General features: G+C 60.4%; 77 protein-coding genes, 2 pseudogenes and 1 riboswitch. Of the genes and pseudogenes, 48 read left to right on the forward strand and 31 right to left on the reverse strand.

Features of this window, described 5'->3' with window-relative positions:
- On the reverse strand, window positions 1–474 hold a 474-nt coding region (locus GVK32_RS20855), incomplete at its 3' end, for a LysR family transcriptional regulator (RefSeq protein WP_159989797.1).
- Window positions 475–600: 126 nt separating this feature from the next.
- On the opposite strand from GVK32_RS20855, the gene GVK32_RS20860 reads away from it, so the two are divergent.
- The 7 genes from GVK32_RS20860 to GVK32_RS20890 all read left to right on the forward strand — a co-directional run bounded on the left by GVK32_RS20860 (window position 601) and on the right by GVK32_RS20890 (window position 8,556).
- On the forward strand, window positions 601–1,959 hold the full coding sequence (locus GVK32_RS20860) for an aromatic acid/H+ symport family MFS transporter (RefSeq protein ID WP_159866200.1): 1,359 nt from the start codon (window positions 601–603) through the stop codon (window positions 1,957–1,959).
- Between the two features lie 11 nt (window positions 1,960–1,970).
- Window positions 1,971–3,008, forward strand: a complete 1,038-nt coding sequence (gene gtdA / locus GVK32_RS20865; protein WP_159866203.1) for a gentisate 1,2-dioxygenase — start codon at window positions 1,971–1,973, stop codon at window positions 3,006–3,008.
- A gap of 16 nt (window positions 3,009–3,024) precedes the next feature.
- A complete protein-coding gene (locus GVK32_RS20870; RefSeq protein WP_159866206.1) occupies window positions 3,025–3,723 on the forward strand; it encodes a fumarylacetoacetate hydrolase family protein in 699 nt (232 codons plus the stop codon).
- A gap of 8 nt (window positions 3,724–3,731) precedes the next feature.
- Complete coding sequence (gene maiA, locus GVK32_RS20875; RefSeq protein ID WP_159866209.1) at window positions 3,732–4,376, forward strand: maleylacetoacetate isomerase; 645 nt, start codon at window positions 3,732–3,734, stop codon at window positions 4,374–4,376.
- A gap of 12 nt (window positions 4,377–4,388) precedes the next feature.
- A complete protein-coding gene (locus GVK32_RS20880; protein ID WP_159866212.1) occupies window positions 4,389–5,582 on the forward strand; it encodes a 3-hydroxybenzoate 6-monooxygenase in 1,194 nt (397 codons plus the stop codon).
- Between the two features lie 109 nt (window positions 5,583–5,691).
- Window positions 5,692–6,624: a tRNA dihydrouridine(16) synthase DusC gene (gene dusC / locus GVK32_RS20885; RefSeq protein WP_159866215.1), complete on the forward strand. Its 933-nt coding sequence runs from the start codon at window positions 5,692–5,694 to the stop codon at window positions 6,622–6,624.
- A gap of 567 nt (window positions 6,625–7,191) precedes the next feature.
- On the forward strand, window positions 7,192–8,556 hold the full coding sequence (locus GVK32_RS20890) for a carbohydrate porin (protein WP_159866218.1): 1,365 nt from the start codon (window positions 7,192–7,194) through the stop codon (window positions 8,554–8,556).
- A gap of 44 nt (window positions 8,557–8,600) precedes the next feature.
- On the opposite strand, the gene GVK32_RS20895 is transcribed toward GVK32_RS20890, so the two are convergent.
- Window positions 8,601–9,461 carry a helix-turn-helix domain-containing protein gene (locus GVK32_RS20895; RefSeq protein WP_159866221.1) on the reverse strand — a complete coding sequence of 287 codons (861 nt, stop codon included), beginning with the start codon at window positions 9,459–9,461 and terminating at the stop codon, window positions 8,601–8,603.
- A 210-nt stretch (window positions 9,462–9,671) separates the two neighbouring features.
- Here GVK32_RS20895 and GVK32_RS20900 point away from each other — a divergent pair, with 210 nt between their 5' ends.
- From GVK32_RS20900 to GVK32_RS20920, 5 genes and pseudogenes are all read left to right on the forward strand, one after another.
- Complete coding sequence (locus GVK32_RS20900; protein ID WP_227698079.1) at window positions 9,672–11,000, forward strand: glycoside-pentoside-hexuronide (GPH):cation symporter; 1,329 nt, start codon at window positions 9,672–9,674, stop codon at window positions 10,998–11,000.
- Window positions 11,001–11,021: 21 nt separating this feature from the next.
- Window positions 11,022–12,701: a glycoside hydrolase family 43 protein gene (locus GVK32_RS20905; protein WP_159866224.1), complete on the forward strand. Its 1,680-nt coding sequence runs from the start codon at window positions 11,022–11,024 to the stop codon at window positions 12,699–12,701.
- 164 nt (window positions 12,702–12,865) lie between these two features.
- A complete protein-coding gene (gene bglG / locus GVK32_RS20910; RefSeq protein WP_045855861.1) occupies window positions 12,866–13,699 on the forward strand; it encodes a transcriptional antiterminator BglG in 834 nt (277 codons plus the stop codon).
- Between the two features lie 32 nt (window positions 13,700–13,731).
- Window positions 13,732–15,703 (forward strand): annotated as a pseudogene (gene bglF / locus GVK32_RS20915) (PTS beta-glucoside transporter subunit IIABC).
- A gap of 15 nt (window positions 15,704–15,718) precedes the next feature.
- On the forward strand, window positions 15,719–17,113 hold the full coding sequence (locus tag GVK32_RS20920) for a glycoside hydrolase family 1 protein (protein WP_159866230.1): 1,395 nt from the start codon (window positions 15,719–15,721) through the stop codon (window positions 17,111–17,113).
- A 38-nt stretch (window positions 17,114–17,151) separates the two neighbouring features.
- On the opposite strand, the gene GVK32_RS20925 is transcribed toward GVK32_RS20920, so the two are convergent.
- A complete protein-coding gene (locus GVK32_RS20925; RefSeq protein WP_159866233.1) occupies window positions 17,152–17,886 on the reverse strand; it encodes a bifunctional 2-polyprenyl-6-hydroxyphenol methylase/3-demethylubiquinol 3-O-methyltransferase UbiG in 735 nt (244 codons plus the stop codon).
- A gap of 125 nt (window positions 17,887–18,011) precedes the next feature.
- Between GVK32_RS20925 and mdtQ the strand changes: the two genes are divergently transcribed.
- A complete protein-coding gene (gene mdtQ / locus GVK32_RS20930; protein WP_132512254.1) occupies window positions 18,012–19,451 on the forward strand; it encodes a multidrug resistance outer membrane protein MdtQ in 1,440 nt (479 codons plus the stop codon).
- A 39-nt stretch (window positions 19,452–19,490) separates the two neighbouring features.
- Here mdtQ and GVK32_RS20935 read toward each other — a convergent pair whose 3' ends face one another.
- Complete coding sequence (locus GVK32_RS20935; RefSeq protein ID WP_159866236.1) at window positions 19,491–20,060, reverse strand: DedA family protein; 570 nt, start codon at window positions 20,058–20,060, stop codon at window positions 19,491–19,493.
- Between the two features lie 228 nt (window positions 20,061–20,288).
- On the opposite strand from GVK32_RS20935, the gene GVK32_RS20940 reads away from it, so the two are divergent.
- Both GVK32_RS20940 and pbpG read left to right on the forward strand, forming a co-directional pair.
- Window positions 20,289–20,876, forward strand: coding sequence for a Yip1 family protein (locus GVK32_RS20940; RefSeq protein WP_159866239.1), 588 nt, complete (start codon window positions 20,289–20,291; stop codon window positions 20,874–20,876).
- Between the two features lie 175 nt (window positions 20,877–21,051).
- Window positions 21,052–21,999: a D-alanyl-D-alanine endopeptidase gene (gene pbpG, locus GVK32_RS20945; RefSeq protein ID WP_159866241.1), complete on the forward strand. Its 948-nt coding sequence runs from the start codon at window positions 21,052–21,054 to the stop codon at window positions 21,997–21,999.
- A 102-nt stretch (window positions 22,000–22,101) separates the two neighbouring features.
- Here the strand turns inward: pbpG and GVK32_RS20950 are convergent, their stop codons facing one another.
- From GVK32_RS20950 to dld, 3 genes are read right to left on the reverse strand one after another with little or no spacing between them, the layout of a single operon-like run.
- A complete protein-coding gene (locus tag GVK32_RS20950; RefSeq protein WP_041146457.1) occupies window positions 22,102–22,656 on the reverse strand; it encodes a GNAT family N-acetyltransferase in 555 nt (184 codons plus the stop codon).
- A 22-nt stretch (window positions 22,657–22,678) separates the two neighbouring features.
- A complete protein-coding gene (locus tag GVK32_RS29445) occupies window positions 22,679–22,801 on the reverse strand; it encodes a hypothetical protein (RefSeq protein WP_255429265.1) in 123 nt (40 codons plus the stop codon).
- A 15-nt stretch (window positions 22,802–22,816) separates the two neighbouring features.
- Window positions 22,817–24,553 (reverse strand): D-lactate dehydrogenase, encoded by a 1,737-nt coding sequence (gene dld, locus GVK32_RS20955; RefSeq protein WP_159866243.1) that lies wholly within the window; start codon window positions 24,551–24,553, stop codon window positions 22,817–22,819.
- A 291-nt stretch (window positions 24,554–24,844) separates the two neighbouring features.
- Here dld and bglX point away from each other — a divergent pair, with 291 nt between their 5' ends.
- From bglX to GVK32_RS20980, 5 genes are all read left to right on the forward strand, one after another.
- Window positions 24,845–27,142 (forward strand): beta-glucosidase BglX, encoded by a 2,298-nt coding sequence (gene bglX, locus GVK32_RS20960; protein ID WP_159866246.1) that lies wholly within the window; start codon window positions 24,845–24,847, stop codon window positions 27,140–27,142.
- Between the two features lie 140 nt (window positions 27,143–27,282).
- A complete protein-coding gene (locus tag GVK32_RS20965; protein WP_159866249.1) occupies window positions 27,283–28,200 on the forward strand; it encodes an ABC transporter substrate-binding protein in 918 nt (305 codons plus the stop codon).
- Between the two features lie 6 nt (window positions 28,201–28,206).
- A complete protein-coding gene (locus GVK32_RS20970; protein WP_159866252.1) occupies window positions 28,207–29,364 on the forward strand; it encodes an ABC transporter permease in 1,158 nt (385 codons plus the stop codon).
- Window positions 29,357–30,304, forward strand: a complete 948-nt coding sequence (locus GVK32_RS20975) for an ABC transporter ATP-binding protein (RefSeq protein WP_159866255.1) — start codon at window positions 29,357–29,359, stop codon at window positions 30,302–30,304. Before GVK32_RS20970 ends, GVK32_RS20975 begins: the two co-directional genes overlap by 8 nt.
- The gene (locus GVK32_RS20980) at window positions 30,288–31,025 is read left to right on the forward strand and encodes an ABC transporter permease (RefSeq protein ID WP_133599077.1); all 738 of its coding nucleotides are present in this window, start codon (window positions 30,288–30,290) and stop codon (window positions 31,023–31,025) included. Before GVK32_RS20975 ends, GVK32_RS20980 begins: the two co-directional genes overlap by 17 nt.
- Here GVK32_RS20980 and GVK32_RS20985 read toward each other — a convergent pair.
- A complete protein-coding gene (locus GVK32_RS20985) occupies window positions 31,000–31,113 on the reverse strand; it encodes a protein YohO (protein ID WP_071844955.1) in 114 nt (37 codons plus the stop codon). The two genes, GVK32_RS20980 and GVK32_RS20985, sit on opposite strands and share 26 nt — an antisense overlap.
- 59 nt (window positions 31,114–31,172) lie before the next feature.
- Entirely contained in the window at window positions 31,173–31,904 is a 732-nt protein-coding gene (locus tag GVK32_RS20990; RefSeq protein ID WP_159866258.1) for a MerR family transcriptional regulator, read from the reverse strand.
- 212 nt (window positions 31,905–32,116) lie between these two features.
- Between GVK32_RS20990 and GVK32_RS20995 the strand changes: the two genes are divergently transcribed.
- Genes GVK32_RS20995 through GVK32_RS21005 form a run of 3 tightly spaced genes read left to right on the forward strand, consistent with a single transcriptional unit; the run spans window position 32,117 to window position 35,042 of the window.
- Window positions 32,117–33,805: a sensor histidine kinase gene (locus tag GVK32_RS20995; protein WP_159866261.1), complete on the forward strand. Its 1,689-nt coding sequence runs from the start codon at window positions 32,117–32,119 to the stop codon at window positions 33,803–33,805.
- Window positions 33,799–34,518: a two-component system response regulator BtsR gene (btsR, locus tag GVK32_RS21000; protein WP_159866264.1), complete on the forward strand. Its 720-nt coding sequence runs from the start codon at window positions 33,799–33,801 to the stop codon at window positions 34,516–34,518. The genes GVK32_RS20995 and btsR overlap by 7 nt, the downstream gene beginning before the upstream one ends.
- Before the next feature lie 53 nt (window positions 34,519–34,571).
- Window positions 34,572–35,042 carry a DUF1456 family protein gene (locus GVK32_RS21005; RefSeq protein WP_045855829.1) on the forward strand — a complete coding sequence of 157 codons (471 nt, stop codon included), beginning with the start codon at window positions 34,572–34,574 and terminating at the stop codon, window positions 35,040–35,042.
- Window positions 35,043–35,092: 50 nt separating this feature from the next.
- On the opposite strand, the gene GVK32_RS21010 is transcribed toward GVK32_RS21005, so the two are convergent.
- Together GVK32_RS21010 and metG are read right to left on the reverse strand one after the other, a co-directional pair.
- Complete coding sequence (locus GVK32_RS21010) at window positions 35,093–35,554, reverse strand: YehR family lipoprotein (RefSeq protein ID WP_159866267.1); 462 nt, start codon at window positions 35,552–35,554, stop codon at window positions 35,093–35,095.
- A gap of 150 nt (window positions 35,555–35,704) precedes the next feature.
- Window positions 35,705–37,738, reverse strand: a complete 2,034-nt coding sequence (gene metG / locus GVK32_RS21015; RefSeq protein ID WP_159866377.1) for a methionine--tRNA ligase — start codon at window positions 37,736–37,738, stop codon at window positions 35,705–35,707.
- Window positions 37,739–37,891: 153 nt separating this feature from the next.
- Here metG and apbC point away from each other — a divergent pair, with 153 nt between their 5' ends.
- Window positions 37,892–39,001 (forward strand): iron-sulfur cluster carrier protein ApbC, encoded by a 1,110-nt coding sequence (gene apbC / locus GVK32_RS21020; RefSeq protein WP_159866270.1) that lies wholly within the window; start codon window positions 37,892–37,894, stop codon window positions 38,999–39,001.
- Between the two features lie 106 nt (window positions 39,002–39,107).
- Here the strand turns inward: apbC and GVK32_RS21025 are convergent, their stop codons facing one another.
- The gene (locus tag GVK32_RS21025; RefSeq protein ID WP_128877569.1) at window positions 39,108–39,425 is read right to left on the reverse strand and encodes an RcnB family protein; all 318 of its coding nucleotides are present in this window, start codon (window positions 39,423–39,425) and stop codon (window positions 39,108–39,110) included.
- Window positions 39,426–39,601: 176 nt separating this feature from the next.
- Between GVK32_RS21025 and GVK32_RS21030 the strand changes: the two genes are divergently transcribed.
- A complete protein-coding gene (locus tag GVK32_RS21030; RefSeq protein WP_159866380.1) occupies window positions 39,602–40,516 on the forward strand; it encodes a LysR family transcriptional regulator in 915 nt (304 codons plus the stop codon).
- On the opposite strand, the gene GVK32_RS21035 is transcribed toward GVK32_RS21030, so the two are convergent.
- The gene (locus GVK32_RS21035; protein ID WP_041146443.1) at window positions 40,513–41,856 is read right to left on the reverse strand and encodes an NCS2 family permease; all 1,344 of its coding nucleotides are present in this window, start codon (window positions 41,854–41,856) and stop codon (window positions 40,513–40,515) included. The genes GVK32_RS21030 and GVK32_RS21035 overlap by 4 nt on opposite strands.
- Before the next feature lie 2 nt (window positions 41,857–41,858).
- The gene (locus GVK32_RS21040) at window positions 41,859–43,667 is read right to left on the reverse strand and encodes an adenine deaminase (protein WP_159866273.1); all 1,809 of its coding nucleotides are present in this window, start codon (window positions 43,665–43,667) and stop codon (window positions 41,859–41,861) included.
- A 124-nt stretch (window positions 43,668–43,791) separates the two neighbouring features.
- On the opposite strand from GVK32_RS21040, the gene GVK32_RS21045 reads away from it, so the two are divergent.
- Entirely contained in the window at window positions 43,792–44,715 is a 924-nt protein-coding gene (locus GVK32_RS21045; protein ID WP_159866276.1) for a LysR family transcriptional regulator, read from the forward strand.
- A gap of 28 nt (window positions 44,716–44,743) precedes the next feature.
- Here GVK32_RS21045 and GVK32_RS21050 read toward each other — a convergent pair whose 3' ends face one another.
- Complete coding sequence (locus GVK32_RS21050) at window positions 44,744–45,166, reverse strand: universal stress protein (RefSeq protein ID WP_159866279.1); 423 nt, start codon at window positions 45,164–45,166, stop codon at window positions 44,744–44,746.
- A gap of 196 nt (window positions 45,167–45,362) precedes the next feature.
- Window positions 45,363–47,339 (reverse strand): alkyl/aryl-sulfatase, encoded by a 1,977-nt coding sequence (locus GVK32_RS21055; RefSeq protein WP_159866282.1) that lies wholly within the window; start codon window positions 47,337–47,339, stop codon window positions 45,363–45,365.
- A gap of 427 nt (window positions 47,340–47,766) precedes the next feature.
- Window positions 47,767–47,863: riboswitch (TPP riboswitch) on the forward strand.
- Window positions 47,864–47,897: 34 nt separating this feature from the next.
- Here GVK32_RS21055 and thiM point away from each other — a divergent pair.
- Genes thiM through GVK32_RS21070 form a run of 3 tightly spaced genes read left to right on the forward strand, consistent with a single transcriptional unit; the run spans window position 47,898 to window position 50,259 of the window.
- Window positions 47,898–48,674, forward strand: a complete 777-nt coding sequence (thiM, locus tag GVK32_RS21060) for a hydroxyethylthiazole kinase (RefSeq protein WP_159866285.1) — start codon at window positions 47,898–47,900, stop codon at window positions 48,672–48,674.
- Window positions 48,671–49,471, forward strand: a complete 801-nt coding sequence (gene thiD / locus GVK32_RS21065; RefSeq protein ID WP_159866288.1) for a bifunctional hydroxymethylpyrimidine kinase/phosphomethylpyrimidine kinase — start codon at window positions 48,671–48,673, stop codon at window positions 49,469–49,471. The genes thiM and thiD overlap by 4 nt, the downstream gene beginning before the upstream one ends.
- Before the next feature lie 41 nt (window positions 49,472–49,512).
- Window positions 49,513–50,259 carry a GntR family transcriptional regulator gene (locus GVK32_RS21070; RefSeq protein WP_045855805.1) on the forward strand — a complete coding sequence of 249 codons (747 nt, stop codon included), beginning with the start codon at window positions 49,513–49,515 and terminating at the stop codon, window positions 50,257–50,259.
- Here the strand turns inward: GVK32_RS21070 and GVK32_RS21075 are convergent.
- From GVK32_RS21075 to GVK32_RS21085, 3 genes are read right to left on the reverse strand one after another with little or no spacing between them, the layout of a single operon-like run.
- Window positions 50,233–51,198, reverse strand: a complete 966-nt coding sequence (locus GVK32_RS21075) for a PfkB family carbohydrate kinase (RefSeq protein ID WP_159866291.1) — start codon at window positions 51,196–51,198, stop codon at window positions 50,233–50,235. The two genes, GVK32_RS21070 and GVK32_RS21075, sit on opposite strands and share 27 nt — an antisense overlap.
- A complete protein-coding gene (locus GVK32_RS21080) occupies window positions 51,195–52,199 on the reverse strand; it encodes an ADP-ribosylglycohydrolase family protein (RefSeq protein WP_159866294.1) in 1,005 nt (334 codons plus the stop codon). The genes GVK32_RS21075 and GVK32_RS21080 overlap by 4 nt, the downstream gene beginning before the upstream one ends.
- Window positions 52,196–53,473, reverse strand: a complete 1,278-nt coding sequence (locus GVK32_RS21085) for a nucleoside permease (RefSeq protein ID WP_159866297.1) — start codon at window positions 53,471–53,473, stop codon at window positions 52,196–52,198. The genes GVK32_RS21080 and GVK32_RS21085 overlap by 4 nt, the downstream gene beginning before the upstream one ends.
- Before the next feature lie 250 nt (window positions 53,474–53,723).
- Here GVK32_RS21085 and fbaB point away from each other — a divergent pair, with 250 nt between their 5' ends.
- Window positions 53,724–54,776: a class I fructose-bisphosphate aldolase gene (gene fbaB / locus GVK32_RS21090; RefSeq protein WP_159866300.1), complete on the forward strand. Its 1,053-nt coding sequence runs from the start codon at window positions 53,724–53,726 to the stop codon at window positions 54,774–54,776.
- 1,080 nt (window positions 54,777–55,856) lie between these two features.
- Here fbaB and GVK32_RS21095 read toward each other — a convergent pair.
- Together GVK32_RS21095 and GVK32_RS21100 are read right to left on the reverse strand one after the other, a co-directional pair.
- On the reverse strand, window positions 55,857–57,464 hold the full coding sequence (locus GVK32_RS21095; RefSeq protein WP_159866303.1) for an FGGY-family carbohydrate kinase: 1,608 nt from the start codon (window positions 57,462–57,464) through the stop codon (window positions 55,857–55,859).
- Window positions 57,465–57,496: 32 nt separating this feature from the next.
- Window positions 57,497–58,246 (reverse strand): SDR family oxidoreductase, encoded by a 750-nt coding sequence (locus tag GVK32_RS21100; protein WP_041146423.1) that lies wholly within the window; start codon window positions 58,244–58,246, stop codon window positions 57,497–57,499.
- A gap of 267 nt (window positions 58,247–58,513) precedes the next feature.
- Between GVK32_RS21100 and GVK32_RS21105 the strand changes: the two genes are divergently transcribed.
- Window positions 58,514–59,524: a LacI family DNA-binding transcriptional regulator gene (locus GVK32_RS21105; RefSeq protein ID WP_159866306.1), complete on the forward strand. Its 1,011-nt coding sequence runs from the start codon at window positions 58,514–58,516 to the stop codon at window positions 59,522–59,524.
- 14 nt (window positions 59,525–59,538) lie between these two features.
- Here the strand turns inward: GVK32_RS21105 and GVK32_RS21110 are convergent, their stop codons facing one another.
- Window positions 59,539–60,480 carry a sugar-binding transcriptional regulator gene (locus GVK32_RS21110; protein ID WP_159866309.1) on the reverse strand — a complete coding sequence of 314 codons (942 nt, stop codon included), beginning with the start codon at window positions 60,478–60,480 and terminating at the stop codon, window positions 59,539–59,541.
- A gap of 227 nt (window positions 60,481–60,707) precedes the next feature.
- Between GVK32_RS21110 and dalD the strand changes: the two genes are divergently transcribed.
- The 10 genes from dalD to GVK32_RS21160 all read left to right on the forward strand — a co-directional run bounded on the left by dalD (window position 60,708) and on the right by GVK32_RS21160 (window position 72,449).
- On the forward strand, window positions 60,708–62,075 hold the full coding sequence (gene dalD / locus GVK32_RS21115; protein ID WP_159866312.1) for a D-arabinitol 4-dehydrogenase: 1,368 nt from the start codon (window positions 60,708–60,710) through the stop codon (window positions 62,073–62,075).
- A 9-nt stretch (window positions 62,076–62,084) separates the two neighbouring features.
- The gene (gene xylB / locus GVK32_RS21120; RefSeq protein ID WP_159866315.1) at window positions 62,085–63,548 is read left to right on the forward strand and encodes a xylulokinase; all 1,464 of its coding nucleotides are present in this window, start codon (window positions 62,085–62,087) and stop codon (window positions 63,546–63,548) included.
- Window positions 63,549–63,680: 132 nt separating this feature from the next.
- The gene (locus GVK32_RS21125) at window positions 63,681–64,958 is read left to right on the forward strand and encodes an RbtT/DalT/CsbX family MFS transporter (protein WP_159866318.1); all 1,278 of its coding nucleotides are present in this window, start codon (window positions 63,681–63,683) and stop codon (window positions 64,956–64,958) included.
- A gap of 51 nt (window positions 64,959–65,009) precedes the next feature.
- On the forward strand, window positions 65,010–65,672 hold the full coding sequence (locus GVK32_RS21130) for an HAD family phosphatase (protein ID WP_159866321.1): 663 nt from the start codon (window positions 65,010–65,012) through the stop codon (window positions 65,670–65,672).
- Between the two features lie 316 nt (window positions 65,673–65,988).
- Window positions 65,989–67,143 carry a mandelate racemase family protein gene (locus GVK32_RS21135; protein ID WP_159866324.1) on the forward strand — a complete coding sequence of 385 codons (1,155 nt, stop codon included), beginning with the start codon at window positions 65,989–65,991 and terminating at the stop codon, window positions 67,141–67,143.
- A gap of 128 nt (window positions 67,144–67,271) precedes the next feature.
- Window positions 67,272–68,894: an ABC transporter substrate-binding protein gene (locus tag GVK32_RS21140; protein ID WP_159866327.1), complete on the forward strand. Its 1,623-nt coding sequence runs from the start codon at window positions 67,272–67,274 to the stop codon at window positions 68,892–68,894.
- Entirely contained in the window at window positions 68,891–69,928 is a 1,038-nt protein-coding gene (locus GVK32_RS21145) for an ABC transporter permease (protein ID WP_159866329.1), read from the forward strand. The genes GVK32_RS21140 and GVK32_RS21145 overlap by 4 nt, the downstream gene beginning before the upstream one ends.
- Window positions 69,925–70,830, forward strand: coding sequence for an ABC transporter permease (locus GVK32_RS21150; RefSeq protein WP_041146413.1), 906 nt, complete (start codon window positions 69,925–69,927; stop codon window positions 70,828–70,830). The genes GVK32_RS21145 and GVK32_RS21150 overlap by 4 nt, the downstream gene beginning before the upstream one ends.
- The gene (locus GVK32_RS21155; protein WP_159866383.1) at window positions 70,802–71,665 is read left to right on the forward strand and encodes an ABC transporter ATP-binding protein; all 864 of its coding nucleotides are present in this window, start codon (window positions 70,802–70,804) and stop codon (window positions 71,663–71,665) included. Before GVK32_RS21150 ends, GVK32_RS21155 begins: the two co-directional genes overlap by 29 nt.
- Window positions 71,666–71,675: 10 nt before the next feature.
- The gene (locus tag GVK32_RS21160; protein WP_159866332.1) at window positions 71,676–72,449 is read left to right on the forward strand and encodes an ABC transporter ATP-binding protein; all 774 of its coding nucleotides are present in this window, start codon (window positions 71,676–71,678) and stop codon (window positions 72,447–72,449) included.
- 41 nt (window positions 72,450–72,490) lie between these two features.
- Here the strand turns inward: GVK32_RS21160 and yegS are convergent, their stop codons facing one another.
- From yegS to GVK32_RS21200, 8 genes are all read right to left on the reverse strand, one after another.
- Window positions 72,491–73,384 carry a lipid kinase YegS gene (gene yegS, locus GVK32_RS21165; RefSeq protein WP_159866335.1) on the reverse strand — a complete coding sequence of 298 codons (894 nt, stop codon included), beginning with the start codon at window positions 73,382–73,384 and terminating at the stop codon, window positions 72,491–72,493.
- A 269-nt stretch (window positions 73,385–73,653) separates the two neighbouring features.
- Window positions 73,654–75,015, reverse strand: a complete 1,362-nt coding sequence (gene yegQ, locus GVK32_RS21170; RefSeq protein WP_159866338.1) for a tRNA 5-hydroxyuridine modification protein YegQ — start codon at window positions 75,013–75,015, stop codon at window positions 73,654–73,656.
- A 269-nt stretch (window positions 75,016–75,284) separates the two neighbouring features.
- On the reverse strand, window positions 75,285–76,007 hold the full coding sequence (baeR, locus tag GVK32_RS21175; protein WP_159866341.1) for a two-component system response regulator BaeR: 723 nt from the start codon (window positions 76,005–76,007) through the stop codon (window positions 75,285–75,287).
- Entirely contained in the window at window positions 76,004–77,491 is a 1,488-nt protein-coding gene (gene baeS / locus GVK32_RS21180) for a two-component system sensor histidine kinase BaeS (protein WP_159866344.1), read from the reverse strand. Before baeS ends, baeR begins: the two co-directional genes overlap by 4 nt.
- Window positions 77,488–78,903, reverse strand: coding sequence for an MFS transporter (locus GVK32_RS21185; RefSeq protein WP_159866347.1), 1,416 nt, complete (start codon window positions 78,901–78,903; stop codon window positions 77,488–77,490). Before GVK32_RS21185 ends, baeS begins: the two co-directional genes overlap by 4 nt.
- A 1-nt stretch (window position 78,904) precedes the next feature.
- On the reverse strand, window positions 78,905–81,982 hold the full coding sequence (gene mdtC / locus GVK32_RS21190; RefSeq protein WP_159866350.1) for a multidrug efflux RND transporter permease subunit MdtC: 3,078 nt from the start codon (window positions 81,980–81,982) through the stop codon (window positions 78,905–78,907).
- Complete coding sequence (locus GVK32_RS21195; protein WP_159866353.1) at window positions 81,983–85,105, reverse strand: MdtB/MuxB family multidrug efflux RND transporter permease subunit; 3,123 nt, start codon at window positions 85,103–85,105, stop codon at window positions 81,983–81,985.
- A complete protein-coding gene (locus tag GVK32_RS21200; RefSeq protein ID WP_159866356.1) occupies window positions 85,105–86,355 on the reverse strand; it encodes an MdtA/MuxA family multidrug efflux RND transporter periplasmic adaptor subunit in 1,251 nt (416 codons plus the stop codon). Before GVK32_RS21200 ends, GVK32_RS21195 begins: the two co-directional genes overlap by 1 nt.
- 549 nt (window positions 86,356–86,904) lie before the next feature.
- Here GVK32_RS21200 and GVK32_RS21205 point away from each other — a divergent pair.
- The 6 genes and pseudogenes from GVK32_RS21205 to GVK32_RS21235 all read left to right on the forward strand — a co-directional run bounded on the left by GVK32_RS21205 (window position 86,905) and on the right by GVK32_RS21235 (window position 91,179).
- Window positions 86,905–87,231, forward strand: a complete 327-nt coding sequence (locus GVK32_RS21205; protein ID WP_159866359.1) for a CSS-motif domain-containing protein — start codon at window positions 86,905–86,907, stop codon at window positions 87,229–87,231.
- 29 nt (window positions 87,232–87,260) lie between these two features.
- Window positions 87,261–87,949, forward strand: a pseudogene (locus GVK32_RS29250) (EAL domain-containing protein).
- A 186-nt stretch (window positions 87,950–88,135) separates the two neighbouring features.
- On the forward strand, window positions 88,136–88,897 hold the full coding sequence (locus GVK32_RS21220) for a dimethylarginine dimethylaminohydrolase family protein (RefSeq protein WP_123755082.1): 762 nt from the start codon (window positions 88,136–88,138) through the stop codon (window positions 88,895–88,897).
- Window positions 88,898–88,926: 29 nt separating this feature from the next.
- Window positions 88,927–89,700 carry an ABC transporter substrate-binding protein gene (locus tag GVK32_RS21225; protein ID WP_123755081.1) on the forward strand — a complete coding sequence of 258 codons (774 nt, stop codon included), beginning with the start codon at window positions 88,927–88,929 and terminating at the stop codon, window positions 89,698–89,700.
- A gap of 64 nt (window positions 89,701–89,764) precedes the next feature.
- The gene (locus tag GVK32_RS21230; RefSeq protein WP_159866365.1) at window positions 89,765–90,457 is read left to right on the forward strand and encodes an ABC transporter permease; all 693 of its coding nucleotides are present in this window, start codon (window positions 89,765–89,767) and stop codon (window positions 90,455–90,457) included.
- Window positions 90,454–91,179: an ABC transporter permease gene (locus tag GVK32_RS21235; protein ID WP_123755079.1), complete on the forward strand. Its 726-nt coding sequence runs from the start codon at window positions 90,454–90,456 to the stop codon at window positions 91,177–91,179. The genes GVK32_RS21230 and GVK32_RS21235 overlap by 4 nt, the downstream gene beginning before the upstream one ends.
- Here the strand turns inward: GVK32_RS21235 and GVK32_RS21240 are convergent, their stop codons facing one another.
- On the reverse strand, window positions 91,180–91,635 hold the full coding sequence (locus tag GVK32_RS21240) for an Lrp/AsnC family transcriptional regulator (protein ID WP_123755517.1): 456 nt from the start codon (window positions 91,633–91,635) through the stop codon (window positions 91,180–91,182).
- Window positions 91,636–91,649: 14 nt separating this feature from the next.
- On the opposite strand from GVK32_RS21240, the gene GVK32_RS21245 reads away from it, so the two are divergent.
- Window positions 91,650–92,765, forward strand: coding sequence for a succinylglutamate desuccinylase/aspartoacylase family protein (locus GVK32_RS21245; protein WP_159866368.1), 1,116 nt, complete (start codon window positions 91,650–91,652; stop codon window positions 92,763–92,765).
- The last annotated feature ends 151 nt before the right edge of the window (window positions 92,766–92,916 follow it).

Raw genomic sequence — 92,916 nt, forward strand, 5'->3', positions numbered from 1 at the left:
GTGTATAAGAGACAGGCCCACCACGACGTCCACCACCCCGGAGAGCAGATCGTGAAGCAGGGGGGTCATCACCTTTTCCTCAATGTTCAGATGCAGGCTCGGCATCTCCTTGAGCAGCGAGAGAATGGCCAGCGCAACGCAGTCGGTGGCCACCGGCGAACAGCCGATCATCAGGCTACCCACCAGCCCGCCCTGTTTGAAGCGTTCAATCTCATACTGCGAGCGGGACATATCGTTGATCAGGCGCTGGGCGTGCTGCAGCAGCAGCTTGCCGCCTTCGGAAGGGCGTAGGCCTTTGCTATGGCGTTCGAACAGCTGCATCCCGACCTCTTCTTCAAACTGAGTCAGCCATTTAGAGAGCGCGGGCTGGGTAATATTCATCATTTTCGCCACCTGCGTCAGGTTGCCCTGCTCGCCGAGCGCCACCAGCATTTGCAGATGATGCAGCTTCAGTTTTTGCGTCCAGTTTGCCATTAGCAATAACCTCCAGGTTATGTCTATGCCCGAGATACCATTGTACATTTCATCGCTTGAGTTACAAAATCGCAACATAAAAGAAATAAATACAACATCTCCTCCTCCCTGCACTGAGGCATAACGATGACTCAACGACGTGAATTGCAAACGCTGCTGGACGCCGCTCCGGTAGGTGCCCGGCAGTGGCGCGTGATTATCTGCTGTTTTCTGGTGGTCATGCTCGACGGTTTTGATACCGCCGCCATTGGCTTTATCGCCCCTGATATTCGCGCCCACTGGCAGCTTAGCGCCAGCGAGCTCGCGCCGCTGTTTGGCGCCGGTCTGCTGGGCTTAACCGCCGGCGCTCTGCTGTGCGGCCCGCTTTCCGACCGCTTCGGTCGCAAGCGGGTGATTGAGTTCTGCGTCGCGTTATTTGGCCTCTTTAGCCTGCTTTCGGCCTTTTCCCCCGACCTCGAGGCGCTGGTTATCCTGCGCTTCCTGACCGGGCTCGGCCTCGGCGGGGCGATGCCGAACACCATTACCATGACCTCAGAATATCTGCCCGCCCGGCGGCGCGGTGCGCTGGTGACCCTGATGTTTTGCGGCTTTACCCTCGGTTCGGCGCTGGGCGGCGTGGTCAGCGCTCAGCTGGTCGCGCAGATTGGCTGGCACGGCATTCTGGCGCTGGGCGGCGTTCTGCCGCTGCTGCTGGCCGCGGCGCTGCTGGCGGTGTTGCCGGAATCCCCGCGCTGGCAGATCCGCCGCCGGCTGCCGCAGCCGGTGATTGCGAAAACCGTCGGCGCCATTACCGGCGAGCGCTATGAGCACACCCATTTTTGGCTGGATGAGCCGGCTACCGGCGCCAAAGGCAGCATCGGCCAGCTGTTCGTTGGTCGCCAGCTGCCCATTACCCTGATGCTATGGGTGGTGTTCTTTATGAGCCTGCTGATTATCTACCTACTTTCCAGCTGGATGCCGACGCTGCTCAACCATCGCGGCATCGACCTGCAGCACGCTTCATGGGTCACCGCCGCTTTCCAGATTGGCGGCACCTTCGGCGCGCTGCTGCTGGGCGCGCTGATGGATCGCTTCAATCCGTATCGGGTGCTGGCGCTGAGCTACTGCCTGGGCGCGGTCTGCATCGTGATGATTGGCCTTAGCGAGAACGGCCTGTGGCTGATGGCGCTGGCGATTTTCGGCACCGGGATTGGCGTGAGCGGTTCGCAGGTGGGGCTTAACGCGCTGACGGCCACGCTCTATCCGACCCAGAGCCGCGCCACCGGCGTCAGCTGGTCAAACGCCGTCGGCCGCTGCGGGGCCATCGTCGGCTCTCTCTCCGGCGGCATGATGATGGCGATGAATTTCTCATTCGACACCCTGTTTTTCGTCATCGCCGTTCCGGCCGCGATTAGCGCAGGAATGCTGATTTTGCTGACCCTGGTGGTCCGCAATCCGATTACCGTACCCGACGCGCTGCCCTCCGCGGGTATCGTGAATAAATAAGGAGAACAATTATGTCTCAGCACGCAACGGAAGTTCCCGGCGGTCGCCAGCAGTTTTACGAGCATATATCGGGCCAAAACCTGACGCCTTTGTGGGAGTCGCTGCATCATTTGGTGCCGAAAACGCCGAACGCCAACTGCGCGCCGGCCTACTGGAATTATCAGGAAATACGCCCGCTGCTGCTGGAAAGCGGCCGGCTGATTGGCGCCAAAGAAGCGGTGCGCCGGGTGCTGGTGCTGGAGAACCCGGCCCTGCGCGGACACTCCTCCATTACCTCCTCGCTGTATGCGGGTTTGCAGCTGATCATGCCCGGCGAGGTGGCGCCGAGCCATCGGCATAATCAGTCGGCGCTGCGCTTTGTCGTGGAGGGCGAAGGGGCCTTTACCGCCGTCGACGGCGAGCGTACGGCGATGCGTCCCGGCGACTTTATTCTCACCCCGCAGTGGCGCTGGCACGACCACGGTAACCCTGGCGATGAGCCGGTTATCTGGCTCGACGGCCTCGATCTGCCGCTGGTGAACTATCTGGGCTGCGGCTTTGCCGAAGATTACCCTGAGGATCAGCAGCCGGTCACCCGCAAGGAGGGCGACTATCTGCCGCGCTACGCCGCCAACATGCTGCCGCTGCGCCACCAGGTGGGCAACTCCTCGCCGATCTTTAACTACCGCTATGACCGCAGCCGCGACGCGCTGCATGAATTGACAAACATGGGCGCCGCCGACGAGTGGGACGGCTACAAAATGCGCTACGTCAATCCGGTGACCGGCGGCTACCCGATGCCGTCAATGGGCGCTTTCCTGCAGCTGCTGCCCAAAGGCTTTAGCTCGCGGACCGCGAAAACTACCGACAGTACTATCTATCACGTCGTCGAAGGGAGCGGGAAGGTCACCATCGGCGAGCAAACCTTTACCTTCCAGGCGAAAGACATCTTCGTGGTGCCGACCTGGCACGGCGTCTCTTTCACCGCAGCGCAGGAGACGGTGTTATTCAGCTTCTCGGACCGCCCGGTCCAGGAAACCCTCGGCCTGTTCCGCGAAGCGCGCTACTAATTATAAGGACTCGATCATGACTCAATACGTTTTTGCTCCCCAGGCCCCGGTTACCGTTCCCGTTGTCGGCAGCGATGAGCAGTTTCCCGTGCGCCGCGTCTACTGCGTGGGTCGTAACTATGCCGCTCACGCCCGTGAAATGGGCTTTGACCCGGACCGCGAGCCGCCGTTTTTCTTCTGTAAACCGGCCGATGCGGTGGTGGCGGTTGCCGCAGGCGAAACCCTCGATTTGCCCTATCCGGCGCAGACGGACAACTACCACTACGAAATCGAGCTGGTGGTGGCGATCGGCAAGCGCGGCAGCGATATTCCGCTGGAGCAGGCTCACGACTATATCTGGGGCTACGCGACCGGCCTCGATATGACCCGCCGTGACCGCCAGATGGAGATGCGCCAGATGGGGCGTCCGTGGGAAATCGGCAAGGCGTTCGATCTCTCTGCGCCGATTGCGCCGCTGCACAGAGCGGATAGCATGACGGTCAATGAGGCGGCGATCTGGCTGCAGGTGAACGGTGAAGACCATCAGCGTAGCGATATTCGCCATCTGATCTGGTCGGTTAACGAAACCATCAGCTATCTCTCCGGCTTCTTCGAGCTGCAGCCCGGCGACCTGATTTTCACCGGCACCCCGGAAGGCGTTGGCGCGGTAGTGAAAGGGGATGTGATTAACGGCGGCGTGGATGGCCTGACGCCCATCGCCGTGCGCGTGGTATGAGGTGAGCGATGAAGCTGTACAGTTTTTTCAATAGCTCCGCTTCATACCGGGTGCGTATCGCCCTGGCGCTGAAGGGGATCGACTACCAGAGCGTGGGCGTCAATATTCGTATCGGTCAGCAAAACGCCCTCGAGTACCGGCGGCTGAATCCGGTCGGGCTGGTGCCTGTGCTGATGACCGACGAGGGCGAATCCCTGGGCCAGTCGCTGGCGATCGCCGACTGGCTTGACCGGCACTATCCGCAGACGCCGCTATTGCCCCAGCAGGATCCGGCGCGGATGCGGGTGCTGGAGATCGTCTACGCCATCGCCTGCGATATTCATCCGATTAATAACATGCGCGTTTTGCGCTACCTTAGCGATGAGCTGAAGGTGAGCGAAGAAGACAAGCAGCGCTGGTATGCGCACTGGGTCCAGCAGGGGCTCAGCGCGGTGGAGCAGCTGCTACGCCACGCCCGATCCGGCGCGTTTTGCGTCGGCGAGACGCCGACGCTGGCCGACTGCTGCCTGGTGCCGCAGTGGGCCAACGCTCAGCGCATGGGCTGCGACCTGAGCCACTATCCGCGCTGCCAGGCGGTCTATGACGCCTGTACCCGGCTTCCGGCGTTTATCGCCGCCGCGCCGGAAAATCAACAAGACAAAATTCCGGCTTAGAGGGGACAGAGCATGGCGAAAGTGACGCGAGCAATTATTGTCGGTGGGGGAATTGGCGGCGCGGCGACGGCGCTCTCCCTGGCGCGCCAGGGCATCAAGGTGATGCTGCTGGAGAAGGCCCATGAGATTGGCGAAATTGGCGCCGGGATCCAGCTTGGCCCCAACGCCTTTTCGGCGCTGGATAGCCTGGGCGTGGGCGAAATCGCCCGCCAGCGTGCCGTCTTCACCGATCACATCACCATGATGGATGCGGTGAACGGCGAAGAGGTGGTGCAGATTAAAACCGGGCAGGCCTTCCGCGACCATTTTGGCGGCCCCTACGCGGTTATCCACCGGGCGGATATTCACGCCACCGTCTGGGAAGCGGCGTTAACCCATCCCGACGTCGAGTACCGCACCTCAACCCAGGTGGTTGATATCCGCCAGAGCGCCGACGAGGTAACGGTCTATGACGATCGCGGCAACGACTGGACCGCGGATATCCTGATCGGCTGCGACGGCGTGAAGTCGGTGGTCCGCCAGAGCCTGCTGGATGATACGCCGCGGGTCACCGGCCACGTGGTGTACCGGGCGGTGGTGGAAGCGGCGGATATGCCGGAGGATTTACGCATCAACGCGCCGGTGCTGTGGGCCGGGCCGCACTGCCATCTGGTGCACTACCCGCTGCGCGGCGGCAAGCAGTACAACCTGGTGGTGACGTTCCACAGCCGCCAGCAGGAGGAGTGGGGCGTACGCGACGGCAGCAAAGAGGAGGTGCTCTCCTACTTCCAGGGGATCCATCCGCGCCCGAGGCAGATGCTGGATAAACCCACCTCGTGGCGGCGCTGGTCCACCGCCGATCGCGAACCGGTCGAGAAGTGGGGCAATGAACGTATCACTCTGGTCGGCGATTCGGCCCATCCGGTGGCGCAGTATATGGCCCAGGGTGCCTGCATGGCGCTGGAAGATGCGGTCACCCTTGGCAAGGCACTGGCGCACTGCGACGGCGATGCCGCCTGCGCGTTTGCGCTGTATGAATCGGTGCGAATTCCGCGCACCGCGCGCATCGTCTGGTCAACGCGTGAAATGGGGCGGATCTACCACGCCGCAGGCGTTGAGCGTCAGGTGCGCAACCTGCTGTGGAAGGGCAAAACTCAGGCCGAGTTCTATCGCGGCATCGAGTGGCTGTACGGCTGGAAGGAAGATAACTGCCTGCAGCCGCGCTAGCGCAGGACGCCGCGGCGCTGGCGGCGGGAAAACCCGCACGGAGCCCTTTCAACCGGCACGGAGAGGCGCTAACATAGCGCCTCTTTTTTTCCGGGCAATGAATAACAATATGCGGGTATTACTGGCGCCGATGGAAGGCGTGCTCGATTCGCTGGTGCGCGAGCTGCTGACCGAAGTCAACGATTACGATCTGTGCATCACCGAATTTTTGCGCGTGGTGGACCAGCTGTTGCCGGCAAAATCGTTTTACCGACTCTGCCCGGAGCTGCATCACCACAGCCGGACGCCTTCCGGAACCCGCGTGCGCGTGCAGCTGCTCGGGCAGTATCCGCAGTGGCTGGCGGAGAACGCCGCCCGGGCGGTGGAGCTCGGCTCGTGGGGCGTTGACCTGAACTGCGGCTGCCCGTCAAAGCTGGTTAACGGCAGCGGCGGCGGCGCGACGCTGCTGAAGGATCCGGAGCTGATTTATCGCGGCGCGAAGGCCATGCGTGAAGCGGTGCCTGACCACCTGCCGGTGACGGTAAAAGTGCGCCTCGGCTGGGACAGCGGCGAGCGGCGGTTTGAAATTGCCGACGCCGTACAGCAGGCGGGCGCCAGCGAGCTGGTGGTTCACGGACGCACCAAAGAAGAGGGCTACAGGGCAGAGAGCATCAACTGGCAGGCGATCGGCGAGATCCGCCGCCGTCTGACGATCCCGGTGGTGGCCAACGGCGAAATCTGGGACTGGCAGAGCGCGCAGGCGTGCCTGGCGGCCACCGGCTGCGACTCGGTGATGATCGGTCGGGGAGCGCTGAACGTGCCGAACTTAAGTCGGGTGATAAAATACAACGAACCGCGCATGCCGTGGCCGCAGGTCGTGCTGCTGCTGCAAAAATATAGCCGTCTGGAAAAGCAGGGCGATACCGGCCTCTATCACGTGGCCCGCATCAAGCAGTGGCTCAGCTATTTACGTAAAGAATATACCGAAGCGCTGGGGGTATTTAATGAGATCCGCACCCTAAAAACCTCTGCCGAAATTGCCGCGGCTATCGCCCGCTATTAATCTCAGGAGTGTTAATTCGCTCACAGATTATTACTTAGGAAGTTTCTGCTGATGGGAATTTCACTAAGGGAGTGATATTGTGCCGTTCTAATATTCAGGGTTGCTACTGATTACAGGCAAAACCTAAGCACTTCCGCCAGTCGTGGTGGGGAGTGCTTAGGTTTTTTTTTGCCTTCAATTTATGAGGAGTTTAATTATTAAATAAAACAATGAGTTGTGTAATGAAGGCGTGCCGGGACTAAGAGCCTATCCCACCAGGCGTAATTGGCGAAGCCAGTTTGAACACGGACAGCGCGGAGAAACCGGAGCGTACACGTAGTACGTGAGGATTGACTCGCTACGCTCACCCTCCGGGTCGCCCTGAAGGGCGTTCAAAATACTTTCGTATTTTGTCGAGCACTGCCCAGGTTCAAAATGGCAAGTAAAATAGCCCTAATGGGATAGGCTCTAAGCGGTTTAATGACCGACGGCACCCCTTTCTCCAAAAATAAAAAAATAAATTAAAAACGGGCGAATTTATTGCCTGCGGACAGCTATTACCTTTACTCAGTCAGGTTGGATATATCTATGAACGACAAAAAAATAAATCGCCTGTTCTCTCTGCTGGCATTTTCACTATTGACGCCGGCGGCGTTGGCTGCGCAACCGCCGGCGTGGAACGGTAGCGTGTTAGGTTTTGAAAACCCGCAAAAAGGGCTGCTGGGTGATATGGCAGGCATCCGCCCGATACTTACGGATCTGGGATTTAATTATAACCTCGGCTATCTCAATGAAATGGGCTATAACGCCGGCGGCGGCTACAACCATGATAAGCATCTGGCCTATATCGACCAGCTGGCGCTGACCTTTAACCAGGATCTTGAGCGCTGGACCGGGATCCCTGACGCGCGCATCGAAGGGAATATCGTCAACCGTAATCACGACGACAATCTGACCACCAGGCGGCTGCAGGATCCGCGGGTTAACTTTAACGATCTCTCCCAGGAGAGCTGGGGCGGACAGTCCATCACCCGCCTCGGCTGGCTCACCTTCGCCCGCAGCTTTGACGACCGGCGCCTGACCTGGCGAATCGGCATGATGAACAAAGTGCAGACGTTCGATCAGATCATTCCCTGCGACTTCCAGCTGCTCTCGCAGTGCGGCGGTAAATCCGCCAACTCTATGACGTGGAATAACTGGAACGTGCATACCTGGGGGACCACCTTCGAATATAAGCTGATGCCGACGCTCACCCTGAAGGGCGGGGTGATGGAGCAGAACCCGCAGGCCGCTTCCCGCAGCCACGCGTGGAGCTGGTCGACGAAGGGCAGTAAAGGCGTGCTGCTGCCGCTGGAAATTGAGGCTCGTCCGACGATTAACGACCTGCCTGGCGCCTATAACCTCGGCGTGCTGTTCACCAACGCGCCGCAGAGCGATCTCTATTACGGCAAATCCGGCGGCCCCGGCGCGACGGACCCCGACGGCTATGCTCAGCATAACCGGACCTGGTTCCTGTACGGCGGGCTCAACCAGCAGGTCACCCGGCACGCCGACGATCCTGAGCGCGGCATGAGCCTGTCGCTGAGCGGCAGCTACAGCGACCAGCGCAGCAACTATATTCATACCGCTGTGGCCGCCTCGATGCGCTATCGCGGCCTGTTTGACGCCCGACCGGCGGACTGGATCGGCTTTGGCCTGACCTGGATGGATATGAGCGACAGCTACGCCCGCAATCAGCGCTATATGAACCAAATCAGCGGGGCCACGAACTACTACGATGCCAGCTATCAGCCGGTGGCCGGGCATTCGCTGAACGCCGAACTGTACTATCGCCTGCGTCCGGTGTCGTGGCTTGAGCTTCAGCCGGGCCTGCAATACTGGCATCGCCCAGGGGGAGTGGCGCAGACTCAGGATGCCTGGGTTATCGAATGGAAAACCGTGGTGACCTTCTGAACCGCGAAGGCCGGACAGGCCTCCGCCCGCTGTGCGGGCGGAGGCTATCCAACGCGCCGGTTATCCAGACGGTCGCGAAATTCCAGCGGCGTACAGCCGAGGTGCTGACGAAAGCGTAAGCAGAAATAGGCGCTATCGGTAAAGCCCGCATTTTGGGCGACATCGACAATTTTTAGCTGGCTGGAGGTCAGCAGCTGCACCGCCACCTTGAGCTTACGTAGAAAAATATACTCTTTGAACGTCATATTAAACAGCTGCTTAAACGTACGCGAAAAGTAGGACTTCGACACCTGGCACCGCTGCGCCGCCTCCAGCGTGGTGGTCTCCCAGGCCTTATTCTCTTCAATCTCATACAATAATTGGCGCACTCTGCTGACAAAACCGCTGCCGGGAGCATGGGGGAAGGTCTCATCATCGTGATGCAGGGAGAACACGAACTCCATCAGTAGGGCGATGCTTTTCAAAAATACCGCCTGATTCTCCGGTTTCTTCCCCTGACTGACGGCCCAGTCAAAAAGCGCCGTCAGCTGCACGCCGGTCGCTGAGTCCGGATACAAAACCCGGATGCGATCCTTTTGCCGGGAAAAATGGCTCACAGCCAGCGGATTTAAAAAATCAAATTCAAATTGGAACAGATAGCGATTGTGATTGCGCTCGGGAAGCAGGTACATCGCGTGAGGGATCAGCGCCGGGACGAAAATCAGCGTGCCGTTTTTTATCGGGATCTGTCGATCGTTGATACCAAAATAACCACCGGAACGATCGAACCACATCAATTCATACATAAAGTGAAAATGCGTCTTCACATCATCGCCGGAATACTCGGGGAGCTGATATTGCTGCAGGTAGTAGAGTTCTTGCGTCAGCGTAATGATATTTTCATAGGTTACCGGGTCATCATGCATAAAGCGTCTCCTTTTTTATACTATATGACGATCGGCAAATAAAACAAAAAGCGTTCTTAATGTAAATGCGATAGCCATCACAGGGCAGGTTCACTTTTATTATATAGCTATCCTCTCTTTATACATATCGACGGCGCCGATAGGCCTACAATGGCCTTATCAGTAGCAACAACCTTTACTTTTATGGGGTTACCGTCAATGAACAGAATAATGCCATTAAACTGGTATCAGAAAATGGGCTATGGGCTGGGAGATACCGCCTGTAATTTGGTCTGGTCATCCATCATGTTATTTATGGCCTATTTTTATACGGATATTTTTGGTTTGTCACCGGCGCATATGGGGACGATGTTTTTAGCCGTCCGGGTAATAGATGCCTTTTTTGATGTCGGGATCGGCGCGGTGACTGACCGCACGCGTACCAGATATGGTCAGTTTCGTCCTTATTTACTGTGGTTTGCTATTCCTTTTGGCGTGATGTGCATGCTGACCTTTTATACGCCTGATTTTTCCTATACCGGCAAGCTGATTTATGCCTACTGTTCTTATACCCTGCTATCGCTGTTATATAGCGCCATTAATGTTCCCTATTGCGCGATGATTAATAATATCAGCCAGAGCTCCGTCGAGCGTGTATCGTTGCAATCCTGGCGCTTCGCCATGAGCTCAGCGGGAGGATTATTAGTCTCCGTGGCCGCGCTTCCGGCGGTAGCGTGGCTGGGGAAAGGGAATATTCAGCACGGCTACTTTTATGCCATGGTGCTGATTAGTAGCCTGGGCATTATTTTGTTTTATCTGTGCTTCTTCCTGACCACAGAGACCTCGATTGCGGCGATCGACGCCAATCGCGGGAGCCTGTTGCAGGATCTGCGTATTTTATTGAAAAACCGGGACTGGCGGATCCTCTTTACGCTTAATGTCATCAATCTGGTGGCGGTTATCTTTAAAATGGGGATTATTATTTACTTCTGCAATTACGTGTTGCAACGTAGTGATATGAGCAGTGTGATGATTACCGTGTCAATTGTTTCCGGGTTAGTCGGGACGATTTTATCGGTTTATATATTTCGTGGTATGGATAAAGTTCGCGGGTTTAAGCTGGCGATGTTGCTGGAGGCGATATTACTCGCCGCGCTCTATTTCTTTGCTCACTCATCGTTAGTGATTATTTTTGCTTTTGTTATTGCGATTAACTTTATTCAACTGGCGGCTACGCCATTACAATGGGCGATGCTCTCGGATGTCGTCGATGCAATTGAACGAGATACCGGTAAGAAAATGAGCGGCATCGTTTTTTCAACCAATCTTTTTGCTATCAAATTAGGCATTGCGATCGGTGGTGCGCTGATGGGCTGGCTATTGTCATGGAGTGGCTATATTGGCGGCGCGGCGCAGCAACCGCAGGCGGCGATACTGACGATTAAATTAATTTTTACCGTATTACCGGCGGTGCTGGTTCTGGCGCTGACGATCGTCATGCGCCGGTATTCTTTATCCGATCGATCGCTGGCGGCGGTGGAAAAACCCGGTACGTTATAATTTATTAAAAGGACGTAGTTGATGATTAAAAATCCTGTATTACGTGGTTTTAATCCGGATCCGGCAATCTGTCGGCGGGGCGATGGGTATTACATTGCCGTTTCGTCATTCGAATGGTTTCCCGGCATTCCGGTTTATCATTCCACCGATTTAGAGAACTGGACGTTACGCACTCACGTGTTGAACGATCCGCAAACCCTGGATCTACGCAAGCTGCGTTCCGCCAAAGGTATCTGGGCGCCGTGTCTGACCTGGTGTGAAGCCGACCAGCTCTTTTACGTGGTTTACGGCATCATGAACTCCATGAATGGCCGCTATTTTGATGTTGATAACTATCTGGTCACCGCTGCGGAGATTAACGGTCCATGGAGCGATCCGGTATATATTCACTCCGCGGGCTATGACGCCTCCATTTTCCACGACGATGATGGCAGAAAGTGGATTGTCGCCGTCGATTGGGAGACCCGCGATGACTATGCCGGGGCGATCTCCATCGTGGAGTACGATCCGCAGGCGAAAGCGCCGGTTGGCTATCCGCAGCGTATCTGGCAGGGGGTATATGGCATGGCGGAGGGGGCGCATGTCACCCGGCGCAATGGTTATTATTACATTATGTGCGCCGAGGGCGGTACCGGCTACGGCCACTGCGTGACCCTCGGGCGGGCGCGGCATATCCTGGGCCCTTATCAAAAAGATCCGCAAAGCCCGCTGCTAACCTCGGCGCGAGCGGACGATTTGCAAAAGCCGGTACATATCGACAAAGCCTCCGCCTCGGCGTTTGATAAAGATTATCTCCGGCGGGAGTGTTTTAACCCGGGCTCGGCGCTGCAAAAATCCGGTCACGCCAGCTATGTCGAAGATGACCAAGGGAATGTTATCGTCGCCCACCTGTGCGGCCGGCCGCTGCGCCCGGAGCTGGCCTGCACGCTGGGGCGTGAGACCGCGATCCAAAAAATGCACTGGACGCCGGAGGGGTGGCTGCGTCTGAGCGCGGGCGGCAACCTGGCGCAGGAATATGTCGATCTGGGGCCGTCGGCGACGGTTGATGAAGCGGCGGAGCGGGTTGAGCGGGTCGATTTTTCTGCGGAGGTGTTGCCTCCCGGGTGGTACGCGCCGCGCATTCCGGCTGCGGATTTTGTGCGCTATGCGCCCGACCAGGGATATCTGGCGCTGCGCGGTCAGGAGTCGTTGTGTTCTGAGAACCGAGTCAGCCTGCTGGCGCGGAAGCTGACCTCGGTGTACGCCACGTTGACTGCATGCATGGATTTTCAACCCGAGGTGTTCCAGCACGGCGCCGGGCTGGTACTGTACTACGACAACATGAACTATCTGTTCCTGCAGAAAACCTTCGACGACCGGCAGCAGCGCTCGCGCTTGTATGTCATCCATGTCGATAACGGCTTGAAGCGGGAAGATCATCTGGCAACGGTGGCTGGCGTGGATGGCCCGGTTTATCTACGGCTGGCGATTGACGGAAAGTCGACGCAGTTTTTCTGGTCGCCGGACAACCAGACCTTTCACGCAATAGGCCAGATCTACAGCACCGCCCTGTTTTCCGATGAATATAGCCGCTATGGCGAATTTACCGGCGCGTTTGTCGGTATTTGCTGCGTGGATTCCGCCTACCACCGGCGGCAGGCGGAGTTTTATTCGCTGGAATACCGCGCGTTTGAGCAGCGTTCGTTACCGCAACCGGCATAGATAAGCGGATTAGCCGCGATCTGTATCACGTTTCTCTGCCTGGGTAGTTGAGACAAAGAAAGAAGTTGCTACAGTGCTGGAGTTGGATTGCTACTGCTTAGGCAGGCAAAACCTGATTTCTTGGCATTTGTCGGGGGTCAGGTTTTTTTGTTTCTGGGGTTCATATGCAAATCGCCAAAGTTCTTAATAACAATGTGGTGGTTATTCTCGACGAGCAGCAGCGCGAGCAGGTCGTCATGGGGCGAGGGCTCGCCTTTCAGAAACGCGTCGGCGACTCGCTGGATGAAAGTAAAATTGAAAAGGTCTTCGCGCTGCACAGCGATGAGCTGGTTGGCCGCCTGGGGGAGTTACTCAGTCAGATACCGCTGGAAGTGATGACCACCTGCGACCGAATTATTGAGCTGGCGCGCGGGCGGCTGGGCAAACTGCAGGAGAGTTTGTACATCACCCTGACCGACCACTGCCACTTCGCCATTGAGCGGCAGAAAAACGGCGTGACCATCCGTAACGTCCTGCTGTGGGAAATTAAGCGGCTGTATCCGAAAGAGTTTGAACTGGGGCAGGAGGCGCGGGCGATTATTGCCCGGCGGCTCGGCGTTGAGCTTGCCGAAGACGAGGCCGGGTTTATTGCTCTGCATCTGGTCACCGCCCAGCTCAACAGCGAAATGCCGGAGGTGATGCACGTCACCCGGGTGATGCAGGAAATTCTGCAGCTGGTGAAGTATCAGCTGCAGCTGAACTATGACGAAGAGTCGTTAAGCTACCAGCGCTTTGTCACCCACCTGAAGTTTTTCGCCCAGCGGATGCTGACCCGCACGGTGGTGGAAGATGATGACGTGACGCTGCACAGCGCGGTGAAGGACAACTACCCCAGGGCGTGGAAGTGTGCGGAAACCGTGGCTCGACATCTGCAGAAAAGCTATCAGCGGCAGCTGACGACGGAAGAGATTATGTTTCTTGCCATTCATATTGAACGGGTAAGAAAAGAGGGGCGTTAGCCTCCAGCGACCCAAAATTGGATTGTTACTGCATAACGCAGGCAAAACCTGAGCGCGACGCCATCCGGCGTTGTTCTCGGGTTTTTTTTATTTTAACACTCAGTCACGGGCCGCCCGCGGGCGGCTGAAGTCAAGGAAAACAGCATGGAATATAAAGCACTCGCGCAGGATATTCTTAGCCGGGTTGGTGGCAAAGAGAATATTGTGAGTCTGGTTCACTGCGCTACACGGCTGCGCTTTAAGCTTAAAGAGAATAAAAAGGCGGACGCGGAAGGGCTGAAGATGAATCCGGGCGTCATTATGGTGGTCGAAAGCGGCGGCCAGTTTCAGGTGGTGATCGGCAACCACGTGCACGACGTCTGGCAGGCGGTGCGCAGCGAAGCCGGGTTGACCGACGACAGCGAGCCGGTGGCGGAAACGGGTGAGAAAACCTCGGTTCTCGGTCAGGTTATCGACGTGGTGTCCGGCATCTTTACCCCGTTTATCGGCGTCCTGGCGGCGTCGGGGATCCTTAAGGGCATGCTGGCGCTGGCGGTGGTATGCGGCTGGCTGGCTCCGCAGCAGGCGACGTATCAGATCTGGTTTGCCGCCAGCGACGCGCTGTTCTTCTTCTTCCCGCTCTTTTTAGGCTATACCGCCGGCAAAAAGTTTGGCGGCAATCCGTTTATCACCATGGTTATCGGCGGGGCGTTAACCCACCCGCTGATGATTCAGGCCTTTGAGGCCAGCCAGGTATCGGGAGCCGGGGCGGCGCATTTCCTCGGCATCCCGGTAACCTTTATCAACTACAGCTCGTCGGTTATCCCGATCATTCTCGCCTCGTGGGCCAGCTGCTGGCTGGAGCGGCGCAGCAACGCGGTGCTGCCGTCATCGATGAAAAACTTCTTCACCCCGGCCATTTGCCTGGCGGTGGTGGTGCCGCTGACCTTCCTGGCTATCGGCCCGGTTGCCACCTGGCTGAGCCAGCTGCTGGCCCACGGTTACCAGATTATCTACGCGGTTGCGCCGTGGCTGGCAGGGGCCGCAATGGGCGCCCTGTGGCAGGTTTGCGTGATCTTTGGCCTGCACTGGGGGCTGATCCCTCTGATGATCAACAACCTGACGGTGCTCGGCCAGGATTCGATGCTGCCGATGCTGCTGCCGGCGGTGATGGGGCAGGTGGGAGCGGCGTTGGGGATTTTCCTGCGCAGCCGCGACGCGCGGCAAAAAGTATTGGCCGGGTCGGCTATCTCTGCCGGGATTTTTGGTATCACCGAACCGGCGATCTATGGCCTGAACCTGCCGCTGCGTCGGCCGTTTATCTTCGGCTGCGTGGCCGGGGCGATCGGCGGGGCGATTGTCGGTTTCAGCGACAGCCACGTTTACTCCTTCGGCTTTGCCAATATTTTCACCCTTGCGCAGATGATCCCGCCCCAGGGCATTGATGCCACCCTGTGGGGCGGGGCGATCGGTATCGTTGCCGCGCTGGTTATCTCCTGCGCGCTGACCTTTGTCGCCGGGCTGCCGAAGAGCAGCGTGGAGCAGGCCGCCGTCGTCACCGCTCAGGCAGGCGAAAACGATATTCTGGCCCCGATGTCCGGCAGCGTTCTGGCGCTGGATCAGGTTCCCGACGGCACCTTCGCCAGCGGTCTGCTGGGAAAGGGCGTGGCGATTATTCCCGCCAGCGGCAGGGTTATCGCCCCGTTTGCCGGCGAAGTGGCGTCCTTATTCCAGACCAAACACGCGATTGGCCTGCTCAGCGACGGCGGCATTGAGCTGCTGATCCATGTTGGTATCGACACCGTTAAGCTCAACGGCGTGCCCTTTACCGCCCACGTGAAGGAAGGGGACAGGGTGCAGGCCGGTGACCTGCTGCTGGAGTTCGATCGCCAGGCGATTCTGGATGCCGGCTATGACCTGGCAACCCCGATTATTATCAGTAACAGCGACGGCTATCGCAGCGTTGATATTGTCTCTGGCAGCGCGGTTGACGCCGGCCAGCCGCTGCTGTCCGTCAGCCATTAATTACAGGAGAGAGAGATGAAGACATTCCCAAAAACATTCTTATGGGGCGGCGCGACCGCGGCAAACCAGGTGGAAGGGGCGTATCTGGAGGAGGGGAAGGGGCTATCGACGTCAGACGTTCAGCCGCACGGCGTATTTGGCGAGGTGGTTGAACGCGCCGCCGGCGACAGCGGCATCAAGGATATCGCCATCGACTTCTACCACCGCTACCCGGAAGATATCAGCCTGTTCGCGGAGATGGGCTTTAACTGCCTGCGGGTGTCGATTGCCTGGACGCGCATTTTTCCCAACGGCGACGATAGCGAAGCCAACGAAGCCGGACTGGCCTTCTACGACCGGCTGTTTGATGAGCTGGCGCAGCACAACATCACCCCCCTGGTGACGCTGTCGCATTACGAAATGCCGTGGGCGCTGGTGAAAAACTACGGCGGCTGGGGCGGGCGCGAGGTCATCGGCTTCTTTGAGCGCTATGCGCGCACGGTGTTTGCCCGCTATCAGCATAAGGTCAAGCTGTGGCTCACCTTTAACGAAATCAACATGTCCCTGCATGCGCCGATGACCGGCGTCGGCCTGCCGGAGGGCAGCAGCAAGGCGGCGGTCTACCAGGCGATACATCATCAGCTGGTGGCAAGCGCGCTGGCGGTTAAGGCCTGCCACGAGATAGTTGAAGACGGGAAAATCGGCAATATGCTGCTTGGCGGCCTGATGTACCCGCTCAGCTGCCGTCCTGAAGATATCTTTGAGACCCTGCAGCAGAACCGCAGCTGGCAGTTCTTCGGCGACGTGCAGTGTCGCGGCGCCTATCCGGGCTATATGCTGCGCTATTTCCGCGAGCAGGATATCAGCCTTGAGATAACCGACGCCGACCGCGCGGCGCTGAAGGAGACCGTCGATTTTATCTCCTTTAGCTACTATATGACCGGCTGCGTGACCGCCGACGAGGAGCTGAATAAAAAAGCGCGCGGTAACATTCTCAGCATGGTGCCCAACCCGCACCTTGCGAGCTCGGAGTGGGGCTGGCAAATCGACCCGCTGGGCCTGCGCACGCTGCTTAACGTCCTGTGGGATCGCTATCAAAAGCCGCTGTTTATTGTTGAAAACGGCCTCGGCGCGAAGGACAAGGTAGAAGCGGACGGCAGCATCAATGATGACTACCGCATCGCCTACCTGAACGATCATCTGCTGCAGGTGCGGGAGGCTATCGACGACGGCGTCGAGCTGATGGGCTACACCAGTTGGGGGCCCATCGACCTGGTGAGCGCCTCGAAGGCCGAGCTCTCCAAGCGCTACGGTTTTATTTACGTCGATCGTGACGACGAGGGTAAAGGTACGCTGGCGCGCAGCAGGAAGAAGAGCTTTAGCTGGTATAAAGAGGTCATTGCCAGCAACGGTGCCAGCCTGAAAGAGTAAGCCGCTCTGCGGCCCGCAGGCTCCGGGCCGCCAGCCGGTTACGCCGGTTTACGCGCGCGCAGTAAAAAGATCATCGGCCGTTCTTTTTCTTCATCGAGGCCCGGCTGGGCGGCAATTTGCGCCGCCGTCGGGCCCCACTCGTCAAGATGTTCAATCACGAAGCCGGCGGCAACCAGCAGGTTTATCCAGCTGGCGAGCTTGCGGTGCTGTTTTTTTACCCCATCGGCAAACCAGTTGCTGATGCGCTCACCCTCCTGCTGATAGTGGCTGACCGGCCAGCTTTTCTGCCCCTCGGCATCTTCCTGCCAGCCCTGACGCAGCGGCGCGGTGTAGACCGGATGTTCGGCGGAAAAGAGCAGCGTGCCGCCGGGGGTTAACGCCTGATAAACGGTGGCGAACAGCGGGGCCACGTCCGGCAGATAGTGCAGGGCCAGCGAGCTGTAGACCAGCTCGCAGCCGTTGGCGGGCAGCGTCAGGGTTTGCAGATCGGCGCAGCGGTAGTCAATATCCTGACCCTCGCTCATTTCGCGCGCGCGTTCGAGCATGCGGCTGGAGATATCCAGTCCGCTCACCTGCGCCGCGCCCTGGTCGCGGGCCCAGCGGCAGAACCAGCCGTAGCCGCAGCCGAGATCAATCACCCGCAGGCCGGATAACGGCGGCAGCATCTGCTGAATAGCGGGCCACTCCGGTGCGCCGTCAAGGCCCTTTACCGAACGGTCGAGAGTCGCGTAGCCGGCGAAAAAGCTCGGGTCATCGTAAATATTCTGGCTCATGTTCACTCCGTGAATTCATTTATTTATTTTTAAACATTTTATTTGGCTAGCCACACGCTTTACTTAACGGCACGAGGTCAATTACTTTATTATAACCGACCTTATTAAGTAATCTGACCTATCTCATGAACCTGAATCTGAGCAAACGCGTTATCGCCGGGCTGCCCCTGGTCATTGCGCTGGCCGGCTGCGCGCCGTCACACGATACCGGCACTCCGCCGCAGCAGCAGACTCCTGCCTCCCATGTGGCAACGGAGCTGCCTGCCAGCGTGAAAAACGGCTGGCCGCACGACAGCTGGTGGCAAGAGTACCGCGATCCGCAGTTGAACAGCCTGATTCAGCGCGCCTTAGCCAACGCGCCGGATATGCAGATTGCCGACCAGCGGATAAAGCTGGCGGAAGCCCAGGCGCGGATGTCGCAGGCCAACCTTGGCCCGGAGATGGACTTTTCCGCCAACGTTGAGCGGCAGAAAATGTCCTCAGAGGGGCTGATGGGGCCTTTCGCGACCGATACCGATGGCAACACCGGGCCGTGGTACACCAACGGCACCTTCGGCCTGACGGCGGGCTGGGATCTGGATCTGTGGGGGAAAAATCGCGCGCTGGTGAAGGCCCGCATCGGTGAAGTGAAGGCACAGATAGCCGAGCAGGCGCAAACCCGAGAGCTGCTGGCAAGCAGCGTGGCGCGCCTCTACTGGCAGTGGCAGACCGAGGCGGCGGTGAAAAACGTGCTGCAGCAGCTGAAGGATGAGCAGAACAATATCGTCAGCGTCGATCGCGCGCTGTACCAGCGTGGGATCACCAACTCGGTTGAGGGGGCGGAGAACGATATCAACGTCAGCAAAACCGATCAGCATCTGGCCGATGTAACCGGCAGCATGAAGGAGATTGAGGCGCGTCTGATGGCCTTAACCAACAGCCAGAGCCGGGCGCTGAACCTCCGTCCGGCGCCTCTGCCCGCCGTCAGCACGCAAATGCCGACCGAGCTGGGCTACGAGCTGCTGGCGCGCCGCCCGGATCTGCAGGAGGCGCACTGGTATATCGAAGCCTCTTTAAGCGAGGTGGATGCGGCGAAAGCGGCGTTCTATCCGGATATTAACCTGATGGGCTTCCTGCAGCAGGATGCCCTGCACTTAAGCGATCTGTTCCGCCACTCGGCGCAGCAGATGGGGCTCTCAGCCGGCCTGACGCTGCCTATCTTTGATAGCGGCCGCCTGAACGCTAACCTGGATATCGTCAGCGCGCAGAACAATCTGTCGGTGGCAAAGTATAACAAAGCGGTCGTTGACGCGGTGAATCAGGTGGCGAAGGCGGCGAGCCAGGTAGAGACCCTGATGGAGAAAAATCAGCAGCAGCAGCAGGTCGAAAAAGACGCCCGGCGGATGGTGGATCTGGCGCAGGCGCGGATGAATGCCGGGATCCTGCCGGGTTCGAAAGTCAGCATGGCGAAGCTGCCGGCGCTCGAAGAGCGAATTTCCGCGCTGCGCCTGCACGGTCAGTGGCTGGACGCCAACATTCAGCTGACCTCCGCGCTGGGCGGCGGCTACCGCCAGGCCGCGAAGTAATCCCGTTTTCCCCGGCGACGCCGCCGCCGGGGTGCCCGTCTACTCTTTCCTTTGCGCTTCGCGGCGCTTCAGCCACCAGTGCGCGGCGATCACCAGCACAACCACAAGGATCAGCCAGACTGCGTACTTGAGATGGCCATCAAGATGATGCAGCCACGGGCCAATGGCTTCTCCCCCCAGGTAGCCGAGGGTGGTGAACAGCAGCGCCCAGACGATCGCCCCGAGGATATTGAGCGGCAGAAAGACCTTCGGCGGCAGGCGGCTGGCGCCGATCAGCAGCGGGCCGATGATGCGAAAGCCGTACATAAAGCGCGCCCCGATGACGAACAGGTAGGGGCGGCGCTGGATCATGCGCTGCGCCTTACGGATCCGCGCCTGCTGGCGGGAAAAGCGTCGCAGCAGCCGGCCGCCAAAGCGCCTGCCGAGCAGGTACAGCAGCTGGTCGCCAATCATCCCGCCCAGCGCCACGGAAATGACCACCAGCGGAAACTTCAATAAGCCCTGATGCGCCGCCACTCCGCCAAGGAGGGTGATAGTTTCGCCTTCCGCTATGCTGCCGATGACCAGCGCAGCGTAGCCATAATGGGAAATCAGGTTATTGACATCCATACAAAAAATTCTCCCTCCTCGCGGCACCTTTCAGGTAGCGCCGGCGCGCGGCCCGGCCGCCAGTCTTAACCGTTCTGAGTGACGCGACGTTTTTACCCTAAAACCTAAGCATACACCCTGGCGCTTAAAATGAGGTTAAGTGCCTTTTTATCGCTGTATACAAAATAATCTCTCAGGGTGAATTATACTTGTATCACTGCTGTACGAGGCCGTGACAAGGGGGACGCTATGAACCATGTCTGGGGACTTTTCTCTCATCCGAATCAAGAGATGAGCGTTATCAAAAGCGAAAACGAAACGATTTCGCATCACTACACGCACCACGTGCTAGTCATGGCGGCGATTCCGGTTATCTGCGCGTTTATTGGTGCCACGCAGCTGGGCTGGAACTTCGGCGATGGCACCGTGATAAAACCGTCGCTGTTTACCGGGCTGGCGCTCGCGGTGCTGTTTTATGCCGTGATGCTCGCCGGGGTGGCGGTGATGGGGCGGGTCATCTGGTGGATGGCGAGAAGCTATCCGCAGCGGCCCTCGCTAAAACGCTGCATGGTGTTTGCAGGCTACGTCGCGACGCCGCTGTTTTTAAGCGGGATCGTGGCGCTCTATCCGCTGGTGTGGCTGTGCGCGTTTGTCGGCACGGTGGCGCTGTTTTACACCGGCTACTTGCTCTATCTCGGGATCCCAACCTTCCTGAGTATCAATCGTGAAGAGGGGCTAAGCTTTACCAGCTCCACCCTCGCAATCGGGGTGCTGGTGCTGGAAGTGCTGCTGGCGATAACCGTTATCCTGTGGGGCTACGGCTACCGGCTGTTCTAACAACATACATTGCCAGCATAAATGGATTTTTATGCTGGCAATGCAGCATTTGCTCACTATTCTTATTAGCCAGGCGCGGCCGTGGCGCGGTATGATTGCTCCCGCCAGCGTCGTTTTTGCTTCAGCGCCGCAGCGTACGTACAAACGTGCAAAAATACTTTTCAGAATGCTCACCATGCCGAAATTTCGAGTTTCTTTGCTCAGCCTGACTTTGCTGCTGGCTGTTCCTTTTGCGCCCCAGGCGATAGCAAAAACCCCCGCGACCGTTCACGCCATACAGCCGGATATCGCTTCCGGTAGCGCGATGATTGTCGATCTTGCGAGTAAAAAAATTGTCTACCAGAGCCAGCCGGATCTGGTTCGCCCGATGGCCTCCATCACCAAAGTGATGACCGCCATGGTGGTACTTGATGCCCATCTGCCGCTGGATGAGATGCTGAGCGTGGACATCAGCCACACCCCGGAAATGAAGGGGATCTATTCACGCGTGCGCCTGAACAGCCAAATCAGCCGTCGTAACATGCTGCTACTGGCGCTGATGTCTTCGGAAAACCGCGCCGCCGCGAGCCTCGCCCACCATTATCCCGGCGGCTATGACGCCTTTATTCGCGCGATGAACGCCAAGGCGCAGGCGCTGGGCATGACCCATACCCGCTACGTTGAACCGACCGGCCTGTCGATTCACAACGTCTCGACCGCGCGCGATCTGACCAAACTGCTGATTGCCACCGAGCAGTATCCGCTGATCGGTCAGCTGAGCACCACCAAAGAGGATATGGCCACGTTCTCCCAGCCGGCCTATACGCTGCCGTTCCGCAACACCAACCACCTGGTGTATCGCGATAACTGGAATATTCAGCTGACCAAAACCGGCTTTACCAACGCCGCGGGCCACTGCCTGATCATGCGCACGGTGATTAATCAGCGCCCGGTGGCGCTGGTGGTGATGGATGCGTTTGGCAAATATACGCACTTTGCCGACGCCAGCCGCCTGCGGACGTGGATTGAGACCGGGAAGGTGATGCCGGTTCCGGCTTCAGCTCTGAGCTATAAAAAGCAGCGTGAAGCGCAGATGGCGGATGCGATGCTGAAAGGCGGCGCGCAGACCGCGCAGAACGATTAATCGGACGCCTGGCTTTGCCCAAAGCGCCGGCTCGGGGATTGCCCGTCCCGGCGCTTTGGCGCTCTCCCGGCAGGCGACGCCGCTGCGGGTTTTCGCCCAAATCTACTCCGGGATCGTCAGGTCGCCGTCGCCAAGCCGGCGCTGCATAATTAGCGTATCCCGCCAGTCGCCCATCTTGTAGCCCACGCTGCGCAGCTGCCCCGCCACGCTAAAGCCAAATTTTTTGTGGATCGCCAGCGAGCCGGCGTTATTGTGCCCGTCGCCGATAATGGCCAGCATCTGCCGCCACGGCCCCTGCTCGCACTTCGCGATGAGCTGCGACAGCAGGGCGCTACCGATGCCGCGTCCGCCCATGCCTGATTCGACGTAAATCGACTCTTCAAGGGTGTAGCGATAGGCCGGGCGAGGGCGGTAAAAGGTGGCGTAGCAGTAGCCGACGATGGACCCACGCCACAGCGCCACCAGCCACGGAAGGCCGTTGTCGCGTACGGTTTTAATCCGCTTGCGCATTTCGTCGACGGTGGGGGGAATATCTTCAAAGGAGGCGCGCCCGTTGAGGACGTGCCAAACGTACAGCGCGGCGATGGCGTGAGCATCATCGGGCAGGGCTTCGCGGATTTCTAATTCAGCGCTGTGTAACATATCCGCTTCGGACATGGTGGGGCTCCTTAAGCCAGGTTTACCGGGGACGCGTTTTCTTCGGCATGCAGCGTAATACATAACCCCGGTAGATGAATAGCCCCGGCAGGGATCGTTCTTCGGCCTGCTTGCCAGCGGGCGAGGTCAGGCCGAAGACGTTCATGGTTAGCGCCTGCGCCTACGAGGCGCTGCCGTCGCTCTCCTGGTGCTCGCCCCAGTATTTTTGCTTGCTGGTTTTGCCGATCCCCGGGTTCATGCTGTTGGTCGGGTCGTTCTGGCGATAGAACTGCTTTAAGCTCTCCGGCGCTTCGTAAAGATGCCCGACGTTGTGCTCGGCGGGATACTGCGCGCCGCGCGCTTTTAGCAGCACCAGCATCTTCTCCTTCAGCTCGTGGGCATCCACGCCTTTCTTAACGATGTAGTCCTGGTGGAAGACGTGGCACATAAAGTGGCCGTAATAGAGCTTATAGACCAGCTGGTCGTCGATCTCGGCCGGCAAATGCTCAAACCACTCGCTGTCGTTGCGGCGCAGGGCGATATCCAGCGCCAGAATATCCTCCACCTCGTCGGCGTGAACGGCCTGGTAGCGGATGGCGGCACCCGCCGCGGCGAAGCGGTGCAGGAACGCCTTGCTGCCTTCTTGCGCCGTGCAGACGAAGAAATCGCCCTCGGCCTCTTTAAAGTACTCCGTCAGCCACGCCTGGGCTTCCTCGACGCCGTCGCCCGCCATCTTCAGCAGCAGGTGGTGCTCATATTTATCGCGCCAGATTTTCATTCGCTCCGGCAGGTGCGCCGGGAAAACGTGACCGATTTTTTGCATAAAGCGGTCGGTGAAGTGCGGCTTAAACAGCGGCACCTTCTCCAGCATCGCGTCGGTGCGGCCCTTCATGGTGAAGAAGAACGGCATTTTGTCGGTGCCGAGCTTGTCGATCATCAGGAAGGTGTCCTTGCCGTAGCGCTCGGCGATATCGTAGATATCGCGATGCATATATTCTCCCGCCACCGGCAGGTTGTTAAATTCAGCAAGAATATGGCGGCGGATTTCGGTCAGCACTTCAGGCCTGTTGCTGCCGATGTAAAACACCTGCTGGCGCTTTTCCGCCGGGAAGGTGTCGAGACGGGCGGCAAACACCGCCAGCTTGCCGGCGCAGCCCGAGGACTCAAACAGGCGGTCGGGGTCGGCGTTGTAGCGCGCCGGCGTGTCGGCGGTGACGTCGCGCACGCGGGTAACGTAATCATGATCGTGGGCGTGGCGGCCGTCGTGCAGGACGTCTTCATCCTTAATGCGATCGTCGTCGAGATGGCTGAGGATCTGCTCCGGGGAGGTGCCGAGATCGATGCCCAGGTGGTTAACCAGACGCAGCCTGCCGCTTTCATCAATCTGCGCAAACAGCGACATCTCGGTATAGGCCGGGCCGCGCTGAACCAGCGAACCGCCGGAGTTATTGCAGATGCCGCCGATAACCGATGCGCCGATGCAGGAGGAGCCAATCACCGAGTGCGGCTCGCGGCCAAACGGCTTCAGCGCCTTCTCCAGCGAATAGAGCGTGGTGCCCGGGAAGGCCAGCACCTGCTCGCCTTTACCCAGCAGATGCAGCTTGTCGAGGCGCAGGGTGCTGATAATCACGATGTCGCGATCGTAATCGTTGCCGCTGGGGGTGGAGCCTTCGGTGAGGCCGGTATTCGCCGCCTGCATGAGAATAATTTTATCGGCCTCCACGCAGGCGCTCAGCACCCGCCAGAGTTCCAGCAGCGTTCCGGGAAAGACCACGGCCAGCGCGTCGCCGTGGCCGGAGCGGAACCCTTTGCGATAGCGCTGGGTTTTGGCCGGATCGGTGAGCAGATGCGAGGAGCCAACCAGTCGCGCCAGCTCTGTCAGAAATGCGTTGTTTTGTGGTGTAGCTGCAGATGACATGATCCACTCCTTGTGGTGGGACAAAAAATTCTGCACTAAGAATAGCGCTTTGTATGACAATTTGGTGCAAGAATGTTTCGAAAAATCAGAGCAGAAGCCGAGCTTTCTACAGGCGTCTCGCTTATGTTTATGGCAAACTGCGGTTTTTATTATACTTGTCGCCTACAAGCTGCGCGCGCCGCCGGCCTCGCCCTTTGCGGGCCAGCGCCGGGACGACGAGCGCCGCAGTTCGAAATTGATAAAGTATAGGCTTCGCCAAAATCCTCGCTACTGGAAGAAAGAGAGATAACCATGAAATGGCTCTGTACTGTAGGCCTCGCCGTTAGCCTGGCGCTGCAACCCGCGCTGGCGGATGAACTGTTCGGCAACCATCCTTTGACTCCGCAGGCGCGGGATGCCTTCGTCAGCGAACTGCTGAAGAAGATGACGGTGGACGAAAAGATAGGCCAGCTGCGGCTGATTAGCGTCGGGCCGGATAACCCGAAAGAGGCGATCCGCGAGATGATCAAAGAGAGCCAGGTCGGGGCTATCTTTAACACCGTGACCCGCTCGGATATCCGGGTGATGCAGGACCAGGTCATGCAGCTCAGCCGGCTGAAAATTCCGCTGTTCTTCGCCTACGACGTGCTCCACGGTCAGCGCACCGTCTTCCCGATTAGCCTCGGCCTGGCCTCCTCCTTCAACCTCGACGCGGTAAATACCGTCGGGCGTATTTCGGCCTATGAAGCCGCCGACGATGGCCTCAACATGACCTGGGCGCCGATGGTGGATGTCTCCCGCGATCCGCGCTGGGGGCGCGCCTCCGAGGGCTTTGGCGAAGATACCTATTTAACCACCATGATGGGCAAAGCGATGGTTGAGTCGATGCAGGGCAAGAGCCCGGCGGACCGCTACTCGGTGATGACCAGCGTGAAGCACTTCGCCGCCTACGGCGCGGTGGAGGGCGGTAAAGAGTACAACACCGTCGATATGAGCCCGCAGCGCCTGTTCAACGACTATATGCCGCCGTACAAAGCGGGGCTGGATGCCGGCAGCGGCGCGGTCATGGTGGCGCTTAACTCGCTCAACGGCACCCCGGCAACCTCCGACGCGTGGCTGCTAAAAGAGGTGCTGCGCGACGACTGGGGCTTTAAGGGCATTACCGTTTCCGACCATGGGGCGATCAAAGAGCTTATCAAGCACGGCGTGGCCTCCGACCCGGAAGACGCGGTGCGCGTGGCGCTGAAGTCCGGCATCAATATGAGCATGAGTGACGAGTACTACAGCAAATACCTGCCGGATCTGGTGAAGTCCGGCAAGGTGACGATGGCGGAGCTGGACGACGCGACGCGCCACGTGCTTAACGTCAAATACGACATGGGCCTGTTCAACGATCCGTACAGCCACCTGGGGCCGAAGGAGTCAGACCCGCAGGACACCAACGCCGAAAGCCGCTTGCATCGTAAAGAGGCTCGGGAAGTCGCGCGTGAAAGCCTGGTACTGCTGAAAAACCGTCTCGAGACGCTGCCGCTGAAAAAATCGGGCACCGTGGCGGTCATTGGGCCGCTGGCCGACAGCAAGCGCGACATGATGGGCAGCTGGTCGGCGGCGGGGGTTGCCGATCAGTCGGTTACCGTGCTTACCGGAATTAAAACGGCGCTCGGCGATCGGGGCAAGGTGCTTTACGCCCGCGGCGCCAACGTGACGAACGATCAAGGCATCGTTGATTTCCTCAACCTGTATGAAAAAGCGGTGCAGGTCGACCCGCGCTCGCCGCAGGCGATGATCGACGAGGCGGTAGCCGCCGCGAAGCAGTCCGATGTGGTTGTCGCGGTTGTCGGCGAAGCGCAGGGGATGGCACACGAGGCCTCCAGCCGCACCGATATCACGCTGCCCCAGAGCCAGCGCGATTTAATCAGCGCTCTCAAAGCCACCGGTAAACCGCTGGTGCTGGTGCTGATGAACGGTCGCCCGCTGGCGCTGGTCAAAGAGGATCAGCAGGCTGACGCGATGCTGGAGACCTGGTTTGCCGGCACCGAAGGCGGCAACGCCATTGCCGACGTGCTGTTCGGCGACGCCAATCCGTCCGGCAAGCTGCCGATGTCGTTCCCGCGCTCGGTCGGGCAGATCCCGGTCTACTACAGCCACCTCAATACCGGTCGTCCTTACAACGCCGACAAGCCGAATAAGTACACCTCACGCTACTTCGACGAGGCCAACGGCCCGCTCTACCCGTTCGGCTACGGCCTGAGCTACACCACCTTCAGCGTCTCTGACGTTAAAATGTCGGCACCGACCATGCAGGCCGACGGCAGCGTGACCGCCAGCGTGCAGGTGACCAATACCGGCAAGCGCGAAGGGGCCACGGTTATCCAGCTGTACCTGCAGGACGTGACCGCCTCGATGAGCCGTCCGGTGAAAATGCTGCGCGGCTTCAAGCGCGTGACCCTCAAGCCGGGCGAGACGCAGACCGTCAGCTTCCCGATTGAGGTCGACGCCCTGAAGTTCTGGAACCAGAAAATGAAATACGCCGCCGAGCCGGGTAAATTCAACGTCTTTATCGGCGTCGATTCTGCCCGTGTGAAGCAGGGTGAGTTTGAACTGCTCTAATTTGGGCCGGCGCGATGCGCCGACTTTGCTCCTCTATCAGGCCGGGTAACCGGCCTTTTCTTTTCCTTTCATCGCGCATTTGCGCTACGCTTTTCTCTTAAGCTTCTGTAAATGGAGCGCAAATTAAAGAGGGAAGCGGGATGAGGATTGCAAGTAAATGGTCGGTCGCGCTGGCGCTGGCAGCCCTGGTGAGCCTGCCGCTTCAGGCGGCGGAGCCGGTCAAAGTGGGCTCGAAAATTGATACCGAAGGGGCGCTGCTGGGCAATATTATTTTGCAGGTGCTGGAGAGCCACGGGGTGAAGACCGTCAATAAAGTGCAGCTCGGGACCACCCCGGTGGTGCGCGGCGCCATTACCGCGGGCGAATTAGATATTTATCCTGAGTACACCGGCAACGGGGCCTTCTTCTTTAAGCAGGAGAACGATCCAGCGTGGAAAAACGCACAGCAGGGTTATGAGAAGGTCAAAACCCTGGACGCCGAGAAGAATAAGCTCATCTGGCTAACGCCCGCGCCGGCCAACAACACCTGGACCATCGCCGTGCGTCAGGATGTGGCGCAAAAAAATCATCTCACTTCACTGGCCGACCTGAGCGGCTATCTGCAAAAGGGCGGCGAATTCAAGCTGGCGGCCTCCGCTGAGTTTATCGAACGTCCGGATGCGCTCCCGGCCTTTGAAAAGGCCTACGATTTCAAGCTTAATCAAAGCCAGCTGCTGTCGCTGGCCGGCGGCGACACGGCGGTGACCATCAAGGCGGCGGCGCAGCAGACCTCCGGCGTCAACGCAGCGATGGCCTATGGGACCGACGGGCCGGTGGCCGCGCTCGGGCTGCAAACGCTGAGCGATCCGAAAGGCGTGCAGCCGATCTACGCCCCGGCGCCGGTGGTGCGCGAAGCGGTGCTGAAGGCCTATCCGCAGATGGCGCAGTGGCTGCAGCCGGTCTTCGCCAGCCTTGACGAAAAAACGCTGCAGCAGCTCAACGCCAGCATTGCGGTGGAAGGGCTGGACGCGAAGAAAGTTGCCGCAGACTATCTGCAGCAAAAAGGTCTGTTGAAGTAGGTTTGGGTGGCTATTCGTTGCTATAACCGCGTTTCGCTGCTGCTGGCACTTTTACTGCTGATGATGGTGGCGCTGCCGTTTGTTAACTATGCGCCGAACCGGCTGCTCTCCGGCGAGGCGCGCTGGCTGTGGCAGAGCTGGCCGTGGCTGGCCGCCGCGCAGCTGGGTATGGCGGCGGCCGTCCTGCTGCTTTGCGCGATCCCGGGCCGCTTACCGCTGCTGTTAACCTTCCTGATAGCCGATGCGCTGCTGCCGCTGCTGTGGTACGGCGGCGGGCAGGCGGCGCTGCAGCTGGCGCAAAGCGGGTCGTCGCTGGCGCGCACGTCGCCGGGCAGCGGGCTATGGCTTTCGCTGGCGCTGTGCCTGCTGCTGGCCAGCGATGCGATACGGCGCCTGACGGCGCGGACCCTGTGGCGTTGGCTACTCAATGCGCAAATCTGGCTCATTCCCTGCGTCCTGCTGGCGACGGGGAGGCTTGACTCGCTCTCGCTGCTAAAAGAGTACGCCAACCGCCAGGACATCTTTGACGATGCCCTGCGCCAGCACGTGCTCCTGCTGCTCGGTACGCTGCTACCCGCTCTGCTCATCGGCGTACCGATGGGCGTGTGGATCTGGCGGCAGCCGCGCTGGCAGGCGTCGGTGTTTACCTGCCTCAACGTCATTCAAACTATCCCTTCGGTGGCGCTCTTTGGCCTGCTGATCGCGCCGCTTGCCGGCCTGACGCGCCGCTTTCCCGCGCTGGCTGAGGCCGGTATCTCCGGCACCGGAACGGCGCCCGCGCTGATTGCGCTGGTGCTCTACGCTCTGCTGCCGCTGGTGCGCGGCGTGGTCACCGGCCTGCAGCAGGTGCCGCGCGAAGCGCTGGAAAGCGCGGCGGCGATGGGCATGAGCGCTTTCCAGCGTTTCTGGCAGGTACAGCTGCCGCTGGCGCTGCCGATACTGCTGCGCAGCCTGCGGGTGGTGAGCGTACAAACCGTCGGTATGGCGGTGGTGGCGGCGCTGATCGGCGCCGGAGGATTTGGCGCTCTGGTCTTCCAGGGCCTGCTCAGCAGCGCGCTGGACCTGGTGCTGCTCGGGGTGATCCCGACGATTGCGCTGGCGGTGGTGGTGGATGCGCTTTTTGCGCTGTGGGGCGCGTTGCTAAAAGGAGAGGCCGGTGATTGAATTTGACGGCGTAAGCAAATCGTTTGCCGGGCAGCCGGCGGTGAAAAACCTCAACCTGCACCTGCGGGAAGGGGCATTCTCGGTGCTTATCGGCACCTCTGGCTCGGGCAAATCGACGACCCTGAAGATGATTAACCGGCTGGTCGAGCACGACAGCGGCACTATCCGCTTCGCCGGCCAGGATATCCGCGAGCAGCCGGTGCTGGCGCTGCGTCGGCGGATGGGCTATGCCATCCAGTCGATAGGCCTGTTTCCCCACTGGACGGTGGCGCAGAATATCGCCACTGTCCCGCAACTGCAGAAGTGGCCGCGCCAAAAAATTGAGGCGCGGGTTGATGAGCTGATGGCGCTGCTGGGGCTGGAGGCCACGCTGCGGGCGCGCTATCCGCACCAGCTTTCCGGCGGCCAGCAGCAGCGGGTTGGCGTGGCGCGGGCGCTGGCGGCCAACCCGGAGGTGCTGCTGATGGACGAACCCTTCGGCGCGCTCGACCCGGTGACCCGCGAGGCGCTGCAGCAGGAGATGATCCGCATTCACCGGCTGCTGGGGCGCACCATTGTCCTGGTCACCCACGATATTGACGAGGCGCTGCGGCTGGCGGATCACCTGGTGCTGATGGACGGCGGGGAAGTGGTGCAGCAGGGGGAGCCGCTGCAGATGCTGCTGCAGCCGAAGAACGACTTTGTTGAGACCTTTTTTGGTCGCAGCGAGCTTGGCGTGCGCCTGCTATCGCTGCGCGGCGTCGGCGACTATCTGCGCCGCGATGAACGTCTCGCCGGCGATACCCTCAACGTGGCGATGACGCTGCGCGAAGCGCTGTCGTTGTTCGTGGCCCACCGCCGCGAGGTGCTGCCGGTGGTGGATGAACGGGGGGCCGCGTGCGGGACGTTGCACTTTGCCGATCTGCTGCGCGAGGGGGTTCGGCATGAAGGTTCTGCGTGATCCGCTGCTGTGGCTGCTGGCGCTGTTTATCGCCATTCTGCTGGCGCTTCCCTACAGCGCGCCGTTGTTTAGCGCCCTGTTTCCGGAGCTGCCGCGCCCGGTCTATCAGCAGCAGAGCTTTCTTGCCCTGACCCTCGCGCACTGTTGGCTGGTTGCGCTCTCCAGCCTCGCAGCAACGCTTATCGGCGTGGGCGCGGGGATTGCGGTAACGCGCCCCGCGGGCCGCGAATTTCGCCCGCTGGTGGAGACCATTGCCGCCATGGGGCAGACCTTTCCGCCGGTGGCGGTGCTGGCGATTGCGGTTCCGGTGCTGGGGTTTGGCTGGGAGCCGGCGCTGATTGCGCTGGCGCTGTACGGCATTCTGCCGGTGCTGCAGGGCACCCTGGCGGGGCTGAGCGCAGTGCCCTCGGGGGCGCTTGAGGTGGCGCAGGGAATGGGGATGACCGGCTGGCAGCGGCTGGTCAAAGTCGAGCTGCCGCTGGCGGCGCCGGTGATGCTGGCCGGCATTCGCACTTCGACGATCGTCAATATGGGGACGGCGACGATTGCCTCAACCGTCGGGGCCAATACGCTCGGCACGCCGATCGTCATTGGCCTGAGCGGGTTTAATACCGCCTATGTTCTGCAGGGGGCGCTGCTGGTGGCGCTGGCGGCGATCGTGGTTGACCGCGGGTTTGAGCGGCTGAATCAGCGAATCAGCCGACACCGCCGCGAACGATAAAGGAGTAACCGGCAAGCATAACGCCGCTGATCCCGCCGATAGCCATAAATAAGAACAGGGTAATAACCGCAATTTTTGCTGGCTTCATAATAGGCTCCTGATGTTAACGGGGCGATTATACGGTGAAGCGCAGGTGTTAATGAAACATTAATTGCTATTTAGCCAGATAACGCGCCCCTGCTGCTGCCACTCCAGCAGTTGCTCCTGCTCGGCGGAAGCGGGCGTTTCGCCGCACCACACCAGCAGAGTGCTCTCGGGGAACAGCTCCGGGCGAATCTGCGTCAGCGAGTGGGCGACGACGTCGACCCGCCAGCCCTGTTCGCTGGCCACCCAGCCCTCCAGCCACAGCCGGGCGATGTCACCGCTGTTCCAGCCCATCACCAGCGCGTGGCTGCCGGGGTGCTTCCAGGCGCTGGCGAGGCTTTGCGCAATGTGGTTGATGAGGATCCCGTCGAGAATGCCGCGCAGCGCGATAAGCGTCGGCTGGGGGCTGAGCAGGCGATGGCGTAAAGGAATGAAGAGGTGGTTGACCAGGGTGTGTGCCGGATAGCTGTGGCTGCGCTCTTTAATCCACGTCCGCAGGCGATGGTAGCTGCCATCGTGGAGCAGCGTCAGCACGATCTCCTGCTGTTCGCGCCAGCCGCCTTGCTCCTGCGGGTCGCTGTCGGCGAGCAGCGTTTTGACTTTTCCTACCTGAACGCCGGAGTCAATCCAGCGCTTAATTTCGCGGATGCGGTCAATTTCCTGCTCGTTGAACAGGCGGTGGCCGCCGTCGGTACGCTGAGGTTTGAGCAGTCCGTAGCGCCGCTGCCAGGCGCGAAGCGTGACCGGGTTAACATCGCAAAGCTGGGCCACTTCACCAATCGTATAAAGCGTCATCTCTTCCCCTCCCGCAGAATTCTCCTCCCTATAACTGTAGAAGCAGTTTGTGGAAGGGGAAATATTTGCTCATTTTTTGTGCTGACAAAGAGAGCGAGGCGCTAAGAAGTGTGATCCCGGCCATGAATGTTCATTTTCTTGTAGCGCTTCAAAGAAAGATTTTCCCCAGCGGTGTATGTTACGCGCTTTCAGGTGATGTGTGGTCTGCGGGTATGTACGAGTTCGATCTGGTGTTGCTGCTGCTTCAGCAGATGTGCGTCTTTTTAGTCATCGCGTGGCTGATGAGCAAGACGCGGCTGTTCATCCCCCTGATGCAGGTTACCGTCCGTCTGCCGCACAAGCTGCTGTGCTACGTCACCTTCTCCATTTTTTGCATTCTCGGGACCTACTTCGGTCTGCATATCGAAGACTCTATCGCCAATACCCGGGCCATCGGTGCGGTGATGGGCGGCCTGCTCGGCGGGCCGGTGGTCGGTGGCCTCGTCGGGCTGACCGGCGGGCTGCACCGCTACTCGCTTGGCGGCATGACCGCGCTAAGCTGCATGGTTTCCACCATGGTTGAAGGGCTGCTTGGCGGGCTGGTGCACAGCATCCTCGTCAAGCGCGGGCGGCCGGATAAGGTCTTTAGCCCGCTGACCGCCGGGGCGATCACCTTCTTTGCCGAACTGGTGCAGATGATGATCATCCTGCTGATCGCACGCCCGTTTCAGGACGCCCTGCATCTGGTGCAGAGCATTGCCGCGCCGATGATGGTTACCAATACCGTTGGCGCCGCGCTGTTTATGCGCATCCTGCTCGATAAGCGGGCGATGTTTGAAAAATACACCTCGGCGTTTTCCGCCACCGCGCTGAAGGTTGCGGCCTCGACGGAGGGGATCCTGCGCCAGGGGTTTAACGAAGAGAACAGCATGCGGGTGGCGCAGGTGCTTATCCAGGAGCTGGATATCGGCGCGGTAGCGATTACCGATCGCGACCGGCTGCTGGCCTTCACCGGCATCGGCGACGATCACCATCTGCCCGGCAAGCCTATCTCCTCCCTCTACACCCAAAAGGCGATCGACAGCGGGGAGGTGGTGTATGCCGACGGCAACGAGGTTCCGTATCGCTGCTCAATCCACCCGCACTGCAAGCTCGGCTCCACGCTGGTGATCCCGCTGCGCGGCGAGAACCAGCGGGTGATTGGCACCATCAAGCTGTATGAGGCCAAGAACCGGCTGTTCAGCTCAATCAACCGCACGCTGGGCGAGGGGATTGCCCAGCTGCTGTCGGCGCAAATTCTTGCCGGGCAGTATGAGCGACAGAAAGCGCTGCTCACCCAGTCGGAAATTAAGCTGCTGCATGCCCAGGTTAACCCGCATTTTCTGTTCAACGCCCTCAATACCCTGAAGGCGGTGATCCGCCGTGACAGCGACCAGGCCGGCCAGCTGGTGCAATATCTGTCGACCTTCTTTCGCAAGAACCTGAAGCGGCCGTCGGAGATTGTCACCCTGGCGGATGAGATTGAGCATGTGAATGCCTACCTGCAGATTGAAAAGGCGCGTTTCCAGGCCAATCTACAGATTCATATGCAGGTGCCCGAGGCGCTGGCGCATCACCAGCTGCCGGCGTTTACGCTGCAGCCGATCGTGGAAAACGCCATTAAGCACGGCACCTCGCAGCACCTTGGGGTGGGCGAGATTATCATTCGCGCCAGCCAGGAGGAGCGCTGGCTGCAGCTGGATATCGAAGATAACGCCGGGCTGTATCAGGCCAATCCGGACGCCAGCGGGCTCGGCATGAGCCTGGTGGACCGGCGGCTGCGGGCGCGATTTGGCGCCGAGTGTGGAATTACCGTGACCTGTGAAGCCGAGCGCTTTACCCGCGTTACGCTGCGACTGCCCGTGGAGGAGAGCGCGTGTTAAAAGTACTGATAGTTGATGATGAGCCGCTGGCGCGTGAAAATCTGCGGATCCTGCTGGAGGCGCAGAGCGATATCGAGGTCGTGGGCGAGTGTGGTAACGCCGTTGAGGCGATCGGCGCGGTGCACAAGCTGCGCCCGGACGTGCTGTTCCTCGACATCCAGATGCCGCGCATCAGCGGGCTGGAGATGGTCGGCATGCTCGACCCGGAGCATCGGCCCTATATCGTGTTCCTGACCGCCTTCGACGAATATGCGGTTAAGGCGTTCGAGGAGCACGCGTTTGACTATCTGCTCAAGCCGATTGAGGTCGCGAGGCTGGATAAAACCCTCGCGCGCCTGCGCCAGGAGCGCAGCCTGCAGGATATCTCGCTGCTCGACGACGCCCGCCAGGCGCTAAAGTATATTCCGTGCAGCGGGCATAGTCGGATCTGGCTGCTGCAGATGGAGGACGTGGCGTTTGTTAGCAGCCGGATGAGCGGTATTTACGTTACCGACAGCGAAGGGAAGGAGGGCTTTACCGAGCTGACCCTGCGCACCCTCGAGAGCCGAACGCCGCTGCTGCGCTGCCACCGTCAGTATCTGGTCAATATGGCCCACCTGAAGGAGATCCGCCTCGAGGAGAACGGCCAGGCCGAGCTGCTGATGCGCGCCGGGCATACGGTGCCGGTCAGCCGCCGCTACTTAAAAAGCCTGAAAGAGGCGATTGGTCTGTAAAACGGCAGAATCGTGGTAGACTTAGCGCCAGTATTTTTCATCATGAAGGCATTATGATCAGCAACGATATCCTACGTAGCCTGCGCTACACCTTGAAAACCAATAATGATGGCCTGGTGCGTATTTTCGCGCTCGGCGATTCCGTCGTCAGCGCAGAGCAGCTGGTACCGTGGCTGAAAAAAGAGGATGAGGACGGCTTCCAGCGCTGCCCGGATATCCTCCTGTCGATCTTCCTCAACGGTCTGATTTACGATAAACGCGGTAAAGATGAGTCCGCGCCGCCGCTGGCGGTTGAGCGTCGGGTGAATAACAATATCGTGCTGAAAAAACTGCGTATCGCCTTCTCCCTGAAGACCGACGATATTCTCGCCATTCTGACCCAGCAGCAGTTCCGCGTTTCGATGCCGGAAATTACCGCCATGATGCGCGCGCCGGAGCATAAAAACTTCCGCGAGTGCGGCGATCAGTTCCTGCGCTATTTCCTGCGCGGTCTGACCGAGCGCGTTCACGCCGCTAAAGCCTGAGTTGCAGCCTCAGGCGGCCCGGCTGGCGCAACGCTTAGCCGGGCGATGACCTACTTCACTTCCTGAAAACCCTGCTCTTCGAGTAATTTTGTCGACACCGACATCGACACGAACTGCCGCGAGCAGTCGGTAAACATCGATCCCGGCAGCTTGCACAGCTCGCCGATCTTCGCCTCGCTAAAATCGACGCTCAGATGCTCCAGGGCATAGCTGTCTTTGTAGTCGATGGTCTGCTCCACGCCCTTGATGCTGCGGTAGACGCTGCTCATCGGTTCAATAATCGCCCGCGCCTGCTCTTTATTGCTGGCGCCGATGGTTTTATAGGGGATGGTGTTGTTGGCATCCTGGCGCAGCACCTTGTCGCCATCATAATAGTAGGTAAAGCTGAGCTCGACGCCTTCGGCCGCGCGGTTAAAGGTTTTGCTCTGCTCTTTTTTGTTGTCGCAGCCGGCCAGCGTCGTGGCCAGCAGAGCGGCGACGGCGATTGCGGTCAGCCTGTGTGTGTATTTCATCCCGGTTCCCTGTGTTGGTATGTATACCGTTCCGTTGTCAGAATAGCGTATTGAGTATTGTTCTTATCCGCGAGGGGGGCAAATAAAAGCGCCCGTTCGGGCGGGCGACAGGCAAAAAAAACGCTGCCGGGGCAGCGTTTTACGCGGAGATTATTTGACCTGTTGGCCAGGCTGAGCGCCGCTGTCCGGGCTGAGCAGGAAGATATCTTTCCCGCCAGGGCCCGCCGCCATCACCATCCCTTCGGAGATGCCGAAGCGCATCTTGCGCGGCGCGAGGTTCGCCACCATCACCGTCAGACGGCCAATCAGCGCCTGCGGATCGGGGTAGGCGCTGCGGATGCCGGAGAAGACGTTGCGCTTCTCGCCGCCGATATCCAGCGTCAGGCGCAGCAGCTTGTCGGAGCCGTCGACGAATTCGGCGTTTTCAATCAGCGCGATGCGCATATCCACTTTGGCAAAATCATCAAAGGTGATGGTTTCCTGCAGCGGATCGTCCGCCAGCGGGCCGGTAACCGGTGCGGAAAGCGCCTTGACCTCTTCCTTCGATGCTTCTACCAGCGCCTCAACCTGCTTCATTTCGATGCGGTTATACAGCGCTTTGAAGGTGTTGACCTTATGCGCCAGCAGCGGCTGCTGGATAGCATCCCAACTCAGTTCGCTGTTGAGGAACGCTTCGGCGCGCGCGCTCAGCTGCGGCAGCACCGGCTTGAGCCAGGTCATCAGCACGCGGAACATATTCAGGCCCATGGTGCAGATAGCCTGCAGATCGGCATCGCGGCCTTCCTGTTTGGCGACTACCCACGGCGCCTGCTCGTCAACGTAGCGGTTAGCCACGTCGGCCAGCGCCATGATTTCACGGATGGCTTTACCGAACTCGCGGCTGTCCCACGCTTCGCCAATGCTTGCTGCCGCATCGGTGAAGGTTTGGTACAGCGCCGGATCCGCCAGCTCGGCCGCCAGCACGCCGTCGAAACGTTTGGCGATAAAGCCGGCGTTGCGCGATGCGAGGTTAACCAGCTTGTTGACGATGTCAGCATTCACGCGCTGAATGAAGTCTTCGAGGTTGAGGTCGATATCGTCGATACGCGAAGAGAGCTTGGCGGCGTAGTAGTAGCGCAGGCTGTCGGCATCAAAGTGGTTCAGCCAGGTGCTGGCCTTGATGAAGGTACCGCGCGATTTAGACATCTTCGCGCCGTTGACCGTCACGTAGCCGTGAACGAACAGGTTGGTTGGCTTGCGGAAGCCGCTGCCTTCCAGCATCGCCGGCCAGAATAGGCTGTGGAAGTAGACGATATCCTTGCCGATAAAGTGATACAGCTCGGCGTCAGAGTCTTTCTTCCAGTAGGCGTCAAAGCTTTCGTTATCGCCGCGCTTGTCGCACAGGTTTTTGAATGAACCCATGTAGCCGATCGGCGCGTCCAGCCAGACGTAGAAATATTTGCCCGGCGCGTTGGGGATTTCGAAACCGAAGTATGGCGCATCGCGGGAAATGTCCCACTGCTGCAGACCTGACTCGAACCACTCCTGCATCTTATTCGCCACCTGCTCCTGCAGCGCGCCGCTGCGGGTCCATGCCTGCAGCATTTCGCTAAACGACGGCAGGTCGAAGAAGAAGTGCTCGGATTCACGCATCACCGGCGTCGCGCCGGAAACCACCGATTTCGGCTCGATAAGCTCGGTCGGGCTGTAGGTCGCGCCGCACACTTCGCAGTTATCGCCGTACTGATCCGGTGATTTGCATTTCGGGCAGGTTCCCTTCACAAAACGGTCAGGGAGGAACATCCCTTTTTCCGGATCGTAGAGCTGAGAGATGGTGCGGTTTTTAATAAAACCGTTCTCTTTCAGGCGCGAGTAGATAAGCTCCGACAGCTCGCGGTTTTCGTCGCTGTGGGTGGAGTGGTAGTTATCGTAGCTAATGTCGAAGCCAGCAAAATCGGTCTGGTGCTCCTGACTCATCTCGCCAATCATCTGCTCCGGGGAGATGCCAAGCTGCTGAGCTTTCAGCATGATCGGCGTGCCGTGGGCGTCGTCGGCGCAGATGAAGTTGACCTCGTGGCCGCGCATTCGCTGGTAACGGACCCAGACATCAGCCTGGATGTGCTCCAGCATGTGGCCGAGGTGGATTGAGCCGTTGGCGTACGGCAGTGCGCACGTTACCAGAATTTTCTTCGCGACTTGAGTCATAGTGAGCATTACATCTTCTGTTGTAAAAAGGGCTTCCGATATTACCAAAAGGGCACTGGGTGCGCCATAAATGGCTGACCATATATGGATAATCCTCAGCTGTGATAAACTCAATCATTACTGAAAGCATCTCATAACAACAAAGGAGTCGGGATGAATTCGCAATCCCAGGCCAAATCCCCCGAACGTCTACGCGCGATGGTCGCCGGAACGCTGGCTAATTTTCAGCACCCCACCTTGAAGCATAATCTCACCGCGCTGAAGGCGCTGCACCACGTTGCCTGGCTGGACGACACCGTGCATATCGAGATTCAGATGCCGTTCGTCTGGCACAGCGCTTTTGAAACCCTGAAAGAGCAGTGCAGCGCCGAGTTGCTGCGCATTACCGGCGCGCAGGCTATCGACTGGAAGCTGACGCACAGTATCGCCACCCTGAAGCGGGTGAAAAACCAGCCGGGCGTCAACGGTGTGAAGAATATTATTGCCGTGAGCTCCGGCAAGGGCGGCGTCGGGAAATCGTCTACGGCGGTCAACCTCGCGCTGGCGCTGGCGGCGGAAGGGGCTAAGGTCGGTATTCTCGACGCCGATATTTACGGCCCGTCGATTCCTACCATGCTGGGCGCTGAAGATCAGCGTCCCACCTCGCCGGACGGCACCCATATGGCGCCGATTATGAAATTCGGCCTCGCCACCAACTCCATCGGCTATCTGGTGACTGACGAGAACGCCATGGTGTGGCGCGGCCCGATGGCCAGTAAAGCGCTGATGCAGATGCTGCAGGAGACGCTGTGGCCGGATCTCGACTACCTGGTGCTGGATATGCCGCCGGGCACCGGCGACATTCAACTGACGCTGGCGCAGAACATCCCGGTGACCGGCGCGCTGGTGGTCACCACGCCGCAGGACATCGCGCTGATCGATGCCAAAAAGGGCATCGTGATGTTCGAAAAAGTGGAGGTGCCGGTGCTGGGTATCGTGGAGAACATGAGCATGCATATTTGCAGCAACTGTGGTCACCATGAGGCTATCTTTGGCACCGGCGGTGCGGAGAAGCTGGCGGAAAAATATCACACCCAGCTGCTCGGCCAGCTGCCGCTGCACATTCATCTGCGCGAGGACCTGGATAACGGTACCCCGACGGTGATCGCCCGCCCGGAAAGCGAGTTTACCGATATCTATCGCCAGCTGGCAGGGCGCGTAGCGGCCCAGCTCTACTGGCAGGGTGAGGTTATCCCCAGCGAGATCGCCTTCCGCGCGGTGTAAGCGCCGCGCGTAAAACAACGCCCGGGACTTCGCTGCGCCATGCGGGAGCAGCAGAAGGACCGGGCGTTTTTCGTGGCGGCTCGCGGCCGCAACGCGTGTCGCGCAATCAGTGCTGGTAGAAAATCTCGCCGTCGTAAATTTTGACAATTTTGCCTTCAGGCTCGGTGACCAGCACGTAGCTGCCGCCCATATAGGTCCAGTGGGTGTTGGCGTCTGGCGCAGGCAGGTGGCGCTGCTGCCACTGCTTGATGGTGTACTCCGGGGTCATATACAGCGGCGGCACGGTATCGCCTACGCGAAACTGCTGGAAGTCGGAGGTCACGCCGTCCAGCTCATATTTCTGCAGATCGGCGGCGGAGACCGACCCAACGGCGCAGGTGCCGGCCAGCAGTACGCCCAGAAGCATCATTTTTGTTTTACGCATAAATTCCTCATTATTATCCTGGACACAAAATCGCAGCCTCGTATCATTCCGAAGCATGAGGGCGATGGCAAGTACTGGTTGATTAAAAATGTAAGCAAACGATGGTGCCGATTACGCGATTCAGCAAAACGCGCCTGTTTTAGGAAAAGTCCGGGGATCCGGAGGTGGGAGTGAATATGTTCAGGCTGGAAGATCTGACGTTATTTGTCCGCGCGGCGGCGCTGGGCAGCTTCAGCGACGCGGCGCGGGAGGTCGGGCAGCAGCCGGCGCAGGTGAGCGCGGCGATTAAGCGCCTGGAGACCACGCTGAATATCCGCCTTTTTGCCCGCTCAACCCGCAGCCTGCGCCTGACCCCTGAAGGGGAGACCTGGCTACCCTATGCCACGCAGATGCTCGATACCCTGCACGCCGGCCTGCAAAAGATTCAGCTGCCGGATGACCAAATCCGCGGCACGCTGCAGATTGCGGTGCCCTCCGACCTCGGGCGCAACCTGCTGCTGACCGTGTTTCGCGGATTTCGCCAGCGCTACCCGGAGCTCAGGCTGCGCATCCTGTTCTCCGATCACCGCACCGACGTGTTTAAAGATCCGGTCGACGTGGCCTTTCGTTACGGCGATAACGACGACGCGTCGTTTATCTCGCTGCCGGTGGCGGCGGAAAACCGCCGGGTGCTGGTGGCCTCCCCGGCGTGGATCGCCGAACACGGCGCACCGCAAACCCTGGAGGAGCTGGCGCAGCGTAACGCTCTGCTGTACGTGCTGCGCGGCAGGCAGTTCGATCGCTGGCCGTTAAGCCTGGCGGGGGAGGTTCAGCACCTGCAGGTTTCTGGCGCTATCGTCAGCGACGATGCGGAAGTGATTCGCCGCCTGGCGATTGCCGGGGAGGGGTTTGCCTACAAGTCCTGGCTCGACGTCAGCGACGACATTCACGCCGGGCGGCTGCAGGTCCTGCTGCCGCAGTATCAGGGCGACCGGGTGCCGCTGAATATGATTTGCCCGCACCGCAAGCAGCTCTCTGCCGCGGTGCGTTTGCTGTATGAAGAGGTGAAGGCCCGCTGCGAGGCGCTGCACAACCAGCGCTCGGCGCCCTAGTGCCTGACCAGGGTCGCGAAGTAGTAGACCAGCGGAATGGCGAGGATCCACAGCCCTAACGGGATCTCGCGCCACTTTCCGGCCACGCTCTTAATCACCACGTAGAACAGCAGCCCGCCGGCAATGCCGGTACCAAAGCTGTTGGCAATCAGGGTGATCATCACCATCATCAGTACCGGCAGCCCGTCGGTAAAGTTGGCTAAATCGACCTTGCGCAGGCCGCTGAACATATTCAGGCCGATCAGGATCAGCGCCGGTGCGGTGGCCTCTTTGGGGATCATCAGCGCAATCGGGGTAAACAGCAGCATCAGCAGGAACATCACCGCTGCCGCCAGCGCCGTCAGCCCGGTTTTACCGCCGGCTTCGGCCGCCGCGGAGGACTCAATCAGCGCGGTGGCGGCCGGGATGCCGACCCACGGCCCGATGGCCGCGGCAATGGAGTCAACCATAAACGGCCGGTTGATGTGCACCATATTGCCCTCTTCGTCCAGCAGGCCCGCCTCGCCGCCTACCGCCAGAGTGGTTCCCATGGTGGAGAAAAACTCGGAGGCGAAAAAGATAAACAGAAACGGCAGAAAGGCGATATTCAGCGCGCCGAGCATATCGACGTGGCCGAGGACCGGAGTCAGCGAGTGCGGCATGGCGATAAAGCTGGTCGGCAGCCGGGTGACGCCAAACGGGATCCCGACAAGGGTGGCAACGAGGATGGCCCACAGGATCGCGCCCGGAATGCGCCGCGCCTGCAGCGCAATGGCGAGAAACAGGCCGCATAGCGCCACCAGCGCGCCGGGGGAGAGGAAGTCGCCGAGCATCAGGGCGTTGGTTTTTGCATTCGCCAGCACCAGGCCGGCGTTGCGAAAGCCGAGAACCGCCACGAACAGCCCGATGGAGGCGGTGAGCCCCAGCTTGATCGACTGCGGCACCGAGCGGGTCACCACCTCGCGCAGGCCGAATTTGGTCAACAGGAAGAACAGAATCCCGGACCAGCAGGCGATGCCGAGGCCGATTTGCCAGCCGATGCCTTCGCTCCCGGCCAGGGTGACGCCCACCAGCACCGACCCGCCGATACCGGGGCCGACGATAAACGGCAGGTTCGCGTAGAACGCCATCAGCAGCGTGCCGGCGACGAAGACCAGAATGGTTCCGGTAGTGACCGCGCCTTTATCCATTCCGCCGACCGCCAGCAGGCCGGGGATCACCACCAGCAGATAGGCGGCGGCGAGAAAGCCGGTGACCCCCGCCAGGCACTCGGTGCGCAGCGTGCTGCCGCGGGAGTAGAGGGCAAATCGCCGTTCCAGCCAGCGGCCCCGGGTTGATGCAGGAAGCGTGTTGTCAGCCATTATCAGGCTCCGTGGTGATTATTGTTGTTGGTATGCTCCGGGGTTTCCCGGCAGGCTATCAGCGGGTCGACGATCCGGCGGGTGGTGCCGTCGGTCAAACCCAAATCGGTCAAATGCGGCCCGGCGTTGCAGGCGAGGCAGGTCCCCTCGATGGCCTTAAACACCCGGTACGGCGGCTCCCAGTCGGCAATTTCGGCGCTCAGGTCGCGCAGCTCGCGGAACTGGCGCGCCAGCTCCGCCGCCGGCAGGTCGGAAAGCATCCCGGCAATCGGCATGGCGACGTGGGCCAGGATCTCTCCCCGCTGCGCCAGTGCCATGCCGCCGCCGGAGGCGATCAGCCGGTTGGCGGCCCGCGCCATCTCTTCGGCATCTCGCCCGAGCACCACGAGGTTGTGCGAGTCGTGGGAGTAGCTGGTGGCAATCGCCCCGCGCAGCTCGCCCCAGCCCTCAAGCAGGGCAATCTGCGGCGTCGCCTGATGGCGACCGTGGCGGTGCTTGACCCAAATCAGGCTGAAGCCGTCGGGAAGCTGGACTTTGCCGTCGCGGATCTGCACCTCAACTTCTCCCCACTGCGTAAAGCGCGCACCGCGAATATGCCGCAGGCGGGCAACGCCGTGGTGAATACCGCCCACCTTAAGGATAAAGTCGTTGGCGCTCAGCGGCGCAAGCTGCAGAGTCTCCCGCGGCGGCGTGACGCCGGTGGCCGCAGGGATCGGCCGGCACAGCCGCCCGTCCCGGGCAATCAGCTTCCCGGCGACGTAGACCTCGCGCGCCTGCAGCTTATCCAGATCGGGAAACACCACCAGGTCCGCACGGCGGCCGGCGGCAATCAGGCCTAAATCATTGCGCTGCAGACGGATCGCCGCGTTCAGCGTGGCGAAACGCAGGGCATCGGTGGCCGGCAGACCGTGCCCAATCAGCAGGTTGAGCAGGGCGATAATGCCGCCTTTTTCCAGCAGCATATCCGGCGGCACGTCGTCGGTGCAGACGGTGATCTGCGAGGAGAGGTGCGGCAGGGTTTTCAGCGCCTTGACGATATCCTCCAGCAGATAGGGGTGCGAGCCGCGAATCTGCAGCGTCAGGCCGGCGCGCAGCTTTTCCAGCGCGTCCTCCGCCGAGGTGAGCTCATGATCGGAGGTGACGCCGGCGGCGAGATAGGCCTGCAGGTCCGCGCCGTTCAGCCCGCGGGCGTGGCCTTCAATCAGCTTGCCGCTGTTGAGGCCCGCCTGGACTATCTCCTGCATCCGCTCGCTGGCGTGCAGCACGCCGTGCATGTCCATCACTTCCGCCACGCCGCGCACCTCCGGCCACGCCAGCATGGTGGTCATCTCCGCGCCGGCAAAATCGGCGCCGGACATCTCCAGCCCGGGCGTCGACGGGACGCTGGAAGGGGCGGCGACCATCACCTCCAGCGGCAGATTGCGGCTGGCGGCAACGGCGTAGCGCACGCCCTCCACGCCGAGCACGTTGGCCAGCTCGTGCGGATCCCAAAATACCGCCGTTGTTCCCTGGGCGAGGACGATTTCCGCGTAGCGCTCGGGGGGGAGATGGGAGCTTTCGAGATGGACGTGGGTATCCATCAGCCCCGGGGAGAGGTAGGCGCCCTGCAGGTCGCGGGATTCAGCGGCATCGCTACGGCTACCGCACGGGTGGACGCTGGCAATCATCTCGCCGACGATGCCGACGTCGGCGGCGCGGATTTCCCCGGTGACCATATCAACGATCTGTCCTCCGGTGAGTAACAGGTCGAACGGCAATTCGCCCCGGGCGGCCTGCACGGCGCGGCGGCGGTTTTCAGCACTGCTGGACATAACAACTCCGGCACAAGGATAATGGCGTTACTCTAGGGGCACAGCAAACGTTTGCCCAGATGAATAAATTTATCGCCCGATAAGCTCGGGTTATTCTGCCTACTCACCCTCAGCGATGGATAACATGACCGAACCCTGGCAGCGGCTGCCCGCGCTTTCTCTCAAGCAGCTCCAGTATTTTGTTACCCTGGCGCAGCTGCGTCACTTTACCGATACCGCCAACCGGCTGGCCATCAGCCAGCCGGCGCTAAGCAGCGCGCTGCGCCAGGTTGAAGCGGTGCTCGGCGGCAGGCTGGTGAATCGCACCGCCTCTTCGGTCACGCTGACCGAACTGGGCGCGGCGATCCTGCCCCACGCGCAGCGCGTGCTGAGCGTGGCCCAGTTGGCGTTTCAGGATATGCAGCAGATTGTTGAAGCCGGCGGCGACGGCACGGTGCGCATCGGGCTGATGCCGTCGGTCAGCTCGCTGCTTTTTCCCCTGCTGCCGCAGACCCTGGCCGAAACCTTTCCGCGCCTGCGGGTCGAGTTTCACGATCGGGCCAACGACGCGCTGGTGCGCGAGCTGCTGAGCGGGCAGATTGATTTCGCCGTGGGCGCCATCGACAGTTCGATCCCCGCAGAGCTGCAGGTCTATCCGCTGCGCGAGGACCCGTTTGTGGCGGTGCTGCACGGCGACGATCCGCTCGCCGGCCAGCCGCATCTGCCGTGGAAGCTGCTGGCCGGCCGCGATATCGCGGTGTTCTCGAAGGGCAATATCCAGCGGCTGGTGGGGGCGCTGGCGGAGAGCCACCGCCTGATGCTGAATACGCGCTATCAGGTGGACTATATCGAAACGCTGTATGGCCTGGTGCGGTCGCGCCTGGCGATAGCCATTCTTCCCGAGCTCTATACCACCCACTTATGCGATCCGCAGCTGAAGATAGCCCAGCTCCAGCAGCCGGCGCTGAGCCGCACCGTGGCACTGATGCGCGGGCCGCAGACGCTACCGCCGCTGATTGAGTCGAGCTTCGCGTTGCTGCTGAGTTCGCTGCGGGAAGTGAATACCTAATTAGCCGGACAGGGCCTGCGCGAGCGACCTACGGCAGGTGCTTAATCAGCACGTCGACGCTGAGATGGTTAATGTACTCGAGGGAGTGGGAAGCCATCACCCCCAGCAGCCGGTTGCGGTGCCCGGCAATAATCAAATCGATACTGCGCTGATGCACGCACGCTTCGACGTCGGCAAAGCGGCGGGCGGTGACCAGCACCAGCGTCTGCACCGGCAGGGCGACGGTGGTCGCCAGTTCGTTGAGCAGGGCTTTGGCCTGGATAACCTCCTGCGAGACGTCATCATCCATCAGGCAGTCGGAAACGTAGTTCAGCGCCCGATAGTCGGTGCTGATGTGGGCGATGGTTATCTTCATGGCGCTCTCTTCGGCCATTTTAGCCGCGTGCTGAAGCAGCGGAACCCCGTCAATGCTGCTGTTAATCAGCACCAGCGCATGGTGATAAACGGACATAGCCCACCTCGGTTGGTTATCTGCGGAAAACATTATTCCCACTGCTAATCTTGTGCCCGGGTAGCGGCGAAAGCAAATCGATATGTGCGTAAAAAGGGCAGGGAAATCAGGGCGGGAAGCGCAGGGGGGCGGTCGCGGGAAATGGCCAAAAAAATCCCCCGCGACCGGCGGCCTCGGGGGATGATAATCGGCTCAGTTACGGAGTAACGATATTGAACCAGAACTCGAACTTGTCCATGTAGCCCAGCATCTCATCCAGCTTCGCCCCGTTGCCGGTGACCTTCACTTCACCCTTATCTTCAGCCTGTTTCAGCGTTTCTTCTTTCAGGATGATTTTGTTCAGGGTCGCGCGGTCCAGCACGATAGTCGCATCCGCATCTTTCGCTTCGGCCTTAGCGGTGTGGTTCAGCACGCCGTTTTCCAGCTCCAGCTTATATTTGCCGCCGTCGTTGCCGAGGTCGATGTTGAAGACCGCTTTGGCTTTACCGGCTTTCTCACCGTTGATGTGGACTGCCAGATAGTCAAAGAACATTTCCGGGGTCATCGCGCGGACGGTATCCGGGCTGGCGGTGTTCGGCGTTGGGCCTTTCACCACGCCGTTGCGCAGCTCCTGCGCGCCGGTGAGGTAGAAGTTGCGCCACGGACCGGATTCAGCCTGGTAACCCAGCTGCTCCAGAGCATCCGCTTCCAGGTTACGCGCGTCCTGGTTTTGCGGATCGGCGAAGACGATTTTGCTCACCACCTGGGCTACCCAGCGGTAGTTACCCTGGTCATAGTCCTCTTTGGCCTTCTTCATGATGGCGTCGGCGCCGCCCATATAATCAACAAACTTTTTAGCCGCTTCTTCCGGCGGCAGTTCGTCGAGGGTCGCCGGGTTGCCGTCGAACCAACCGAGGTACAGCACGTAGGTGGCCTTCACGTCGTGGCTGACGGAACCGTAGTAGCCGCGGTTGGCCCAGGTATGCGCCAGGCTGTCAGGCAGCTTGAATTTGGCGGCAATTTCGTCGCGGGTCAGCCCTTCGTTAGCCATGCGCAGGGTCTGGTCGTTGATGTAACGATAGAGGTCACGCTGGCTCTTCAGCAGGTTGACGACGTTTTCGTTGCCCCAGGTCGGCCAGTGGTGCTGAGCCATGATGATCTCAGCTTTGTCGCCCCAGCGAACGATCGCTTCGTTGATATATTTCGACCACGGCAGCGGCTCGCGGATTTTGGCCCCGCGCAGGGAGTAGGTGTTGTGCAGGGTATGGGTGACGTCTTCCGCCGCTTCGATGAGCTTCTTCTCTTCGATATACCACAGCATTTCAGACGGTGCTTCAGAGCCCGGCGCCAGCATGAAATCATAGGTCAGTCCGTCGATAACCTCTTTCTGGCCGTCTTTTTCAATGATGTTGGTCGGAGCAATCAGGGTCACGGTGCCGGCAGAGGTGGTGGTGCCCAGCCCTGCGCCTACCTGGCCGGTGGCTTCCGGCTTCAGCAGGTTGCCGTACATATAGCTGGCGCGACGGCTCATGACGTTACCGGCCATGATGTTTTCCGCCACGGCGGCCTCCATAAAGCCGGCCGGCGCATAGACTTTCACTTTGCCCGACTTCACGTCGGCTTCATCAATGACGCCGCGTACGCCGCCGTAGTGGTCAACGTGGCTGTGGGTGTAGATAACGGCCACCACCGGCTTTTGGCCGCGGTTTTTGTAGTACAGGTCCATGCCCACTTTCGCGGTTTCAGCTGACACCAGCGGGTCAACGACGGTAATGCCTTCTTTACCTTCGATGATGGTCATGTTGGAGAGATCGAGATTGCGGATCTGATAGACGCCTTCGGTCACTTCAAACAGGCCGCTGATGTTAATCAGCTGAGACTGACGCCACAGGCTCGGGTTGACGGTATCCGGCGCCTTTTCCCCTTCTTTGATGAAGGCGTACTGCTGAGGATTCCAGACGACGTTGCCCTGCTCGCCTTTGATGACATCGCCAGGCAGAGCGGCAATAAAGCCTTTGTGCGCGTTGCTAAAATCGGCGTTGTCGGAGAAGGGCAGCTGGTTGTAAAGAGCGTCGTTTGCCTGTTTGGTGGCGGCGGTCGCTTCTTTAGGGGAGGTATCAGCCCAGGCGGAAAGGGCGCAGGTCGATAGCACCCCGGCTAGCGCCATTCCCTTTACTATTGGTGTCAATTTCATTGGAATCCTCATCATTTTCGGTGATTCACTCGGTAATATCGATGTGGCAACGGGTTACACCTTGTAACACTTCTTGAAAGGATAATCACTTGTTTCAAAAGGGCCAATATTTGGTTATATAAATCTTCATTTAGTTAATAAATTACTACTTTAGTACTAGATTTGTTGGAGGGTATTTGTAATCCGGTTAATTGACGCTGTAGGTTCGACGGGCAGACCCTTATTTGCCAGTTGCCGTAAACGCGATGCTTAACCTCCGTTCGATGACCTGATGCGCCATCTGGATTTCAGCTCGCCGGCCTTGCCGATGTTGTTGAATCATGCTTGCCTCGCCGGGCGATTTTTATCGCTTGTTTGTCGCGTCTCTGGCTGGCATTATTCTGTTCTGTGATTATCCTGGAACTAATCACAAGTACTTGATTTTGAATTAAATGACTCGGGGTGCCCTTCCTTGTGAAGGCTGAGAAAAACCCGTACCACCTGATCTGGATAATGCCAGCGTAGGGAAGTCAGAGACCACAAGGTCGTTGCTTCTTCATCGCCTGGCTGGAGCAAACGATGCAAGCTGAGCCACTGAACCCCGCGCATATCGCGCATCTGCGACATCTTTTTCGCCGCCACTCCCCCCTTATTCACTGCATGACCAACGACGTGGTGCAGACGTTCACCGCCAACGTCCTGCTGGCGATTGGCGCTTCCCCCGCGATGGTAATTGACCCGCAGGAGGCCAGCCAGTTTGCCGCCATCGCCGATGCGCTGCTGATTAACGTCGGCACCTTAACCGTCGATCGCGCCGACGCCATGCGCGCGGCCGTCTCCAGCGCGCAGCGGGCGGGCAAGCCGTGGGTGCTGGACCCGGTTGCGGTCGGCGCGCTCACGCTGCGCAGCGAATTCTGTCGTGACCTGCTAACCCTGCAGCCGGCCGCCGTTCGCGGCAACGCCTCGGAAATTATGGCCCTGGCGGGGATGAGCGGCGGCGGGCGCGGAGTCGATACTACCGATACCGCGGCGGCGGCGCTGCCGGCTGCCCGGGCGCTGGCGCGTCAGCTGAATACGGTGGTGGCGGTGACCGGCGAGGTGGATTACGTCACCGACGGCCAGCGCACGCGCGCCGTCAGCGGCGGCGATCCCCTGATGACCCGGGTTGTTGGCACCGGCTGCGCCCTGTCTGCGGTAGTTGCCGCCAGTACGGCGCTGCCCGGCGACCGGCTGGAAAACGTCGCAGCGGCCTGCGGCCTGATGAAGCTGGCGGGCGGGCGGGCCGCTCGTCAGGGTGGTCCGGGCAGCTTTACCCCGGCGTTCCTTGATGCGCTCTACGGGGAGGGCGAGCAATGAAGCGAATCAATGCCTTAACGATTGCCGGCACCGATCCTAGCGGCGGCGCGGGAATTCAGGCCGATCTTAAAACCTTCTCCGCCCTTGGGGCCTACGGCTGCTCGGTGATCACCGCGCTGGTGGCGCAGAATACCCGCGGCGTGCAGTCGGTGTACCGCATCGAGCCTGACTTTGTTGCCGCCCAGCTGGACTCGGTGTTCAGCGACGTCCGTATCGATACCACCAAGATTGGCATGCTGGCGGAGACGGACATCGTCGAGGCTGTGGCGGAGCGGCTGGCGCGCTATCGGATCGCCAACGTGGTGCTGGATACGGTGATGCTGGCGAAAAGCGGCGATCCTCTGCTGTCAGCGTCGGCGGTGGCGACGCTGCGCACCCGGCTGCTGCCGCAGGTTTCGCTGATAACGCCTAATCTGCCGGAGGCCGCGGCGCTGCTGGATGCGCCGCACGCGTGCAATGAAAAAGAGATGCTCGAGCAGGGCCGGGCGCTGCTGGCGCTGGGCTGCGGGGCGGTGCTGATGAAGGGCGGTCATCTCGATGATGCCGAAAGCCCGGACTGGCTCTTTAGCGCCGAAGGCGAGCAGCGCTTCACCGCCCCGCGGATCCTCACCAAAAATACCCACGGCACCGGCTGTACGCTCTCCGCCGCGCTGGCCGCGCTGCGCCCGCGCTACGGCGACTGGGGGCAAACGGTCGCCGAGGCCAAAGGCTGGCTCTCCGCGGCGCTGGCGCAGGCGGATTCGCTGGAGGTGGGGCAGGGGATTGGCCCGGTGCATCATTTCCACGCCTGGTGGTAAGCCTGATATACTGACGCCAGATTTCAGTCAGGAAAAGACAAATGGAACAGGCGCATACCCGGTTGATTCACCAGCTCGTTGAACGCATGGCCGCGAAGGATAACGCGCCGCTGTACATCAGGTTTGCCGACACCATCAAAGACGCCGTGCGCAGCGGCTGGCTGGAAAACGGCAATATCCTGCCCGGCGAGCGCGATTTGAGCCAGCTCACCGGCGTATCGCGCATCACCGTGCGCAAGGCGCTGCGGACGCTGGAAGATGAGGGCGTGGTCACCCGCGCCCAGGGCTACGGCACCCGGGTTAACAATATTTTCGAGTATTCGCTGAAGGAGGCGCGCGGCTTTACCCAGCAGGTTGTGCTGCGCGGCAAAAAGCCCGACACCCTGTGGGTCAACAAGCGGATCGTCAAATGCCCGGAGGAGGTCGCGCAGCAGTTGGCGATTGCCGCCGGCAGCGACGTGTTTATGCTCAAGCGCATCCGCTACGTGGATGACGCGGCGGTATCGCTCGAGGAGTCGTGGGTGCCCGCGCACCTTATCCACGACGTCGAGGCGATCAGCGTCTCGCTGTACGACTACTTCCGCAGCCAGCAGATCCTACCCCAGCGCACCCGCTCCCGGGTCAGCGCCCGCATGCCGGATGCCGAGTTTCAGTCGCATATTCAGATGGATAGCGCGATCCCGGTGCTGGTGATCAAGCAGGTTGCCCTCGATCAGCACCAGCACCCTATCGAATACAGCATTAGCTACTGCCGCAGCGATCTATACGTCTTTGTGTGCGAGGAGTAGGGTTTCGCGATCCGGGGCGCAGTCGCCGCCCCGATGATTGACCACCCATGCCGCCACCGCATTCCCCAGCGTCACCGCCTCCTGCAGGCTCCAGCCGGCGGCAAGTCCGGCCAGGGTGCCGCCCGCATGGCTGTCCCCGGCGCCGATGGTATCGACCACCGTCGCCGGGAAGGCCGCGACCTCTGCGCAGGTCTGCGGGCTGAAATACCACGCGCCTTCTTTATCCAGGCGGACGATCAGCGGAGCGCCGTACTTATTCAGCCATTCGGCGCCGAACTCGCTCACCTCGGCGGGGAAGCCGTTGGCCTCGGCGGCAATCAGCGCCTCCTGACGATTTACGGAGACCAGCGGCTTCAGCGCCATCAGGCGCGCCATTAATGCCTCGGGGATATCGGCAATGCGCGGACCAAAGTCGATAAACGGCGTGGCGTCACGCTGCTTCTCCAGCCACGCCACCAGCCGCTCGCCGCTGGCGGAGGCCAACTGGTAGCCGGAAAGATAGACCAGGCCGTTGGGCCCGGCGCTGAGCGGCGTGAGCCAGTCGTCGCACCACTGGTTTTCGACGCCGCTGAAGGACATAAACGTGCGCTCCCCATCCGGCTCCACCAGCGCCAGGCACCAGCCGTTGTCACCGCTGGCGCGGGTGATAACGCTGGTTATCCCCTCCTGCGCCAGGCGGCTGCGGATGATTTCTGCCCACACGCCTTCGCCGACCGGCAGGGCGTTTTGCGCCGCGATGCCCAGCCTTTTTAGCGCCAGCGCAATATTCAGGGCGCAGCCGCCGACGTTGACGCTCTGCTGCTGCAACTCGATATCGCAGCCGCGCCACGGCAGGGCGTAGGCGTCGGCAATGACGTCGATCACCGCGGCCCCGATAACCGTCACCGGCCTGACGGCGGTGAGGGTGGCGAGCTTATCGCTCAGCTGGCGGCTATTCATTGCGCCTCCCGCTGCTGGCGGTAACGGCCGAGAGCGTCGGCATAGCGCGTAAAGTCGAGCCTATTGACCTCATCCAGACGCGCTTTGAGCCGGCTATCGATGGCCGATATGCCGTTGAGTGCCCCGCAGATGGCGGTGGCCATCGCGCCGATGGTATCGGTATCGCCGCCAAGGTTGGCGCAAAGCACGGCGCAGCGGTTAGGGTCGGTTCCGGCAAGCTCAACCATCGCCACGGCGCAGGGCACGGATTCGATGGTGCTGGTTCCGGCCCCCACCAGTTGATAAAGCTGCTCGCAGGCGGACTCGACTCCGCCCGCGCTGCGAACGGTGCGCAGCGCCAGCTCAATGCGCAGGGCCAGCGAGGCGCTAAAGGTCGTGGTGCGCTGCTGCTGGGCGTGCCCGGCAATGGCCGGCAGCGCATCGGCGATGGCGGACCAGCCTGCGCCGTCAACGGCGCGCGAGATGGCCCAGGCGATGACCGTCGCACCGGCGATGGCTAAATCAGATTTATGCGTCGGGCTGGAGGCGGCGGCGACCTCGTGAATAAAGGCGTCGAGGTCGCCGGTCGGCAGCAGGCATCCCAGTGGCGAGGCGCGCATGGCCGCGCCGTTGGTCACTCCGTTATTCTCCAGCGCGCTCACCGGCGTGCCGCTGCGAATAGCCTTTAAGGCGATTTTTGACGTCGGACCGAGGACGTTCTTATTAAAGGCGTCAAACTCCTCCGCCCAGAGCAGGATGTGGCGGCCGATGGTATCAGGATCAATCCGCCCGTCGCACTCGATGATGGCATCGGCGAGGCACAGGGCCATCGAGGTGTCGTCGGTGAACTCGGCCTCGGCAAAGTAACAGGCGGCATTATTCTCAGCCGGTCCGGGCAGAAAACGGTCGATCCAGCCAAAATGGGCCTTCACCCGCGATCTTGGCCATAGCTCCGACGGCATGCCCATCGCATCCCCTAACGCCTGCCCGTAAAGGGCTCCGAGAATACGTTCTGCTTTCATTTGACTTCCTCTTGTGTAAGCGCAGCGTTTTGCGCATCGATGTCAATGGTGGTGATCTCCTTATCCGACTCGCGGAAGAACACCATGAACAGGACGGCGATAACGGCAATCATTATGGCGCCGAACGTCCACATCCCAGCCCAGTTAAAGGTATGGCCGTTAACCGGCGTCGGGTAGGCAAACATTTTCTCCATCATCACGCCGCCGAGGCGGTAGCCCAGCAGGCTGCCGAACCCCTGACAGCAGAGGGTGATTAACCCCTGGGCGGCGTTGCGCATCGCCACCGGCGCCTTTTTATCGACGTAGATATAGGCGGTGACGTAATAGAAGTCGTAGCTGACGCCGTGCAGCAGAATACCGAGGAACATCAGCGTATAGGTGAAATAGTTATCTGCCGCGCCGTAGACGAAAAAGCCGTAGCGGATGGCGGCGGTAATAAGACCAAGCAATAGAACCTTTTTAATACCAAAGCGCCTGGTGAAGAACGGCAGCGCCAGCATAAAGAAGATTTCAGAAAACTGGCCGAGGGTCATCCAGCCGGTGGCATTTTTCATCCCCGATTCGCTGAGATAGCCGTTGGCAAAGATGTAATAGAAAGCCAGCGGCATGGCGAAGAGGAACGAACAGAAGAAAAAGACGAGGAAGTTCCTGTCGCGCAGCATGATCAGCGCGTCCAGCCCCAGCATCACCTTCAGGCTCAGTTTGCCGGTACTCTTCGGCGGCGTATCCGGCAGGCACAGCGCAAAAATCCCCAGCACCAGCGAGCTCCCCGCGGCGATCAGCAGCGGTACGTTAGTGGGCGAGATATCGCTCAGACCGAGCATTCCCGGCAAGAAGCCGCACACCAGGCCGGATCCGATCCAGCCGATGGTCCCCATTACCCGAATACGCGGGAAATCGCTCTCGACGTCGGCAACGTTGGAAAAGGCGATGCTGTTGGTTAGGGCAATGGTCGGCATGTAGGTGAGCGAGTAGGCCAGCAGCAGCGGGAAGAAGCCGCTGAAGGTGGTCTGCTGCGCGGCGAAGTACATCAGTATCGCCCCGGCGAACATCAGAATCGCCAGCACTTTTTGCGCGGAGAAGAAGCGATCCGTCAGCGAGCCGACCAGCACCGGGGAGAGAATGGCGGCGATGGCGGTACAGGCATAGGACCAGCCAATTTCGCCGGCGCTAAAGCCGCTTTTACTTAGCCACAGCCACAGGGGAACAAACCACGCTCCCCAGATAAACCACTCAACGAACATCATGAACGACAGCTTTGCTGTAGTTTTCATTTGGAGATCCTTCATGACAGGTAAGGTACGTATTGAGAGTACCACTTGATAATACCTTTGAAATACCATTGAGCCGATTGTTTGAGCAAGCTAACACTTTTTCGTATCTGAATCGTGCCAGCAGAAGTTGCTGAAAAAATGCGATCCCGGCTGGAAAATCTGCTAAGTCGGTACCAGGCTTAACCTGCCCAAAAAAGTTGGGTCAGGAAAATTGACGCCGGCCGCGGCCGGCCTTACGGGAGTTATTGCTATGACTGATATTACGCAGTTGCTTGGCAAAGATGCCGATAGCCTGTTACAGCACCGTTGTATGACTATTCCAGCCGATCAGCTCTACTTACCGGGATCGGATTACGTTGACCGGGTGATGGTTGATAACAATCGTCCGCCGGCGGTGCTGCGTAATATGCAGACCCTGTACAACACGGGGCGCCTGGCCGGCACCGGCTACCTGTCGATCCTGCCGGTTGACCAGGGCGTGGAGCACTCGGCGGGCGCCTCTTTTGCCGCCAACCCGCTGTACTTCGATCCGAAAAATATCGTTGAGCTGGCGATTGAAGCCGGCTGTAACTGCGTGGCGTCAACCTACGGCGTGCTGGCCTCGGTATCGCGCCGCTACGCGCACCGCATTCCGTTCCTCGTTAAGTTGAACCACAACGAAACCCTGAGCTACCCTAACACCTTCGACCAGACGCTGTACGCCAGCGTTGAGCAGGCCTTTAATATGGGTGCGGTGGCGGTGGGCGCGACCATCTATTTCGGTTCCGAAGAGTCGCGGCGCCAGATCGAAGAGATCTCCGTGGCGTTCGAGCGCGCGCACGAGTTGGGGCTGGTTACCGTGCTGTGGGCCTACCTGCGCAATCCGGCATTTAAGAAAGATGGCGTCGATTATCACGTCTCCGCCGACCTGACCGGGCAGGCTAACCACCTGGCGGCGACCATTGGTGCGGATATCGTGAAGCAGAAAATGGCGGAGAATAACGGCGGCTATAAGGCGGTTAACTTCGGTTATACCGACGACCGCGTCTACAGCAAGCTGACCACCGACAACCCGATCGATCTGGTTCGCTACCAGCTGGCGAACTGCTATATGGGGCGGGCGGGGCTGATTAACTCCGGCGGCGCGGCAGGAGGCGAAACGGACCTGAGCGATGCCGTGCGTACGGCGGTCATCAACAAGCGCGCCGGCGGCATGGGGCTGATCCTCGGACGTAAAGCCTTCAAAAAATCGATGGCCGACGGCGTGAAGCTGATCAACGCCGTGCAGGACGTCTATCTCGACGGCAAGGTAACCATAGCCTAGGCATGTCTTTTGTGTCTCTGAACGTTTTTTTATCGTATGTTCATTGCTGTGAAGATGTCGGCTGAGGGCCGTGATTTCGATCGGATTCGATGCCTTTTTGTCCCTGAACGTCGTTTATCGAAAGTTCGGAAGCCAGCTGAAACTGCCGGTGTTGTCGGCCTCAAAATCGCTGAGACGCTGGCGGCAGGCCGGGGCAGCCCGCATGGATGCGGGCTGAGGGCCGTGATTTACAAGGACGTTACCTCGGCCCGACCCGACAGCCTGACGGCATCGGTCGAAGGGACCGCGCAGCGGCGATTTTGGCTGGCCGGAGCCCGGGGGTACAGGGGGCGGCGGCGATGGGCCGCCCCCTGTGCGCTCCCTGCGCTTTGGGAAACATAGGGCAGGGAAACCGCCGGGGAGCGCAACATCCTGCGCAGCAAGAAAATATCCTCCGTCACCGCAACAATGCTGGCCGGAGCCCCCTGTGCGCTCCCTGCGCTTTGGGAAACATAGGGGCAGGGAAACCGCCGGGGAGCGCAACATCCTGCGCAGCAAGAAAATATCCGCCGTCACCGTAACAATGCTGGCCGGAGCCCCCTGTGCGCTCCCTGCGCTTTGGGAAACATAGGGGCAGGGAAACCGCCGGGGAGCGCAACATCCTGCGCAGCAAGAAAATATCCTCCGTCACCGCAACAATGCTGGCCGGAGCCCCCTGTGCGCTCCCTGCGCTTTGGGAAACATAGGGGCAGGGAAACCGCCGGGGAGCGCAACATCCTGCGCAGCAAGAAAATATCCTCCGTCACCGCAACAATGCTGGCCGGAGCCCCCTGTGCGCTCCCTGCGCTTTGGGAAACATAGGGGCAGGGAAACCGCCGGGGAGCGCAACATCCTGCGCAGCAAGAAAATATCCTCCGTCACCGCAACAATGCTGGCCGGAGCCCCCTGTGCGCTCCCTGCGCTTTGGGAAACATAGGGGCAGGGAAACCGCGGGGAGCGCAACATCCTGCGCAGCAAGAAAATATTCTCCGCCGTGGCTACCGCCAAACCTCAGGGAGCCAGACCGGCTCCCCCTTCAAATCCACCGAACGGCACCCGCCGCTACTCCCTTATCAGCCTTGCCGTCTTCTGCAAAGCCAAATAAGCCTCATAGCGACGCTGGTGAACCGCCTGATACTGCGTCGCGCTGTCATAGGTCTTATCCACCCGGGTAAACCGCTTCATCGCCTCCGGCAGCGACGCGCATACCCCGCCGGCGACGGCGCCAAGAATCGCCGAACCCAACAGCACCGGCTCGCTGCACTCGGTGCTCATCACCGGGATCCCGCAGGTATCGGCCAGCAGCTGGCGAACCAGCGGATGCTGCCCCGCGCCGCCGCTAATCACGATATTCTCGCTGCGCACGCCGCAGGCCTCCTGGGCATCAAGGATCTGCCGCAGGCCGTAGCCGATACCGCACAGCCCGGCCACGTACAGCGCCAGCAGATTATCAATATCCCCCTCCATTCCCAGCCCGGCAACGATCGCCCTGGCGCCAGGATCCGCCAGCGGCGCGCGGTTGCCTAAGAATTCGGGCACCACGTGCAGGCCGGCGGCGAGGTGTACCGCCTCGGAGGGTCTCTCCAGGCGGGCCAGTACCCGGTCCGCGAGATAGACCGGCAGCGGCAGCCCGGCCTCCTGCGCCAGCTGGCGGGCCTCGTGCGCCGCCGGATGGAAGCTCAGCAGCCGGTCGATAGCGGCGCCGGCCGCGCTCTGACCGCCTTCATTAAGCCAGAACCCCGGCACCATTGCCGAATAGTACGGACCCCAGACGCCGGGTACGAAGATGGCCTCCTGCGAAGTGGTCATGGTGCAGGAGGAGGTGCCGAAGACGTAGGCCATATTGCTGAGCGCGCCGTCGAGCACTCCGACGGTGCCGATGCCGCCGGCGTGGGCGTCAATCATGCCAACCGCCACCGGCGTTCCGATGGGCAGGCCCATCTGCCGAGCGGCGACGGCGGTAAGGCCGCTGCCGCAGGGCGTTCCCGGATCGACAATGCGCTGGCCGATGCGCGCAAAGTTCTCGTCCGCCAGCTCGGCGAGCCCAATCTGGCGGAAGTAGTCGGCATCCCAGCGCTGCTCGTGGGCCAGGTAGGTCCATTTACAGGTGACGGTACAGACCGAGCGGGCCTCGTCGCCGGTGGCGCGCCAGGTCAGGTAGTCCGCGAGGTCAAAAAAGTGTCGCGCCTGCCGATAAGTCTGCGGGCGGTTCTCCTTCAGCCACAGTATCTTCGGCGTCTCCATCTCCGGCGAGATAATGCCGCCGACGTACTGCAGCACCGGGTGGCGGGTGGCGTTAATCTTTTCCGCCTGCCCGGTGGCGCGGTGGTCCATCCAGACGATAATGTCGCGGTTAGGGTCTTCTGAAGGGCCCACCGCCAGCGGTGCGTCGTTTTCACCGACCACCACCAGCGAACAGGTGGCGTCGAAGCCAATGCCCGCAACCGAGTCCGGCGCGGTGCCGGCGCGCGCGATGGCGGTTTTAATACAATCGCACACCGCCTGCCAAATCTCGCTGCTGGATTGTTCAACCATGCTGCCCGCGCTGCGAAAGAGGGTAATCTCCCGCGTCGCGTGGGCGAGCAGTTCACCATTGAGGTTGAAAATGCCCGCCCGCACGCTGCCCGAGCCGACATCGACGCCAATAATGGTTGGTGTATCGCAGTTCATAGAGCCATCCTTTAGCCAGCCTGATTGAAGAGTTAGAGATCCACGCTGTTAGGCAGGATAACGAGGTCGCGTACGGTGACGTTCTTCGAGCGGGTCACCATAAACAGCACGGATTCAGCCACCTCAATCGGCTGCATCAGGCTGCCGTTGGCCAGCGCTTCTTCCATTTTTTCTTTCGGCCAGTCGTCAAGCAAGGCGGTTACCACCGGGCCAGGCAGGACCGCGCCGACGCGTACGCCGTACTGCGACACCTGACGGCGGGTAGTGTGCACGAAGGCCTGAACCGCGAATTTCGAGGCGGTGTAGATAGGCTCCCAGATAACCGGCACCACTCCGGCTATGGAGCTGGTGAAGATGATATCGCCGGACTTTTGCGCGATCAGGTGCGGCAGTACGCTGCGCACGCAGCGGAAGGCGGCGTTGGTGTTGAGATGCAGCACGCGATCCCACACGTCCGGATCGCCTTCGGCCACCGGCCCGCCGATATAGGCGCCGGCGTTGGCGTGGAAGATATCCAGCCCGCCCGCCAGCTTAAGGATGCCGGGCAGAATATTATCGACCTGTTCGCCCTGCATCAGATCCACCTGCAGGGCAAAGGCGTTTTCGCCCAGTTCGGCCACAATCTTATTTAGCTTTTCGCCTTCGCGGTCGATCAGCACCACCTTCGCGCCCGCCGAGAGCAGGGTTTTGGCGCATTCAAGGCCGATTCCGGAAGCCGCGCCGGTCACCGCAGCGACTTTACCATTGAGAGAAGTATTCATAGAGGATACAGAGTGGTTCATTTTATAATCCTTCACCGAGTCTATTTTGGTAAATCGATCTGGCCCGCAATAAGCCGGGACCAGCGTTGGAGTCAGGCACTAAATCTTGCTAAGATTTTGAATATCAGCATCATTTATTTATATACGCTGGATACTGAGCGGCGTGCGACCTGGCGCGCCGGGGAGCATAGTGGTAGCTCAATCGATGAAGCTAATGTGCGCCAGCTTCATCGATTGAGCAAGTGGGTAAATTAACAGCGAAATGAATTTGTGACGCAAGTTGGGAAAATGAAAAAAATCACTATCTACGATCTGGCGGAATTATCCGGCGTCTCGGCAAGCGCGGTCAGCGCGATCCTCAACGGCAACTGGAAAAAGCGCCGTATTAGCGCGAAGCTGGCGGAGAAGGTTACCCGGATTGCCGAAGAGCAGGGCTATGCGATCAACCGCCAGGCCAGCATGCTGCGCAGTAAAAAATCCCATGTGATCGGCATGATCGTCCCTAAATATGATAACCGCTACTTCGGATCGGTGGCGGAAAGCTTTGAAGAGATGGCGCGCGAGCGCGGCCTGCTGCCGATTATTACCTGTACCCGTCGACGCCCGGAGCTGGAGATTGAAGCCGTGAAGGCGATGCTCTCATGGCAGGTGGACTGGGTGGTGGCGACCGGGGCGACCAACCCGGACAAAATTACCGAGCTGTGCCAGCAGGCGGGCGTGCCCAGCATCAACCTTGACCTACCGGGCACCATTGCGCCGTCGGTGATTTCCGATAACTACGCCGGGGCACGGGCGTTGACCGATAAAATCCTCGACAACAGCCTGCGCCGGCACGGCAGCCTGGCGCCGCTGACCTTCGTCGGCGGACGCAGCAGCGACCACAACACCCTTGAGCGCCTGCGCGGCTTTCACGACGCGCATAGGGGGCGCGGCCTGAGCGTGCCGGCGGAAAATATTCTCGCCCCCGGCTACTCGAAAGGCAAAGTTGAGGCCAGCATGCAGGCCCGCTTTGGCGCGCCGGATGAGCATCTGCAGGGTTTCTTCGTCAACTCCACCATCTCGCTTGAAGGGGTCGTCCGCTGGCTGGCCCAGCGGGGCCTGACCGGCACCGGGCAGCCGCCGATGGGCTGCTTCGACTGGGATCCCTTCGTCTACCTGCTGGGGCACGATATCGACATGGTTCAGCAGAACGTGCCGGCGATGCTCGAGGCGGTGTTCGGCATTATCGATTCCGGCGATGCCGCTAAGCAGCTGATCGAAATTCCGCCGCTGCTGATCGGCAGCCGGGAGCTTATCTGAGCGCGGCGCGGGCGCTAGCGCGTTAGCAGCCAGCGGGCGGTGTGTTCATCGGTCACCAGACCGTTGATCCAGCCGCCTTTCAGCGCCGCCAGAATGGCCGGACGCTTATATTCGCCGCAGGCTACCGCAATGCGCGGGCAGCGGTTGTGGCGGATATCGTAGCTGGTGATCATCTGGTTGATATTGCTCTCCACCACGCCGCCTTCGGCATCAATAAAGCGGCCGAGGATCTCGCCGATCCCGCCCTGCGCCGTCAGCTCGTCAAGCTGCGCCTGATTAATAAATCCGTCCTTGAAGATCGGACTTTGGGTACCCAGCGGGCCGATGCCGACGAAAATCACGTCCGCCTGCTGCGCGACGCCCGACACGCTCTGAAACAGCCGGCTGGTGCACCACATCCGGTGCTCATCCGCCGTTTGCGCGTAGCGCGGCGCCGGCCACTGGTAATATTTGGCCTGAATTTTCCGCGCCAGCAGCAGGGGAACGTCGTCGTAGTAGTTGCACTGCCCGTCGGCATCCATCGCGCTTATCAGCGCCACGCAGCGGGTGTTGAGGCTATCGAAATCGATGCGCTGCATGGTTTTTTTCAGCGTCAGCCCGGAGCCAATGCCGATGATTTTGGCCTTATCGTCCTGCAGATAGCGGGCCATCAGCTGGTAGCAGCCGAACGAAACGCTGTCGAGGGTGCTCTCCTCGCTGTAGGCCGGGACGATATTGCAGTCGATAAGCTGATATTTTTCCTGCAGCAGCTGGGCGTAGTCGAGGCAGTTTGCTACCGGATGATGTAGCCCAATAGAGACGATACCTTCCTCTTTCGCCGCGGCAATCAGCCGCTGGACCACCGGCCTTGAGGTGCCGAGCTGGCTGGCGATCTCGCTCTGATTCTGGCCAGCAATGTAGTACATCCACGCGGCGCGGACCTTCTGGTCCAGCCTGATGTCATCTTCTTTACTCACGGTTCCCTGCCTTAAGTTGGCGGCCGTGGCGATAAGCATGTCTTTTCGCGGGCCCGCTAATTTTGACTGTTAGCAGCATTTTGGCTGCGGCTCAGAAAACAGGCAAGCTTTTGCTCTGATTTGGTCATTTGTAATTTGTTTGGGTAATTGCTCTTTTGTGATCTATGGCTCTTAATTAGGTCAAATGATCATCTACAGTGAGCCACATCACTCAAGGAGATCAGAATATGAATCAGCAATACACATGGCTTCACATCGGTTTGGGTTCTTTTCACCGTGCGCATCAGGCGTGGTACCTGCATCGCCTGATCGCCAGCGGCGATAAGCGCTGGCATATCGCCGCTGGCAACATTCGCGACGATGCCGAGCAGGTGGTGCAGGCGCTGGCCGCGCAGGGCGGACGCTACGTGCTGGAGACCGTCAGCCCGGAAGGCGAGCGCGAATATGAAGAAATTACCTCTATCCAGAAGCTGCTGGCGTGGCAGAAGGGGCTGCAGCCGCTGATTGACGAAGGGGCCAACCCGCAGACTAAAGTGATTGCCTTCACCGTTACCGAAGGGGGCTACTACCTCAACACCGGCCATCGTCTGGAGACCAGCAACCCCGATCTGCTTGCCGACCTGCAGGGCGACTGCAAGACCATTTACGGCACCATCGCGCGTATCCTGGAAAAGCGCATGGCGGATAACGCCGGGCCGCTGACCCTGCTGAACTGCGATAACGTCCGCCACAACGGCGAGCGCTTTCACGACGGGCTGGTGGAGTTCCTGCAGCTAACCGGCAGGCAGGCGCTGGTCGAGTGGCTGGCGGCGAATGCGAACTGCCCGAACACCATGGTTGACCGCATCACGCCGCGCCCGGCAGCGGATCTGCCGGCGCGCATCAAAGCGCAAACCGGGATTGACGATAAGGCGCCGGTAATGGGCGAAAGCTTCATTCAGTGGGTAGTGGAGGATAATTTCCGCGCCGAACGGCCGAATCTGGAAGCCGTTGGCGTTGAGATGGTGGACTCGGTTATCCCTTACGAAGAGGCGAAAATCCGCGTTCTCAACGCCTCGCACAGCTGCATCGCCTGGGCGGGCACCCTGATCGGCCAGCGCTATATCCACGAAAGCACGCTGACCGGGTTCATCTACGCCATTGCCGATCGCTACGTCACCGAAGACGTGATCCCGTGCCTCGGCGATAACGGTATTGACCTCGCGACCTATCGCGACGTGGTGCTCAAGCGCTTTACCAACCCCTACATCCAGGACACCAATCAGCGGGTGGCGGCGGACGGCTTCTCAAAAATCCCGGCGATGATCGCTCCGACCCTGCAGGAGTGCTATCAGCGCGGTGCGCGTCCGGAGGCGACGGCGATGCTCCCGGCGCTGTTCTTCGTCTTTATGGAGCAGTGGCATAAGGGAACGCTGCCGTATCAATACCAGGACGGGATCCTCGACGCGCAGGCGGTGCACGAGATGTTCGAAGCCAGCGACCCGATCGCCGTCTACGCCAAAGACCGGGCGCTGTTCGGCGCGCTGGCGGAGAACGAGGACTTCCTGGCGCTGCTGCGCGAGAAGATTGCCGCAGTTTATACGCTGATTAAGTAAGAGGTGGCTATGTACTTAGGGATCGATCTTGGCACGTCGGAAGTGAAAGCGCTGGTCATTGACGAGAACAACGACGTCGTCGCCAGCCATAGCGCGCCGCTGAGCATTCAGCGGCCCCATCCTCACTGGTCAGAACAGGCGCCGCAGGCGTGGTGGGAAGCCACGGAATATCTGATGACCACCCTGCGGGAAAAGTGCGGCCCTCACTGGTCGGCCATCAAGGCGATTGGCCTTTCGGGGCAGATGCACGGCGCGGTGCTGCTGGACGAGCGCGGGGAGGTGATCCGCCCGGCCATCCTGTGGAACGACACCCGCTGCGCCGACGAGTGCCGCGAGCTGGAGGAGATGGCCCCCGAGCTGCACCAGGTGGCGGGAAACCTGGCGATGCCCGGCTTTACCGCGCCAAAGCTGCTGTGGGTGCGCCGCCACGAGCCGGCCAACTTCCAGCGCACGGCGACGGTGATGCTGCCGAAGGACTATCTGCGCTACCGGATGACCGGCCGCAAAATCTCCGATATGTCGGACGCCGCCGGGACGCTGTGGCTGGACGTGGCGAAGCGCGACTGGTCCGATGCGCTGCTGGACAAGTGCGGCCTGTCGCGCAGCCATATGCCGACGCTGGTCGAAGGCTGCGAGGTTTCAGCAACCCTCGATCCGCAGGTGGCGGAGCGCTGGGGGCTGAACGCGTCGGTGGTGGTGGCTGGCGGCGGGGGCGATAACGCGGTCAGCGCCATTGGCGTTGGGGCGGTCTCGCCGGGCGATGCCTTTATCTCTCTCGGGACCTCCGGCGTGCTGTTCGTGGTGACCGACGCCTATCGTCCGGCGCCGCAGTCGGCGGTTCACGCCTTCTGCCACGTGCTGCCGAACCTGTGGCACCAGATGAGCGTCATGCTCAGCGCCGCCAGCTGCCTGCAGTGGTTCTGCCGTCTCACCAGCACCACCGAGGTCGCTCTGCTGGAGGAGATTGCCCAGCTCAGCGAGGAGGAGAAAGCCAGTGCGCCGTTCTTCCTGCCGTACCTTTCCGGCGAACGCACCCCGCATAACGACCCCGATGCCCGGGGGATGTTTTGGGGGATGACGCACTCCAGCCTGCGCGCGCAGCTGGGTTACGCGGTGCTGGAGGGCGTGAGCTTTGGCATCAACGACGGGCTGCAGGTGCTGAAGGAGAGCGGCACGCGGATTGATCAGTGCTCGCTGGTCGGCGGCGGCGCCCGAAGCCCGTTCTGGGCCCAGCTGCTGGCGGATATTCTCGCGATGCCGGTGGTCACCCACAAAGGGGGCGAAACCGGCGGCGCGCTGGGGGCGGCGCGGCTGGCCTGCCTGGCGGCAGGGAAACCGCTGGCCGCGGTGTGCGAAAAGCCGGAAGTCTGGCAGACCTGGCGCACGACGCCGGCCCGCCATCAGGCACTGATGCAGCGCTATGCGCAGTTTAAAGCCTTATATCTCAACGACCTGAATTACCGTCAGCGCTAAATATCAATAACATACCCTAACGAGTTCGGGCCGCGGGAAGGCAACGGCCTGCGGCCTGAACGATGAGGGGTAGAACAACCGCCCCGGTGGCGTCATCGGAGCGAACTCCTGTACCCTGCAAACGAGGTCATTATGTCCGCAACCAATAAACAGTGGCTCGGTCTGCCCCTGAATCTGATATGGGGATACATTGCTATCGCCGTGTTTATGACCGGCGACGGTTTCGAGCTGGCTTTTCTCTCGCACTATATCAAAGAGCTGGGCTTCACCCCGGCGCAGGCCTCTTTCGCCTTTACGCTGTACGGCCTGGCCGCCGCGCTCTCGGCGTGGATTTCCGGCGTGGTGGCGGAGATTATCACTCCGCAGAAAACGATGATGATCGGCTTCGTGCTGTGGTGCGTGTTCCACGTTCTGTTCCTGATTTTTGGCCTCGGACACGCTAACTACCCGCTGATCCTGCTGTTCTACGGCATTCGCGGCTTTGCCTATCCGCTGTTCCTCTACTCGTTCATCGTGGCGATTATTCACAACGTCAAAAGCGACAGCGCCAGCTCGGCGCTGGGCTGGTTCTGGGCGGTCTATTCCATCGGCATCGGCGTGTTCGGCAGCTACATCCCGAGCTTTACCATCCCGCATATCGGCGAGCTCGGCACGCTGTGGCTGGCGCTGGTGTTCTGCATCACCGGCGGCATTATCGCGATGGTCGCGCTGCGCAAAATCGAAACGCCGCGGCATATGCAAAACCTGACCACCCGCGAAAAGTTTGCCGAGCTGGGCCGCGCGGTCACGCTGCTCTACAGCAATCGCAATATTCTGCTCTCCAGCATGGTGCGTATTATCAACACCCTGTCGCTGTTCGGCTTTGCGGTCATTATGCCGCTGATGTTTGTTGACGAGCTGGGTTTCACCACCTCGGAGTGGCTGCAGGTGTGGGCGGTGTTCTTCTTCACCACCATTTTCTCCAACGTGCTGTGGGGGATCCTCGGCGAGAAGCTGGGCTGGATCAAAGTGGTGCGCTGGTTTGGCTGCGTCGGCATGGCGCTGTCGAGCCTCGCCTTCTACTACATTCCGCAGCACTTCGGGCATAACTTCGCCATGGCGCTGATCCCGGCGGTTGCGCTGGGGATCTTTGTTGCCGCCTTCGTGCCGATGGCCGCCGTGTTCCCGGCGCTTGAGCCGAAGCATAAAGGGGCGGCCATTTCGGTCTATAACCTGTCGGCGGGGCTCTCCAACTTCCTCGCCCCGGCGATAGCGGTGGTCCTGCTGCCGTACTACAGCACCATTGGGGTGGTTATTGCCTACACCGCGCTGTACGTGCTGGCGTTCTTCCTCTGCGCGTTTATCCGCGTCGAGCAGCCGGGCTTTAGCCAGCAGCCGGCCGGCAGCGGTAAAAGCGTCGAATTTTCCTGATGAGAGTCTACGGGCCGCGATCGCAACGTCGCGGCCCGCCTGAGGTGGATGATGAGTATTAAAGCGGTAATTTTTGACATGGACGGCGTGCTGATTGACTCGGAAGGCCTGTGGCGCCAGGCGCAGATGGAGGCCCTGGCATCTCTGGGCGCGACGGCCAGCGTCGAGGAGTGCGAAACCTTGACCAAAGGCAAGCGGCTGGACGACATTGCGCGCATCTGGTGCCGCCACTGCCGGCTCAGCGTCGCGCCGCAGCGCCTGCAGCAGACTATCCTGCAGCGGGTCACCGGCCTGATTACTGCCAGCGGTGAGGCGATGGAGGGGGTCAATGACGCCTTAGCTCATTTCCGCCGCTGCGGCTATAAGATTGCGCTGGCGACCTCCTCGTCCCATCAGGTTATTGCCGCCGTGCTGGATAAGCTCGCCCTGCGCCCCTGGTTCGACGCGATCTCCAGCGCCGACGACGAAGCCTGGGGCAAGCCGCACCCGGCGGTCTACCTCTCAACCCTGCGCAAGCTCAACCTCCGCGCGGAGCAGTGCCTGGTTATCGAAGACAGCGCCAGCGGCTTTCAGGCCGCCCGGGCCGCGGGTATTCCGACGATAGCGGTGACTGAAGATTGCCAGCATCAGCAGTTCCACGGCGCGGTTGCCCGCCATCACTCCCTAACCGAGCTGCTGCTGTCGCGTGACGAACGCGTTAAGGCGGCCGGATAGTCACGAACCGGTGAGCGCAGGATCCCTGGAGGTGTAAACGGTCGGTTTATCTCTTTTCTGCGCTCATTTTTCACACTTTTCCCCTGGCGATCGCCCTCACATTTCCTCTCTCTTTTGTGAAAACAATCACGTCCTGTCGTGCCGATGCCCAAAATTCGGTCGTTGCATAGCGGAATTTGTCCGAGGAAGTGTTAATGATTTGTGCTTAAATTAATAATTGAAACGCCTTTTCAATTATGTGAACCCATTCAACATGCTTATCAGTTGGGCGAATTTTGGCCATATGGGTTCAGGTGCATCGTACTAAGGACAAAGAATGAAAATTGAATCTGTAACCGTCACCGTTTTTCACTATCCCACCCGGCGGGTTGCCGATAGCGCCGGGCACTCTCACCCGGGAGCGGAAGGGCTGGCGAAAATGGCGATGCTGACCATCACCGCCGATGACGGCACCCAGGGCTACGCCTTCGCGCCGCCGGAAGTGGTGCGCCCGTTTGTGGTGGACACTTTTTTCCGTAAGGTACTGGTGGGGCAGGATCCCTTTAATCGCGAGCGCATCTGGCAGGATCTTAACCACTGGCAGCGCGGCAGCGCCCACCAGCTGACCGAGCGCGCGCTGTCGTTTGCTGAACAGGCGCTGTGGGATCTGCTGGGCCGCAGGCTCAATATGCCGGTCTATAAGCTGCTGGGCGGCTATCGCGATAAGGTGCCGGCCTACGGCAGCACCATGTGCGGGGACGATCTGCCCGGCGGCCTGTCAACGCCAGATGAGTTCGCGGCGTTTGCCGAAAAGCTGGTGGCGCGCGGCTACAGGGCCATCAAGCTGCACACCTGGATGCCGCCGATCGCCTTTGCGCCGAATCCGAAGATGGATATCAAAGCCTGCGCCGCGGTACGTGAAGCGGTTGGCCCGGACGTTGAGCTGATGATTGACGGCTACCACTGGTACAGCCGCGCCGAGGCGCTGTGGATTGGCAAGGAGCTGGAAAAGCTCGACTTCGCCTGGTTTGAAGAGCCGATGGAGGAGGATTCGATGTCGTCCTACGCCTGGCTGGCGGAAAACCTGACCATTCCGATCGTCGGCCCGGAGAGCTTCGGCGGCAAGCATCATATGCGCGCTGAATGGGTGAAGGCCGGAGCCTGCGATATTTTACGCGCCGGGGCCAACGGCGTCGGCGGGATTACGCCCACCATGAAGGTGGCGGCGCTGGCGGAGTCTTTCGGTATGGACTGTGAGGTTCACGGCAACGGGGCGGCGAGCCTGGCGGTGGTGGGGGCGATCCGCAACTGCCGCTGGTACGAACGCGGTCTGCTGCATCCGTTCCTCGATTACGACGCGCCGGCCGCCTATCTCAACAGCATCGTTGACCCGATGGATGAGCAGGGCTTTGTGCATTTGTCACAGCGCCCGGGCCTCGGGGAAGACATCAACTTTGCGTATATCGAAGCCAATACCGTTAGCCACGACTGATTAATAAAAAGTCCGCATGCTGAAGGCATAGCGGATATGGCCGAACGGATAACAATGATAAAACAGGCCCTGAGTCAGCCGCTGCGGCGTAAATGATGACGGGCGTGTACCCTACAGGCGAAAGATAGATGAAGAAATCCTCCTTACTGGGAGCGTGCCTGCTCGCGCTCGCCGTGACGCTGGGGAGCGGGGCGAGCTACGCCAAAACGCCGCCCGACCAGCTGATCGTCGGTATGAATATGAATAACCTGCTGACACTCGACCCGGCGGCCATGACCGGCAACGAGGTGGTGGGGGTAGTGGTCAATCTTTACGATTCACTGGTTGAACTGGACCCCGAGCAGCTCACCAACGTGCGCCCGGCGCTGGCTAAATCCTGGGAGATAAGCCCGGACGGCGCGACGCTGACCTTCCATCTGCACGACAACGTGACGTTTCACTCCGGCAATCCGCTGACCGCGGCCGACGTGGTGTGGTCGATGCGGCGGATCCTGCACCTTAACCTCGCCCAGGCCTCGGTGTGGAAATCCTACGGCTTCAGCAAAAGCAATATCGATAAGCAGGTGACGGCGCTGGACGACGTGACGGTGCAAATCACCCTGCCGAAGGCCAACGATCCGCAGCTGGTGCTCTACTCCCTCGGCGCGCTTGGCAACCTTGGCGTGATCGACAGCAAAACGGTGCAAAGCCACGCGCAGGATAACGACTGGGGCAACCGCTGGCTGACCACCCACGAAGCCGGGTCCGGGCCGTTTATGCTGGAAACCTGGCAGGCGAAGGAGGTGCTGCGCATGCAGCGCAACCCGAACTACTGGCGCGGGGAGGCGAAGATGAGCCGGGTGGTGCTGCGCCATTTTCAGGAGTCGCAAACGCTGCGCCTGATGATTGAGAAGGGCGATCTCGACATCGCCAACAATATGGCGGTATCGGATATCAACGCCCTGCGCAGCAACCCGCAGCTGAGCGTCGATGCGGTGCAGCGCGGAACGATGTACTACGTGGCGATGAGCATGAAGGAGGCGCACTTCGCCAACCCCAAGGTGCGCGAGGCCCTGCGCTACCTGATTGACTATCAGGGGATTAACCGGGCGCTGATGCCGGGCTACGGCGTGCTGCACCAGCGGCCGATCAAAGCGGGCATGCCCTCGACGCTGCCGGACCCGGGCTACCGGCTGGATATTGCGCGGGCGAAAAAGCTGCTGGCGGAGGCGGGCTATCCCGACGGTTTCACTACCACGCTGCGGGTGCTCTCCGACCAGCCGTTCCTCAATATCGCCATTGCCGTGCAGTCCACGCTGATGCAGGCGGGCATTAACGCCAAAATTATTACCGGTACCGGCAACCAGATCTACGGGGCGATGCGCGAGCGTCAGTTCGACCTGCTGGTGGGCCGCGGCGGCAGCGGGATGGAGCCGCATCCGCACTCCAGCCTGCGGGCGCTGGTCTATAACCCGGATAACAGCGACGCCGCGCGGCTGACCAACTTCCAGGGCTGGCGGACCGGTTTTTACGACCAAAAGCTCAACGCGATGATCGACGGCGCGCTGCTCGAACGCGACCCGCAGAAGCAGGTTGCCGACTACCGGGCGATTCAGGCCCGCTACGACCAGCTGATCCCGGCCCTGATCCCGCTTTCACAGATGGTTGATTCGGTGGTGGTCCGTCGGGAGGTGCACGACTATCGGCCGCATCCGTCCGCCACCACCTTTTTACGCAAAGTCTATAAAGTCAGCGAAGGAGAGAAAGGATGAGTACACGCCTTTTCGCGCCCGGCTCCCGCGCCCGGCGTTTGGCTAAACGGCTGCTGCAGGTGGCGATCACGCTGTTCGGCCTGCTGCTGCTCACCTTCACCATCGGACGGGTGATGCCCATCGACCCGGTGCTGGCGATTGTTGGCCCGGATGCCGACCACGGCACCTATCAGCAGGTGTACCACCAGCTGGGGTTTGACCAGTCGCTGGTCACCCAGTTTGCCATCTATTTCGTCAACCTGCTGCACGGGGATCTGGGCAACGCCCTGCTGACCGGGAAACCGGTGATGGACGATATTATTCGCGTCTTCCCGGCGACCATGGAGCTGGCGACGATGGCGATTATCGTTGGCGCCGGGCTCGGTATTCCGCTGGGCGTGCTGGCCGCGGCGCGGCGCAACAGCCTCAGCGACTACGTGGTGCGTATTATTAGCCTCGCCGGCTACTCGACGCCGATCTTCTGGGTCGGGATGATCGGGCTGCTGGTGTTCTACGCCTGGCTCGGCTGGGTGGGCGGCGCCGGACGGGTGGATCTCGGCCTGGACGGGATCGTGCCGCGGCGCACCGGCCTGATGACCGTTGATGCGCTGCTGGCGGGGAATGGCCAGGTATTCTGGAACGCCATCAATCATCTGATTTTACCCGCTTCGCTGCTCGGCTTTCACTCGCTGGCCTACATCAGCCGCATGACCCGCAGCTTTATGCTGGCCCAGCTGTCGCAGGAGTTCATTATCACCGCCAGGGTGAAGGGGCTCACCGAGCGGCAGGTTATCTGGCATCACGCCTTTCGCAACATACTGGTGCAGCTGCTGACGGTCGTGGCGCTGGCCTACGGCGCGCTGCTGGAAGGGGCGGTGCTGATCGAGACGGTCTTCTCGTGGCCCGGCTTCGGCTCCTATCTCACCGGCAGCCTGCTGCTCGGGGATATGAACGCGGTGATGGGCTGCGTGCTGCTGGTGGGGGGCATTTTCGTGATGCTCAATTTGCTTTCCGACATGCTGTACCAATTCTTTGACCCGAGGACCAAATCATGACGGTTTCGCTGGATACCCCGCTGCGAGGCGGAACGAACGAGGGCCGTCAGCGGATAGTTCGCGGGCTGAGGCGCGGCGCCGGGTTTATCGGCAGGATGGCGCGCAATCCTCTCACCGCGATCGGCGGCGGGATTATCGGCCTGCTGCTGGTGGTGGCGATTTTTGCGCCGCAGATTGCCCCCTATCACCCGCTGGTGCAGGACCTCAACAACGCGCTGGCGGCGCCTAATGCGCAGCACTGGTTCGGCACCGACGAGTTTGGCCGCGATATCTTTAGCCGGCTGGTCTACGGCTCGCGCATCACGCTCTATATCGTGCTGCTGGTGTCGGTGACCGTCGGGCCGCTGGGGCTGCTGCTGGGAGTGAGCGCCGGCTACTTTGGCGGCAGGGTGGATATGGTGCTGATGCGCGTCACCGATATCTTTATCTCCTTCCCGAGCCTGGTGCTGGCGCTGGCCTTTGTGGCAGCGCTGGGCCCCGGCCTTGAGCACGTGGTGATTGCGATTACGCTGACCGCCTGGCCGCCGATTGCGCGTCTGGCCCGCGCGGAAACGCTCTCCCTGCGGCAGGCCGATTTTATCTCGGCGGTGCGTTTACAGGGCGCTTCTGCGACCCGCGTGCTGTGGCGGCACATTGTGCCGCTGTGCCTGCCGTCGGTGATCATCCGCATCACCATGAATATGGCGGGAATTATTCTGACCGCCGCCGGGCTGGGCTTTCTCGGCCTCGGCGCCCAGCCGCCGGATCCGGAGTGGGGGGCGATGATCTCCAGCGGTCGCACCTACATGATGGAGTGCTGGTGGGTAGTAACGATCCCGGGGCTGGCGATCCTTATCAACAGTCTGGCATTCAACTTCTTAGGAGATGGCCTACGTGACATCCTCGATCCTCGTAGCGAATAGCGCACCGCTGCTCGACGTGCGCGACCTGTGCGTCGACTTTGTTAACGGCGGCGCGGTCACCCATGCGGTGCGCGGCGTCTCCTTCCAGCTGGGGCGGGAGAAGCTGGCGATTGTCGGCGAGTCCGGCTCGGGCAAATCCACCGTCGGGCGCGCGCTGCTGCAGCTGCATCCGAAAAAGGCGCGGGTTAGCGCCAGCCGGATGCAGTTCGCCAACCTTGATTTACAGCAGCTCAGCGAGGCGCAGATGCGCGCCGTGCGCGGCAAGCGCATCTCCATGATTATGCAGGACCCGAAATACTCGCTCAATCCGGTGGTGTGCGTCGGCGATCAGGTGGCTGAAGCCTGGCTCACCCACCATCCCGGGCGTAAAAACGAGGCCAGAAGCAAAGCGCTGGAGATGCTGGAAGTGGTACGGATCCGCGACCCGCAGCGCGTCTATCGGCTCTATCCGCATGAAATTTCCGGCGGCCAGGGGCAGCGCATCATGATCGCCATGATGCTGATCGTCGACCCGGAGCTGGTGATTGCCGATGAGCCCACCTCGGCGCTGGACGTCTCGGTGCGTCTGCAGGTCCTCGGCCTGCTCGACGATCTGGTGCAGTCGCGCGGGCTGGGGCTGATATTTATCAGCCACGATATCAATCTGGTGCGCAGCTTCTGCGATCGGGTGCTGGTGATGTACGCCGGGCGGGTAGTGGAGTCCATTGCCGCCAAAGACCTTGATAACGCCCGCCATCCCTATACGCAGGGGCTGATTAACTCCCTGCCGGATATGCAGCGTCGCCGCCCGGTGCTGCCGGTTCTACAGCGCCAGGCCAGCTGGCTGACGGAATAAGGAGAGCCTGATGATTGACGTACAAAACCTCAACCTCGCCTTTGGCGAGGGCAGCAAGCGTAGCCAGGTCCTGCATGACGTGAGTTTTCACGTCCGTCCCGGCGAGATCTACGGCCTGGTGGGGGAGTCCGGTTCCGGCAAAACCACGGTGCTGAAGTGTCTGGCCGGGCTGTTCACCCACTGGCAGGGGGCGATGGCGATCGACGGCCGCGGGCTGGAGCATAAAATCAGCCGCCAGCGCTGTCGCCAGGTGCAAATGGTCTTTCAGGATCCCTACGGCTCGCTGCACCCGCGGCATACCGTGGGCGATATTCTTGAGGAGCCGCTGCAGATCCACGGCATCGGCGATCGCGATCGGCGGGTCAATACGCTGCTGGACAGAGTGGGGCTAAATCGCGCCTTTCGCGACCGCTATCCGCACCAGCTTTCCGGCGGCCAGCGCCAGCGGGTGGCGATCGCCCGGGCGCTGATCCTCGAACCCCAGGTGCTGCTGCTGGATGAGCCCACCTCGGCGCTGGACGTTTCGGTGCAGGCCGAGATCCTCAACCTGCTGGCGGAACTGCAGCGGGAGGCGAAGCTCACCTATTTAATGGTCACCCACGACCTTGGGGTGATTGCCCATCTCTGTCATAAGGTGGCGGTGATGCAGCACGGGCAGATCCTCGAAACCCTGACGGTGGATGCGCTGGTCAACGGCGAGGCGCAGGCGGCCTATACGCAAATGCTGGTCAATGCCAGCCGGCAGTATACCCGGGAGATGGCGCGGGAGGTGGCCGCGTACTGAATGACGCTCGGCGGCCTATCGCCGCCGCCGAGCGCCGGGGATTATTTCAGCAGCGCGCAGTCCGGCGGCAGCCGGCAGCGCAGGGCGCCGGGGAGAATTTCCATGCGGAAGGTTTTGCCGCTCAGCGGCTCGCCGTCGAGGTTAAAGGTCATCTTGTGGGCGGCGGTAATTTCAAACCACGACGACACGCCGTCCACCAGGTTAGGGGAGTTGTCGGGATTGGCCAGCGTGCTGAACAGCGCCGGCAGCAGCTCCTGGCCGGTAAAGATGCGCAGATGCAGCAGCCCGTCGTTGATTAACGCCTGCGGGCACAGCTGCTGGCCGCCGCCGGCCTGACGTCCGTTGCCGATGCCGATCACCAGCGCGTCCCCTTGCCAGGAGAAGTTTTCCCCGCGGATTTCACAGCGGTCGGGCTTGAGGGTATCCATGCGCATCAGGCCGTGGATCAGGTAGGAGACGCCGCCCAGCGCGGCCTTAAGTTTTTCCGGCGTTTCGGTGGTGATCCGGGTGCCGAAGCCGCCGGTGGCCATATTGATAAAGCCGGTTTTATCGTTGACCCGCGCGACGTCAATCGCGATATCGCGCCCGACGATCGCCAGCTTGAGGGCGCTGGCGAGGTCCTGCGGGATACCGACGCTGGTGGCGAAGTCGTTGGCGGTGCCGAGGGGGATGATCCCCAGCGCCGCCTTGCTGCCGCGCTGAACCAGCGCGGTGGCGACTTCATTGATGGTGCCGTCGCCGCCGCCGGCAATCACCGTGCCGACGTTAAGCCGTTCGGCCTCATCGACGAAGCGCTCGGCGTCGCCTTTTTCCCAGGTGACGCGGACGTGGATATCGACGCCTTCGTCGCGTAACAGAGTTATCGCTTCGCGCAGCTGCGGCTCATTAGCGCCTTTGCCATTCAGGATCAGTAAGCTGGACGGAAACGTTGACATGATGGTTGCCTCATTGCACAAGATGCAGACAGTGTATCTCAGGTTGGCGGCGATGAAAATTTTACGCGAAAAATCGTGAGGATAGCGGGCGGCGGGATTAAAAAATGAGCCCGCGTAAGGGAGATTACGCAGGCTAAGGAGGTGGTTCCTGGTACAGCTAGCATTTATGGGTTATGTTTTTCAGCGAAATGGATAATAACGACTTTAAGCGAAACGGTATGTGATCCGTTTCTAATATCCGTGCATCCTGAAAAAATAACCCCGGTAAACTAGCTGCTGTGCGGGTTTCGGGTGCTCTGGCCGGTGAAGTTGCGCATCAGCAGCGCGTACTGCAGCACCATATCTTCCGGTACCGGCAGCCAGACCGTGTAGCCATCGCCGGGGGCGACCGGCATCACTTCGCCTTTGGCATTTTCCATATGCTCGAGGGTGAAGTTGACGTTGCCCTGCGGCGTCATCAGCTCAAGGCTGTCGCCGAGGGTGAATTTGTTTTTCACCGCCACCGCCGCCAGCTGGCCGTTACGTTCGCCGGTAAACTCCCCGACAAACTGCTGGCGCTCTGACAGAGAGTAGCCGTACTCGTAGTTCTGATAGTCATCGTGGGTATGGCGACGCAGGAAGCCTTCGGTATAGCCGCGGTGGGCCAGTCCTTCGAGGGTTTCCAGCAGGCTTTCGTCGAAAGGTTTGCCGGCGGCAGCGTCGTCGATCGCCTTGCGGTAGACCTGCGCGGTACGGGCGCAGTAGTAGAAGGACTTGGTGCGGCCTTCGATTTTCAGCGAGTGCACGCCCATCTTGCTCAGGCGCTCAACGTGGGCGATGGCGCGTAGATCCTTCGAGTTCATGATGTAGGTGCCGTGCTCGTCTTCGAAGGCGGTCATATATTCGCCCGGACGCTTGGCTTCTTCAATCATAAATACCCGATCGGTCGGCTCACCGATCCCCAGCGTTGGCTCAACGTTCTGTACCGGGATCGGCTCATGCTTGTGGACGATATTGCCAACGTCGTCCTGCTTGCCTTCCTGGACGTTATATTCCCAGCGGCAGGCGTTGGTGCAGGTGCCCTGGTTCGGGTCGCGTTTGTTGATATAGCCGGAGAGCAGGCAGCGGCCGGAGTAGGCCATGCACAGCGCGCCGTGAACGAAAATCTCGAGCTCCATATCCGGTACCTGGCTGCGGATTTCGGCAATCTCTTCCAGCGATAGCTCGCGCGAGAGAATGACCCGGCTGAGCCCCATCTGCTGCCAGAATTTTACCGTTGCCCAGTTGACGGCGTTGGCCTGGACCGAGAGGTGGATCTGCATCGCGGGGAAGTTTTCCCGTACCAGCATGATTAAGCCCGGATCGGACATGATCAGCGCATCCGGCCCCATTTCCACTACCGGCTGCAGATCGCGAATGAAGGTCTTCAGCTTGGCGTTATGCGGCGCGATATTCACCACCACGTAGAACTTTTTCCCCAGCGCATGGGCTTCGTTGATGCCGAGCTGCAGGTTTTCGTGGTTGAATTCGTTATTGCGCACGCGCAGAGAGTAGCGCGGCTGGCCAGCATAAACGGCATCTGCGCCGTAGGCGAAAGCGTAACGCATATTTTTCAGCGTTCCCGCCGGGGAAAGGAGTTCCGGTTTAAACATGATTTTCTCGTTCTGATGACAGGTCAGATTCGCCGCAGCTGATGGGCGAGTTGGGGAGTGTCCCCACATTAAGGGCGGGCATTGTAGCGCCGTGGGGCAGGCAGGTAAACCCTTTCCCGCCGCCTGCGCCGGTCGGCGGGTCAATTGCGGCGATTACGGCTGCTGCGAGGATGAGTCGGCGCTATAGGGACGATAATGCCGGAGGAGTTTTTAGCATCAAAAAATTACCCGCCAGCAGGCGGGTGATGGCAAGAGTATAAACGGCGGGGCTATGCCAGCCGGCAGGCGTCCGCCTCCCAGCGGTAGCCGACGCCGTAGACGGCGCGGATAAACGACTGCTCGGCGTCCAGCGACTCCAGCTTGCGGCGCAGGTTTTTAATATGGCTGTCGATGGTGCGGTCGGTGACCACGCGATAATCATCGTAGAGATGGTTCAGCAGCTGCTCGCGCGAGAACACTTTGCCCGGCTCCTGGGAGAGCGTTTTCAGCAGGCGAAACTCCGCGGGGGTGAGGTCCAGCAGCTTGTCGCGCCACGAGGCCTGAAAGCGCCCTTCATCGACGATCAGCGGGCTGTCGGCATCCAGCGCCTGCAGCTCCGGGCGCGGCCGGCAGCGGCGGAGGATGGTTTTCACCCGCGCCACGACTTCACGCGGGCTGTAGGGCTTGCAGATATAGTCGTCGGCGCCGATCTCCAGCCCCAGCAGGCGGTCGATCTCCTCAATTTTGGCCGTCACCATCACCACCGGAACGTCGGAGAAACGGCGAATTTCGCGACACAGCGTCAGGCCGTCGGTGCCTGGCAGCATCAGATCCAGCAGGATCAGCTGCGGCGGCGTCTGGCGAACGTAGGGCAGCACCCGATCGCCGTGGTTAATCAGCGTCGGCGCGTAGCCTGCGGCAAGCAGATAGTCGATCAGCAGCTGGCCGAGCTTGGGTTCATCTTCCACGATAAGAATACGCGGAGTGTTTTCATCAACAGGTAATTCAGTCATACGTCTCTCGGTAAATCGCGTTCCAGAGGTAACTCTACTTTAATGCTAACCCCGCCAAAAGGCGAATGGCCGGCCCGTAAGGTGCCGCCGTGGGCGGCGACGATATTCACGCAGATAGCCAGCCCAAGGCCGGAGCCGCCGCTGGCGCGATTGCGCGAGCCTTCTGCGCGGTAGAAGCGTTCACAGAGGCGCTCCAGCTGGGCGTCGCTGACGCCAGGGGCGCTATCGGCGAAGTCGACGATCAGCATCCGACCGCTTTGCGCGGCGCTAATCAGCAGCTTGCCGCCGCTGTCGGTGTAGCGAAGGCTGTTTTCCAGCAGGTTGTTGAAAAGCTGCATCAGGCGATCGCCGTCGCCGAAAATCATCGCGCTTTCCGGCAGCGATACGCCGATTTCCAGCCCGCGGCTGGCGAAGCGCTCGCGGAAGGCTCCCGCGGCGACTTCCAGCAGGGTGATGATATCCACGGAGGTTTTCTGATAGGCCAGCGCGCCCTCGTCCGACATCGACAGCTGGTGCAGATCGTCAACCAGCTTGGTCAGGGTAGCGACCTCCGCCTGCAGGGAGGGAATGGAGTCCGGGGTGAATTTGCGCACTCCGTCCTGAATGGCCTCCAGCTCGCCGCGCAGAACCGCCAGCGGCGTGCGCAGCTCGTGGGAAATGTCCGCCATCAGGTCGCGGCGCATCTGCTGGTTGCGCTCAAGGGTGCTGGCGAGCTGGTTAAAGTCCTGCGCCAGGCGGCCAAGCTCGTCGCCGCCGCTGGCGGTGACGCGGGTGGAGAAATCCCCCGCCGCGAGGCGATGGGTTCCCTCAACCAGCCGCTTGACCGGCGCCAGCAGGCCGCGCGCCAGCGGGAAGGTGGCCAGCGCCGCAAGGATGGTCGCGAGGGCTACAATCAGCCAACTGGTGCGCTTCTGCTGACGATCGAAGTTGATATCGGTATTGCGGGTTAAGCGCTCTACCGGCGAGGCGATGACCGCCCCCACCGCGGCGCCGTCAACGAGGATCTCGCGGCGGGTGCCGTCTTCGGGCACCGGCTCGCGCGGGCCGACCAGCACCCGGCCATTCTGATCCACCACCCAGAACATCGTCCGCCAGCCGTGCGGCGGAATATCCGGCCCGGGACCGCGCGGCCCGTTATCCGGCAGCGGGCCGCGGTCTGGCCCGGGACCCCGATCGCCGTCAGGCCCTGGGCCGTGGCCGGCGGAGGAGCGATCGTCGTTGTCGCGCTCAAAGGTGCGCAGCAGCTGGAAAATAAAGCGGTCGTTGTTGCGCAGGAACTTCCAGCTGCCGTGCTGGGCATACTGCTCGCTGAGGGCGTCGCCAAGCATCGTCAGCCGCTGTTCGTTGCCGCGCTTAATGTAGTCGATAAAGCCGCGTTCAAAGCTGATACGCACCGCCCAGTGCATGCTGATCAGCAGCACGATACAGGTGGCGAAGATGGCGAGAAACAGTTTGCCGGTAATGCCGGGACGCCAAAACTTCACGGTTCACTCCTTTTGCGGCGGGCGATGACGGTATTGCCTTCGATGTCATCCGGCACGCGGGAAAAAATAAGCGCCGGCAGCGCAATAATGACCGCCATGCTCAGATAGGTGTAGAGAAAGACCTGATGCGCGGTCGCCGCATCGGCGCTGAGGTGCTGCTGGCCGAACATCCCCAGCAGCATGCCGGCGATGGTTACGCCAATGCTCATCGCCAGCTGCATCACCATCGACAGCATGCTGTTGCCGCTGCTGGCCAGCGGGTCCGGCAAATCCTTCAGCGTCAGGGTATTCATTGACGAGAAGCGGCTGGAGTTGATCATGCCTTGTAAAAACAGCACTACCGGCAGCAGCCAGTACCAGCCCGCCAGCGCGACGGCCATAAACAGCAGGCTGACCAGCGCCAGGCCGAGGGTGGCGACGGTCAGCACCCGGCGGTAGCCAAAGCGGTTCACCACCTGCACCACGATGCGCTTCATGCCCATGCTGCCGAGCACCATCGGGATCATCATCAGGCCGGCGTGAAACGGCGTGAAGCCGAGGCCAATTTGCAGGAATACCGGGGTCATAAACGGCAGCATGCCGCTGCCGATGCGCCCGGCAAAGCTGCCGCCGAGCCCGAGGGAGAAGGTGCGGTTGCGGAACAGATCGAGGCTGAACAGCGCCCCGTCGTTGCCCCGCGCGTGCCACAGATAGAGCCCAATGGAGGCGATGCCGATGGCCACCAGCGCCGCCAGCAGCAGCGGAGAGATGCCGAGGCCCTTTTTGCCGTCAAGGGCGAGGGTCAGCGTCGCCATGCCGGCGGCGAGCAGGATAAAGCCGAGCATGTCAAAGCGCCGCGTCTGCAGGGTGTAGTTCGGCATCAGCGAGAGCGTGGCGATAGCGCCAATAATGCCGACCGGAATATTGATTAAAAAGATCCAGTGCCAGGAGGCATATTCCACCAGCACGCCGCCGAGCGCCGGGCCCAGCAGCGGCCCGACCTGGCCGGGAAGGGTGACGAAGGTCATCGCCGCCATATACTGCGAGCGGGGGACGATTTTCATCACCGTCAGGCGGCCAACCGGCACCATCATGGCGCCGCCGACGCCCTGCAGCACCCGGGCCAGCACCAGCTGGTCGAGGGTATTGGCCAGGGCGCAAAACAGCGATCCGAGAGTGAAGAGGATAATGGCGCTGAAAAAGATATTGCGTACTCCCACCCGGTCCGCCAGCCAGCCGCTGGCGGGCAGCATAATCGCCACCGTCAGCACGTAGGAGACGATAACCATATGCATATGCAGCGGGCTCTCCCCGAGGCTTTTGGCCATCGAGGGGAGGGCGGTGTTAACGATAGTGGTATCCAGCGACTGCATAAAGAAGCCGAATGCCACTATCCATAGCTGCCAGCGTACGCTGGACGGGAGATCGGTCATGTTATTCGCTTACCGGTTGCCGGGCTTTTCGGGAAAAACGCAGCCGCAGACGATCGAAGAACAGATACACCACCGGCGTGGTGTACAGCGTCAGCAGCTGGCTCACCACCAGGCCGCCGACGATGGTAATCCCCAGCGGCTGGCGCAGCTCCGAGCCGTCGCCGCCGGATAGCACCAGCGGCAGCGCGCCGAACAGCGCCGCGAGGGTGGTCATCATAATCGGGCGAAAACGCAGCAGGCAGGCCTGGAAAATAGCCTCTTCCGGCGGCAGGTTGCCGTTACGCTGCGCCTCCAGCGCGAAGTCGACCATCATGATGGCGTTTTTCTTCACTATTCCAATTAATAGCATAATTCCGATCAGCGCGATGAGGCTGAACGGCGCGCCGAACAGCTCCAGCGCCAGCAGCGCCCCGACTCCCGCCGAGGGGAGGGTGGAGAGGATCGTCAGCGGATGCACGTAGCTTTCGTAGAGGATCCCCAGCACGATATAGACCGTCGCAATCGCCGCCAAAATCAACACGATCTGCGAATTCATGGTCTGCTGGAAAACCTGCGCGGTGCCGGCAAATGAGCCGCGCACGCTGGAGGGCACCCCGAGCTGGGTCATGGCGCGGTTGATGGCCTCGCTAGCCTCCGACAGGGATTTACCGGTCGGCAGGTTAAAGGAGACGGTGGAGGCCGCCGACAGTCCCTGATGGTTCACCGACAGCGGGGCGTTAGCCGGCTGCCATTTAGCGAAGTAGGAGAGCGGGATCGGTTTGCCTTCGCTGTTGATAACAAACATCTTATCCAGCGCGCTGACGTCCTGGGTGTAGACCGGGTCAACCTCCATCACCACCTTGTACTGGTTGAGGGGCTGGTAGATGGTGGAGATCTGCCGCTGGCCGAAGGCGTTGTTGAGCAGGCTGTTGGCGTCCTGCACACTGATGCCGAGGCGCGACATGGTATCGCGATCGTAGATCAGGTCCATCTCCGCGCCGTTGTCCTGCTGGTCAGAGTTGACGTCAGCCAGCTCGGGCAGCGCCGCCAGCGCTTTGCGAATTTTGGGCTCCCACTCACGCAGCGCCGCCAGGTCATCTGACAGCAGGGTGTACTGGTAGCTGGCGTTGGACTGGCGTCCGCCGACGCGGATATCCTGCACCGCCATCAGGAACAGGTTCGCCCCCGGCTCCTTCGCCAGCTTTTTCCGCAGCCGGTCAATGATCTGCTGCGCCGTTTCGTGGCGCTGGTCGCGGGATTTAAGGGTGATAAACATCATCCCGCTGTTGACCCGCGAACCACCGGTGAACCCGGTAACGTTATCCACCGCCGGATCTTCCCGAATGATTTTCATAAAGTCCTGCAGCTTGCCGCGCATCGCCTGGAAGGAGATGCTCTGGTCCGCCTGAATGCCGCCCATCAGCACGCCGGTATCCTGCTCCGGGAAGAAGGTTTTCGGAATCGAGATATAGAGCCAGATGCTAAGGGCAATCGTGCCCAGCAGGACGAGGCCGGTCATTCGGCTGTGCCTCAGCACCCACTTCAGCGATTTGCCGTAGCCGCCCTGGACGGCCACCAGCAGACGGCCAAAGCCGCGGTTGCGCGTAGGCTCATGCGGCTTGCCGCTTTTCAGCAGCCAGCCGCACATCATCGGCGTCAGGGTTAATGACACCGCCAGCGATATACCAATCGCCACCGACAGGGTGACCGCGAATTCGCGCAGCAGGCGCCCCGGCAGGCCGCCCATCAGCAGCAACGGTAAAAAGACCGCCACCAGCGACAGGCTCATCGACAGCACCGTAAAGCCCACCTCCCGGCTTCCCTGCAGCGCCGCCTGCAGCGGCTTCATCCCCGCCTCCAGGTGGCGGGAGATATTCTCCAGCACCACGATGGCGTCATCCACCACGAAGCCGGTGGCGATGGTCAGCGCCATCAGCGACAGGTTGTTGAGGCTAAAATCGCAGAGGTACATGGCGGCAAAAGTGCCGATCAGCGACACCGGTACCGCCACCGCCGGGATCAGCGTGGCTCTGCCGGAGCGCAGGAACAGGAACACCACGAGGATCACCAGCGCCACCGAAATCACCAGCGTTTGTTCGACCTCCTCCAGCGAGGCGCGGATCGTCGGGGAGCGGTCCTGGGCGATTTGCAGATCGATCGCCGCCGGAATGGTTTTCTGCAGCTCCGGCAGGCGCGCGCGAATGCTGTCCACCGTCTGGATGATATTGGCTTCCGGCAGCTTGCGGATCATCAGCAGAATTGCCGGTTTGGCATTGGTCATCCCGGCGTTGCGCACGTCCTGTACCGAATCGCTGATGTTGGCAACGTCGCCAAGACGCACCGCCGCGCCGTTGCTGTAGTGCACGATGACGGGCTGATACTCGGCGGCGGTTTTTAGCTCATCGTTGGTGTGGATCTGCCAGCGATGGCTGCCGTCCTCCAGCGCCCCCTGCGGCCTGCGCACGTTGGCGTTATCAATCGCCGTGCGCACGGCGTCCAGCGACACGCCCTGGTTAAACAGCGCCTGCGGATTGAGGTCCACGCGCACCGCGGGCAGGGAGCTGCCGCCGACGTCAACGTCGCCGACGCCGTCAATCTGGGCGATCGTTTGCGCCAGCTGGGTGGAGGCAAAATCGTACAGCTCGCCCTGGGAGTAGGTATCCGAGGTGAGCGTCAGGATCATGATCGGCGAATCGGACGGGTTGGCCTTGCGATAGGTTGGACGGCTCGGCATGCCGCTGGGCAGCAGGCTTTGCGCGGCGTTGATCGCCGCCTGCACGTCGCGGGCGGCGCCGTTGATATCGCGGTCGAAGTTGAACTCCATAATAATGCGCGTGCTGCCCAGCGAGCTGGAGGAGGTCATCTCATTGACCCCGGCAATGCGCCCGAGGGAGCGCTCCAGCGGCGTCGCCACCGACGAGGCCATGGTTTCCGGCGAGGCGCCGGGCAGCGAGGCGCTGATCATTATTACCGGGAAATCCACCTGCGGCAGCGGGGCGACCGGCAGCAGGCGGAAGCCGAGAATGCCGCACAGGGTGATGGCCAGCGAAATCAAAATCGTCGCCACCGGGCGGTAAATGAAGAGAGCGAAAAACTTCATTTACGCCTCCTCCTCACGCCGTGGGAAGCGGCTTTTGAGGTACAGCGACAGGCGGTCGAACAGCAGATAGATGACCGGGGTGGTAAACAGCGTCAGCACCTGGCTGAGCATCAGGCCCCCGACCATGCCGATCCCCAGCGGACGCCGCAGTTCCGCGCCGACGCCGGTGCTCAGCATCAGCGGCAGCGCGCCGAGCAGCGCCGCCAGGGTGGTCATCAGAATGGGGCGAAAACGCAGCAGGCAGGCCTGATAAATCGCCTCGCGCGGCGGCATGCCCTGTTCGCGCTCGGCGGCGAGGGCAAAGTCGATCATCATGATGGCGTTTTTCTTGACGATGCCAATCAGCAGGATGATGCCGATAATGGCGATCACGTCCAGCTCGCTGCCGGCGAGCCACAGGGCCAGCAGGGCGCCGACGCCGGCGGTCGGCAGGGTGGAGAGAATGGTGATCGGATGGATAAAGCTCTCATACAGCACGCCGAGGACGATATACATCGCTACCACCGCGGCGACCACCAGCCAGACGGTATTCCCCAGCGCCGACTGGAAGGCAAGGGTGCTGCCCTGGAACTCGGTGCGGATATCGGTGGGGAAATCCAGCGCCTGCTCGGCGGTCTGAATCGCCTCCACCGCATCACCGAGGGAATAGCCGTTCGGGACGTTAAAGGAGATGGTGGTCACCGGGAACTGGTCGAGGTGGTTGATCGACAGCGGGGCAAAGCGCTGCTCAACGGTGGCGATCGACTTCAGCGGCACGATGCCGCCATCGCTGCTGGTGAGGCGAATGCCGTCGAGCGCGGCGAGCCCCGGCGTGGCCTGGGTGTCATGCTCCAGCACTACCCGGTACTGGTTGGCCTGGGTATAGATGGTTGAGATCAGGCGCTGGCCAAAGGCGTTGTACAGCGCATTGTCGACATCGGCCATGCTGATCCCCAGGCGGCTGGCGCTGTCGCGGTCGACGTTGATGTACGCCGCCAGGCCTTTATCCTGCCAGTCGCTGCTGACGTCGGAGAGCTGCGGCAGCGCCTGCAGGCGGGTCAGCAGCTGCGGAACCCAGTTGCTGAGCGCATCCAGCGAGTTGGCCTGCAGCGTGAACTGGTACTGCGTGCGGCTGACGGTGGTATCGATGGTCAAATCCTGAGTGGGCTGCAGATAGAGCGCGATGCCGGGAATGCCGTCCACCGAGTGCTGCAGCCGAGAGATAACCGTCTGGACGCGGTCGTCGCGCTCGCTCAGCGGCTTGAGGTTGATCTGTAGCCGGGCGCTGTTCAGCGCCGGGTTGGTGCCGTCGACGCCTACGAACGACGTCAGGCTCTCCACGGCCGGGTCCTTGAGGATCAGCGCCGAGATCTGCTGCTGGCGCTGGGCCATGCTGGCGAAAGAGGCTGACTGCGGGGCCTGCAGCGTACCCTGAATAATGCCGTTGTCCTGGATCGGGAAGAAGCCTTTCGGGATAAACACCCACAGCATAATCGACAGCGCCAGGGTGCCCAGCGCCACGCTGAGGGTCAGCCACGGGTGGTTCAGCACCCGGCTCAGCAGGCGGCCGTAGGCGGCAATCACCCGATCGAAGAAGCGTTCGCTGGCGCGGGAGAAGCGGTTTTGCTTGCGCAGCGATTCGTGACTCAGCATCCGCGCGCACATCATCGGCGTCAGGGTCAGCGATACCACGGCGGAGATGAGGATCGCCACCGCCAGGGTGACGGCAAATTCTCGGAATAATCTGCCGACGATATCGCCCATAAACAGCAGCGGGATCAGCACCGCGATCAGCGAGAAGGTCAGCGAGATGATGGTAAAGCCGATCTCGCCGGCGCCCTTGAGCGCGGCGGTCAGCGGCTTTTCGCCCTTTTCGATATAGCGCGAGATGTTTTCGATAACTACGATGGCGTCATCGACCACGAAGCCGGTGGCGATGGTCAGGGCCATCAGCGTCAGGTTGTTAATCGAGAAGTCGAGAAACACCATCACCGCAAAGGTGCCCACCAGCGAGAGAGGCACGGCGACGCCGGGGATAATGGTCGCCGGGACGTTGCGCAGGAACAGGTAGATGATCATCACCACCAGGCCGATTGCCAGCATCAGCTCAAACTGCGTATCGCTCACCGAGGCGCGAATGTTGTTGGTGCGATCGGAAAGGACCTGCACCTTGACCGATTTCGGCAGGCTTTCGGTCAACTGCGGCAGCATCTGACGCACGCTGTCGGCAGTGGCGATAATATTCGCCCCCGGCTGGCGCTGAACGTTCATGACGATCGCCCGCTGGTTGTTCGCCCACGCGCCCAGCCAGCTGTTTTCCGCGCCCTGCTCGATGGTAGCGACGTCGCCGAGGCGAATCGGCGCGCCGTTCTGGTAAGCGACGATCAGCCGGCGATACTCTTCCGCCGACTGCATCTGGTCGTTCGCGGAGAGCGTCACCGCCCGCGAAGGGCCGTCGAGGCTACCTTTCGCCGAGTTGACGTTGGCGCTGGTAATCGCGGTGCGGATGGTTTCACTGGTCAATCCGAGGGCGGCAATCGCCTGCGCGTTGAGCTTCACGCGCACCGCCGGACGCTGGCCGCCGGCGAGGGTCACCAGGCCGACGCCGGAGACCTGGGAGATTTTCTGCGCCACGCGGGTTTCCACCATATCTTCCACCTGGGTCATCGGAATGGCGGAAGAGGTGACCGCGAGGGTCATAATCGGCGGATCGGCCGGGTTCACCTTGCTGTAGACCGGCGGATTAGGCAGGTCTGAGGGGAGCAGGTTGGTGGCCGCGTTAATCGCCGCCTGCACCTCCTGCTCGGCGACGTCCAGCGGCAGCGTCAGCTGGAACTGTAGGGTCACCACCGAGGCGCCGCCGGAGCTTTGCGACGACATCTGCTTGAGGCCGGACATCTGGCCAAACTGGCGCTCCAGCGGCGCGGTGATCGCGGAGGTCACCACGTCCGGGCTGGCGCCAGGGTAGAGGGTGATCACCTGAATGGTCGGATAATCCACTTCCGGCAGCGCCGAGACCGGCAGGAAGCGGTAGCCGATAATCCCGGCCAGCAGAATAGCCACCATCAGCAGCGTGGTGGCCACCGGGCGCATGATAAAGAGACGGGAAGGGCCGCCCGTACTGCTCGGCGGGAGAACTTGCATCAGGAGCGCGCTCCTTTTTTGCCGTATTCGCGGCTGGTGGCTTTTTCCGGCGCGGCGGCGGATGCGCTGTGCGGCTCGACGACCTCAACCTTCGCGCCTTCGGTCAGGCGATCGATACCGTCGGTGACCACGCGATCGCCGGCGGAAAGCCCGGCGCTAATGACCACCTTCAGGCTATCCTGAATACCCGGCGTGACCGTATGCTTGCTGACCTTGTTATCGGCGTTCAGCACCCATACGAAGTGGCCCTCGTTGCCCATCTGCAGGGCGGCGGCAGGGATCACCACCGCATTCTGTTCGGTATCCACCAGCATGCGGGCGTTAACGAACTGGTTGGGGAACAGCGTATCGTCCTGGTTGCTGAAGCGGGCCTTCAGCTTGATGGTGCCGGTGGTGGCGTCAATCTGGTTATCCAGGCTGAGCAGCGCGCCGCTGGCGATTTTCTGCTTGTTGGTGCGGTCCCAGGCCTCAACCTGCAGGGCTTTACTCGCCTTCTGCGCCTGAACCACCGCCGCGATGTCATTTTCCGGCAGCGTGAAGACTAAATCGATCGGCTGGGTTTGCGTTAATACCACGATACCGGTGGTATCGCCGCTGGAGATCTGGTTGCCGATATCCACCTGCTTCAGGCCGACGCGCCCGTCGATGGGCGCAACGATGCGGCTCCAGTTGAGCTGCAGCTGGGCGCTGGCCACCGCCGCTTCGTCGGCTTTAATCGTGCCGTTGGTTTCGCTGACCAGCGACTGCTGGGTATCCAGCTCCTGGCGCGAAACGAGATTGCTTTTGACCAGCTGCTGATAGCGGGCGAGGTCGCGCCTGGCGTTGGCAAGGGTCGCCTTATCTTTGGCGAGCTGCCCCTGGGCCTGCGCCAGCGCGACTTTGAACTGGCTGGGGTCGATCTCCGCCAGCAGATCGCCGGCTTTTACCTGCTGGCCTTCCTGGAAGTGGATCGCCAGCAGCTGGCCGTCGACCCGGCTGCGCACGGTGACCGTATTGGCCGCCGTAACGGTGCCGAGTCCGCTGAGATAACGCGGGACCGACTCGCTGGTGGCGGTTGCCGCCTGCACCGGTGCCAGCGTCGCGCCGAAGCGGCCGTGACGAGCGCCTCCTGGGGCCTGCTGATGTTGACCATTCGTCGCAGACGGCGCACCGTTTGCGGTTTCACGACTATGCCAGAACCAATATGCTGCGCCGGCAACAATAATCACCGCCAGTGCGGTTCCCCAGCGAAGTGTGTGACTGCCTTTCATTTATTGTTATCTCATCCTGAAGCGTTTCGCGGAATGATACTATTTTAGTGACCAAACGCCCCGCAAAAATGGAGGAATTGTGAAAAGTCTGTCCAGAACTGTCTGGAAAAAATGCTTTTCGATGAGCCGCTTACGTTAAAGAAAAACGGGCGTTTTCTGACCGTAATCTGGCGGTCAACAGCGCGTTCCCTCCTGATTAATAAGGGGGCCCATTCGTGTGCTGATGCCTGGTATAACCACCGCTTTGTCATTATTATCGACATTATAGGTCTGCGCGACAGGGACTGAGACACCTGGGTTAAGAGTTTGCGAGGCGAATTCCGGTATCTGGCGCGAGTCGCGGAGGGACGATGAAATTTATTAAGAAACAGAAATGGCTGCTGGCCGGCGGCAGCATCACTGTGCTTCTTTCCGCATTTCTGACCAACAGCCTGATGTTATCGCATCAGCGCGCAGTTAGATAATATGAGTGACGAACTGCTCAGCCATGCTGAAGAGGTCACCACGTAAATTGTCTCGTCCATTAATCGTGTCCACACCCGAGAGATTGTGGGTTGTCGTAAGCAGGATATTGCCGCCCTGCGCGAGGTTATCTGGAAGTATTCTAATGTTGAAGACCTTGGGATCATTGAAAATGGCAGGATAGCCTGTACCGCCAACTGGGGCGTGCTCGATAAACCGCTACTGCTGCCTGACGAAAAGTATGTCGTGCCGAACGGCTTTAGCATCTACAAAGGGGGGCGCAACTATCTGCCATATGGCGTTGTTCTGGACATGAGCCAGTACGGCAATGTGATCTCGTTTACCTCTTCGTTTGCCTTCAGCGGTTTTGTGCGTCGCTATAAAGGGCTCGATTTTTCATTAACCAGCCGTTAGTCTGCGCCAAAAACGAAAAGATCGTCGGGGTGGAGGCGCTGGTTCGCTGGCATGACAAGATTTTTGGTCAAGTCCCGCCGGACCTGTTTATTTCGATGGCGGAGCAGCTTAATGTCTCCGACGATATTTCGGCGCTGGTGATTGAGAAGGCGACCCGTGAGCTGAAAACCATTCTGCAGGCCGATGCGGATTTCACCCTGGCGATAAATATCGGCAAAAGTGAAATCAGCAATCCGCGTTTTTTAGATAATCTGATGCGGGTGCTCAAGCGTCATGATATTCGCCGCAGCAGATTAAAATTGAAATTACCGAAAGAAGCGGCGAGTACTATAAAAAGATCGCGGCCTTTTCATTACAAGCGATGAACCGGGGATTGCGGATTGCCCTTGATGATTTTGGTACCGGCTCTTCCAACCTGCTGTGGTTGACCGAGGTGTTCTACGATGAAATTAAGCTGGATAAGTTTTTCGTAAACGGCCTGAAGAATGAGTACAAGCGCACGATTTTGAGCTCGATTCTGGAGATCGTCTGCCAGCTCAATAAACAAATTGTCTTTGAAGGGGGAGAAAGCAAAACCGACTATGAGTTTGTCAAATCCTTCGATGAGAACGCCCTGATTCAGGGATGGTATTTTTACAAGTCAATGCCGATTGAAAAACTCCGCGCGCTGCTGCTGACTGAACCGCTTCCGCTGCATGCGCAAAACGCGGAACCGTAGCGGGCGATAAAGGTCATCCGCCGACAGCGGAATGCGTCGTTTGCACACAATATACAGCGTAAATCGACAATCCTGACCGGCTATTCAGCCGGACTGGTGACAATATCTGTTTGATAATCAAGAAAACCCGTTGCTTTACCCGCGTGTCGGGAAGCGCAACGTTCATTTGTCACCTGAGGGTTCTCTATGCATTTCAACCAGGCTATTGCCCGTCTGCCCGCCGCCACCTGCGCCGCCGGCCAAACCACCGCCCGCCTCGGAGCGCCAGATATTGCCGGTACGACCCGCCAGTTCCTTGCCTACGTGGAAACCTTGCTGCAGCTCGGGCTGAAAGTCACCGTTCTGCCTGCCGCCGCGGATTACCCGGATGCTCACTTTGTGGAAGATACCGCGGTAGTGATGCCGGAGCTGGCGGTGATCACCCATCCTGGCGCGCCGAGCCGTCAGGGTGAAGTGGCGACCATCGCCCCGGTGCTGGCCGGTTTTCGCCCGTTGGTGCAGATGAGCGAACAGGGTCATATGGACGGTGGCGACGTGCTGCTGGTCGGCAAGCAGTTTTTTGTTGGCCTGACCGCACGTACCGACGAGCAGGGGATCCGCGAGTTTGCCGCCGCCGTCGAACCGCACGGCTACCAGGTCACCGCGATTGAAGTGAGTGCCGGGCTGCACCTGAAATCGATAGTGAACTACGTCGGGCGCAATACGTTGCTGCTGACGGAAGGCTACCTGCATCACCCAGCCTTTAGCGGCTTCAATACCATTGTGATCCCGCAGGAGGAAGCGTATGCCGGCAATACCTTGTGGATCAACGACACCTTGATTACGCCTCAGGGCTACCCCTATACCCTCGGCGAAATCAGCAAGCTGGGGATGCCGGTAGTGCAGCTCGACACCAGCGAATTTAAGAAAATGGACGGCGGCCTGACCTGCCTTTCACTGCGCTTTTAGCCACACCGTTGACATCAGGGGTAACCGATATGAAAACACGCATTGCCGCTTTACTGGCCTGTATGGCGCTGAGCGCACCGCTGGCCGCACAGCAGTTTGACACCATCAGCTTTGGGGTGGACGGTGGCTATCCACCGTTTGATGTCCTTGCTCCCAGCGGCGAGATCACCGGCTTTGACATTGATATTGCCAACGCCCTTTGTACGCAGCTAAAAGCGAAATGCGTCTTCGTGAAGCAGCCGTTCGAGAGTATGATTGCCGCGCTCAACGCTCATAAATTCGATGCCATTATCGCCTCGCTGAACATCACCGATGAGCGCAAGAAAGAGGTGGATTTCACCGACCGCTACTACCGTAGCGCGGCGCAGCTGGTGGCACGCAAGGGCAGCCCGCTGCAGCCAGATGCCGCCAGCCTCAAGGGCAAGACCGTCGGGGTACAGACCGGTTCAACCCATGAAGCCTACGCCAGAACCCACTGGGCCAACCATGGCGTGAAAATCGTCGGTTACGCCAACCAGGATAACGTTTATCTCGATCTGCTCTCCGGGCGTATCGATGCTTCTCTGCAGGACAATATTCAGGCGGCCACCAGCTTTATCGATACCCCGCGCGGGCAGAAGTTTGCCTTCGCCGGCCCGGTTATCAGCGATGGCAGTATCTCGTCTGACGTCGGCATTGCGGTGAATAAAGACAATCCGGCGCTGCGCGATGCCCTGAACGGTGCGATTAAGCAAATCCGCGCCGACGGCACCTACGAGGCCATTCAGAAAAAGTACTTCAGCTTTGATATCTACGGCAAATAAGCCGTGAAGGGGAGGGCGCGGTCGGCGATCGGCGCCCCTTTACGACACGGGTGGAAGACAGAATATGGTTGCAGACTATTTACCGTTACTGCTACGCGGCGCGGGGCTTTCGCTGTGCGTGATGCTGGTTTCGTTGCTGGTGGCGCTGTTGTTAGGGCTGGTGAATGCGCTGATTAAGCTGTTCGGGCCGCGCTGGCTACGCTGGTTTTCGACCGGCTATACCACGCTGGTGCGCGGCATTCCGGAGCTGGTCATTATGCTGCTGCTGTTTTTCGGCGGCGAGATGCTGGTGAATACGCTGCTGGGAGTGGTCGGGTTCGGGCCGGTTCGCTTCAATACCTTTATTTCCGGGGTGCTGGCGATTGGCTTTGTGTTTGGTGCCTACTACACCGAAACCTTTCGCGGCGCCTTTCTCACCGTCGACCGGGGGCAGACCGAAGCGGCACAAGCGTACGGCATGCGTCCGTGGACGGTCTTTCGGCGCGTGATGCTGCCGCAGATGCTGAGTTTTGCCATTCCGGGCATCAATAACAACTGGCTGGGGCTGATGAAAGCGTCGGCGCTGGTGTCGATCCTCGGTTTAGAAGATATGGTGTGGCTGGCGGAACAGGCCGGGCGCGCCACGCAGAAGCCGTTTTTGTTCTACTTCCTCGTGTCGCTGATTTATATGGTGATCACCGCCTTGTCCAGCTGGCTGTTTAATCGTCTGGCGAAGCGCTACGCGCTGCGCTCTTCGACGGCGGGGGCGGCACTATGAACCTGCAGACTTTTATCGATGCGCTACCGGGCTACCTGTGGAGCGACGGCAACGGCTCGGCGAGTGGGCTGGCGGTGACGGCGGAACTGTTTTTACTGTCCATTGTTCCCGGCATGGTGCTGGCGGTAGTGATGGCGGTCATCCAGGTGTACGGCCCGCGACTGCTGGCCTGGCCGATTCGCGGTTGCACCTGGTTCTTTCGCAGTACGCCACTCTACCTGCAACTGATGCTGATCTATTACGGGCTGTCGCAGTTCGATATCGTCCAGCTGGGCTGGCAAAACGATCGGCCATTCTGGCTGCTGTTCCGCGATGCGACCTTCTGCGCCACCTTAGCGTTGGTGCTGAATACGGCCGCTTACGTGGCCGAGTTGCTGGCAGGGATGATGATGACCTTCCCGCGTCAGGAGTGGGTGGCCGGTGAAGCCTACGGCATGAGCAAAGGACAAATTATTCGTCGTCTGGTGCTGCCGGCGACGCTGCGGCGGGGCATTCCGGCGCTGAATAACGAGATGGTGTTTTTACTGCATGCCACGTCGCTGGCCAGCACCGTCACGCTGCTCGATATTACCGGCGTCGCGCGGGCGTTTTATGCCATCACCTATTCGCCGTTTATTCCGTTCCTGATGGCCGCCGCGCTCTATTTGCTGTGTACTTTTTTACTGATATTCGCTTTTTCGCGCGCCGAACGACGCTGGCTGGCGTTTGCCCGCCGCTCGTGATCAGGAGCGTTTAATCGCCTGAAGTTCGGTCAGGGTCACGATTTTATCGACGCGGAATTTTTTGCTGGTCAGCCAGGTGTCCGCCAGCTGGCAGTAGTGGGCCATGCTGCGACAACCGATGCGCACCAGAAAATCAAAGCTGCCGCTGACCAGCCAGCAGTCGAGCACTTCCGGGGTCTGGCGCATCTCCTGTTCAAATACCGGCTGCGAGCGGCCATGGTCGGCCAGCGCAATCTGCGCCTGCACCACGAAGGCATGCTCCGGCTCGGGGAGATCGATAATCGCGCTGTAGCCTCTGATAATTCCATCGCGCTCAAGGCCACGTACGCGTTCCAGGCAGGGACGGGCGGTGAGGTTTACCTGCTCCGAGAGCTTTTGATAAGAAATGCGGCCATCCCGGCGCAGGATTTCAAGGATCTTATGATCGATACGGTCAAGCCGGGCTTTCTTTTCCACAAAGAGGACGTCCAATGAAAATTAAACACTATACCTTACCCGAACATGCCCTGGGTGGGCAGCGGCAATTAACGCATTTTCATTTTGGCGAACCCGGCGTCGGGGAGAAAGTCTATCTCCAGGCAGGGCTGCATGCCGATGAAATCCCAGGCATGTTGGTGCTGCACTATCTTAAAAGATTACTGTGCCAGGCGGAACGGCGCGCCGAGCTGCGCGGTGAAATTATCCTCGTTCCGGTGGCAAACCCACCGGGGCTGGCCCAGGTTATGCTCAACAGCGGCATCGGGCGCTTTGACCTCAGCAGCGGCCGCAACTTCAACCGTGATTTTCCCGACCTGGCCCGCCTGGCACAACCTCATTTGCAGACTACGGCGCCGCTGACGCACGATAATTACCGGCAGCGGGTACGCCAGGCGATGCGCGATGGGCTGGCCGCGGAGCCGGTGCGTAGCGAAGTGCAGGCGCTGCGCCATCATCTGCTGAGCCTGGCCTGCGATGCGGATGTGGTGCTGGATCTGCACTGCGACGACCAGGCCATTTTACATATGTACGCCGATCCGGCTTGGCAGCCAGAGGTCGGGGTACTGGCCGCTTTTCTTGGGATTGGCACGGTGCTGCTGTCGCAGGAGAGCGGCGGTCACTCATTCGATGAAGCCTGTGGGCTGCCCTGGCAGCGTCTGGCGGCCCCGTTTCCCCAACTGCCACGGCAGCCCGGCTGCATGGCGGTGACCGTCGAGCTGCGAGGCCAGCAGGAGGTCAATCATGAGGTGGCGCGTCAGGATGCTGAGCGGCTCTATCGCTACCTGCAATTTCGCGGCGTGCTGGCCGGCGATCGTCCGGAGGTCCCGCAGCAGCAGACGGTGATGCTGCCATTTAGCGCCGGAGAGATTGTCACCGCCCCGGCGAGCGGTATTCTGGTCCAGCTGAAACAGCCCGGCGAGTGGGTCAGCGCCGATGATGTGGTGGCTGAAATCGTCGACCCGCTGACCGATATGATCAAATCCGTCCGCCCGCAGGCCGGCGGGCTGATCTACGCCAGCCGTCGGGCGCCGTTTGTGACCTTCGGTGCCGAAGTGATGAAAATCGCCGGCGAGCAGCCCTTCAGCGGCGGTGGCGGGCTGGCGATGTAAGCGACAGCATTCTGCCTTCCCCAGGGTAATGGCTCTGAATGGTTGGATCTTATGATATCCTGCCGTTATTTGAGGTGTTTTCATGGCTACCGTCACAGTCCATTGCCCCGATGTGATTCAGATGAAGTTTACCGACATGGACTCAGCCCGA

Source organism: Klebsiella sp. 18074 (assembly GCF_902705905.1).
Lineage (GTDB): Bacteria > Pseudomonadota > Gammaproteobacteria > Enterobacterales > Enterobacteriaceae > Klebsiella > Klebsiella terrigena.

What these genes read in the sequence shown, in the direction of transcription:
- GVK32_RS21195 (WP_159866353.1), bottom strand. Translation starts at nt 85,105, where the DNA reads ATGCAAGTTCTCCCGCCGAGCAGTACGGGCGGCCCTTCCCGTCTCTTT.
- GVK32_RS20880 (WP_159866212.1), top strand. Translation starts at nt 4,389, where the DNA reads ATGGCGAAAGTGACGCGAGCAATTATTGTCGGTGGGGGAATTGGCGGC.
- GVK32_RS21005 (WP_045855829.1), top strand. Translation starts at nt 34,572, where the DNA reads ATGATCAGCAACGATATCCTACGTAGCCTGCGCTACACCTTGAAAACC.
- GVK32_RS21160 (WP_159866332.1), top strand. Translation starts at nt 71,676, where the DNA reads ATGATTGACGTACAAAACCTCAACCTCGCCTTTGGCGAGGGCAGCAAG.
- yegS (WP_159866335.1), bottom strand. Translation starts at nt 73,384, where the DNA reads ATGTCAACGTTTCCGTCCAGCTTACTGATCCTGAATGGCAAAGGCGCT.
- bglG (WP_045855861.1), top strand. Translation starts at nt 12,866, where the DNA reads ATGCAAATCGCCAAAGTTCTTAATAACAATGTGGTGGTTATTCTCGAC.
- GVK32_RS21130 (WP_159866321.1), top strand. Translation starts at nt 65,010, where the DNA reads ATGAGTATTAAAGCGGTAATTTTTGACATGGACGGCGTGCTGATTGAC.
- GVK32_RS21150 (WP_041146413.1), top strand. Translation starts at nt 69,925, where the DNA reads ATGACGGTTTCGCTGGATACCCCGCTGCGAGGCGGAACGAACGAGGGC.
- GVK32_RS21100 (WP_041146423.1), bottom strand. Translation starts at nt 58,246, where the DNA reads ATGAACCACTCTGTATCCTCTATGAATACTTCTCTCAATGGTAAAGTC.
- GVK32_RS21125 (WP_159866318.1), top strand. Translation starts at nt 63,681, where the DNA reads ATGTCCGCAACCAATAAACAGTGGCTCGGTCTGCCCCTGAATCTGATA.
- GVK32_RS20900 (WP_227698079.1), top strand. Translation starts at nt 9,672, where the DNA reads ATGCCATTAAACTGGTATCAGAAAATGGGCTATGGGCTGGGAGATACC.
- apbC (WP_159866270.1), top strand. Translation starts at nt 37,892, where the DNA reads ATGAATTCGCAATCCCAGGCCAAATCCCCCGAACGTCTACGCGCGATG.
- GVK32_RS20940 (WP_159866239.1), top strand. Translation starts at nt 20,289, where the DNA reads ATGAACCATGTCTGGGGACTTTTCTCTCATCCGAATCAAGAGATGAGC.
- GVK32_RS21245 (WP_159866368.1), top strand. Translation starts at nt 91,650, where the DNA reads ATGAAAATTAAACACTATACCTTACCCGAACATGCCCTGGGTGGGCAG.
- maiA (WP_159866209.1), top strand. Translation starts at nt 3,732, where the DNA reads ATGAAGCTGTACAGTTTTTTCAATAGCTCCGCTTCATACCGGGTGCGT.
- metG (WP_159866377.1), bottom strand. Translation starts at nt 37,738, where the DNA reads ATGACTCAAGTCGCGAAGAAAATTCTGGTAACGTGCGCACTGCCGTAC.
- GVK32_RS21225 (WP_123755081.1), top strand. Translation starts at nt 88,927, where the DNA reads ATGAAAACACGCATTGCCGCTTTACTGGCCTGTATGGCGCTGAGCGCA.
- GVK32_RS20870 (WP_159866206.1), top strand. Translation starts at nt 3,025, where the DNA reads ATGACTCAATACGTTTTTGCTCCCCAGGCCCCGGTTACCGTTCCCGTT.
- GVK32_RS21085 (WP_159866297.1), bottom strand. Translation starts at nt 53,473, where the DNA reads ATGAAAACTACAGCAAAGCTGTCGTTCATGATGTTCGTTGAGTGGTTT.
- GVK32_RS21070 (WP_045855805.1), top strand. Translation starts at nt 49,513, where the DNA reads ATGGAACAGGCGCATACCCGGTTGATTCACCAGCTCGTTGAACGCATG.
- GVK32_RS29445 (WP_255429265.1), bottom strand. Translation starts at nt 22,801, where the DNA reads ATGAACGTCTTCGGCCTGACCTCGCCCGCTGGCAAGCAGGCCGAAGAA.
- GVK32_RS21140 (WP_159866327.1), top strand. Translation starts at nt 67,272, where the DNA reads ATGAAGAAATCCTCCTTACTGGGAGCGTGCCTGCTCGCGCTCGCCGTG.
- GVK32_RS21025 (WP_128877569.1), bottom strand. Translation starts at nt 39,425, where the DNA reads ATGCGTAAAACAAAAATGATGCTTCTGGGCGTACTGCTGGCCGGCACC.
- GVK32_RS21235 (WP_123755079.1), top strand. Translation starts at nt 90,454, where the DNA reads ATGAACCTGCAGACTTTTATCGATGCGCTACCGGGCTACCTGTGGAGC.
- GVK32_RS21105 (WP_159866306.1), top strand. Translation starts at nt 58,514, where the DNA reads ATGAAAAAAATCACTATCTACGATCTGGCGGAATTATCCGGCGTCTCG.
- GVK32_RS21095 (WP_159866303.1), bottom strand. Translation starts at nt 57,464, where the DNA reads ATGAACTGCGATACACCAACCATTATTGGCGTCGATGTCGGCTCGGGC.
- GVK32_RS21145 (WP_159866329.1), top strand. Translation starts at nt 68,891, where the DNA reads ATGAGTACACGCCTTTTCGCGCCCGGCTCCCGCGCCCGGCGTTTGGCT.
- GVK32_RS20980 (WP_133599077.1), top strand. Translation starts at nt 30,288, where the DNA reads ATGAAGGTTCTGCGTGATCCGCTGCTGTGGCTGCTGGCGCTGTTTATC.
- pbpG (WP_159866241.1), top strand. Translation starts at nt 21,052, where the DNA reads ATGCCGAAATTTCGAGTTTCTTTGCTCAGCCTGACTTTGCTGCTGGCT.
- GVK32_RS21050 (WP_159866279.1), bottom strand. Translation starts at nt 45,166, where the DNA reads ATGTCCGTTTATCACCATGCGCTGGTGCTGATTAACAGCAGCATTGAC.
- GVK32_RS21040 (WP_159866273.1), bottom strand. Translation starts at nt 43,667, where the DNA reads ATGTCCAGCAGTGCTGAAAACCGCCGCCGCGCCGTGCAGGCCGCCCGG.
- yegQ (WP_159866338.1), bottom strand. Translation starts at nt 75,015, where the DNA reads ATGTTTAAACCGGAACTCCTTTCCCCGGCGGGAACGCTGAAAAATATG.
- GVK32_RS20860 (WP_159866200.1), top strand. Translation starts at nt 601, where the DNA reads ATGACTCAACGACGTGAATTGCAAACGCTGCTGGACGCCGCTCCGGTA.
- GVK32_RS21230 (WP_159866365.1), top strand. Translation starts at nt 89,765, where the DNA reads ATGGTTGCAGACTATTTACCGTTACTGCTACGCGGCGCGGGGCTTTCG.
- GVK32_RS20985 (WP_071844955.1), bottom strand. Translation starts at nt 31,113, where the DNA reads ATGAAGCCAGCAAAAATTGCGGTTATTACCCTGTTCTTATTTATGGCT.
- GVK32_RS21200 (WP_159866356.1), bottom strand. Translation starts at nt 86,355, where the DNA reads ATGAAAGGCAGTCACACACTTCGCTGGGGAACCGCACTGGCGGTGATT.
- GVK32_RS21135 (WP_159866324.1), top strand. Translation starts at nt 65,989, where the DNA reads ATGAAAATTGAATCTGTAACCGTCACCGTTTTTCACTATCCCACCCGG.
- mdtC (WP_159866350.1), bottom strand. Translation starts at nt 81,982, where the DNA reads ATGAAGTTTTTCGCTCTCTTCATTTACCGCCCGGTGGCGACGATTTTG.
- GVK32_RS20995 (WP_159866261.1), top strand. Translation starts at nt 32,117, where the DNA reads ATGTACGAGTTCGATCTGGTGTTGCTGCTGCTTCAGCAGATGTGCGTC.
- dld (WP_159866243.1), bottom strand. Translation starts at nt 24,553, where the DNA reads ATGTCATCTGCAGCTACACCACAAAACAACGCATTTCTGACAGAGCTG.
- GVK32_RS21220 (WP_123755082.1), top strand. Translation starts at nt 88,136, where the DNA reads ATGCATTTCAACCAGGCTATTGCCCGTCTGCCCGCCGCCACCTGCGCC.
- GVK32_RS20965 (WP_159866249.1), top strand. Translation starts at nt 27,283, where the DNA reads ATGAGGATTGCAAGTAAATGGTCGGTCGCGCTGGCGCTGGCAGCCCTG.
- dalD (WP_159866312.1), top strand. Translation starts at nt 60,708, where the DNA reads ATGAATCAGCAATACACATGGCTTCACATCGGTTTGGGTTCTTTTCAC.
- GVK32_RS20925 (WP_159866233.1), bottom strand. Translation starts at nt 17,886, where the DNA reads ATGAGCCAGAATATTTACGATGACCCGAGCTTTTTCGCCGGCTACGCG.
- gtdA (WP_159866203.1), top strand. Translation starts at nt 1,971, where the DNA reads ATGTCTCAGCACGCAACGGAAGTTCCCGGCGGTCGCCAGCAGTTTTAC.
- GVK32_RS20890 (WP_159866218.1), top strand. Translation starts at nt 7,192, where the DNA reads ATGAACGACAAAAAAATAAATCGCCTGTTCTCTCTGCTGGCATTTTCA.
- GVK32_RS21010 (WP_159866267.1), bottom strand. Translation starts at nt 35,554, where the DNA reads ATGAAATACACACACAGGCTGACCGCAATCGCCGTCGCCGCTCTGCTG.
- GVK32_RS21075 (WP_159866291.1), bottom strand. Translation starts at nt 51,198, where the DNA reads ATGAATAGCCGCCAGCTGAGCGATAAGCTCGCCACCCTCACCGCCGTC.
- xylB (WP_159866315.1), top strand. Translation starts at nt 62,085, where the DNA reads ATGTACTTAGGGATCGATCTTGGCACGTCGGAAGTGAAAGCGCTGGTC.
- mdtQ (WP_132512254.1), top strand. Translation starts at nt 18,012, where the DNA reads ATGAACCTGAATCTGAGCAAACGCGTTATCGCCGGGCTGCCCCTGGTC.
- GVK32_RS21045 (WP_159866276.1), top strand. Translation starts at nt 43,792, where the DNA reads ATGACCGAACCCTGGCAGCGGCTGCCCGCGCTTTCTCTCAAGCAGCTC.
- GVK32_RS21035 (WP_041146443.1), bottom strand. Translation starts at nt 41,856, where the DNA reads ATGGCTGACAACACGCTTCCTGCATCAACCCGGGGCCGCTGGCTGGAA.
- fbaB (WP_159866300.1), top strand. Translation starts at nt 53,724, where the DNA reads ATGACTGATATTACGCAGTTGCTTGGCAAAGATGCCGATAGCCTGTTA.
- GVK32_RS21080 (WP_159866294.1), bottom strand. Translation starts at nt 52,199, where the DNA reads ATGAAAGCAGAACGTATTCTCGGAGCCCTTTACGGGCAGGCGTTAGGG.
- GVK32_RS21055 (WP_159866282.1), bottom strand. Translation starts at nt 47,339, where the DNA reads ATGAAATTGACACCAATAGTAAAGGGAATGGCGCTAGCCGGGGTGCTA.
- GVK32_RS20950 (WP_041146457.1), bottom strand. Translation starts at nt 22,656, where the DNA reads ATGTCCGAAGCGGATATGTTACACAGCGCTGAATTAGAAATCCGCGAA.
- GVK32_RS21030 (WP_159866380.1), top strand. Translation starts at nt 39,602, where the DNA reads ATGTTCAGGCTGGAAGATCTGACGTTATTTGTCCGCGCGGCGGCGCTG.
- thiM (WP_159866285.1), top strand. Translation starts at nt 47,898, where the DNA reads ATGCAAGCTGAGCCACTGAACCCCGCGCATATCGCGCATCTGCGACAT.
- GVK32_RS20990 (WP_159866258.1), bottom strand. Translation starts at nt 31,904, where the DNA reads ATGACGCTTTATACGATTGGTGAAGTGGCCCAGCTTTGCGATGTTAAC.
- thiD (WP_159866288.1), top strand. Translation starts at nt 48,671, where the DNA reads ATGAAGCGAATCAATGCCTTAACGATTGCCGGCACCGATCCTAGCGGC.
- bglX (WP_159866246.1), top strand. Translation starts at nt 24,845, where the DNA reads ATGAAATGGCTCTGTACTGTAGGCCTCGCCGTTAGCCTGGCGCTGCAA.
- GVK32_RS20905 (WP_159866224.1), top strand. Translation starts at nt 11,022, where the DNA reads ATGATTAAAAATCCTGTATTACGTGGTTTTAATCCGGATCCGGCAATC.
- GVK32_RS20920 (WP_159866230.1), top strand. Translation starts at nt 15,719, where the DNA reads ATGAAGACATTCCCAAAAACATTCTTATGGGGCGGCGCGACCGCGGCA.
- GVK32_RS20895 (WP_159866221.1), bottom strand. Translation starts at nt 9,461, where the DNA reads ATGCATGATGACCCGGTAACCTATGAAAATATCATTACGCTGACGCAA.
- GVK32_RS21185 (WP_159866347.1), bottom strand. Translation starts at nt 78,903, where the DNA reads ATGACCGATCTCCCGTCCAGCGTACGCTGGCAGCTATGGATAGTGGCA.
- GVK32_RS20935 (WP_159866236.1), bottom strand. Translation starts at nt 20,060, where the DNA reads ATGGATGTCAATAACCTGATTTCCCATTATGGCTACGCTGCGCTGGTC.
- dusC (WP_159866215.1), top strand. Translation starts at nt 5,692, where the DNA reads ATGCGGGTATTACTGGCGCCGATGGAAGGCGTGCTCGATTCGCTGGTG.
- baeR (WP_159866341.1), bottom strand. Translation starts at nt 76,007, where the DNA reads ATGACTGAATTACCTGTTGATGAAAACACTCCGCGTATTCTTATCGTG.